This window comes from Enterobacter sp. kpr-6 (genome assembly GCF_900116015.1).
Classification (GTDB): Bacteria; Pseudomonadota; Gammaproteobacteria; order Enterobacterales; family Enterobacteriaceae; genus Enterobacter_D.
Window position 1 is genome coordinate 546365 of the sequence record NZ_FOYH01000002.1, and the last position, 115343, is coordinate 661707.

The following is a 115343-nucleotide window of genomic DNA, read 5'->3' on the forward strand; positions in this document are numbered from 1 at the left end:
GAGGGAGGTTTTGTCCCCTCTCCCTGAGGGAGAGGGTCAGGGTGAGGGTGGTGTTGTCCCCTCTCCCTCAGGGAGAGGGTGGCCTCCTCCCCGGAAACAGCTTCTGCATCTGCCCCTGCACCTGCTCCAGCGGGGCGGCTTCGTGCATCTCCTGGGTCAAAAACCGGACGATCGCCGGGAACACTTTCACCGCTTTATCCACTGCCGGATCTGCGCCTGCGACGTAGCCGCCGAGCGGGATCAGCGGTTTGATCTCCATATACGCCGCGTAATTTTGTTTCAGCGCACGGGCCGCCTGCTGATGCTCGCGGGGGGTGATTTGCGTCATGCAGCGGCTGATCGACTGGGCGATATCAATCGCCGGGTAGTGCCCGGCTTCGGCCAGTTTACGGGTCAGCACGATGTGTCCGTCGAGCACCGCGCGGGCGCAGTCAACAATCGGGTCCTGCTGATCGTCCCCTTCTGCCAGCACGGTGTAAATCGCGGTCATCGACCCGCTGCTCTCGCTGTTGCCGGCGCTTTCCACAAGCCTTGGGATAATGCCAAACGCCGACGGCGGGTAGCCTTTGGTGGCGGGCGGTTCGCCAAGCGAGAGGGCGATTTCGCGCTGGGCCATGGCGTAGCGCGTCAGGGAATCCACCAGCAGCAGCACGTCAAAACCCCGGTCGCGGAACCAGGCGGCTATCGCGTGGCACAGCTCGGTGGCTTTCAGGCGCATCAGCGGCGACTCGTCGGCGGGGGCGGCCACCACGATGGATTTTGCCAGCCCTTCGGCACCCAGGGAGTGATCGATAAACTCTTTCACCTCGCGCCCGCGCTCGCCAATCAGCCCGACCACCACCACCTGAGCTTTGGTCTGGCGGGTGATCATGCCGAGCAGCACGCTTTTCCCCACCCCGCTGCCCGCCATCAGCCCGACGCGCTGGCCTTTGCCGATGGTCAGCATACCGTTAATCGCTTTGACGCCGACGTCCAGCGGCTCCGCCACCGGCTGACGGGTGAGCGGGTTAATTGACGGCGCGCTGGCGGGCAGCACGTCGCTGCCGCCGAGTTTGCCCTTGCCGTCAATCGGCTCACCAAGTCCACTGACCACGCGGCCTAACCAGCTTTCGCCGATCAGCACTTCCTGGGCTCTGTCTTCCGGGAACACGCGCGCGCCTGCCATCAGGCCGGTGGGCTGTTTGAAGGGCATTAAATAGGTGATGTCGCGGTTAAAGCCCACCGCCTGGGCGTCGATAAAACTGCCGTCGGCGCTCTCGATGCGGCACAACTGCCCCGTCACCAGCGGACAGCCGACGCACTCAAGTAAGATCCCGTTCAGCCGCACCAGCCGTCCGGCGACGCGGGCGACGGCGATGGTTTCGATGGCGTTAAGCGCAAGGTCGATCCGCGCCGGATCATGCATCGTCCGACTCCGGGGCCAGCGTCTCTTTCAGCACATTCATGCACTGTGACAGGCGGTGCCCGCAGCCGATATCCAGTTCCGATTGATCGGTCACAATCCGGCACTCCCCGGCGGGCAACTCTGCCGACGGCATCAGGCTCCACTCTTTGACCTTCGCAGGCGCAGCGTTCTGAATGCGGTTAAATTCATCCGTGCTCAGGTAAACGTGCAGCGATTCCGGCGTGGACGGCAGGGCCGTAATCGCCTCCTCCACCAGCGCCAGAAGCTGCGTCGGCTGCAGCGCCAGTTCGCAGCGGATCACCTGGCGGGTGACTTTTCCCACCAGTTGCAGGAGATCGTCGCGCTGTTTGCGCTGTGCGTGGGCCATAAAATCGTTCAGTTGCGACGCGATGGCTTCCAGCGGAGCGGCGGCCTCGGTGAACTGCATCAGCCCGGCTTTCTGCCCGGCGAGACTGCCCTCGGCGTAGCCGTCGCGGTAGCCGTCGTCCTGCCCTTTCTGCCGCCCTTCCTCGCGACCCTGTTCGTGGCCTTCAGCGAGGCCCTGTTCAAAGCCCTTTTGCATCCCCTGCTGAAAACCATCCATTAACTGACGCTGAAACTCTACGGCTGAAACGCCCGGCAGCGGCGTATCGGCAAAGGGCGCGGCGTGGCGCGGGGCAAAGCGGTGTAAGCGGTAGCGACCGCGTAGCTTTTCCATCATGTGCTCCTTTATTCCGCCGTCTGTTCAGCATACAGCTGAAGCTGAATTTCACCGGCTTCTTCCAGCTCGCGGGCAATCGCCATGATCTCACGGCGGATCTGCTCAATGCGGCTGATCGGCACCGGCCCCAGGCGGGAGGTGATGGTTTCAAGCTGCTGTACCTGGCGCTTTGGCATGACCGCAAAAATAGCGCGGCGCAGCGGCGTTTCGGTGCCTTTGAGCGCCACCGCCCAGTCTTCCATCGGCACTTCGTCGAGCAGGCGACGGCGCACCTCTTCGCTCTGGCGACTCAGGATAAAGAAGTCGTACATCTCATCCTGCAACTGCTCCAGCACCTCTTCGTCCAGATTGCGCATCTGATCGAGGATCTGCTGCTGGTTGCCCTGAATGCGGTTGACGATATCCGCCGCCTGCTTGATGCCCTTCACTTTCGAGCCGTGCTCGGCGAGCACCGACAGGCCACGGTCGATGAGGCGGTCCAGTTCGTCCACCACGTCGCGGTTAACGTCGCTGAGTTTTGCCACCCGATAGAGAATTTCGTTTTGCACCGCGTCGCTCATGTACGAGAGTACGGTGGCGGCGATCTCCGGCGTCAGGAAGGCGAGAAACACCGCCTGCAACTGGAGGTGTTCTTCGGAGATCAGCGTGGCAAGCTGGCGCGGTTCCACCCATTGCAGGCGCGCCATTCGTGAGCGGATCTCATCGCCGTAAATGCCGTTGATCACGCTGCTGGCGATTTCGCCGCCCAGCGCTTTGTTAAGGATCCCCTGCAACATCATCCGCGATGCGCCGTTGATGCCACTCTGCTCGCGGAATTCCTCAAAGAAATTGTTGATGACCTTTTTCGCCTGGCTGGTTTTCACCCCGGAAAGGCGCGCCATGTGCTCGCTCAGGCGCACCACTTCTTCGCGGCTGAGTTTTTGCATCACCGTGGCGGCGGCCTCTTCGCCGAGGCAGAGCAGTAAAATCGCCGCCTGCTCAAGGTAGCTGGTGCCGCTGGACTTATTTATTGTCAATTCGCTCATTACTGGTAATCCACTGTCTGATCACTTCGGCAACGCGATCGGTGTCGCTGATCGCCAGTTTTTTAAGGAATTCCAGCTTGGTTTCCAGACCGGAACTTTGTGCGGGCAGCGAGTCATCGCCGGGGAACGACGGCAGTTCAATGCTCTTACGCTCGTCGTCATCAGTGCTGATGGTCGGCAGGATCTCATCATGCGTCACCGCTGGCGCGACTTGCGCATTGCGGCGCAGGGCCTGCATCGCCATAACGTGCTTCATCAGCGGGCGCACCACCAGCAGCAAAATCAAGAGTGCGAGCAGGCCGATGCCGCCCATGCGCGCCCACGCCATGATGCTGTCGTTCTGCCACCATTTTTCCACCGTCACGGTCGGTTTTTCCGCCGGGATGAAGTTCAAAAGTGACAGGGAGAGTTTGTCGCCGCGCGCGCTGTCGATCCCGGCGGCGTTGTTGAGCATGGTTTCCACCTGCTTCACCTGCTCCGGCGTCCAGCCTTTTACCGTCGCCGCGTCGCGGTTTAACACCACCGCCACGTTGAGATGCTTCAGTTCAAAACCGGGATGCTGAATGTGTTTGATGTCGCGATCCCAGGCGTAGTCGCGCTTGCTGTCGCTGTGCTCGGAGAGCGCCTGCGGATTTTTACTGGCCGCCGGGTTAGCGGGCGTGCCGCCAATCTGCTCAGGCGCGGCTTCCGGCGGGCGATTGCTTAACGAGCCGGGAATGCCGATGGCGATCTGATCGGTGTTTTTATCCTGCGAAATCTGCTCGCGGTTGAGTTTCGGGCTGTCGCCGAGCTTCTCCTGGGTTTCGTCGATGGCGCTGAGATCCAGCTCCGGCATCACGCTGATGCGGTAATTGTTTTTCCCCACCAGCGTGGTCAGCACGTTCGCGATGCTGTCGCGGGTTTTATCCTGAATATTCTTCAGTAGTTCGTTGTTTTTGCGGGTGGTGGCGGAGGCACGGGTTTCATCGGCCACGCCCTCAGAGAGCAACACGCCCGCCTGATCGACCACGCTGACCTGTGCGGGCGCAAGCCCTGGCACGCTGCCGCTCACCAGGTGAATAATGGCGTTGACCTGCTCGGCGTCGAGCTTGCTGCCGTAATGCAGGCGCACCACCACCGAGGCGCTGTTGTGCGCTTCCTCGCTCACCACAAACGAGCTTTCTTCGTTCAGCGCGAGGTGCACGCGGGCAGTTTCCACCGCGTCGAGCGTCATAATGCTCTGCGCCATCTCCCCTTCGAGGCTGCGCTTGTAGCGGATGTTCTGCACGAACTGGCTGCTGCCGAGCACTTCGTCTTTGTCCATCAGCTCATAGCCGGTGGGGTTTAACGCCTGCACGCCTTTGCCCGCCAGGGTCATGCGGATTTTCGACAGTTGCGCGTCCGGGACGAGGATCTGCCCGGTGGCCGGATCGATGCGGTAATCGACCTTTTCGCCGTCGAGCACGGTAATAATCTGCGATACCGGCAGGTGTTCCTGTGCGCCGTACAGCGCAATGTAGCCGCTGTTACTGTGCCAGAGCGTGCCGACAATCGCGGCGGTTAACAGCACCGCCGCGCCGCCTAAGGCCAGCCATTTTTTATTGCCCGGCAACGCCGCCGACAGTGCGGAAAGCGGGGCCGAAAGCCGCGCGGAGAGTTTCTCTTTCATAGGGCTACACAGACATGCTCATCAGATCGTTAATGCCGCTGGTCACTTTGTTTCTGACCTGCACCAGCGCGGAAAAGGAGAGCGCGGCCTCCTGGCTTGCCAGCATCGCGCCGACCAGATCGTCGCTCTGCCCGCTGTCAACGGCGTTCTGTTTGGCGTCCGCCGCCTGCTGTATCCGATCGATATGGTTGAGTGCGGCATGCATCACCTCCTGAAAAGAGGTTTCGCTGGCGTGGCTTGCCAGCGCCTGCGTCGTTGAGGGCAACACCGGCGCATCGGCCAGGGTTTTCATCCGGTTCATTTCCTGCTGCATACTGAGCAAGGACGCACCGCCGGTGAGATGAGTAATCGTTGTCATGAAGGAATTTTCCGGAATTAACAAACGTCGAAGCCCTGCTTGCGCATGGAGGCGAGGCGATAGCGTAACGCCCTGGGGGTGATCCCCAGGAAGTCAGCGATTTTGGTTTTATTGCCCTGAAATTTACCCATCAGGTCGGCAATATACTGATACTGCGCACTGCGTCCGTGCGCCTGTAAATTATCGTTCAGATCCACCGCCAAAGTGACGGGTGCGGCGGCGGGTTGCCAGGATTCAATATAGGGGGCGGATTCTTCCACCAGCGGAATACCCAGCGTGCTGGCGTGGATCACGCCGTCCTGATTTAAAATCATCCCGCGCTGAATGGTATTTTCCAGCTGGCGCACGTTACCCGGCCAGCTATATTTAACCAGCGCCGATTTTGCCCGCTCGGAGAGCACGATATTTTTGCCGACCATGCGGGCATATTTTTGCAGGAAAGATTCCGCCAGCGGAATAATATCCCCCGCGCGTTCGCGCAGCGGCGGGACGTTAATCGGCACCACCGAAATACGGTAAAACAGATCTTCACGAAAACGCCCGGCGGCGACTTCCGCTTCCAGATTTTTATTGGTGCAGGCAATCAGGCGGAAATTCAGTTTAATGGGCCGATTACTGCCCAGGCGTTCCACCTGATGCTCCTGTAATACGCGCAATAATTTGGCCTGTAACGCCAGCGGCATATCGCCAATTTCATCTAACAGCAGCGTGCCGTTATTGGCCATCTCCAGTTTGCCGGGAACGGAATTTACCGCGCCGGTGAATGCGCCTTTTTCATAGCCGAACAGGGTGGATTCCAGCATCGGTTCAGGAATAGCCGCACAGTTAATACCAATAAATGGCGCGTCATTCTCTTCACCAAAGGCGGCGGAGTGAATGAGTTTCGCCACGCACTCTTTACCCGCGCCGGTTTCACCCTGAATCAATACCGGAATATTAAAGCTGGCAACACGTCTTGCTAATGAAAACGTTTTAATGCTGGTAGCGGCTTCGGCTATTAAGGTTGGCATGAGTAAACTCGCATTAACTGATATAAACAAATGAGGAGGATGACGGCTGCCATGTATTACATTAGCTTAAGTAATCCTGACACCTGAGATTAAGCAAATTCTAACATCACGCCATTTTCAGAAATAATATTAATCCTTCAAAAAAATATTATTTCTTTGAAAACATGTAGTTATATAAAGAAACGAGGGAAAGATACGCAGCAGACGCGCGCAATGAGATCGTGCCCGGAAATTAATAATCTTTTAATAATAATTATCCCGCACCGGGCGCTTGTGGTGCAAAACTATTTCCGATTAAATGCCCTTCCTGTTTCGGGAGTGGTCGCTGGTGAAGTACAGACGTTATTTAATTAAGACGGCAATCATAAAGCGAAACTTAAATGTGAACCGTCAGTTTTTACATGCAGTGAGATCTTCATCACGTAAAACGGCTCGCTCCTTATTAAGACATTACGACAGAGAATGCGCACCATGTTGAAGTACAGCCAGCTCCAGGGAGTCTGCAAACTGGAAGGTAATCGCCTTGGCCGCCCTTACCATCGGCTGCCGGGAATGTTTATCAGCAAATTCGACATTCTGGAGTCGAGGCTCAGCCATTACTTTCTCAGAAAGCACCGTTCAAACGTCAGCTTAAAAAAGATCGCCTGCACCATGGACGTGAAAAATAAGCGTGCCGATGTGCTCGCCTCGCCCGTAGGTAATCTGGCGTTTGATATCGATCGCCCGCTGCTGTTAACCATTCTGAATAATTTTTACGGTCTGGATGCGCATTTCGATGAAAACAGTAAAACCGACCGGCCGCCAACAAAAACCGAAGCGCGGTTGCGTAACCGCCTGGCGCTGGATATTTGCCAGATGCTGTTTAATGAAGAAACGCTCGGCCTGCCATTAACCGTTAAGGCCGATAACAGCCATATTCTCACGCAGTGGGCGTATCAGATTGCCTTTACGCTCAATGAAGATAAGCAGAGCAGTTTTTATATTCTGCTGGATAACGCTCACACCGATTTTATTCTCAACGCGCTGCGCAAAAAAGAGAAGCCGCAGGTTGATGAAGGGGCGGCGGCGCGTAAATCGAAGCAAAAAGCGATCATGACGCAGATTATTAATACCCTGCCGTTAAGTCTCGATGTGAAAGTGGCGGAAATTAATATGAACGTCGCGGATTTAACGATGATCAAGGCAGGCGATATTTTACCGATTTCGCTTGCGGATAAATTCCCCGTCGCTATCGGACAATCAGCCCTGTTCAGCGCGCTGATCGTCGAGGATAGCGACAAACTGCTGTTGTCCGACATTACTGAAAATATCTCTGAGAAGTCGTATGAATAACCACGAAGATCTGCTTGAAGAAGGTTTTGAATTAGCCAGTCACGACGAGGCGGCTCCGCAGCCTGTTGCGCCGCTGGTGAAAACTGCCGCCAAAGGCGCGCCGCTGACCGATTCCATGGCGCTGCTGAAACGCATTCCCGTCACCCTGACGCTGGAAGTCTCCTCCGTGGAGGTGATGCTGGCGGATCTGCTCAGCATTGACGATGACACGGTGATTGAGCTGAACAAGCTGGCGGGCGAGCCGCTGGATATCAAAGTGAACAACATTCTGCTGGGGAAAGCGGAAGTGGTGGTGGTGAACGAGAAGTATGGATTACGGGTGATCGAGTTCAACACGCGCGATATCAACGAACTGACGCCATGAAACTGCGCACGCTCTTTACCCTGCTGACGGGCGCGCTGCTGCTGCTTTCGCCGTCGGCGTTTGCCCAGGGCGGTGAGATCCCACTCTTCAGCGTGGTGACGCACGGGGACACCCAGGCGCTGAGCGTCAAAGTGCAGATCCTGATCCTGATGACGCTGGTGGGGATGCTGCCGACCCTGCTGCTGATGATGACCAGCTTTACCCGCTTTATCATCGTGCTGTCGCTGCTGCGCCAGGCGCTGGGGCTGCAACAAACGCCGCCCAACCGCATTCTGATCGGCATCGCGCTGGCGCTGACCATGCTGGTGATGCGTCCGATCTGGCTCAACATTTACGATCACGCGGTGGTGCCGTTTGAAAATGACGCCATCACACTGCCGCAGGCGCTCTCCACCGCCGCCGCGCCGCTTAAGCGCTTTATGCTGGCGCAGACCAACAAAAAAGCGATGGCGCAGATCATGACCATCGCTAACGCGAAGGGCAACGCCGCCGATCAGGATCTCTCTATCGTCATTCCGGCGTACGTGTTAAGCGAGCTAAAAACCGCCTTCCAGATCGGCTTTATGCTCTACATCCCTTTTCTGGTGATCGACCTGATCGTCTCAAGCGTGCTGATGGCGATGGGGATGATGATGCTCTCGCCGCTGATCGTCTCGCTGCCGTTCAAACTGATGGTGTTTGTGCTGATCGACGGCTGGTCGCTGACCGTCGGCACCCTGACCGCCAGCATTCGCGGACTCGGCTTAGGCTGACAGGAGGCCTGTGATGTTAACCCTCGACGTGGCGGCGGATATCGTCGCCAGCGGCATTAAAGTGGTGATTATTCTGGTCTCCGTGCTGGTGGTGCCGAGCCTGCTGGTCGGGCTGTGCGTGAGTATTTTCCAGGCGGTGACGCAGATTAACGAGCAGACGCTGAGTTTTTTACCGCGTCTGCTCGTCACCCTGGTGGTGCTCGGCGTGTGCGGCAAATGGATGATCGTGCAGTTAAGCGATCTCTGTACGCACCTGTTCACCCAGGCCGCGATGCTGGTGGGCTGAGATGGCGCTCCGTGACATCAATCAGTTCATCAACCTGGTGTGGGCGCTGTGGTATCCGTTTGTGCGCATCATGGCGTTTTTCCAGTTCAGCCCGGTGTTCGACAGCAAGGCGCTGTCCGTGCGCCTGCGCATTATTCTCTCGTTTGGCATCGCCGTGCTGCTCGCGCCGTTAATCCACGCCCCCGTCCCGCAGGGGTTGCTGACTCTGAGCACGATTGTGTTAACCCTGGAGCAGGTCCTGTGGGGCTTTCTCTTCGGCCTGATGCTGCAATTTGTCTTCCAGGCGTTGCAAATCGCCGGGCAAATCCTGTCGTTTAATATGGGGATGAGCATGGCGGTGATGAACGATCCGAACAGCGGCGCGTCCACCACCGTGCTGTCGGAGTTCATCTATATCTATGCGGCGATCCTGTTTTTCGCCATGGACGGGCACCTGCTGCTGGTGAGCATTCTGTTTAAAAGTTTCACTTACTGGCCGATTGGCAGCGCACTCAGCGCGCAAACCCTGCGCAGCGTGAGCCTCGCGTTAAGCTGGACGTTCGCTTCCGCGACGCTGCTGGCGCTGCCGACCACCTTTATTATGCTGGTGGTACAGGGCGGATTTGGCCTGCTTAACCGCGTTTCGCCCGCGCTGAATCTCTACTCCCTCGGCTTCCCGGTCAATATGCTGGCGGGCATGGTGTGCTTTGCCGCCCTGCTCTACGTCCTGCCCGACCACTTTTTACACCTGGCGAATTTCGTCTTAAGCCAGTTCGACGCGCTGAGGACTGGTCATGGCTGACGCCAGCAGCGACGAAAAAACAGAAAAGCCCTCCGCGCAAAAACGTCGCAAAGCGCGCCAGGACGGGCAAATCCCGCGATCAAAAGATATGGGGCTGGCCGCCAGCCTGTTTGCGGCCTTTATCGTGCTCAGCAACAGCTTTCCGTGGTACCGCGATTTTATCCGCGAAGCCTTCACCACCGTGCACCAGTACGCGCAGCACATTAACGACCCGGATATTCTCGGCCAGTTTTTGCAGCACAATTTACTGATTATTCTCAAGTTTATCCTGACGCTGGTGCCGATGCCGCTGGCGGCGATCGCCGCCTCGCTGGTGCCGGGCGGCTGGCTGTTCACGCCGAAAAAGCTGCTGCCGGATTTCAGCAAAATCAGCCCGCTCAAAGGCATTGGCCGCCTGTTTTCCGGCGATCACCTGGTGGAGACCGGCAAAATGATCGTTAAGAGCGTCATCGTGCTGGTGCTGCTTGGCCTGACCCTGCGCCACAATTTCAGCGGCTTTGTCCATTTGCAGGAACACTTTTTCACCCGCGCCGTCACCGATGGCCTGTCGCTCTACCGCAGCGTGATGCAGAACTTCGTCATGCTGTTCGTCTTCTTTGCGGTGATCGACATTCCGCTGGCTAAGCATCTGTTTACCAAAGGATTAAAGATGACCAAACAGGAAGTGAAAGAGGAATACAAAAATCAGGAAGGCAGCCCGGAGTTAAAAGCCAAAGTGCGGCGCCTGCAACGCCAGATGGCGCTGGGGCAGATCAAGCGCGTGGTGCCGAAAGCCGACGTGGTGATCGTCAACCCGACCCACTACGCGGTGGCGCTGAACTACGACACCGCGCGGGCCGCTGCGCCCTTTGTGGTGGCGAAAGGCACCGACGAGGTGGCGCTCTATATCCGCGACGTCGCCCGCGAACATAAGGTTGAAGTGGTTGAGTTTCCGAAGCTCGCCCGCGCGGTCTATTACACCACGCAGATCAACCAGCAGATCCCTTTTCAGCTTTTCCGCGCGATTGCCCACGTGCTGACTTACGTGCTGCACCTTAAATCCTGGCGCGCCGGAATGCAGGACAAGCCCGAACTTAACCGTCATATTTCCATCCCTAAAGAGGTTCTGAAACAGGATGCAGAAAACATTTAAGCAGATGCTGACAGGTCTGCGCGCCGGGCATCACGGCGTTCCGCTGGTCTTACTGTGCATTCTGGCGATGGTGATTTTGCCGCTGCCGCCGATGCTTCTGGACGTGCTGTTCACCTTCAATATTGTGCTGGCGGTGCTGGTGCTGTTGGTGAGTGTCTCCACGAAACGCCCGCTGGAGTTCAGCCTGTTCCCGACGGTGCTGCTCATCACCACCCTGATGCGCCTGACGCTCAACGTGGCCTCCACCCGCGTGGTGTTACTGTTCGGGCATGAGGGCGTGGGCGCAGCCGGTAAGGTGATCGAATCCTTCGGCCAGGTGGTGATCGGCGGCAACTTCGTCGTCGGTTTCGTGGTGTTTATCATCCTGATGATCATCAACTTTATCGTGGTGACGAAAGGCGCGGAGCGTATATCTGAAGTTTCAGCGCGCTTTACCCTGGACGCGATGCCCGGCAAACAGATGGCGATTGATGCCGATCTCAATGCGGGGCTGATCAATCAGGCGCAGGCACAGGCCCGGCGCAAAGAAGTCACCAGCGAAGCCGATTTCTACGGCGCGATGGACGGGGCCTCGAAGTTTGTGCGCGGCGACGCCATCGCCGGGATGATGATCCTCGCCATCAACCTGATCGGCGGCGTGTGCATCGGGATTTTTAAATACAACCTCAGCGCCGACGCGGCCTTCTCGCAGTATGTGCTGATGACCATCGGGGATGGCCTGGTGGCGCAGATCCCGTCGCTTCTGCTCTCGACGGCGGCGGCGATCATCGTTACCCGCGTCAGCGACAGCGGCGATATTGCCAGCGAAGTGAAAAAGCAGCTGCTGGCGACGCCTGCGGTGATCTACACCGCCGCGGGGGTGATGTTTATCCTCGCCATCGTGCCGGGAATGCCGCATCTGCCATTTTTACTCTTTACCGCTCTGCTGGCGTTCACCGCGTGGCGGCAGAGTAAAAAACCCGCCCCGGCGGAGCAGGAGGAGCAGAACCTCGCCACCCTCAGCAAAACCCTGACCGAAAGCAGCGAGCAGCCGGTCAGCTGGGACACCATCCCGCTGATTGAGCCGATCAGTTTAAGCCTCGGCTACAAGCTGGTGACGCTGGTGGACAAGGCCAAAGGCAGCCCGCTGACCCAGCGTATTCGCGGCGTGCGCCAGGTGATTTCCGATAACAACGGGATGCTGCTGCCGGAGATCCGCATCCGCGAGAACTTCCGCTTAAAGCCGACCCAGTACGCCATTTACATCAACGGCATTAAGGCCGACGGCGGCGATATCCCGGCGGATAAGCTGATGGCGCTGCCTTCCGGGGAAACCTACGGGGAAATCGACGGCACGCTCGGCAGCGATCCGGCCTACGGCATGCCGGTCACCTGGATCACCGCCGCGCAAAAAGCCAAAGCGCTGAATATGGGTTATCAGGTGATCGACTGCGCCAGCGTGATCGCCACGCACCTTAATAAAGTGGTCGGCCACTATATTCCTGAGCTGTTTAATTACGACGATGTGACCCAGTTGCACAACCGGCTGGCGGCGCAGGCCCCGAAGCTGGCGGAAGATCTTAACGGCGCGCTCAACTACAGCCTGCTGCTGAAGGTCTACCGCAGCCTGCTCACTGAGCGGGTGTCGCTGCGCGATATCGTCACCATCGCCACCACCCTGGTCGCCAGTAGCGCCATCACCAAAGACCCGATTTTGCTGGTGTCCGACGTGCGTCTGGCGCTGCGCCGCAGCATCACGCATGGACTTGTGCGCAATCAGGAACTGGCGGTTTATACGCTCAATAACGAGCTGGAAAACCTGCTACTGGGGGTGGTCAATCAGGCGCAACAGAGCGGCAAAGTGATGCTCGACAGCGTGCCGGTCGACCCGAACATGCTGAGCCAGTTCCAGGAAAACATGCCACAAATGCACGAGCAGATGAAAGCCGCCGGCAAAGAACCGGTATTGCTGGTGGCACCGCAACTGCGCCCGCTGCTGGCGCGCTACGCGCGGCTGTTCACCAGCGGGCTGAATGTGCTCTCTTACAACGAAGTACCCGATGAACTGGAGCTGAAGATTATCGGTACGCTCAGTTAAATTCAGGCCGCGCACAGGGAAGGGGTCAGGGAATGGATAATAAAGACGGGCAGGAAAAGAAGACGTTACCGGTTTATAAAACCATGGAAGAATTTATGCGCGCGCACGATGCGGGCGAGAAAGATCCCCTTCCCCCTCCCCCACCTGCCACCGATATGCCCGTGCTGGTGTGCAGGATTATTATTCTGACTATTCTGCTCGAAATACTCCTGCTGTCGGTTTATTTCGTTTGTGCGGGGTGAGGGAATTATTCAATGCTGGCTCTATGCAGCAAAAATATCCAATGCCGTCTGACGAAAGCAGGTATAAGCATCTTCCCAGGGAACGTATCGATTACCAAATATCATTGGCGTGACAAATTGCAAATAACGCTCCTGATAAACAGGATTACTCGCCAGCTCTTCGAGTCCCAGGATGAGTTCTTCAACAGGTGATTTGCAGAACTCGGGATACTGGGCACCATAACGGGCAATATCCTGTTCAATACAGGCTTGCACAAAGCGCTTGAGAGCAGGAGTATCGGCACCCTTTTCTCTGATAATACAAAAATTATCGTAGATATGGCGAACCAGTGATTCATCTACCGCTCGTTCTACATGACGCTTGTTCGCAGCCGATCTACGCAACATCGCAATCAGCTTTTCAGCCTGCGTGCTGGTGATAGTGGCACAGGGAAACGCGTCTACTTTTTGTCCCTTGTTTGTTAAATCCATTATTAACGAGCTAATATCGCGGTTTTCTGCTGGCTCCAGCAATTCTGTTTCTATTAACTCTAATTTTATAAAGGGCCTCAAACAGGGAGACTGCGCATAAGCCTGCGGGTAACGCACCGGAATTTCATTATAGCGAAACTCATCACGTGTAATTTTTGGATAAGCTGCATCCAGGCTAAACGTAGCTGAAGCGTTAATTAATTCACTTATGTTCTGAACAATATTTCTACGAATGTTTTTACGTTGAGTTCTGGAGTACTGCTCATAGAAACGGGCAACTGGCACCAGTTTAATGTCCACATCCTCTGACATCCGATTCAAGGATATTCCCGCTTTTGATAATGCCGTTCCACCAGAAAATACCAGTTGATGCGTATTAAAAGCCAGAGGTTGTAACAGGCGCAATAACTCAACGATGTAATAATCTTTCTCTACAATTGCAACCGATTCAATTCCCAGCGCATCCGCTGCGTCTGGAAATAAATTTATCAAATCATCCATTTAACTTGCTATTCCCTATCGATAATACTCTTTTAAAACGTGTTGACGTTTTGATTTCCATTGAGGCAGGGATCTGAGTGGATTTACCGCTATTATAGGCTTTCGTTGCGCCTGACAGACGGTATTTCACCTTCAGACGATCCAGCGCTTCAATCACGACCGCAGCAGAACCACCAGGGGCTGCGGGCATTAATTTACCCGTGATCGCATTTTGTCGCGCTTTGGTGTAGACGCCATAGCCTACTTTCAGTAACTGCCCTTCCTTGACCAGCTCACGCAGTACCCGACCCACTTGATCGTAGCCTGCCAGATCTTTGAAATCGTCACGAGTAAAAACATAACGCTTTGAGCGCCTCAGTCGTGACTGAATCCGAGCTTTTATCGTCATGCTGCCTCCCGTTGATCGTTTCTTAAGCATAGCAAACATACGACATTTTAAACAGCAAACATACGACACAAAACTATCTAACTGTGTCGTATGTTTGCTGTTACACCCACGCCAGTTTCCTGAAGAATTACAACACCGTATTATCCATAATTATCCTTCTCCCCCCCAGGTAGTGCTGTTGCCAGAACTCATCGTCGAGATAGCTTATCTGGATGCGTTCGCCGGTGCGCGGGGCCTGGATAAAGCGTCCGTTGCCGAGGTACACGCCCATATGATCGGCTTTGCCGTGGGAGTGGATCTGGAAGAACAGCAGATCGCCACGGCGCAGGTCGTTGTCTGCGACATGGCGGGCGCGGCGGTAACGGAACATCTCATCGGCGGTGCGCGGGAGTTTCGCCGCCAGCTGGCTGTTAAAGGCGTAATAAACCAGCCCGCTGCAATCAAACCCCTCCTCCGGCGATTCACCGCCCCACACGTACGGTTTACCGAGCTGGCGCTGTAAGTTGCGCATGATTTTCTCGGTCACCGACTGCACATGATCGTTGTTCACCAGTCCCGTGCCGTCCTGCAAATGGTGTGAGGTCATGCGGTATGGCGAGACAAACCACTCCGGGTGCTGTTCCAGGAAGTTCCGGTTTTGCGCCCGCAGTTGCGCTTTAGCATGCGCGTCACCGCGCACAATTGGCGTCGTGTGGTGGCTGGTGCGGGCCTTAGCCAGCAGCAGGCGGTTGTGCATACGCTGTTTTGCGCCGTAACTGTGCGATTTTTTCGGGGCAGATTTAGTCGTGTGGCCCGTCGCGCTGACGGGCAGAGACATGATGCTGGCGGACGCGAGAAGCGCCGTCGCCAGCCAGGATTTAACATGCATAATGGCTTACTTGTCGGTGCGCCGGGTCAGGGATTGATCCAGCTTGCGGGCGATGGGCTGCACGATTTTTTCGCCCTGCGCGCCAAAGAACTGATACAGCGTGTCCGACGCCGACCGGGTTAAGACCATGATCTCAATGCGGCGGTTATCGGCGCTTTCCGGGTGGTTCTGGTCGATCAGCATCTGATCGGCCATCGCGCTGACCTGCATCACTTTATCCATCGGCATCCCCGCCTGCTCCATCACGCGTCGCGCCGACAGCGCCCGGTCACCGGAGAGGTTCCAGTTGTTATAGGCCTGGCTTTTATACTGCATGGCGTCGGTGTGGCCGGTGATGATGATTTTATTGTCCAGCGAATCAAAAATCGGCGTCAGTTCGGTTAACAGCGATCGGAAAAACGGCATGATCCGCGCGCTGCCGCGCTCAAACATGCTGCGGTTCTGGTTGTCTTTAATCAGAATGCGCAGGCCCTGCGGGACGATCTCCATCTCCAGGTTGCTTTCCATGTGCGCTTTCAGCGCGATGTCGTTAATGCTGGTCGCCAGCTCGCCCAGTTCGCGGGCCGATTTCTGCTTTAACAGCGCCATTTTTTGGGTGGTATCGAGCGCTTTCTTCGCGCTCTCTTCGTCAACCATTGCCGGGGCGGTTTTCACCGTTTCCTGGGCCGTCGCCGGGCTGGTGCGCGGGCTGCTTTTGGTGGTCAGTTTTTTCCCCAGATGATTGAGCGGGGCCATGCCGCCGCCGCTGAACACCGAGTGGCCGTGCAGCGCCGCGACGATGGTTTCACGGTCGGATTTGCTCACGCTGTTAACGATCCACAGCGTCATAAACAGCGCCATCATCGCGAGGGTGAAATCCGCAAAAGCGACTTTCCATGCCCCGCCGTGATGCCCGCCGTGATTCTTTTTGATTTGCCGGCGAATGATGGTGGTGTGTTTATTCCGATCGCGTCGGTTTGACGGTCTCATTAGTCTTCCTGCTCCAGCATCGCATTCACCCAGGCATCCAGATTGGCGAAGGTCGGTTTTGACGCCAGGTGCAGCAGCTTGCGTCCCGCATCCACTGCCAGCAGCGTCGGCTTACCGCCCGCCTGCGCCACCAGTACGGTGCGCACGCACTCCAGCAGCGAATGTTCGGCGCGCGCCTGTTGTTCCATGGCGTTAGCCAGCGGGTCCATAAAGCAGTAGCAGAAGAACACGCCGAGGAAGGTTCCCACCAACGCGGCCGCCACTTTCAGGCCGATCAGCGCAATCGATCCGTCGATGGACTGCATGGTGATGATGATCCCCAGCACCGCTGCGCAAATGCCAAAGCCCGGCATCGCTTCGGCGGTACGCTGGAGCGAGCGCGACGGGGCCATCAGTTCGCCTTCGATGGTTTCCAGTTCCTGATCGAGAATGCCTTCCAGCTCATGGGCATCGATTTTGCCCATCGCCATCAGGCGAAAGTTATCGGCAATAAACATCACCAGCCGTTTTTGTTTCAGCACCAGCGGGAATTTTTGAAAAATGGTGCTCTCTTCCGGCTGTTCAATATGCTGATCGAGGGTGCGCAACCCGCCGGTCTGGACGGTTTCCAGCAGTTCATACAGGCACATTAATAACTGGCGCTGGAATTCCGCTCCGAGGTTTTTCTTACTAATAACGCCTTTAATCTGGTGAACGATCTCTTTTAGTACGTGCATCGGGTTGCCAATAAACATCGCCCCCAGACCTGCGCCTAAAATAATCACGATTTCGGCGGGCTGCCAGATGGCAATAAGCTGCCCTCCCGCTTCAAAATAGCCACCAAATACACACCCTAATACCACAAGTAAACCAAATATCTTTTGCATAACACCCTCGACGAATCCGGCGACGGATCCCTGTTGACTGGAGAAAAATTAATTCAGTGAAAAATAGCCTTTGAGTTTTTCGGCGATTTTTTTATTTAGCTGGCAAATTCGGGCTTCAGTTAATCCCAATACCTGCGCGATCTCTTTAAAGTTCATATCCTGCTGATAATAGAGCGCGAGGATATGCTGCTCTTTTTCATTCAGCGTTTTAAGCGCCTTACTGAGCATATGGGCGGTGATCACCTGCTCATCCAGACGGCGACCCACCGGGCTCACGCCGCTGTGATCGTCACTGAGTAACTCATCGAGACTGGCCAGCGTGCTGGCCCCGTCCAGGGTCAGATATTCCTGGTAATCGTCTGCGGTGATGCCTTCGGCTTCCAGCTCACGCGGCGACGGCTCGCGCCCGAGCGTTTTACGCAGCGCACGAATGCGATCGTTAATCTGATGATGTTTTTGCCGGAGCTGGCGCGGCCGCCAGTCCAGGCTGCGGAGTTCATCAAGGATCGAGCCCCGGATACGGTGTACCGCGTAGCCGCCGAACCCCTCATCCGGCTTACCGTAGCGGCGGATCGCGCCCAGTAATCCCATGAGTGCGACCTGTTCCATATCCTGCTTGTCCATCACGCTTGTGCATTGCGGCGCGAGCTGGCGCACCACTTTGCGCACCAGCGGCAGATAGGCCTGTAAATAGTGGCTCTCCTCGGCGGGCGTCAGTGATGGCAGCGCCTGGAATTCCTGGAACGCCTGCATGTCATAGGCTACGTGCATCGTATTAATTCCGGTTCAGGGCGGGCATTACTGAAACACCACTTTTTTGACGAGAAGATCGGAATAAGGCGCGGGAATATCCCGGTTCTTAAGTTCGGCATTTAGCGAGGCAATCAGCATTTTTTTAATTTCGCTGATTTTCATTTGCCGGACATCTCCATATTTCATGTCCGATAAGGTGGAGACGACAATACTTTGATACAGCGGCTCGTCGGCAATAATCTCTTTCGACGCTTTTTCGTCTTCGGCGACCATGGCCAGTTCCACTAACATATAGCGATCTTCACTTCCGGCGTCGTGCAAGGTCACGATCGATTCCGGCAGCGAAACGAAAGCCTGATTTTCGTTATGCTCTTTCTTTTGCGGCGCGTTATTTCCCGGCGTGGCGGCACTCTTTTTATCCGCCTGCATATAATGAATAACGCCCCATGCCGCGCCGCCGCCAACGACCAGCGCAAGAGCGGCACTAAAAACGCCTGCAATCATAATTTTCTTCATTTTGCTCACACTTTAATTAAGACAGAATCGCTCTCGGTCGAGGATTCGGTTTCACCGGCAATATTTGCTGCGGTCTGGATCTGCTGCTCACGGGCCCGTTCCTGCTCGCGCCCCTGCTGCTGCGACTGGCCGTCAGGCGACACCTGCACCTCCACCTGCACGAAGTTTTGTTCGGTAAGCTGCGCGCGCAGGTTGTCACTGAGCGCGGTTAACGTCCGGCAGACATCCGCCTGCGACGCGCCGATGTGCACCGTCAGCTTGCCCGCGTCGAGGTGAATGGCGATTTCCAGCTTGCCGAGCGACGGCGGATCGAGACGAATGGTGGAGGTCTGCTCCCGCTGGCCGATCTGAAAATGAATGCTCTCTTTGAGCATGGCGGTCAGTTTTTCGCCCCAGTCGGCGTCGCGGGTATCGACGGTCATCACCTGTTCGGGTTGATTCACCGTCTGGATCTGCGCCTGCATCTTCGTCATCAGCGGCGTGCTGGCGAGCACCACCGGCGCGTGAGTGGGTTTATCTGCGGCGTGCAGACGGGTCGCCACTCGCGGCGCAGACGGCTCATGCCCTTGCGGGGCGCGCCTTTCCGGGGTCGCAGGCGCGATGGCGTGCAGATCCTGCGCCGTCATCTGAAGCTGTTTCGCCTGCTGAACGGGGGTAAGCTGCACGCGGTCATCCGGCGTGAGCGCGGTCAGCGCCGCCTGAAGCTGCGGCGGCAGACTTTCCGGCTGCACTGACTGTGCCCGTTCGGGCGTCGGCGCGACGTTTTGCATTTTGGCAAGCGAGGTCAACAGCGGCGCGGCGACCTGCCCGCGGGTCAAATGCGGCAGCGGCGCGGCGGCCTGCGCGGGCGGCGTTAACAACAGCGCCATCAGCATTTGCATCTGCGCGGTGTCGTCGCCGTTGGCCGGTTTTTCGTGAGCGCTCTGTTTCGCCCCCTGAACGCGGCTGCTGATGGCCTCCAGCGCCTGCTGCGGCAACGCGAACGGGCTGGCGGTGGCACCGTCCTGCGGCTGCACCGGCAACTCTTCAGTCAGGGCGGTCAGCGCGCCGGGCGTGATGGCGATTCTGTTCATGCTTGCTCCGAAACCAGGTTAACCATCGAGTAGGCCAGCTGGCCGTCGCGCTGCTGGCGGTGCTTTTCCATCCGCGCTTTTAGCCGCTCTGCGCGCACTTCACGGCGGGCGATGATCTCGCCCAGGCCCAAACGTAAAGTGGCTTTCATCGCATCAAGCTGGGCGGCGTTGCTCTGCGCCATCGCGTAATCGGCGTACAGCGCCATCAGCCGCTGATGCAGCGCGGGCAGTCGCCGCCAGCGCTGTTTATCCAGCGACTCATGCATGGCGGCGAGCAGGCCCGTCATCTGGTTTTCCAGTTCGGTGAGTTCCATCGCTTACCCCAGCTTTTCCGCCAGCCCTTCCCAGCCTTCGCGCAGGTTGGAAAGGATCAGCACCACTTCGTCGATTTTTTGCGTCGCCATCTGGCCGCTGGCCTCGTACAGCCGGTAGACGCAGTGGTCGTACAGTCGCGCGAGGTTCAGCACCACATCGCCGCCGTTTTCAAACTCCAGCGAACTGGTCAGCGCGTTTAGGATGTCGATGCATTTATTGATGCTCTGCGCCTTGCGCTCGAAGCGTTTGTGCTCGATGTGGCTTTTGGCGCGCTCCAGTTCGTCCATCAGTCCGGCGTAGAGCACCAGCACCAGATCCAGCGGTGAAGCGGATGCGGTGCGGGCGGCGAGATCCATCTCTTTGTATTGGGCGTACCCGTTGTCTTGTGCGTACATGGTGATTGTGTCCCTGGTTTTTCCCGCGATCAGGCGAACGCCGCCATACTCATTTTCATGCTGCTGATTTCGGTCAGCGTGGCGGTGTACTCTTCCAGATAGCGTTCATAAGATGAGTTGTAGATCTCGGTGAGATCCTCGATTTCGCCGGAGAGTTTTTCCTGCTGGTCAGCAAGGTTGTTCTGGCGCTGGGTGATGATCCCGTCGTTGCTGTCGAGGTAGGTTTCCAGAATGTCGTCAAGCTGCGCGGTCATGCTGTCGTCACCGACGAACAGCGCGGTCAGCCCGTCCGGGTTGTCTGCCATTGCCGCATCAAACTGTTCGGAGTCGATTTGCAGATGGCCGTCGGAATCCAGGGTGATGCCGTAATCGAGAATCGAAACGCCGCCGTACGTGGCGTGGGTAATGTCCTGGATCTGGCGCTCCAGCGAGGAAATCCCCGCATCACCGGCGAACGGCCCCGCCTTCGTTGCTTCGCCACCGCTGCTGGTTAACGCGTCGAGCGTATCCACCAGCGTGTTGTAGGCATCCACAAAGGTCTGCACGTTGGTTTCGGTGGCGGAGGTGTCGTTTTTCACCGTGAAGGTGACCGGACCGCTCGTCTCCGAGGTTTCGCTAAAAGTGAGGCTGACGCCGGGGATGATTTCGTCGAAGGTGTTCGAGCTACTGGTGATCTCCACGCCGTTCTCAGGCGAGGTGCCGAGGAAAATATCCGCATCCTGAGCGGTGGAGATATCCTGCCCGGCGGCGATGTCAGCCACCAGCGCGGAGCTGGGATCGACGCCGCTGGTCGAGACGCTAAAGCTGTTCGCCGCCCCGGTTTCGTCGGCGGTCAGCATCATGGTGGTGGCCCCGTTGGTGTGTACCAGCGTCGCCGTCACGCCCGGGTTATCGTCTGAATCGTTGATCGCGTCGCACAGCTCCTGCACGCTGACGTTACCGTCGGCATCGCCGTCTGCCTGCGCCAGATCGATATCCATCACGCTTTCGTTTTCGCCCTCGCCCATGGTGATGGTGAAGGTGCCGCTCGCCGGAATATCGCCGTCCTGGAAGTTGTAGGAGGTCTGCTGCGCCGTGGCCAAGGCCTGCACATAGAAGGTGTAAGTGCCTTCCATCGCCTGCGAGTTGGCGCTGATGGTCGCGGATTCATTGCTCGCCGTGGCGCTGTTAACGATTGGGCCTGCGGTGTCGCTGTTCAGCGCATCCACCGCCGACTGAAAATCGTTCAGCGCGGATTCCAGCGAGTCGAGCGCCGCGGTCTGCGTGTCGATATCATTCTGCTGGCGTTCCAGTTGCGTCGCCCTGGTTGAAATATCCATCAGGGCAAATTGTTTGGCGATTTGTTGCGGGTTGATCATGATCTGCTCCGTGTCAGGTTAAGCGTCTATAGCAAGCTGCGTGCCAGGTTTTTTATTGCTGCTTTTTCAGTTGGTTATAAAAAAGAGGAAGGGAAATTTCCGCGAAAAAGGAAGACGGTTTTCAGGGCTGCGGCAAAAAAATACCGCCCGGAAGCGGTAATGTTGGAAGGGGGGACCCTCACCCTAACCCTCTCCCTCAGGGAGAGGGGACTGTCCGAGTGCAGACTCAGGTTCACCCTATCCCTGAGGGAGAGAGGACTGCCCGAGTGCGTACTCAGGCCCGCCTTTCACCCTCTCCCTGAGGGAGAGGGCCGGGGTGAGGGTAAAACCACACCTTACTGCAGCAGGCTGGACACCATCCCGGACATACTGTTCGACTGCTTCAGCATGCTGATACTGGTCTGCATCAGCACCTGCTCTTTCGACATGTTGGACGCTTCCGCCGCGTAGTCGGTATCCATGATGTTACCGATCGCCACGTTGGTGTTGTCCTGCATGCTCTGGAGGTTTGCCGCGGTATCGTTCAGGCGGTTAATAGACGCACCCAGGGTGGACTGGATCTTGCCGATATCGGTCATCGCGCCCTGAATCGCGCTGATAGTCGCAGTGGCAGAGGCAGAAGACATCAGTTCCGTGCCGCTGGTACCCGCAGTGCCCGCCTGGTCGTCACTGAAGGCTGCGCTCAGGTCAGACAGATCGGACACCAGACCGGTCAGATCGGAAGAAATATTGACGGTCATCTGGTCAGTGGATTCGGAACCGACCTGGAAGGTCACGCCGGAGGTGCTGGAGAACAGACCTGACGGGCCGTTGAACAGGTTAGTGCCGCCGTACGTGGTATTTTGCAGCATGTCGGACATTTCCTGACCCAGTTCGTCGAACTCGGACTGCATCGCCGCACGGTCGTCATCGCTGTACGTGCCGTTGGCAGCCTGCGTGGAGAGGTCTTTCATACGACCCAGAATGTCGTTCATCTCGTCAAACATACCGTCGGCAGTTTGCAGCATCGCAGTGGCGTCGGAGATATTGCGCTGGGCAACGCTCATGCCGCTGGCCTGTGCGTTCAGACGGTTGGCAATCTGCTTGCCCGCCGCGTCGTCGGCTGAAGAGTTGATGCGGTTGCCGGTCGCCAGGCGTTCCATGGACTGGCTGAGGGAGGCGTTGCTGGTGTTGATGGCGTTCACTGCCGCCATAGAGGCGGCATTGGTATTAATCGATAACATGGTCCTGCTCCTTGAATGAATGAAGTCTCAGTCGAGATGCAGAACTAAAGCGACCCGCCGGCGGAAAAATTAAATGCCCGCAGACATTTTTTTCTTCCGCCCGTAAGGTCGCGTCATGCTTTGATTAATTCTCTGGCGGTGGGGTAGTCGGTGATTAATACGTCAATGTAATTGCCCTTGAGCGCGCCGAGAATAGCGTTACGTTTATCCAGCCCGCCCGCCAGCGCGATCACCTGCTTACAGGCGCGGATCTGCGAAAGCTCCATGCCAATCACCGGATCTTCATCGTCGGTCAGGACCGGCTCCCCCGCCGCATCGTAATAATGCAGGCAGATGTCCCCTACCGCACCGCGCGAAGAAAGCAGGGTTAACATCTCCTCGGTGTAGTAGTTGCCGGAGTTTTTCAGCAGTTGCGACGGCTCCAGTTCGCCAATGCCGACAATCGCCACGTCCACTTCTTCAAACTTCGCCACTACCGCCGCCACGTCCGGGCTGTTGACCAGGCGCGCGCGCTCCTCCACCGAATGTTCGATACTCTGGGAGGGCAGCAGCCAGGCCGGGCAGCCGAGGTGTGCGGCAAGCTGTTGGGTGAGAATGGTCGCCTGCACGTTTCCGTTGGGGCCGACGCCACCGAGCAGTTGAATCACGCCCGCCGCACGGATATTCTGCGGGTGCATTTCATCAACCATCGCGCGGATGGTGCTGCTCCAGGAGGAGATCCCGACTAAATCTTCCGGGCGCAGGCGCGTTTCCACATAGTGCGCCGCCGCGCTGCCGATGGCGTGTTTGATCGCCGCAACGGTCGGCTCCTCGCCCACATCGACGACAATCGCCTGGCGGATGCCGTACTGTTGCTCCAGCGCTTTTTCCAGCGAGACGAAAATATTGGTCGGCTGGACGACGGTAATTTTAACTAAGCCCTCTTTCTGGCAGCGCGTCAGCGCCCGCGAGACGAACGACTGCGAGAGGTGCAGCAGCGAGGCAATCTCCGACTGCTTTTTGTTTTCGCTGTAATAGAGTGTGGCGATCCTGACCAGTAAGCGCTGCTCATCCTGTTTAGACATACTTTTCCCCTTGATTCGGCTTTCAGTATTTTTATTCAAGGCTGAATAAATAACAAGCACACGAACGATCCGCTTTCAGCAATGAGTGTGATCCTTTTCTCATGTCAAAAAATTGCCCGCACAAAGCGTAGACAAACCCGAAAAGCAAGCATATCTTTAACCATGAATAATAAATCAGTAGTGAATATTTATTCTGAGTAAGCGAAAACCCACCAGGATTGTCACTCTCCCCGGTCAGTTTCCCGCTCAGGCGTAAGCTCACAGGCTACTGGAATATTTATTCACACCAGATTAAACATTCAAGAGGTACTTTATGAATCCGTTTTCGCTCTCTGTTATTGAGCTTGAAAAGAAGGCACGCGCGGTACGCCGTCGCATCATCGTGCTGAACGCCGAAAGCCCGGCAGGCGGGCATACGGGCGCTGATTTATCCCAGGTCGAGCTGCTCACCGCGCTCTACTTCCGCATTCTTAACTGCTCGCCGGATCTTATTGATAGCGACGAGCGCGACATTTACATCCAGTCGAAAGGCCACGCGGTGGGCGGTTATTACTGCGTGCTGGCGGAAGCCGGGTTTATCCCCGTCGAGTGGCTCTCCACCTATCAACATGCCGATTCGCACCTGCCCGGCCACCCGGTTAAACACAAAACGCCGGGGATTGAACTCAACACCGGCGCGCTGGGGCATGGTCTGCCGGTCGCGGTGGGCATTGCGCTGGCGGCCAAACGCAGCAACAGCAAACGCCGCGTCTTTGTGGTGACCGGCGACGGCGAACTGGCGGAAGGCAGCAACTGGGAAGCGGCGCTGGTCGCGGCCCATTACCAGCTCGACAACCTGATCATTATTAACGACAAAAACAGCCTGCAACTGGCCGGGCCAACCAAAGAGATCATGAACACCGATCCGCTGGATGAGAAATGGCGCGCCTTCGGTATGCAGGTCACCGAATGCAAAGGCAACGACATGGCCGACGTGGTGAGCACCCTCGAAGGGCTGACGCCTGCCGGTAAACCGCATGTGGTGATTGCGTACACCGCCAAAGGCGCGGGCGTCTCCTTTATTCAGGGGCGACCGGAGTGGCATCACCGGGTACCGAAAGGTGAAGAAATTGAACTGGCGCTGGAGGAATTAAAAGATGAGTAACAGCGAACACCTCGCCACGGTAATGGTGAATGCGTTTATTGACGCGGTCGATCGCGGCGTGGATCTGGTGCCGGTAGTGGCAGATTCCACCTCAACCGCCAAAATCTCGCCGTTTGTGAAGAAATTCCCTGGCCGGCTGGTGAATGTCGGCATCGCTGAACAGACGCTGGTGGGCACCGCGGCGGGCCTGGCCATTGGCGGCAAAATCGCCGTCACCTGTAACGCCGCGCCGTTTTTGATCTCCCGCGCCAACGAGCAGATCAAAGTCGATATTTGCTACAACAACACCAACGTCAAGCTGTTCGGCCTCAACGCCGGGGCGAGTTACGGCCCACTGGCCAGCACCCATCACAGCATCGACGACATCTCCGTGCTGCGCGGCTTCGGCAACATTGAAATCTACGCCCCCTCCTGCCCGGTTGAGTGTCGGCAGATCATTGATTACGCGCTGGAACATATTGGCCCGGTGTATATCCGACTCGACGGGAAAAACCTGCCGGAGCTGCACGACGACAGCTACCAGTTTGCCCCCGGCAACATCGATATTCTGCGCGAAGGCAGTGATATCGCGCTGGTGGCGATGGGATCGACGGTGCACGAAATTGTCGATGCTGCCACACAACTGGCGGATGCCGGTATTAGCGCTTCGGTTATCAGTGTACCGTCTATTCGTCCCTGTAATACGTCACAGCTTTTAGACGCCCTCAAATCGTGCAAAGCGGTGGTCAGCGTCGAAGAACACAACGTCAACGGCGGCGTAGGCAGCCTGGTGGCGGAAGTGCTGGCGGAAGCCGGATGCGCTATCCCGCTGCGCCGTCTGGGAATTGCCGACGGGCAGTACGCCATCGCCGCCGACCGCGCCTCAACCCGCGCGCGCCATGAAATTGACGCCGCCGGGGTGGTGAAAAACGCCACCGCGCTTCTTAACGCAAAACAATAAAAACAGACTGAACTTCTTACTGGAGATAAACCAATGTCCCGAATTCCTCAGCAACTGACCATGGGCGTCATCATCGGTAACCGGGGATTTTTCCCCAGCTATCTGGTCGCCGAAGCGCGCGAGCAGGCCGTCGCGCTGTTTGACCGCCTGGGCATTAATACCGTGATGCTCAACGACACCCAGACCGAACTGGGCGGCGTGGAAACGCGCCAGGACGCGAAAGTGTGCGCCGAACTGTTCCGCGCTCACCGCGATGCGATCCACGGCGTCGTGGTGCTGCTGCCCAACTTTGGCGATGAAAAAGCGGTGGCGGAAACCCTGCGTCTTTCCGGGCTGAACGTGCCGGTGCTGGTGCAGGCGCAAGAGGATAATCTGGACAAAATGGGGCTGGCGACCCGCCGCGACAGCTTCTGCGGCAAAATCTCCCTGTGCAACAACCTGCGCCAGTACGGTATTCCCTTCACCCTCACCACCCAGCACGTCTGCGATCTGGGCGGCGAGGTCTTTGAAAAAGATCTCAGACGCTTCGAGCAGATCTGCCGCGTGGTGAGCAGTATGCGCGGCGTGCGTGTGGGGGCGATTGGTGCGCGCCCGGCGGGCTTTAATACCGTGCGCTACAGCGAAAAATTACTCGAACGTTTAGGCATCGCCGTCGAAACGCTGGATCTCTCTGAAGTCTTTACCCGCATCAAAACGCTCCGCGATGACGACATTCGCGTCGATGAAAAGCGCCGGATATTGATCGACAACGCCGACGCCAGCGGCATCCCGCCGGAAAAACTGGTGACGATGGCGAAACTGTTTGTGGTGATCAGCGAATGGGTGATCGCCAACGACATCGACACCACCGCCATCCAGTGCTGGACCTCATTGCAGGAAAACCTCGGCATTAACGTCTGTTCGATCATGAGCGTGATGTCCGGCAACCTGATGCCGAGCGCCTGCGAAGTGGATGTGATGGGCGCGCTCTCCATGTACGCACTCGCCAGCAGCAACATGAGCCCGGCCTCCATCGCCGACTGGAACAACAACTTCGGCGACGAACGCGACAAATGCGTGCTGTTCCACTGCGGTAACTTCGCCGCTGAAAGCCTCGAAAATCCGCACATGGGCACCGCCGACATCATCGGCACCACCGTCGGCAAAGAGAACACCTGCGGCGCGGTACATGGTCGCCTGAAATCGGGCGATCTGACCTACTTCCGCCTGAGCACCGACGATCTGACCGGGGAAATCAAAGCCTACGTCGGCCAGGGTCAGTCGGTGGACGATCCGCTCGACACCGTGGGCTGCCGCGCGGTGATCCAGGTCCCGCACCTGGAAAACCTGCTCAACTGGATCTGCCGTAACGGTTTTGAACACCACGTGGCGATGAACCATTCTGCCAGCGCAGACGTGCTGGAAGAAGCGTTCAACCGCTATCTCGGCGTTCACACCTACCTGCACCGCTAAGCGCCGGAGGCACACCGTGTCGGCTGAGAAAGAGATCATTATCGCGCTCGACGAGGGCACGACCAACGCCAAAGCCGTGGCGATTGACGGTAACGGACAGGTGGTGGCGAAGTTTTCCCACCCGCTGTCGATCCAGACGCCGCGCGAAGGCTGGGTGGAACAGCCCGCCACGCTGCTGCTGGAAGCCACGCTTGCGGTGCTCGCACAGGCGATTGCCGCAGTAGGCAGTGACCGCGTGGCGGCGCTGGCCATCAGCAATCAGCGGGAAACCGCCGTCGGCTGGTATCGCGCCAGCGGAAAGCCCGTTGGCCCGGCGATCACCTGGCAGTGCTCGCGCACCGCTGATTTTTGCCAGACCCTGCGCGAGCAGGGGCACGAGGCGCAGATCAAAGCCGTGACCGGGCTGCCCGTCGCACCGCTGTTTTCCGCCTCGAAAATGCGCTGGCTGTTGCAGTCGATCCCTAACGGCGAGTCGCTCGCCGCCCAGGGTGAGATTTGCCTCGGCACGGTGGACAGCTGGCTGCTGTGGCACCTGACCCAGGGCGAGGCGTTTTGCTGCGATCATTCCAACGCCTCGCGCACGCAACTGTTAAACGTGGCGCGCGGCGAGTGGGACGACGAGATGCTGGCGCTGTTTGGCATACCCCGCGCGGCGCTGCCGGAAATCCGTCCCTCCAGCGGGCTTTTTGGCGTCACGCGCGGGCTGGCGGGCATTCCCGATGATCTTCCGATCATGGCGATGATTGGCGATTCCCACGCCGCGCTGTTTGCCCACGGTTTAGGGGCGGCGGGCTGCGTGAAAGCCACTTACGGCACCGGTTCGTCGGTGATGGCCCCGGTGAGTTCCGCCCAGTGCGACGTGAAAGCGCTGGCGACCACCGTGGCCTGGCACGACGGCGAGCGGCTGGTTTACGGGCTGGAGGGCAATATTCCGCACACCGGTGACGCGGTGGCGTGGATGGCCGACAGCACGGGACTGAGTGAACTGCCCGCCGCCGATTTAGCCCAGGCGTTAAGCCAGCTTCCCGCCTCAGTAGACTCGACCCTGGGCGTCTATTTTGTCCCGGCACTCACCGGCCTCGGCGCGCCCTGGTGGGATGAAAACGCCCGCGGGTTGATCCACGGGTTAAGCCGGGGTGTGACGCGCGCGCACCTGATCCGCGCGGCGCTGGAATCCATCACCTATCAGATTGCCGATGTGGTGGTGGCGATGCGCCAGCAGGGGGATTTCTCGCTAAAAGCGCTGATGGTGGACGGCGGCCCGACGAAAAACGACTGGCTGATGCAATACCAGGCCGACCTGCTCGGCTGCCCGGTGCTGCGCAGCGACGTGGCGGAGCTGTCTGCGATGGGTGCCGCGCTACTGGCCCGCAAAGCGCTGCTGGGCCTGGAATGCACGGAACTGCGGCAGTATCTGCCGGAGCACGTGACGTTTACGCCCGACATGGCGCGCCACGGGCGACTGCAAAAACGCTGGCACGAATGGCAGCACGCGGTAGGGCTGGCGCGGGGACATTAGTTTTAAGTCAGGTACACCCACCCTCACCCTAACCCTCTCCCTCAGGGAGAGGGGACAGATCGAGCGCGGCCCCGCCTTTCCCACTCTACCTGAGATCGAGCACGGACCCGCCTTTCCCCTCTCCCTAAGTTCGAGCACAGGCCCTCCTTTCCCCCTCTCCCTCAGGGAGAGGGTCGGGGTGAGGGTCCCCCCTTATCCCCTTTCTTCATGCCTTATGCCTTTTTCGCATAAGTTAAGTCGAATTAAGACTTTCCGTAAATCTCTTCGCGCCCTAACGTATCGGCTTACTCACTGATTACATTACTTTACAGGGATTGCTCATGATCAAGAAATTGCTGCCGTTAATGATGCTGGCTGCGCTGTCAGCGACCAGTCATGCTGCCACACCGCCGAACACGCTGGTGGTGGCCCAGGGGCTGGACGATATCGTCAGCCTTGATCCCGCCGAAGCCAACGAGCTTTCCAGCATCCAGACCGTGCCGAGCCTCTATCAGCGCCTGGTGCAGCCTGACCGTGACAACCCTGAAAAAGTAAACCCGATCCTCGCCGAAAGCTGGCAGGCCGATGCCGCAGCAAAAACGCTGACCGTTAAACTGCGCCCGGACGCCAAATTTGCCTCCGGCAATCCGCTGCGCCCGGAAGATGTGATCTTCTCTTATCAGCGCGCGGTGACGCTCAACAAATCCCCGGCGTTTATTCTGAACGTGCTCGGCTGGCAGCCGGATAACATCAAAAATCAGCTTAAGAAAATCGACGATCACACCCTGCAACTGAGCTGGACGGCAGACGTCAGCCCGGCGGTGGCGCTCAATATTCTTTCCACCCCGATCGCCTCTATTGTCGATGAGAAGCTGGTGTCGGCGAATATTAAAGGCGATGACTTCGGCAACGGCTGGCTGAAAATGCACTCGGCGGGCAGCGGCGCGTACAAAATGCGCGTCTATCAGCCGCATCAGGCCATCGTGCTCGACGCCAACGAACTGGCGGTCGGCGGCGCACCGAAGATGAAAAATATCATCATCAAAAACGTCCCGGACCCGGCTTCACGCCGTCTGCTGATTGATCAGGGTGACGCGGACGTGGCCCGCGATCTCGGTGCCGATCAAATCAGCGCCCTGCAGGGCAAAAAAGGCGTCGAGGTGCTGAGCATCCCGTCTGCCGAGCAGAACTACCTGGTGTTTAACGCCGGGAACAGCGCCAATCCGCTGCTGAACAACCCGGCATTCTGGGAAGCCTCGCGCTGGCTGGTGGATTATGAAGGCATCACCAAAGATCTGCTGAAAGGGCAATATTTCATTCATCAGAGCTTCCTGCCGGTCGGTCTGCCGGGCGCGCTGGAAGATAACCCGTTCAAATTCGATCCGGCGAAAGCCAAAGAAATTCTGGCGAAAGCGGGCATCAAAGATGCGCACTTCACGCTCGATGTGGAAAACAAAGCGCCGTTTATCACCATCGCCCAGTCGATGCAGGCGAGCTTTGCCCAGGGCGGCGTGAAGGTGGATCTGCTGCCTGCGGCGGGCAGCCAGGTTTACGCCCGCGTGCGTGCGAAGCAGCATCAGGCGGCGATCCGTCTGTGGATCCCGGACTATTTCGACGCCCATTCCAACGCCAGCGCCTTCGTCTATAACGACGGCAAAGCCAGTACCGTGGCGGGTCTTAACGGCTGGAAAATCCCGGAACTGAGCAAGCAGACGTTAGCGGCGGTCGCCGAACCGGACGCAGCGAAGCGCCTTGATCTGTATAAGAAAATGCAGGAAGAGTTGCAGCACAATTCGCCGTATGTGTTTGTCGACCAGGGCAAAACGCAGATCGTGGTGCGCGAGAATGTGAAGGGATATCAGCAAGGTCTGAATGCGGATATGGTGTGGTATGACAAGGTGACGAAGTAAGGGTTTTCCTTTTCACCTGCCCCCTCACCCCGGCCCTCTCCCTAAGGGAGAGGGGGAAAAGCGGGCCCTCTCTCAGGGAGAGGGAGAAAGGCGAGTCCACGCTCGATCTGTCCCCTCTCCCTCAGGGAGAGGGTTAGGGTGAGGGTAAAAGTAATTTTCAACACATAACAAGAGTCACCCATGCCAGACATCTTCAGGCGCTGCCTGCAATCGCTCCTCACCCTCGCGCTCACCCTGCTCGGCCTGCTGCTGGTCACGTTCGCGCTCTCGGCGTTCTCGCCCGTTGACCGGGTGCTGCAAATCGTCGGCGATCACGCCAGCCAGTCCACGTACGATCAGGTGCGCCACCAGCTTGGACTCGACAGGCCGTTGCCGGTGCAGTTCTGGCACTATCTGCTCGATCTCCTGCACGGCGATTTAGGCACCGCCAGCGCCACCGGGCAGCCGGTGTTGCAGGATCTACTTTCCGCCTTCCCCGCCACCCTTGAACTCGCCACCCTGGCGCTGATTGTCGGGGCGCTGCTCGGGGTGATCGCGGGCGTGCTGTGCGCGCGTTTTGCCGGGTCGCCGTGGGATCTGGCGGTGCGCACCTTCACCCTGCTCGGTAATTCTGTGCCGATTTTCTGGCTCGGCCTGCTGATGCTGGCGCTGTTCTACGCCAGGTTGCAGTGGAGCGCCGGTCCCGGCAGGCTGGATGACATCTACCAGTACACCGTCGAGCCGCGCACCGGTTTTGCGCTGATTGACACCTGGCTTTCCGGCGATCGCGAGGCGTTCAAAAATGCCATCAGCCACCTGATTTTGCCGGTGCTGCTGCTGGCCTATTATTCGCTGGCGAGCATCACCCGCCTGACGCGCTCGGCCTGCCTGAGCGAGATGAACAAAGAGTACATTTTGCTGGCGCGGGCCAAAGGCGCGGGTGAGATGACGATCCTGCTGCGTCACGTTCTGCCGAACATTCGCGGCACCCTGCTGACGGTTATCGCGCTGGCGTACACCAGTATGCTCGAAGGCGCGGTGCTGACCGAAACGGTCTTCTCCTGGCCGGGCATCGGGCGCTATCTCACCACCGCGCTGTTTGCCGGCGATACCACCGCCATCATGGGCGGCACGCTGCTTATCGGCGTGAGCTTTGTGCTGATCAATAACCTCACCGACCTGCTGGTGCGCCTGACCGATCCGAGAGTACGCTGATGCCGACTTCCCTTTTCCTGCGCCGTCTGCGCCGCTCCCCCGCCGCCTTTACAGGGCTGGCGATTGTCCTGCTTCTGTTACTGATTGCGCTGTTTGCGCCACTCCTTGCCCCGCACGATCCCAACTGGCAGGACGCCGCCGCGCGCCTCCAGGCACCGGGCGCGCAGCACTGGCTTGGCACTGACAGCTACGGGCGTGATCTGCTGTCGCGTCTGATTTACGGCACCCGCCCGGCGCTGGGGCTGGTGGCGCTGGTGACCATCATCACCCTGCCCGCCGGACTGCTGGTAGGGATTTTGTCGGGCTATTACGGCGGCTGGCTGGAGCGCGTGCTGATGCGTTTTACCGACGTGGTGATGTCAATGCCGCGCCTGATCTTAGCCTTCGCTTTTGTCGCCATGCTGGGGCCGGGGCTGGTCAACGGCGCGCTGGCACTGGCGCTCACTACCTGGCCTGCCTACGCGCGCCAGGCCCGCAGCGAAATTCAGCGCCTGCGCCACAGCGACTATTTAGCCGCCTCGGAGATGATGGGCATTCGCGGCTGGCGGCTGCTTATCGGCCACATTTTACCTCTGTGCCTGCCATCTGCGATTGTGCGGCTGGCGCTGGATCTGGCGGGGATTATTCTGGCCGCCGCCGGACTCGGTTTTCTCGGCCTCGGCGCACGCCCGCCGATGGCGGAATGGGGCGCGATGATCGCCGACGGGATGCAGGTGATTTTCGATCAGTGGTGGATTGCCGCCGCACCCGGCGGGATCATTCTTATCGCAAGCCTGGCGTTTAACCTGCTGGGCGACGGCCTGCGCGACGTACTGGAGCCGCAACATGACTGACAACAACGTCTGCGTTCAGGGACTGAATATCGATTACCCCGGTTCACGGGTGGTGAAAAATTTAAGTTTTACCCTCGGCAACGAGCGGCTGGCGCTGGTGGGCGAATCCGGCTCCGGCAAATCCATGACCGCCCGTGCATTAATGGGACTGGTGCGCAAACCCGGCGTGGTCAGCGCCACGCAGCTTAGCGTGCTGGGCGAGGATCTGCTGACGCAAACCCCGCGCGGCTGGCGACAGCTTCGCGGCAACGGGATTGCGATGGTGTTGCAGGACCCGCGCTACGCGCTTAACCCGGTGAAAACGGTGTTCGCGCAAATTGAAGAAGCGCTGACGCTGCACCAGCGGGTCAGCCGCGCCGAGCGCCGGGATCGCATCCGTGAGGCGGTGCTGGCGGTGGGGCTTAACGAGGCGGTGTTAAACCGCTATCCGGGCGAGCTCTCCGGCGGCATGGGGCAGCGGGTGATGATCGCCATTGCGCTGATCAACAACCCGCGCGTGCTGATTGCCGACGAACCCACGTCCGCGCTCGACGCCCGGCTGCGTAACCAGATCCTCGAACTTCTGGTGGCACAGTGCGACCAGCGCAATATGGCGATGCTGCTTATCAGCCACGATTTACCGCTGGTGGCGCAGCACTGCCACCGGGTGCTGGTGATGTATCAGGGCGAAAAAGTCGATGAAATGGCGGCGGGCGATCTGGCGCAGGCGACGCACCCGTACACGCAAACGCTGTGGACCTGCCGCCCGAACGCCGGGACTTACGGGCAGATGCTGCCGACGCTCAACCGCGCGGAGATGAATGATGAATATCGTTGAAATTGAAAACGTGCAGGTGGTGTTTGGCGAGAAAACGGCGGTGTCGGCAGCCAGTTTTAGTGTTGCGGCGGGTGAGACTTTCAGCCTGATCGGTGAATCCGGCTGCGGCAAATCCACCCTGCTGCGCGTGCTGGCGGGGTTGCAGCGCGAATGGCAGGGGCGCGTGGCGCTGTTTGGTGAGCCTGTTAAACCCGCCGTGCGTTTTCAGGGCGCGCTGCGCCGCAATGTGCAGATGGTGTTTCAGGACCCGTACGCCTCGCTGCATCCCAATCACACGATCTACCGCACGCTGGCGGAACCGCTGAAAATCCACGGCGAAACGCAGATTGACGCACGGGTGAAAACGGCGCTTCAGGAGGTCGGCCTGAGCGCCGACGCCGCCGCGCGTTACCCGCACCAGCTCTCCGGCGGGCAGCGCCAGCGCGTAGCGATAGCCCGCGCGCTGTCGCTAAGGCCGAAGATTTTGCTGCTTGATGAGCCGACCTCGGCGCTGGATATGTCAGTGCAGGCGGAGATTTTGAATCTGCTGAACCGGCTGAAGCAGGAGCATCAGATGACTTATTTGCTGGTCAGCCACGACGCAGATGTGATCGCCCACATGTCAGACCGAGCGGCGTTTATGGCCGGGGGCGTGATCCAGCGGTTTTTTGACCGCGAGGCGCTGGAAAGGGGTGAGCACAGGATGAGTGAACACCCCTCACCCTAGCCCTCTCCCCAGGGGAGAGGGGACAGATCGAGCGCGGACACGCCTTTCTCCCTCTCCCTCAGGGAGAGGGCCGGGGTGAGGGTGAAACCACCTCTACCCCACCAGCCCCGCAAACTCCCCCAGCACCCGGTCAAAAATCGCCAGCCCCTGTTGCACCTGCTCTGCGCTCACCGTGCAGGGCGGCACCACGTGGATACGGTTTTCCACCACGAACGGGAGCAGCCCGGCGTTCACCAGCGCGGTTTTGATCTTCGCCATATCCGCCGCCGTCACCGGGGTTTTCTTCTCGCGACTGGTCACCAGCTCCATCGCCTGGAACAGCCCGACGCCGCGCACGTGGCCTACCAGCGGGTGTTTCTCCGCCAGTGCCTCCAGCCCCGGACGCAGCACGCCGTCGCCGATGGCCGCCGCGTTCTCAACCACCTTTTCTTCTTTCATCGCGTCAAGCGTCGCCACAATCGCGGCCATCGCCAGCGGATGCCCGGAATAGGTCAAGCCCCCGGCAAAGAAATGATCGTCAAAGTAGCGGGCAATTGGCTCTGAAATCAGCACCCCGCCTGCGGGGACATAACCGGCGTTGACGCCTTTGGCGAAGGTGATCAGATCCGGCACGATACCGTCATGCTCAAAAGCAAACCACTTCCCGGTGCGGCCAAATCCGGCCATCACTTCGTCGAGGATCAGCATAATGCCGAACTCGGTCGCCAGTTCGCGCACGCCCTGCATGTAGCCTTTTGGCGGCACCAGAATCCCCGCCGTGCCGGGAATGGATTCCAGCAGGATCGCGGCGATAGCGTTTGGCCCTTCCACTTCAATCATCCGCCGCAGATGCGCCAGCGCGCGGGCGCACTCTTCTTCTTCCGTGGTGGCGTTAAATTCGCTGCGGTAGAGATACGGATTAAAGAAATGCACGTGCCCGCGCGAGTATTCGTTCGGCACGCGCCGCCAGTCGCCGGTGGCGGCAATCGCGCTGCCGGTGTTGCCGTGATAGGAGCGGTAGGCGGAAAACACCTTATCGCGCCCGGTGAACATGCGCGCCATGCGGATCGCGTTTTCGTTGGCGTCCGCCCCGGCGTTGGTGAAGAACACTTTGCTAAAGCCTTTCGGGGCCAGTTCGACAATGCGTTTTGCCGCTTCGCCGCGCGCCAGGTTTGCGGTGGCCGGAGCGATGGTGACCAGTTCGTCCAGTTGCGCCTTCATCGCCGCCAGCACGCGAGGATGCTGGTAGCCGATATTGACGTTCACCAGCTGGCTGCTGAAATCGAGGTACGTGTTGCCGTCGTAATCCCACAGCTCGCAGCCTTTCGCCCCGGCGATCACCATCGGGTTCAGGTTGCCCTGCATTGACCATGAATGAAAAACATAAGAACGGTCCAGTTGACGGACATCGTCATTGGTTATCGCCATATCGTTCTGAAGTGCCAGTTTCATGCCCTGCTCCTCTCAACCCATTGTTGTTGGATTCATCATGCAACTCCGCCCCAGGGACAGATAGAGCCAGTGCTGTTACAAGGTTGTGACACGGGTGTCACAGGGTATCGGGACAACTGGCTCTGTGTGATGGCGGCGCGCGTTTCTATAGTGGCGGTATAAACCAGCACAGGAGAATGAGATGTCTGAAGCAAAAAAAGTGGCGTTTATTACGGGAGCAACGTCGGGCTTTGGCGAGGCGGCGGCGCATGTGTTTGCGCGCGCGGGCTGGGCACTGGTGCTGAGCGGACGCCGCCTGGCGCGTCTTGAAGCGTTAAAAGAGACGTTAGGCAACGATGTGCCGGTGCATATTATCGAGCTGGACGTGCGCGATAACGCGGCAGTGACCAAAGCGGTCGCCGCCCTGCCCGCGACCTTTCGTGATGTGACGGCGCTGATTAATAACGCCGGGCTGGCGCTGGCTCCGCAGGCAGCGCAGAACGTCGATTTGCAGGACTGGCAGACGATGATCGACACCAACGTCACTGGCCTTGTAAACGTGACGCACGCCCTGCTGCCGACGCTGATTGCACACGGCGCGGGGGCGAGCATTATTAACATCGGCTCAATTGCCGGGCAGTGGCCGTACCCTGGCAGCCACGTTTACGGCGCGACCAAAGCCTTCGTGAAGCAGTTCAGCTATAACCTGCGCTGCGACCTGCTCGGCACCGGCGTGCGCGTGACTGACCTTGCGCCGGGGATTGCCGAAACGGAATTTACGCTGGTGCGCACGAAGGGGGATCAGGCGGCGTCCGATAAGCTCTACAACGGCACCACGCCGCTGACCGCGCGCGATATCGCTGAACAGATGTTTTATATCGCCACCCTGCCGGACCATATGAATATCAACCGCGTGGAAGTGATGCCCGTGCGCCAGGCCTGGCAGCCGTTTGCGATTGACCGGGATTAGGGGGTTTTCACCCTCACCCTAACCCTCTCCCTTAGGGAGAGGGGACAGATCGAGCGCGGACTTGGCCTTTCTCCCTCATACCGGGCACAGTCCCGCCCTTCCCCCTCTCCCTCATACCGGGCACAGTCCCGCCCTTCTCCCTCTCCCTCAGGGAGAGGGCCGGGGTGAGGGTGTGCCTAGCGGCTCGTCTGCAAAAACTTCCTGACCCTTTCCGAATCCGGGTTGCTGAAGAACTTCTCCGGCGGGGCTTTTTCGATCAATAACCCCTTCTCCAGAAACACCACTTCATTCGATACCTGGCGGGCGAAGTCCATTTCGTGCGTGACCACCACCATGGTGTAGCCCTCGGCGGCCAGCGACTTCATCACGCCTAACACTTCGTTGACCAGCTCAGGATCCAGCGCCGAGGTCGGTTCATCAAACAGCAGCACTTCCGGGGACATCGCCAGTGATCGGGCAATGGCCACGCGCTGTTTTTGCCCGCCGGAAAGGGTGATGGGGTAAACGTCGGCTTTGTGCGCCATGCCGACCTTTTCAAGCTGTTGGCGGGCGATGGCGTTGGCCTCGTCGCGCTTCATGCCTTTCACATGCAGCAGCGCTTCGGTGACGTTTTGCTGTACGGTGAGGTGCGGCCAGAGGTTGAAGCTCTGAAACACCATCCCGACGCGCTCGCGGATGCGGGAGAGATCGCGATGCGACATCGCCTTGCCGCTGGCTTCGTCCACGCCGATGCGCTGCCCGCTGATGCGCACTTCGCCGCGATCCGGCTGCTCCAGCCAGTTCATGCAGCGCAGCAGCGTCGATTTCCCGGAACCGGAGGAGCCGAGAATGCTCACCACCGTCCCCTTCTCCACCGTCAGATTGATGTCGCGCAGCACTTCCACGTTATCGAACTGCTTGGAGAGATTTTTTACACTGACCGCTGTGGTATCACGCATGGCTCATTCCTCTTTTCGCGCCGTAAACACTCAGCCGCTTAATTAACAGTTCCAGCAAAATGCTGATTCCCCAGTAGAGCGCAATCGCCACGATAAAGGCATTAAACGGAATAAAGTAGGTGGACTGCACGCCGTTGGCCGCAGCGGTAATTTCCTGCACGGTAATAATGCTCAGAAAAGCCGTATCCTTCAGGCAAATAATTAACTGGTTGCCCAACAGCGGCAGCGATGATGAAAAGATATTAGGCAGAATAATCCGCCGGAAAACCTTATAGCGAGAGAATCCCTGGGCAACAGCGGCCTCAATATAACCGCCGGAAAATACCCGCCGCTGGCTGCGTAAAATCTCAAAGAAATAGGCCCCGTGATAAATCACCAGCGCCAGTAATCCGGCACTCCACGCCTCCATACTCAGGCCGATTTCTGGCAGGCCGTAATAAAAGAGGTAGGCGAGAATTAAAAAAGGCACCGCGCGCATCAGGCTGACAAAAGCAATAATCAGCCGGTCGAGCACCCGGTGTTGATATTCCATCACGTAGCACAACACAATGCCGATAATTAAACCGGCTACGGCGGCAATCAGGAATAATTCGAGCGTCGCCAGCAGGCCGTTGAAAAAACTCTCCCGCGCCGACCAGACAATAGACCATTGATCCATACTTCCTCCCGCCCTTAACGCGCCAGGCGTTTCGCTTTGCGTTCCGCCAGGCTTTGCAGCTTTAACAGGCAGCCGATGATGACCACATACAGCAAACCCGCCGCCAGAATGGGCGACAGCGGTTCATAGGTGACAGACGAAATGCGGTTGGTCACGCGCGTCAGATCCACCACGCCAATCACCGCAATGGCCGGGCTGCCTTTGATCAAAAACGACATCTCATTGACCAGCGCAGGCAGGCTTTCGATCCACATCTGCGGCAGCATGATGTAACGAAAATAGGTCCAGCGGCGCATCCCCACGGATTCGGCGGCTTCGCGCTGCTCGCGCGGAAAGTTGCGAAACGCGTTGCGCCAGATTTCCGCGTTAAACGCCGAGGTGTTGAGCGTCAGCGCAACAATCGCCGCCAGGGTTTTATCGAGGTTGATGCCGAGCGTCGGCAGCGATAAAAAGAGAAACAGCACCAGCGTAACCAGCGGTGTGGCGCGCGCCAGGCTGATATAGAGCACCAGCACCTGATCAATAATCGGGATTTTCATCATCCTGATAAAGGCAATCGCCAGCCCGATGATCACACCAAACACGATCGCCAGACCGGAGATCCAGAGGGTCGTCCATGCGCCTTCAATCAGTAACTGCCATGCCATTGAATCCATGTTGCCCTCCTTTTTTGCCTGCGGCGGTTACCCGCCGCGACTCATTAAAAACCGGCTAATTTGTGGAACTGATCGGCGCTGGTAATCGGCTCCGACGGCAGGTTGTCGTAGGTTTCGCCAAACCATTTCATCTGCAATTCTTTGAGCTTGCCGGTTTCCTGCATGTGGTTCATGAATTTGGTCATGTAAGCCAGCAGTTCCGGCGAGTTTTTCGGGATCGGCCACGCCATGTAGCCAGGACCGGAAACCGGCAGGCCTTTGGCGAAGACCTTCGGCTTGGCTTTCACCAGATCGTTGACAGAAATCACCACGTTAATCACGTAGTCGAGGCGCTTATTCGCCAGATCCGCATAGGCTTCCGGATAGGACGGATATTCAACGACCGGCCCGAGTTTCCCGCCCTCTTTCTCCAGCATCGCTTTCAGTTCCGGCAAGCGCGCCAGCAGCGCGCTGCCCGCCTGAACACCGACTTTTTTACCACTCAAATCTTTAATGCTATTTAATGAGCCATCCCCCGCGCGCTTAACGAAATAGTGCTGCGCCGATGCCCAGGGTGGCGTGAAATTAAAAACATTAAGTCGTTCATCGGTTATTACCGCGCCGGTTAATGCCATATCATATTGCCCGGTGGAGACCGCCGCGAGCAGGCCTGTCCACGGCAAAATACTCTGGTCGACATTAAATTTGGCGTATTTCTTCAGCTCTTCGAGCATGTCTTTATTAAATCCGTCGGTTTTCCCGTCGGTCATAAAATTAAACGGCGCGTAATCATCTTCGGTGGCGACTTTTAAGGTGCCCGACTTTTCAATTTCCGCTAAATCTCTGGCTGCGGCGTAGTGTGTGGTAAAGGCCATCGCGACGATAGCTGCAAGACAATATTTGCTGAGTAATTTTTTCATCGTGCCACCCTTTATGTGATTGACCAGACCGGTTCATTCCAGGAACGCTGAAAACGCTGCAAGTAACGTGCCGGATATATTTGTCTTCGGGATGCTGTGCATGCGTTTTTACAATAGGGAGGCATTTGCCATTCTGAATAGAGCCAGTTTTTGCGCGGGGTTGTGTCAGTCAGAATGAAGCTGGTACGGAACTTGCTGGACTCATGACATAAGCGTTCAGAGTTGAGGGGTATCGCATGATTCGTCACTTTCTTCACGTCGATTTTGACGCGCAGCGTGGGTTACAGGAACAGGTGCGTGAAACGCTCATCAACGCCATCCTCAGCGGGATTTTCCCGCCCGACGCGCCGCTGCCCTCGTGTCGGGCGCTGGCCGCACAGCTTAACGTTTCACGGAATACCACCGCGCTGGTGTTTGAAAATCTGGTCAACGAAGGCTATCTGTTAAGCCGCCCGCGCAGCGGGTACTACCTGCATCCGGATTACCACCAGCCGCAGGTGAACCCCACGCTGGCTGCACCCGTTTGCGAGAGCGCTGCACCACGCTGGGGCAACCGTCTGAAGATCCAGCCCAGCCAGCAGGAGTCGATTCTTAAACCCGCAGGCTGGATGCACTACCGCTACCCGTTTATTTACGGGCAGCCGGATACCCACCGCTTTCCGCTTGCCAGCTGGCGCGCGGCGGCGAACTGGCTGCACGGCGGCATCCGCGATCCGGCGTGGGTGGTGGATCATATCGATCAGGATGTGCCGATGCTGATTGAGCAGATCCGCACCCGCGTGCTGCCCAAACGCGGGATTGTCGCCGCCCCCGATGAGATTTTGATTACCCTCGGATCGCAAAACGCGCTCTATCTGCTGACCCGGCTGTTGATGTCGCCCGATACCCGCGTGGCGGTGGAGAACCCCGGTTTTCGCGAGGCGATTAACACCTTTATGCTCGCTGATACCCGAATTGTGCCCCATGCGGTGGATGAGGAAGGTCTGGTGCTGACGGATACCCCCTGCGATTACTATTACGTGACGCCGGGCCATCAGGTACCGACGGGCGTGTCGATGAGTAAAGCGCGCCGGGCGCAACTGCTGGACTACGCCGCGCGCCACGACGCGGTGATTGTGGAAGACGATTACGATTCGGAAAGTAATTTTATGCAGAACCCGTTGCCGGCGCTTAAAGCCAGCGACCGCAGCGGGCGGGTGATTTACGTCAGCAGTCTGTCGAAGGCGCTGTCGCCGGGTTTACGCCTCGGCTTTATGGTGGCCGACCCGGATCTGATCGACGAAGCCCGCGCCCTGCGCCGCCTGATGTACCGCCATCCCCCGGCAAATATTCAGTACCAGATGGCGCATTTTCTCGCCCAGGGTTATTACGAGACGCATCTGCGCCGCTACCACGACGATTCCGCCCGCCGCTGGGAGATGCTCGCCAGCGCCCTGCACACCCGCCTGCCGGAGTGCACGCTGATGGCGGGCAGCGAGCACGCGAACGCCTTCTGGCTGCGCACCCCGGAGGCGATCAGCACCCAGCAACTCACCTGGCGCGCCGCCCATGCGGGCGTGTTGATTGAGCCAGGGGCGCGGCATTTTCTGGATGCCACACCGCCGGATAATTTCTTCCGGATGGGGTTTCATGCAATTAACCCGGACGCGATTGCGCCGGGGGTGGATGTGCTGCGCGGGCAGTTAGAGCAGATGTGAGTTCACCCTCACCCCGGCCCTCTCCCTTAGGGAGAGGGAGCAAACAACACCCTCACCCTGACCCTCTCCCTTAGGGAGAGGGGGAAAGGCGGGACCGTGTGCGGACTTGAGGGAGAGGGGGAAAATAACACCCTCACCCTGGCCCTCTCCCTGAGGGAGAGGGAACAGATCGAGCGCGGACTGGCCTTTCTCCCTCTCCCCTGGGGAGAGGGTTGGGGTGAGGGGAAAATCACACCACCTTCGCGTACTGCATCATCACCTGCAACAGCACATTCCCCCCTGCCGTCACATGCTCCGGTGACGCGTACTCGATCTCATTATGGCTAATCCCGTCCTTGCACGGGATAAAAATCATCCCGGTGGGTGCGAGGTAGCTCATGTACACCGCGTCGTGCCCGGCACCGGAGACAATCGGGCGGGCCGGGTAGCCGAGGGCGGCGGCGGCGTCGGCAATTGCGGTGCGGCAGTCGCTGTCAAACGGCGCGGCGGGGTAGTGGCTCACTTCGTGGAGCGCAATCGTCAGCCCGCTCTTTTCCTGCATCTGCACGATAAACGCCCGTAGCTGTGCGTCCATCTCATCGACGGCGGCGTCGCTGATGTTGCGCATGTCGATGGAGAATTTCACCTCGCCCGGCACCACGTTGCGGCTGTTCGGGTGCACCTGCACCATGCCCACCGTGCCGCGTCCGTGCTCGCTGCGCCCGGCGATGGCGACCACCTCCTGCATAATGTGCGTGGCGACCTGCATCGCGTCTTTACGCAGATGCATCGGCGTCGGCCCGGCGTGGGACTCCTGCCCGGTCACCACACAGTCGTACCAGTGGATACCGAGCACGCCTTCCACCACGCCGATGATTTTCTCTTCATCCTCCAGAATCGGCCCCTGCTCAATGTGCGCTTCAAAATAGGCCCCGATGGGGTGATCGCCCGGCGTCTGCGGCCCGACGTAGCCGATCTTCTCCAGTTCATCTTTTACCGTTTTGCCGTCGGCGTCGGTGGCGGCATAGATCTTTTCCAGCGGCAGCACCCCGGCGAACACCCCGGAACCCATCATCACCGGCACAAAGCGCGAGCCTTCTTCGTTGGTCCAGAACACCACTTCAATCGGCGCGTCGGTTTCAATGTGCAGATCGTTGAGCGTGCGCACCACTTCCAGCGCCGCCAGCACCCCGTAGTTGCCGTCGAATTTGCCGCCCGTCGGCTGCGTGTCGATATGGCTGCCGGAGACAACCGGCGGCAGCGCCGGGTTGCGCCCTTCGCGGCGCATAAACACGTTGCCGATTTTATCAATCGTGATGCTAAGCCCGGCGGCTTTCGCCCAGCCAATCACCAGGTCGCGGCCCTGGCGATCCAAATCCGTGAGCGTCAGGCGGCAGCAGCCGCCCTTCGGTGTCGCGCCGATTTGGGCCAGTTCCATCAGAGAATCCCACAGGCGATCGCCGTTAATGCGCAGGGTTTGCAGGTCAGGCCGGGTCAGAACGTCGCTACTCATCTCATTCTCCTTTCATAAAATTAGTCGCCAGGTCCACCAGCAGGCGGTCGCTGCCGCGTGGCCCCAGAAGCGAAATACCCAAAGGTGCGCCGTTGTGCGTGGCGACCGGAATGTTGACCTGCGGGCGGCGGGTCAGCACGGCGATAAGCAGCAGATCGTGAGAGATACGCCGGGTGACTTCGATCTCCTCCGGGCGGGCGGTGAGCAGCGGCGCGATGTCCGGCACCGTCGGCAGGATCAGGATCCGGTTGCCTAACTGTTCATCCCACCAGGCGCTGAACGCCTCCCGGCGCTGACAGGCGGCGTCAAATTCCGCCGGGGTGACGGCTTTGCCATAAGCAAAGCGCTCTGCCACATCCGGTCCCAGTTGCAGGCCGTACTGTTCGATGGTCTCGCCCTGCGATTGCCAGGCCTCATAGCCCTGAATCTGGCGAAACGCGGTGTATGTTGGTTCGATCTCCGGCAGCGGCGCGGTGAGCGGGTCAATCTCGCCCCATTTTTCCGCCATTTGCGCCATCACTGGTGCGAGCAGCGCTTTGGTGTGATCGGGTAAACGCGCAAAAAGCCCGTCGTGACGCGCCAGTTGCACGCTGTGTTGCGCGGTATCCTGGCCTAATAAGCAGGCTGCCGCTGCGCTGAACGCGTCCGGCGTGCGGGCGAAGAAGCCGCAGGTGTCCATGGTGGCGCACAGCGGCTGGCAGCCCGCGAGCGAAATCCGCCCGTGCGTCGGGCGCAGGCCGTACAGCCCGTAGTAGCTGGCGGGTGTACGCACGGAACCGCCGGTATCGGAGCCAAGGGCGATATCGCACAGGCCGTTCGACACCGCCGACGCCGAACCGGAGGAGGAGCCACCAGGAATGCGATCCGGTGCGGCCCCGTTGCGCGGCGTGCCGTAGTGGATGTTCAGCCCGCTCATTGAGTAGGCCAGCTCGCTGGTGTGGGTTTTGCCGACGAAGCGCGCGCCGCCATCGAGCAGCGCCTGCACCGGGGGCGCGGTGGTGGTTTTGATCCCGGAACGCGCCAGAATATGCGGGTTGCCGCCGCCGGTCGGGTAGCCTGCGACATCAAACAGATCTTTCACCGCAAAGGTGTATCCCGACAGCGGGCCGCTTTCGGCGTGCGGCACAGTGACGAACGGGTAAGGCATAAAAGCACGGGCGTTATCCTGCATACTTAGCTCCTTAAATCAGGCATACGCCTGCTGTACGGGGGTGTCGGTCGCCAGTTCGCGCCAGCGGTGGCAACTGACGACGTGACGTTCAGTGACCTGTTCGGTCGGCGGTTGCATCTGCGTGCAGACGGGTTTGGCGTGCGGGCAGCGGGCGGCAAAGGCGCAGCCGCCGGGGAGATTCGCCAGATCGGGCGGCGAACCGGGAATGCAGTGCAGCGCGACGCCTTTTTTCAGTCCCTCTTTCGGGCGGCTGCCGAGCAGTACCTGGGTATACGGGTGGCGCGGGTGGTTGAGGATCTCGCTTATTGAGGCTTCTTCGACGATGCGCCCGGCGTACATCACCGCCACCCGGTCGGCGATCTCTACCGCCGCGCCGATGTCATGGGTGACGAAAATCACCGACATGCCGCGCTGTTTTTGCTGCTCGCGCAGGAGGATCAGAATCTGAATTTGCACCGTGGCGTCGAGCGCGGTGGTCGGTTCGTCGGCCAGCAGTAGTTGCGGATTACAGGAGAGTGCCAGGGCGATCATCGCCCGCTGGCGCATCCCGCCGGACATTTCATGCGGGTAAGAATCCAGCCGCCGCTCCGGGCTGGGAATGCGCACCTGGCGCAGCGCTTCCAGCGCGCGGGCTTGCGCCTCACGGGTCGATAACCCTTCGTGGCGTTTTAGCCCTTCAACAATTTGCTGCCCGACGGTGTAAACCGGATCGAACGCCAGCAGCGGCTCCTGGAAAATCATCGCGCATTTGCCGCCGCGATAGGTGCGTAGCGCAGAGGCGTTCATCGCCAGCACCGCTTCACCGCCGACGTTCAGGGTGCCGGTGAGAAAGCTGCTTTTTGGCGGGTGCAGGCGCATCAGCGCACGCAGGGTGACGCTTTTCCCGGAACCGGACTCGCCGATCAGCGCCATCACTTCGCCTTTTTGGACGTCAAACGAGACGCCGTTGACGGCATTAACCGTCTGCCCGTCGCGGCGAAATTCAACGTGTAAATCACGGACATGGACATACGATTCAGGCGACATGGCTCACCTCCATTCGCGTCTGGTGCCAGGCGGGATCGCCCTGGGCCATCAGGCAGGCGCTCTGGTGCCCCTGCCCCACGGTTTTAAGCTGCGGTTTGATCTGCGCGCAGGCCGCTTTCGAGTGCGGGCAGCGGGTGTGAAACCGGCAGCCGGACGGCGGTGCAATCGGGCTGGGCGGATCGCCTGAAAGCGGCGAACTGAGGGTGCGGTTGTCGGGGTCCATTGACGGCATCGAGCTTAACAGCGCTTTGGTGTACGGGTGCTGCGCGTCGGTAAACAGCGCTTCCGCCGGGCCGATCTCCACCACTTCGCCGAGATACATCACCAGGATGCGATCCGACAGCCAGCGCACCACGTGCAGATCGTGGCTGATAAACACGTAGGTCAGATTCAGGGTGCGCTTTAACTCTAAAAGCAGTTGCAGCACCTGGGCTTCCACCGATTTATCCAGCGCGGAAACGGCTTCGTCGAGGATCACCAGCCGGGGTTTCATCGCCAGCGCGCGGGCAATGTTGACGCGCTGGCGCTGACCGCCGGAAAGCGCGTGCGGGTAGCGGTGGGCGAAACGCCCCGGTTCAAGGCCGACGTGGGCGAGCAGATAGCGCGCGTAGTCGCGGGCCTCTTTCTGGCTGATGCCGTGTACCCGCTGACCAAACGCGATGCTCTCTTCCATGGTCATGCGCGGGTTGAGGGAGGCGTAGCTGTCCTGAAACACCATCTGCACCTGGCGGCGGTACTCTTTCATCGGCAGGCGCGAGGAGCCCACTTCCTGCCCGTCGAACACCAGTTCGCCGCTGTTCTGGGTCAGAAGCTGCATCAGCAGCCGCGCGGTGGTGGATTTACCGCAGCCGGATTCCCCGACCACGCCGAGGGTTTCGCCTTTTATGACATCAAAGCTGACGCCATCCACCGCCTGCACCACATCTTTGCCCTTACGCGCGCCGGTGTGGAAATGCTTCACCAGATGACTCACCCGCAGCAGTGGCTGTGCCGGGCCGCCGATATCGACATTCTCAAAGGGTTGCATCGCTTACTCCTTGATCGCCATGGCGGCACGCAGACGATCCGCCAGAATGTTAAACGAGATCGAGGTGATGAAAATCATCATCCCCGGCAGTGCTGCCACCCACGGCTGGGTGTAAATGGCGGTGCGCAGCGTGTTGAGCATCAGGCCCCACTCCGGCTCCGGCGGGCGCACGCCAAGGCCGAGAAACGACAGGCCGGAGGCTAAAATCATGCACACCGAAATCAGCCCGGTGGAGAAGACAAAAATCGGCCCTAATACGTTGCCGAGCACCTGCACGCGGATGATGGTGAAAGCGCTGGCCCCGGTCGCCCGCGCGGCGTCGATGTAGTCCATATGCCGGACCTGAGCGGTGACGCTTTCAGCGATGCGCGCCACCTGCGGCACGAACACCAGCGTCAGCGAGAGCAGTGCGTTACCCACGCCCGCCCCCATCGCGCCGGAGAGCGCAATCGCCAGCAGCACTGACGGGAAGGCGTAGAAAATATCGATGGTGCGCATGATCAGGGTGTTGGTTTTGCCCCCGGCGTACCCGGCGATAATGCCGATCGCCCCGCCGATAAAAAAGGCGAACACCACCGGCATGATACCCATAAACAGCGACAGGCGGGTGCCGAGGATAAGCCTTGAGAGCATGTCGCGCCCCAGTTCATCGGAGCCTAATAAAAAGCCGTCGGTGCCGATGGGTTTTAAGCGCAGGAACATTGAGGTCTGGTACGGGTCCTTGACGATAAGCCACGGGCCAAACAGCGCCAGGGCCAGCAGCAGCAGAATAATGCTGCCGACCAGCATCCCGGTGGGGTCGCGCAAAAGCCTTGCGAACACCCCGCGCCAGTACCCCTCCACCGCCGGTTGTGCAGCCGTTGCGGTCATCATTTTTGGCGTTACGGTATCGACCATGTTTAGCTCCTCTTAATGCGTGGATCGAGGGCGGTTTGCAGGACATCCACCAGTAAATTGAGCAGGACGAAGAACAGCGCCAGTACCCAGATGGTGCCCTGTAACAGCGGCAAATCGCGCTGGAAGATCGCCGTGTTGAGCAGAAGCCCGGTGCCGGGCCAGGAGAAGACGGTTTCCACCAGAATGGAGCCGCCCATCAGGTAGCCGACCTGTAAACCCATGACCGCCAGCGCCGTGGGCGCGGCGTTTTTGACCACGTGCAGGAAGATGCGCGATTCGTTGAGACCGCGCGCCCGCAGGCCGACGATAAACTCCTGGCTGAGGATCTCCGCCACCTGCGAGCGCACCGTGCGGGCGATGATCCCGGTGGGGATCACCGACAGCGTAAAAGCGGGCAGTACCATAAATTGCAGGTATTCCCAGCTCCACTGCCAGCCGTCGCCGCCAATCGGCCCGCCGCCCGTTGCGGGCAGCACGGAGAGCTTCACGCAGAAGACGATCACCAGCAGCATCCCGAGCCAGTAGTGCGGCACGCTGACGCCGAACACCGAGAGCACCGAGGCGATGCGGTCGATAATGCTGTTGCGAAAGTAGCCCGCCACGAAGCCGAACAGACTGCCGAGCACGAAGCCGATCAGGGTCGCCAGCAGCGCGAGGCGCAGCGAGTAAGTCACGGCGGTCATCACTTCGCTGATCACCGGACGCCCGGTGGCAACGGACATGCCTAAATCGCCCTGAAGCGCGCGCCATAACCAGTGCATAAACTGCACCGGCAGCGGCTTATCAAACCCGTAGGCCTGCATCAGGGTGTGGCGTAACGCTTCGGATGCATCCGGCGGCATCACCGACACCAGCGGGTCACCCGGCGCGATTTGCACCAGCAGAAAACAGATCACCGCGACGCCGAGCATGGTCGGCACGGCAAGCAGGATGCGATACATGAGTGTGGTAAGCATGTGGCTTCTCCTCGTGGCGGTTACTCTTTTTTACTGACCAGGCTGAGGTCGATAAACCAGCTTTGCGGCTGCACCACGCCCGTTACCGCAGGCGAAATGGCGCGCGGGCCAACGTCGTGGGCGACAAACAGGAACGGCACCTGATCCACCAGCGCGGCGTGCAGTTCACCTGCGGCTTTGTCCATCTCCGCCGGGGTAAACGCGTGTTTCACGGCGGTCGCCAGTTTTTCGGTTTCCGGGGTGGTGAAGAAGCCCCAGTTGGTGGCGGTCGGCGGGAAGGCTTTTTCGGTGGCGAAGCGGATCATGCCGAAGTACGGGTCGTTCACCGCCGCGCTGACGTTAATGGCGTTGATGCCCGCTGCCGCCGGATCTTTCGCCCCCAGACGCCAGTTGGTGAACAGCGTGTTCCATTCGGTCACTTTGATATCGACGTTAAAGAAGCAGCTTTTCAGGCTTTGCTGGATGTATTCGTTCATCGGCAGCGGCTGCATCTGGCCGGAACCGGAGGCGGAGGTGGCGACCGTCACCTGTAAAGGTTTGCTTTCGCTGTAGCCCGCTTCGGTCATCAGTTTGCGGGCGGTGTCCGGGTCATATTTGATCTGGAACGTCGGCTTGCCGCGCCACGGGTTGCCCTCTTCGTAAACGCCCGTTGCTTCGGTCATGTAGCCGCCGAGATAGCTTTTCAGCTCGGCGCGGTTGAGGCACAGGTTGGCGGCTTTACGCACGCGGATGTCCTTCCACGGCGATCCTTCGAGGAACGAGAACTGCCACGGCCACAGATGCGGCTGGGTGTTGGCGTAGATTTTGAAACCCTGGGATTTGATTTGATCCACCGCGTCCGGCGCGGGCGCTTCGATCCAGTCCACCTGTTTTGACAGCAGCGCGGCGGTGCGGGCGTTAGCTTCCGGCAGCGGGATCAGCACCACTTTGTCGACTTTTGGCACCCGATCTTTATTCCAGTAGTCGGCGTTTTTGGTGAGGATCAGTTGCTGGCGCGGCACCAGTTTTTCCAGTTTGAACGGACCGCTGCCCACCGCCTGCGAAGCAAAGGTGGTCCACGCCTGTTTGCTGCGCGCGGCGGTGTCGCCGGCCGATTCCGGTACGGCGGCGTAGATTTTTTCCCACGCGGTCGGCGAGACGATAAACAGGTTGGTGATGTTGTACGGCAGCAGCGCGTCCGGCTCGGAGGTGGTGAGCGCAACGGTGCTGTCATCGATTTTTTCTGCCCCGGTCAGCGTCGGCATACGTGACAGCGTGTTGCCAATCTGCCCCGGCGCGTACTGCGGCGCGGCTTTATCCAGCACTTTACCGACGTTCCAGACAATCGCATCGGCGTTAACCAGGGTGCCATCGTGGAACTTCACGTCGGGACGCAGTTTGAAGATCCAGCGCCGCTGATTTTGCGGATCGACGTGCCATTCCGTCGCCAGCCCCGGTACCACGCCGCTCGGCTTTTCGCCCTGCGACAGGTCCCACTCCACCAGCGCGTCATATAAAGGAATGCCGGTAAAGCGGTTGCCTTCATAGCCCTGATCCGGCTGGCCGAGCGTTAACGGAATATCCGCCGCCGTCATCGCAATGCGTAGCGTGGAGGCGTCTGCCTGCGCCGCGCTAAATAAAGAGAAAGCCCCAATAACGGCCAGACAGCATTTATTCAGTGAAGATGATTTCAGCATTGCGTTATCCCTGTTAAAGAGTCGAGATAATTAACAGGCAAGATGCATACCAGGTTGAATAAATAAGAATTTATGTCATTAAAGGCGGGAAATATCAGAAGATATTATAGCCATACCTTAATATGACCTTTAAGAAATAACCATTGGTTATATTTTGAATTGAGGGCGCACTTGATTCGGGAAATATGTTGCAGAAATGCACCATGGGCTCACCCTCACCCCGGCCCTCTCCCTGAGGGAGAGGGTCGGGGTGAGGGTAAAAGTGACAGCCTCAATCCCCGACTATACTCACAGAAACAACGACAAGGAGAGTGAGCTATGCCCCTGCCCGATTTTCATGTGTCCGATCCTTTTACCCTGGGTATTGAACTGGAGCTTCAGGTGGTTAACCCACCGGGCTATGACTTAAGCCAGGACTCTTCCAAACTTATCGACGCGGTGAAATCCCAGGTCAAAGCGGGCGAAGTGAAGCACGACATCACCGAAAGTATGCTGGAGATCGCTACCGGGGTGTGCGCCGACATTCATCAGGCCGCTAACCAGTTTTCCGCTATGCAGCAGATCATTTTGCGGGCGGCGGCAGAGCATCATTTGCAGATTTGCGGCGGCGGGACGCACCCTTTCCAGAAATGGCAGCGTCAGGAAGTCTGCAACGATGAGCGCTATCATCGCACGCTGGCGATGTTTGGCTATCTGGTGCAGCAGGCAACGGTGTTTGGTCAGCATGTGCACGTCGGCTGCCAGAACGGTGACGACGCGATTTACCTGATGCATGGCCTGTCGCGCTTTGTGCCGCATTTTATTGCCCTCGGCGCGGCGTCGCCTTATATGCAGGGCGCGGATACGCAATTTGCTTCGTCGCGGCTCAATATTTTCTCCGCTTTCCCGGACAACGGCCATGCGCCGTGGGTGTCGAACTGGTCGGAATTTGAAGGACTGTTTCGCCGCCTGAGCTACACCAGCATGATCGACAGCATTAAAGATCTGCACTGGGATATTCGCCCCAGCCCGCATTTTGGCACGGTGGAAGTACGGGTGATGGATACCCCGCTGACGCTGGCCCACGCGGTGAATGTCGCCGGATTTATTCAGGCTATCTCCCACTGGCTGCTGGCGGAGCGGCCTTTCAAAATGCAGGAGCGCGATTATTTGCTGTATAAATTCAATCGATTCCAGGCGTGCCGGTTTGGTTTTGACGGCGTGCTGACGGATGTGCATACCGGCGCGCAGGTGACGATTAAGGACGATATTGAGCAACTGCTGGAGAAGATTGCGCCCTATGCGGATAAGCTGAAAGCCGGTAGCGCGATTGCGGAGATCGGCCAGTTTGTGCGTCGCGGCAAGAGCGAAGCGCAACTGATGCGGGATTTTGTCGCGGACGGCGGATCGCTGTTTGGGCTGGTGGAGAAACATGCGGAGATTTGGGCGTCGCGGTGAGGTGGGGAGATCCCCTCACCCCGGCCCTCTCCCCCAGGAGAGGGGGAAAGGCGAGTCCGTGCTCGATCTGTCCCCTCTCCCCTGGGGAGAGGGTTAGGGTGAGGGGTCAACTCTTGTGCTCCCCCGCCGTTTCCCGGACAATCGCCTTTTAACTGACGATTAACATCCAATGAAACATCCCCTTGAATCCCTGATGACCGCGGCAGGTATTTTACTGCTGGCGTTCCTCTCCTGCCTGCTGCTCCCCGCGCCTGCGCCGGGTGGGGCGGTGGTGCAGCACCTTATCGCTCTTTTCCATCTGGTTGACGCCAGCCAGTTTTATACCCTGCTGTTCTGCCTGTGGTTCTTGCTGCTCGGCGTGCTGGAGTATGTGGTTATTCGCTTCGTCTGGCGGCGCTGGTTTTCACTCCGGTAAAATCCCCCTCACCCTAACCCTCTCCCGCCGGGAGAGGGGACAGCTCGAGTGCGGGCTTGCCCTTCCCCCTCACCCGGCCACAGATCGGGCGCGGGCTCGCTTTTCTCCCTCTCCCTCAGGGAGAGGGCCGGGGTGAGGGTGAGAAACTCAGTGCGTCTGCACGTGATTCTCTCTGCGGTACGCGCCGGGCGGCTGATTAAAGGTGCGGGTGAAAATCCGCGTAAAGGTCTGCTGCGAATCAAACCCATACTTCAGGCAAATATCGTAAACCTTCTGGTCTGACTCGCGCAGATCGCGGGCGGCGAGAAGCAGTTTACGCTCGCGTATATAGCGCCCCAGACTCTCCCCTTTGTAATGCATAAACAGCCGTTGCAGGTGCCACTTCGAATAGCCAGCGTGACGGGCGATGTCGTCAATACGCAATGGCTGGTGCAGGTTGTCGTCGATCCACTCGACGATGGTGTCGATAACCTGAGCGGAAATTGTCATGCTACTCCCCCCTCTGCCCTTCGATTGTCATGAGAATGTTTTATTGCCACCAGGCGCTGAACTGCTGCGACGCATCAGCCGCATGAACAGGTTCGCCCAGTCGCGGTGTGAGTAGCCGGTAGTTGCGGCCTTCACTGGCGGCAGCCAGCCGTTTGTACGGATCGTCCCAGGTGTGTTTTGCCAGCACGAAGCGCCCGGAATGCCCCGGTAAAATCGCGCGGGCATTGAGATCCACCGCCGCCTGCGCGGTTTCCTCCGGCATCATGTGGATGTACTTCCAGTCCTCGTCGTACTGACCGTTTTCCAGAATCGCTAAATCCACGCTGCCAAACTGCTCGCCGATGGCTTTGAAATGCGGGCCGTAGCCGGTGTCGCCGCTGTAGTAGACCTTGCGCTGTGGCGTCACGAACATAAAACTGCCCCACAGGGTCTGGTTACGCTTTAAGCCGCGCCCGGAAAAATGTCGCGCGGGCAGGACGTGAATGCTTAACGCGTCGTTGATTTTTACCGTCTGGTTCCAGTCCGCCTCGTGGATAATTTCCGGGCGCATGCCCCAGTAGCGCAGGTGCGATCCGACGCCAAGCGGCGTCACCACGCGCTTCACTTTCGGTAACAGCGCTTTGATGGTGGCGTAGTCGAGGTGATCGTAGTGATCGTGGGAGATGATCAGCACGTCGATGTCGGGCATCGCCTGTGCTTTCCACGGATACTCGCCCGAAAAAGCTTTATTGAGAAAAGAGAACGGCGCGGCGTAATTGCTGAAGACCGGATCGATTAAAATCCGCTGGCCGGCAAGCTGCATATACCACGACGAGTGCCCGAGCCAGACAACGGTGTCCTCCCCAACTGGCAGAGCCGCCAGATCGGTGGCGACCATCGGCAGCGGCTGCACGGGACGCGCGTTTTCGCGTTTGGTAAATAAAAACTCCCACCACGCCGCCAGCATATTTTTGCTGCCGGTAAAACCTGGCGTCGGTAAGGCGTTATGAAACTGGCCGTCACGATAGTGCGGCGATTTTTCCACTTCACTGAGCTGCGCGCCCTGCGGCGGCTGGCCAAAACCGGCATTCAGAACAAAAGGTAAACTGGCTGCTGCGGCAATTAACATGACAAAAACCACGCTGAAAATGAGACGCTTCATAGTCCGGCCCAAAAAAAATCGTCCCTTTCCATTGGAACGATAGCGGTAAACTTGATTATGAGTGAGTAAGCACTCATTATAGAAAGGCGATGAAAGTCGTCAAGGTGATTTTCAAACTTTGACGCAGCGCGTTGCGATGTGCCGTTCGGCATGATTCAATCAGGGTTTTTGCCCAAAGTGAGGAAATGTGTAGTGGCTCGTCCTAAGAGTGAAGATAAGAAACAGGCGTTACTGGAAGCGGCGACCATCGCCTTTGCGCAATCGGGGATCACCGCCTCCACCGCGTTAATCGCCCGCAATGCTGGCGTGGCGGAAGGCACGCTGTTTCGTTACTTTGCTACCAAAGACGATCTGCTTAACGTGCTGTATGTGCATCTGAAGTCCGATCTGTGCAGCGCGATGCTCTCCGATCTGGACCGCACGCAGACCGACGCCAAAGCCCTCACCCGTCATATCTGGAACAGCTATATCGACTGGGGAATTCGCAATCCTACCGGGCACCGCGCCATTCGCCAGCTGGCGGTGAGCGAGAAAATTACCTGCGCCACGCAGCAAAAAGTGGATGAACTGTTCCCGGAAGTGCGTGAGATGTGCCACCGTTCGGTGATGCCGGTGTTTTTATCGGAAGAGTTCCGTCTGTTTGGCGATGCGATGTTCCTGTCGCTGGCGGAAACCACCATGGAATTTGCCAGCCGCGAACCTGAGCGCGCGGTGGATTTCAAAGCCCACGGTTTTGAAGCCATGTGGCGCGCGCTGTCAGTGGGTGACGCGTAAATGGACAGCCAGGCGCTGCAACAGTGCGCGCACCGGGTGGCGCTGGAATTGCCCTTTACCGATCACTGCTGGCCGTTTGGCCCGGAGGCCGAGGTGTTTAAGGTCAACGGCAAAATTTTTATGATGACATTCAGCGCGCGCGGCCGCCCGATGGTGCTGGTCAAAGCCGATCCGCAAAAATCCCTGCTGAATCAACAGATCTACAAAAGCATTGAGCCGGGTTATCACATGAATAAAAAACACTGGATGTCGATTTACGCCGGGGACGATATCACCCCGGCGCTGGTTGAAGATCTGGTGCTGGATTCGTGGGATCTGGTGGTGAACGGCCTGTCGCAAAAAGCACAAAAACGCCTTCGCCCCGAGCGTTAATTACCCATTCAGAAACTCATCCCGGCAGTTTTTTCACCATCCGCCAGCGGAACCAGATTTGCGCCACCAGAATCAGCACGCCGCCGATGATTTTCTGCATCGGCAGTCGTTCGGCGTACCACAGCGAGGCGGCAATCACCGTCAACAGCGGTTCCAGCACCATAATGATCGCCGCGCTCGCCACGGCTGCGTGCTTCTGTCCCTGCAATTGCAGGCCGAAACGCAGCGCGGTGGCGATAAAAATGCTGGCGACCAGCCACCCGGCGGTGGTGGCAGTGAATGGCTGATCCCAGGACTCAAACAGAAGCGAGAGCACCAGCCCGGTCACGCCGGTCATCGCCAGTTGCGCGGTGGTCAGCGGGATCAGCGGCACTTCGCGGGCGGCGCGGCTGGTGTAGCAAAACGAGATCGACTGCACGAAGGCCGTGAGCAAAAACCAGCCCTGGCTGGCGTGAAAGGTAATCGGCACGTGCAGGCTTAACAGCCCCAGGCCGACAATCGCCAGCGGCAAACACTCCCAGTAAGCGCGGGCCGGGCGCACGCCCATCATCCCCCACGCCACCAGCGGCACAAACAGCATCGAGAGGCTCATGATAAACGCCCCCTCACCCAGCGACGGCGTGACCGACACCGACCAGATCCACAGCACCATGGTCAGCGCCAGCCACGCGCCGCTGATCAGCACCTGTTTTAACTGCGCGCGCGGAATGTGCTGGCCGCGACAAAACGGCAGCAGCACCAGCGCGCCGCCGCAAAATCGCAGCGCGAGGAAAGCGAAAACCGGCATACCGGAGATGGATTCGCGGGAAAATATCCAGCCGCAGGCGGCAATGAGGGTGGTTAAGACTAAAAAGAGATCTGCTTGTCGCTGCCGGTTCACCGGTGTGCTCCCTGAAAAACTACGCGCTAAGGCGAGAAATGTAATGCCAGTCCATCATCACCCGTTCGGTGGGGGAATCCGGATTATCAATTTTTTTGAGCAGTAAACCGACCGCTTTGCGCCCGATCTCCTGCGACGGCTGCTCGATGGTGCTGAGCGGCGGCGACACCATCTCCGCAAGCGAGGTGCCGTCAAAACCCACCACCGCGATATCTTCCGGGATCGAAAGCCCGGCCTGGGAAATCGCCAGCATTGCGCCTGCGGCGAGGGTGTCGGAGACGGCAAATACCGCGTCCGGGCGCACGCTGGCGTTAAGCAGTTTTTCCATCGCCGATTTGCCCGCGCTGAAACTCAGCTCGCTGGCGTACTCCACTGCCGAGTATTCAAGTTGCTGAACGTGCAGCCCGGTTTTGTAGCCGCGCTCGCGCAGACGGGCATATTTATAGCTTAAATCATGGTTGATGAGGGCGATGCGCTGGCTTCCGCGTTCAGCCAGGCGCTCAATCACATTTTGCGCGGCGTCCACGTCGTTAATTCCCACGCAGGAGACATCGCCGGAGTCGGCGTATTCGGCGCACTGCACCCACGGGGCCTGGCCAATCAGGGCGGTCAGTTCGGGGAGTTTGCTGAAGGCGTCCATGGTGATAATGCCATCGACGATTTTACCGGAAAGCAGTTTCAGCGCCGATTTGGAGCGTTTAACGTCCGAACCGGAATTACACAGCAGAATGCGGTAGCCGTTTTTCTCCGCCTCTTCTTCGATCCCTTTCACCACTTCGGCGCAAAAGGGGTTGCCGATATTCGACACCAGCACGAGGATCATGTAACTGCGCGCGGTGCGTAGCTGGCGGGCTAACAGGTTGGGCTGGTAGTTACTCTCTTTAATCGCCTGAAGGACGCGCTCGCGGTTCTTCGGTTTGACGGATTCGCTGTGATTGAGCACACGCGATACCGTGGCGACCGATACCCCAGCCAGACGGGCGATTTTCTGAATTGACATGACGACGACACATCCTGCGGTTAGCGCTTTGTTGCAGGCTACCACAAATTTACAGCCCGGCGAACCGGGCTGTGTTTCAGGAGCCGACCTTCACCCAGCGCTGTTGCTGGTGACTTTTCACAATCGCATCAATGATGAACATCACGCTGGCCCCCTCATGAAACGAAGCAAATTTCGCCTCGCCCGCCGGGGGCATGTTGCCTGCATGCACCGCCAGGTAGAAGTGCAGCATCATGTTTTTGAAGGCGTCCGGCCAGCCTTCAATGTGACCGCCGGGGAAATGCGCGCTGGCGGCGACATCGCGCGCCATCAGGCCGGGGTCATCGGTCAGGATCTGATTGGGCTGGCTGCGGTGTCCAATCCAGAGCTGCTGCGGCACTTCCTGATCCCAACCCAGTGAGCACTCACTACCGTTGATTTCAAAGCTGAGGCGGTTTTTGCGCCCGGCGCTCACCTGCGACACGCTGAAACAACCTTTGCTGCCGTCGTCAAAGCGCACCAGCACCGAGCCTGCGTCTTCGGTATTGACCGGTTTGTCTTCGTACTGCGCGTCATCCGTCGCGGCGCTGAAGGTCGCGCTGCCATTGGTGCGGGCTTTGCGCGTCGGCCAGACGATAGCCAGATCCGCCATCACCTCAACAATGCGCCGCCCGGTCACGAACTGGAGCGTGTCGCACCAGTGGGAGCCGATATCCGCCACCGCCCGCGACAGACCGCCCATCGCCGCGTCCACCCGCCAGTTGTAGTCGGTTTCCAGTAGCATCCAGTCCTGCAAATAGCTGCCGTAGACCGAAAACTGCCGTCCGAGCTGCCCGTGACGCTGCATACTGGCAGCCTGCTGCACCATCGCAAACTGGCGGTAAACAAAGCTGACGCCGTGCACCACGCCCGCCGATTCCGCCAGCGCCACCAGTTCGCGCGCTTCCTCCGGCGTCATGCACAGCGGTTTTTCGGAAAAGACATGCTTCCCGGCGCGCAGGATCTGCCGGTTGATGTCGGCATGAAGATGATTCGGCGTGCAGTTGTGCACCACGTCCAGCCCCGGATGCGCCAGCAAATCCTCCACCGCGCCATAAGCATGGGGCACATTGAGCGCGCGCGCTTTTTCTTCAGCCGACGACAGCGAGTGATCGCACAGCGCCACCACCTGCACAAAGCCTAAGCGACGCAGGGCTTCGATGTGCGCCGGGCCGATAAAACCGCTGCCGATAATGCCGACGTTAATCATGGGCGTCTCCTGCAAGACCCAGCATACGGCGCACGCTGGCGCGGTCTTCGCTGCCTGCGGCGAAATCATCAAACGCGCGTTCCGACACCGGAATAATATGGCGGCGGATAAACTCGCAGCCCTCCCGCGCCCCGGCGTCGCCCTGCTTCAGGCAGCATTCCCACTCCAGCACCGCCCAGCCGCTGTAATCGTACTGGGTCAGCTTGCTGAAAATAGCGCTAAAGTCGATTTGCCCGTCGCCCGGTGAACGAAAACGCCCGGCACGGTCGATCCACGGCTGGTAGCCGCCGTACGCGCCGCTGCGTCCGTTGATCCGGTATTCAGCATCTTTAACGTGAAAGGCTTTAATTCGCGCGTGATAGCGGTCGATAAAGGCCAGATAGTCAATCTGCTGGAGCAGCAAATGGCTGGGATCAAAAAGCATGTTGCAGCGCGGGTGATGGTCCACAAGCTGGAGAAAACGCTCAAACGTGGCCCCGTCGTGCAGATCTTCGCCGGGATGGATCTCGTAGCAGAGATCGACGCCGTGCTCGTCAAAACAGTCGAGGATCGGCTTCCAGCGGGCGGCCAGCTCCTTAAACGCCTCGTCTAACAGTAGCGCGTTGTGCGGCGGCCACGGGTAGAAGTATGGCCACGCCAGCGCGCCGGAAAAGGTGGCGTGCGCATTCAGCCCAAGCCGGGCCGAAGCGCGTGCCGCCTGTTTGAGTTTCTCCGTGGCCCACGCCTGGCGCGCCGCCGGATTGCCGCGCACGGCGTCCGGCGCAAAACCGTCGAACGCCGCGTCGTAGGCCGGGTGCACCGCAATCAACTGCCCTTCCAGGTGGGTGGAGAGTTCGCTGATCACCAGCCCGTGCGCGGCGAGCGTGGCGAGGATCTCATCGCAGTAATCCTGACTTTCTGCGGCCTTTTCCAGATCGAAAATCGCCGGATGGTTACAGGGAATTTGCAGGGCTTTGTACCCCAGCGACGCCGCCCACTCCGCCAGTCCTTCCAGCGTGTTAAAGGGCGGCTGCCCGTCGATGAACTGCGACAAAAAGATGCCCGGTCCCTGAATTGTTTTCATACCACCTCCCAAAGCTTAAGCGTGTTCTTTATCGTCATATTTAAACGAGAACAGGAAAATCAGCGCGATAGCCGCCGCTGCAAACGCCGGGATCCACCAGAAGGTGACCCAGGCTTCCGGTACGGCCTGCCCGGCCACCAGACGGTTATAGAGCGCGCCGGAAATCTGCGAGCCGAGCAGCATCCCGATGCCGTAAGTGAACATCACAATCATGCTTTGTGCCTGGCCTTTGACCTTCTCACCCGCGACGCGGTCGGTGTAGATAAAGCCCACCACGAAGAAGAAGTCATAGCAGATCCCGTGCAGCAGGATGCCGAGATAGAGCAGGAAGCGCGCTTCTTCATTCACGCCGAGCGCAAAGAAGGCGTAGCGCACAAACCAGGCGAACATGCCGATCAGCAGCATGTATTTCACGCCCAGGCGACGGAACAGCAGCGGGATCACCAGCATGAAGACGATTTCTGACATCTGCCCGAAGGACATTGCGGTGCTGACATCCCCCACGCCTGCATCGGCCAGATATGACGCGGTGTAGGCGTAATAGGTGCCGAGCGGGACGGAAATCAGCATGGCGCAGACGGAGAAGACGAAGAAGTGGCGGGTTTTGAGCAGCGCGAACGCGTCGGCGCAGAAGAGATCGCGCACCTGAACCGGCAGACCTTTTGCCGGCGCGGGCGTGTGCGGCAGCGTCAGGCTGTAAATGGCCAGCAGGACAGAGCTAATCGCGGCGACCATAAAAATGCCGGTGCTGGAGGCGATGCCGGTCACACCGATGAAAATCCCCGCCACGATCCAGCCGATGGTGCCGAACACGCGCACCACCGGGAAGGTTTTGTCGATGTTGGCGAGGCTGTGGAAGGCGATGTTATTGGTTAAGGCCAGCGTCGGCATGTAGCAGAGCGTGTAGCCAAACAGCAGGCCGATGAGCAGCGCGCCGTTTTGCGCCACCAGCGCCTGCGGGACGAACCATAAAATCACCGCGCCCACGAGGTGCATCACCGCCATCACCTTTTGCGAGGCGAAGAAGCGGTCGACCAGCATACCGAGAACGAACGGCGAGAGGATCGAGGCGATGGGACCGGCGGAGAACGCATCGCCGATCAGAAGCGCCATGTTGTGTTGGGTCATGACCAGCCCGAGGGTGACGGACCAGCTTCCCCAGATGAAAAACTGTAAGAACATCATCAGCGACAGCCGGGGAACCAGAAGCCGGTGCTGTGCCAACTGACCTGTGCTGTGTGCGGTTGTTGACGTCATTTTTTTGCCTCACTTTTAAAAAGTAATCGATTACAAATCGTCGTCAGATGAAAAGTAATCGATTACAAAAAGGTTTTCCTGCGGATCGAATAGGATCTGGGAGGGGGATCACGATAAATGTTTGGCCGGGGAAAAAGCCCCCTCACCCCGGCCCTCTCCCCTGGGGAGAGGGAGAAAGGCGAGTCTGTGCCCGGACGGTTCCCCCTCCCTCAGCGAGAGGGAGAAAGGCGGGTCCGTGCGCAGGCTGTCCCCTCTACCTCAAAGAGAGGGAGAAAGGCGGGTCTGAGCGCGGGCTGTCCCCTCTCCCTCAGGGAGAGGGAGAAAGGCGGGTCTGTGCGCGGGCTGTCCCCTCTCCCTCAGGGAGAGGGTTAGGGTGAGGGTGAAAGCGTGGCCCCTCACCCCGGCCCTCTCCCCAGGGGAGAGGGAGAAAGGCGGGTCTGTGCGCGGGCTGTCCCCTCTCCCTCAGGGAGAGGGTTAGGGTGAGGGTGAAAATCCCCTGAAATTCCTCTCAAATTAATATCACGACTTCTCATTCCTCTCTCATTTTTATTATTCCCCCAACGCCTCTCAATCAATTAACTCACAAATCCTCTTTGTGTTTTAAACAGACATGCCTTTTTCCTCCCCGGCCTTTATAAATTATTTCGTTCAGGACTGAACACGTGATTTTTTACCAATCGATTTTAATGGAGATATCGTATGCAACTGGATTTCACCCTCAATATCAATAACGACACCTGGTATCCCACCGCGGATATCAGCGGTTTTAAAGCCAAAACCGGTGGCCGGGTTGATATTAAAGAAAAATTAATTCTGACCTTTAGCGCACCGGGGAAAATAACCGAAGGCGACATCACGGTTTCTTCTAATCCGTGGATTGACTTTAAAACTCAAATTGAATCCACCGAAGTGGGTAAAGGCGTTTTTGATATTATCGTCACCATCGCAGCGAAAGACGGACAGGCAATTGGCAATGCCATTACCAATATTCATATGGGCGTTAACGCCTCGTCCGATACTGCGCCAAAATGGGCCTCAATGAGCGATTCCTTTACCGCAGCAGCGGATGGCGTGCCGGATGTTGACGGCGAACTGGTTATCGACTGCGCTGCGCTCCCTGCGGGACTGGAATCGCGCGATCTGCAACTGGAACTGGCCCGCGGTGAGAAAAAAGAGCTGCTGACCATCAAAGCCGGGACCAGCGCGCTGAAGGTGGCCGCCGGGACCTACCGCGTGCAGGCGAACGATCTTTGCACCCTGGATGGCACCCTTCGCGCTGCGGTGAAACTCAGCGCGGCGGAAGTGGTGATCAACAAAGGCCAGCGCAGCCACTTACAGGTGAGTTTTGCCAGAACCGTGCGCAGCACCACAATTGATATCGCCGTCGATCTGCCGAACGTGCCGGCACTGATCGAGGAAGATCTTGATGTGGTATGTCTGGAAAACGGCGTGGTGAAACATCGCTATACCCTGCGCCACGGCCAGAAACAGCGTCTGGAAAACCTGCCGGTCAGCGGCAAATTTGTGGTGCGCATTAACGATCTGAAACTCAACAACGTTCACTACGTGTTCAGCGATATCACCGGCAATCTCAACGGGCAGTTCCATGACGTTGCTTTCACCGGCGCGAAGCTGCAACAGCGCGATGATACCCAGTCCGGCTCCGCTAAACTGGTGATTAATATCAAAGCGGAAAAAGCGGTTCCGACCACTTTCGATCTGCGTCTGACCGACGGCAAAGACACGGCGCGTCAGTACCGTTTCGCCAGCCTGCCCGTGCGTTCCGGCAGCCGTGAGCAGTCTGTGCTGGTGGCGCGCGGCAGCTATCAGGTTGGATCCTGCTCGTTTATTTATAACGGCGTCGTGCACTATGTGGATGCCACGCCCTGCCCGCTGACGGTGGACAGCAGCAAGCCGCTGCAACTGGATGTGACCATTACCGAAGGGGCCAATCTGCATGTGAAAGGCTTCCCGGAATTTTTATCCTTCGGCGGCTGTGCTGATATGTCCCCGAGCAACGTTGACGATCTGGCTGAAGCGCGCGTCTCCTCGCTGTTTAAATACTCCGGTGACGACGGCATGGGCGATGCGTCCGATTACCTCGATCCGGCGAAAGAACCGACCAGCAAAATCATCCAGATGGCGCGCGATGTTTCCGCAAAAACCAGTGAGCCTGTGCTGCCGGTGATGGTGTCTTACACCTGTAACCTGTCGTTAGGTGACGTTGAGCGCATCATCAAAGATCCGGTTCGCCACCACTATAGCTTCGCTAACTTCATTCAGTCGCTGAAAATGGCCCAGGCAATGCGCGATGATGCGCATCCGGTTCCGGCGGGCTATATCGTTAACCCGGATTACCTGGGTGAATGCCAGAAATATGGTTTCGCGCCTGAGCATGCTATTCCGGTGCGCCAGCCGTTAAGCGAAGCGCTGGCACATCACGGCGTAAACGTCACCATTCCGGCAGCCATTACCGATACCCTGAAAGGCTACATTAAAGCGGTGAACTGGCTGGTGCGCGTGGTTGCGCCTGACGTGGTGCTCGGCTGGCAGGTTAACCTGTGGGGCGTGGGCGGTTCGCAGTGGATTTACAGCGATTTCACCTATGACGACGTGTTCGATCCGGCTGACGGAAAGCATAAGAAAATGACGCTCGATCCGACGCTTGCGGGCAAGCTGACCGCAGAATATGCGCTGCTGGTAGGGGTGTTCGACGAGATCCCTTACACCCGTGCGGATGGTTCTTCTGCGGTGGCGAAAGGCGCTGATTTTATGGCGGCTGACCGTTATGAAGCGGACGACTTTACTGCCCGCGCCTACAAAAACGGCTACTGCTACACGCCGTATGAGTGGGATCGCACCTTTGATTTCTGCGCCGCGCTGAGTCGCTATCTGCGCCAACCGGTTCTGCCATGGCAGGTTCCGGCCAGCCGTCTGGCGACCAAAGATGAGCAGGTGGGTGAGCTGGAAGAACAGTTCTGGGGCACCGGCGGCAGCTATCTGATGGGTCACCCGGAAATCGGTCACTCTGTTGAGGCGATCAACGACCGTCTGCTGAACATCGAATTCCTGGATGTACACGCGAAAATGATGGGTCACACGCCGCGAGAGCTGTTTAATCGCCACGCGTGGGATATGAGCGAACCTAAGTACCGGGATTTCCCGTTACGCGGTATTTTCCATGTGCAGGTTGGCGGCGGTGCCACCACCGGCGTGGTCAGCGCGGTAAACCGCAACAGCAGTAGCTGGATGCGCTCCCGTCTGAAAGCGTACCGTGATAATCCGGTGAAGTTTAAAGGCTAAGAGTAAGGGGGCAGAAATGCCCCCTTTTTTATGGCTATCGTGCGCGGCGCAGCAGCTTAAAGGCACCAAAGAGCACGGCAATCCATACCGGCAGCAAAATGGCCGAGGTGCGCATTTCGTCCATCGTGCACATCAGGATCAGGATCATCAGCAAAAACGCGATGCACAGGTAGTTGCCCGCCGGATAAAGCAGCGCTTTAAACTGCGTTTCACGCCCTTTACGGCGCATGGCGGCGCGGAATTTCAGGTGCGCGAGGCAAATCATGATCCAGTTCAGCAGCAGCGTGGCGACGACCAGCGCCATCAGCAGGCCGAAGGCTTTTTGCGGCAGTAAATAGTTCACCAGAATCACCAGCGAAGTGATCCCCGCCGACAGAAACAGCGAATTGACCGGCACGCCGCGTTTGTTGACGCGGGTTAAAAACGCCGGGGCGTTGCCCTGCACCGAGAGGCCAAACAGCATCCGGCTGTTGGAATAGACGCCGCTGTTAAACACCGACAGCGAGGCCACCAGAATGATGAAATTCAGCGCCGAGGCGACGATGTTGCTGTCCATTTCATGAAAAATCATCACGAACGGGCTGCTGTTGGCTTTGATATCCACCCACGGATAGAGCGCCAGCAATACCACCAGCGAACCGATATAAAACAGCAGGATACGGTAAACCACCTGATTCACCGCCTTTGGAATGGTGGTTTCCGGCGAGCTGGCTTCCGCCGCCGTGATGCCAATCAGTTCAAGACCGCCGAAGGAGAACATGATCACCGCCAGCGATAAAATCAGCCCGTGCCAGCCGGTGGCAAGAAAGCCGTCGTAGCGCCACAGGTTGTCGATGCTGGCGCGTTCACCGCCCGTTCCGGAGAACAGCAGCCACAGGCCGAAGCCGATCATCGCAATGATCGCCAGCACTTTGATCAGCGCAAACCAGAATTCCATCTCACCATACAGGCGCACGTTCACCAGATTGACCGCGTTGATGAGGATAAAGAAGGTAGCCGCCCACACCCAGGTCGGGACGTCCGGCAGCCAGTACTGCATGTAAATGCCCGCGGCGGTGAGTTCCGCCATGCCGACCAGCACGAACATCACCCAGTAGTTCCAGCCCGAGAGAAAGCCCGCAAACGGACCCCAGTATTTGTAGGCGAAGTGGGAGAACGAACCGGAAACCGGCTCCTCGACGACCATTTCACCAAGCTGGCGCATGATCAGAAAGGCAATGATCCCGGCAAGCGCGTAACCGAGCAGCACCGCAGGCCCGGCCATCTGGATCGCTGGCCCAATGCCGAGAAACAGCCCGGTGCCGATAGCGCCACCGAGGGCAATTAATTGAATATGACGGTTTTTTAGCCCGCGCTGTAATGCGGGTTCTGTACCCGACGAAGCATCTGTGGTTGACGTACCCGATGCGGTTGACGCGTTTTTCACGCCCTTCCCCTGTCTCGTTTTAATTTGAAGGGGCACCTTTTAACATTTAGCGAAGTTACGAGGCAAGTCATTCCCCGTTTCAGAAGCGTTCCCGCTCCTGAAACGGAGGGCGTCAGGATTAGAAATCGTAACTCATCGAGACTTTCAGGGTGCGCGGCTCACCGACAAACACATAGGTGCCGAGATCTTCCACGCCGGACCAGTATTTCTCGTCGGTAACGTTATCCACGCCGACGCGCCAGACCATCTCGTTTTGTGCCTGGTTCAGACGCATACGGTAGCGCATCCCCAGATCCAGCGTGGTATAGCTGTCGAGCTTTTTGGTGTTGGCGGCGTTGGCGTACTGGGAACCGGTATGATTCACCCGCGCGGTCGCCGTCAGGCCATCCACCGGTTTGATGTCATATTCCGCGCCCAGCGCCATGTAGAATTTCGACACGCCGATGGCGTCATTGCCGTCGTTGATGCCGTCTTTCGTTTTAGTCATCTCCGGATCAAGCCAGGTGGTGCTGCCGTTCAGACGCAGGCCGAGCACTGGCTCGCCAAACACGTTCAGCTCCACGCCGCGGTTACGCTGTTCGCCGTCCAGACCGTAACGTTTGGTGGTGGCATCCATAAACGCCGACGGCTTTTTGATTTCAAACAGGGCCAGGGTACCTCCGACGCGACCGTAATCCACCTTCACGCCCACTTCGTTTTGCTTCGAGTGCATGATGCCGACAGATTCAAAGGCGTTCGCCGCATCTTTCGGCGCGTTGCTGCCCGGCTGCAGGGCTTCGGTATGGTTCGCGTACAGCGATACCGACTCCCAGGGCTTGTAAACGATGCCGTAGGTCGGCATCCAGCGGCTTTCGGTGTAGCGGGCGGTGACGGTTTCCGCACCCGTGGCGTTGCTGTAGTTACGCACCACCACTTTCTGGTGACGGGCGGCGACGGTGAACAGCACGGAATCGTCGAGCACGCCGAGCGTGTCGCTCAACAGCCAGCCCTGCGTGCGGTTGCGGGCGGTGGTCAGCGGATCGAAATAGTTACCGCCGACGGTGTTGTAATCCGGGCGATCGAGAGTGGGAGTGTCATAAATGTTGGACAGTGGCCGGTTGGCTTCCGCCGTGGATCGCCAGGCGGTTTTGTCTTTTTTGGTGACGGCGGAGTAACCGACGTTCACCTTGTGCGAAACCACGCCGGTGTCGAAATTGCCGCGCACGCCCGCCATGCCGCTGAAGGCATCAATAATGCGGTTGGTATCGAGGCGTCCCATCCAGGCGTCACCGTCTTTGTTGATCATGTCCGCTGTGGTGTACAGCCCGACTTCATGGCTGTGCTGCGCGCCAAAAGCGGTGTACGCCGTCCACGCGTCGGTGATATCGACTTCCGCGCGCGCCATACCGAATTCGTTTTCGATATCGCTGTAGCCCCACTGCTGGCTGTAGTTGTGGCTGGCATCCGGCAGATCGGGAATGAAATCCACTTTGCTGATTTTGATGCCCATGTTGCCGCCGTGGAAGGTTTTCTTCTGGTAGCCGACATCGAGCGAGGTGCGCACGCGTTCGCCACGATAATCCAGTCCGACCGACGCCACCGTAGTGCGACGATGATCGTCGTCCACCGCCGCGTCGCCTTCGCGGTGCAGCAGGTTCACGCGCGTGCCAAACTGGTTGTCATCGCCAAAACGACGGCCCAGATCCAGCGATCCGCCAATCTGCGACTGGCTGGAATAATCCACGCCGACGCGGGTTAACGGAGTGTCTTCGGCGTGTTTTGGTTCAAGGTTGATCATGCCGCCGACGCCGCTGCCCGCCGCGCCGTTGAGCAGACCGTTCGCCCCTTTAAAGACTTCAACACGCTCCAGCATCTGCGTGTCCACCACCTGACGCGGCACGATGCCCGGCAGACCGCCCATCGTCATGTCGTCGCCGTCGAGCTTAAAGCCGCGAATGCGATAGGTTTCAGCGAAGTTGCCGAAGCCCTGGACAGCCTGCACGCCCGCGTCGTTGCTGACCACGTCGGCGAGGGTTTTCGCCTGCTGATCCTGCACCGATTTCGCGGTGTAGCCGATGACGTTAAACGGCACGTCCATCGCCTTTTGTTCGCCGAGCATGCCAAGACGCCCGCCGTGGGCCACCTGGCCGTCGAGATACGCCGGTACCAGCGCGTCGCCACCGGGGGTAAACCCGCTGTCCGTCGCCTGAACCACGATGGTGTCTTCCGAAGTTTGTTGAGTCTGGCTTTCGGCGGATGCGCTGTGTGCGACGGTACCGATGGCCAGCGCAAGCAGAGTCTTACGCCACGGTGTAGAACTGTTCATGATCATCTTTATGGGAAGTGAGAAAAGAAAAGGCCCGTTGCCGGGCCCGTGTCATTATTTATCCAGTGCGATACGGACAACGCTGTCCGGACCGTTAGTGGAATGGTCTTTGTTAAACGCTTGTTTAACAGTGACATACAGGGTCTGGCCGTCAGCCGACAGCAGCAGGCTGTTCGGATTTGGCGGCAGATCCCAGGATTTTTTCACCGCATAGCTGGTGGCATCGAGGCTCAGCAATTTGCCGGACTCGCGCTGGGAGATGTAGATCTCGTTGCGTTTGGCGTTGAATTTCACCGACAGGGAATCGCCCACATCGAGCTGTTTAATTACCTTGCCGCTATGAATATCGAGCACCAGCGTGGTTTTCGCTTTGGAGTTGTCGGTGACGAACAGACGCCCGGTGGCGCTGTCTTCGGCGATATTCAGCAGCAACGCTTCTTTCTCGCCGAGCGGCTTCCAGCGTTTTTCGATTTTGTTGTTACGCGGGTTGATCACCAGGATTTCACCGCCGCCGTTCGCGGCATAGATGCGCTGAGTCTGCTCAGAATAATGCAGGCCGGTCATCCATTTGCCGGTGTTTTTGATGCGGGTTTTGAGTTTCATGGTTTTCGCATCAACCACCCAAATCAGCGCCGGATCGGCAACCGCGCCGATGTATAACAAACCGTTGTGCAGCAGTACCTGGCGCGCGCCATACGGGAAGCCTTCCGGGTTACGCTCCGGGAACAGCGCACGGGCGATCACTTTGCCATCAGCGGTATTCACCGAACTGATCCCCGCATCCAGCGAGTTGGTGGCGTACAGCGTCTGGCCGTCGGCGGAGATATCCACGCCGAAGTTTTTCAGATCGGTATGGGTCGCACCAATCGTTTTCAGTGTTTTAGCATCCAGCTTGTAAATCATTCCGCCCTGCACATCTTTGAACCCTTCGGCACTCGCCACGTACAGCGCGTCCCCTTTCGGGCTTAACGCCAGCTCGTAAATGCCTTCTGCCAGTTCACGTTTCACCACGCTGTTGTCCTGCGTTTGCGCGCTTTTTGCTTCAGGTGCGGCAGCGGTTTGCGCTTTCGTTGTAGTTTGAGCGCTGCAACCGCTCAGTGCGACGGCGACCAGCAGGGCCAGTGCAGACGTTTTCATAGTCATGTGGAAAATCCTTTACCGTTCAGGGCGAATAGCGAGATAACACTAAAGAGAATGAGAACTATACGCATTATGCTTATGCGATCAAGGAGAATTCATCCGCGGGCAAAGCAGCCACAAAAAAGAAGGGGTTGATCGTTAAGGTGATAAAGATTATCTTTCTCATTACTGAATAGTTGAGCAAAACACTCAGGTATTCAGTACGACATTGCTCACATTGCTTCCAGTATTATCTTGCCCGCCCCGTGCGGGCTTTTTTTTGCCTGATTTTCTCCACTTCAGGCGATGCGTTTATCGCTACAGTTTGCTTTTAGTCTCGATAAAATGTCGTAGTGCTTTGCGGCAAGCCATTGAAATAAAAGCGTCATAATCCGCTTTTAGTATTAGGATAAATCTTACCTTCAGCGAAGCGCGCCAGCTTTATGGATATACCTCTTTCTTCCCGACAGCTCAACGCGGGTATGCTGCGCATCGATGTGCCGCATGTGACGCCTGACTCGACCAACCTGCATGTGATGTCGCTTTTTAATGAACACAAAGCGTTAATCGGCCTGCCGGTGCTGGAAAACCAGCGCCCGATTGGCATGATCAACCGGCATATTTTTCTCTCGCAGATGAGCCGCCCTTTCTTTCACGAACTCTACGATCAAAAAAGCTGCATCGCGTTTATGGATAAGACGCCGCTGATTATCGAGGCCAGTTCCGGGCTGGAATATCTCGCAGGCCAGGTGGTGGAAACGGGCGATAAAGCGGTGACGGAAGGCTTTATCCTGACCGCAGAGGGGCAGTATATCGGCATGGGACTGGGCATTGATCTGATCAAAACCGTCTCCGATTTACAGGCCAAACAGCATCTGCAAATTATGCAAAGCATTGAGTATGCGCGCGTGATCCAGGAATCCATGCTTAACCGTTCGCGTCAGAGCATTGAGGAAAACCTTAATGACTGGTGCCTGTTCTGGCAGCCCCGCGACTGCGTAGGCGGGGATATTTATGCCTTCCAGCGTGATGAAAACGGCTGGCTGGTGGTGATCGCCGACTGCACCGGGCACGGCGTTCCCGGCGCGTTTATGACCTTTATTTTTGCTTCCGCGCTGGAAAAAGCGCTGACGCAGTCCCAGGCCTGCGAGCCGGAGCACCTGCTCAGTATTATCAATCGCTATATCAAACAGACGTTAAGCCAGCTTCATCCGACGGCGGATCTCGGCCAGTCCAACGACGGCTGCGATGCGATTGCGCTGTATGTCGATGAAAAAAATGAACGCATGATCTGGGCGAATGCGCAGATGCACGCCTTCCGGCTTGGCGCGGACGCCGACGCGGTAGAAGTGCTGGAAGGCGACCGGAAAGGCCTCGGCTATACCGATACGCCGTCAGATTTCCGCTGGCATCGCCATGAACGCCCGCTTAAGCGCGGCGATGAAGTGATGATCGTTACCGATGGCGTCACCGATCAGATTGGCGGCGAGCGCGGCATTATGTTTGGCAAAAAACGCATTCAGTCCCTGCTCCTGCAACACCGTCATCTGCCGGTGGCAGAGCTTTCGCGCGCGCTGGAATCGTCGCTGCGTGAATGGCAGGGCAAAGAGCCGTCGCGTGATGACATTACCTGGTTTGGATTTCGCGGATGAAACAGCACATGAAAATGAGCGACCTTCAGGTCAAAGAGGCCGTCCTGCTGCCTTTGATTACCCTTCAGCGGCAGAGCGCCGTCGAACTGTTTTACACCGGCTATTTTTCGCAACAGCACATCGTAACGATGGGCGATGTCGTGCGCGCGTGGCTGGATAAAAACGAATCATCGCTGGCGTTACGCCGCCGGTTATTTTCGGTGTTTATCGAGATGGGCCAGAACATCGTGCGCTACTCCTGCGATGAGCGCTATCTCGGCACGGGAAAAGAGGAGCTGCGTTTTGGCTCGCTGTGCTTTCATACCGCCCCCGGCAATTACTACCTTGAAACTGCCAATCTGGTCGGCCATGAGGAATCGTCTCTGCTGCAAAATAATCTCGACGTGTTACGCACCATGAGCCAGGCGGAAATCAAACAGGCCTGGAAACAGGGGCTGCGCAGCGAAGCGCCGGCCACCAGCAAAGGTGCAAATATCGGCTTACTGACCATGGCGCGAGAAACCAGCGAACCGCTGGAGTATCGCATTCATCCACTGGCGGCCAGTTCGCTGTCCGCTTTCCACCTTAAGGCCACGTTCGCCCATGACTGATATGACACTGACACCTGCTATCGTGCTCGCCGCCACGCCTGCCACACCGGAAGTGAATTTTGATTTTGCGGCGCATCGTCTGGTGCTGAAAGGCGAGGCTTACCCTGAAAACGCCGCCGCCTTTTTCCGCCCTCTGTTGCAGGCGGTGGAGGAGTGGCTGAACGAGAAACCTGCCGGTTCCGCCCCGGTGCAACTTCACGTCGCGCTGAGCTATTTCAACAGTTCCAGCACCAAACTGCTGTTTGAGTTTTTCGAGTCGCTGAACGGGTTCGCCAGGCAGGGAAAAGCCTGCGAGCTTTACTGGTATTACGATCCGGAAGATGACATTTCAGAGGAGTTCGGCCAGGAAGTGAGCCAGGATTTCCCGTCGCTGAGCGTATTTTTAAAAGCGGAACTGAACGCATGCTAGATATCAACGAGCTATTCCAGGAAGAGTATGCGGTCCTGGAAGATGCCCGGATCACCGCTGCCAATGCAAGCCTGCCAGCCGACGAGTGCCGTGAAAAGCTGTGGACGGTCGCCAGACATTATCAGCGGCTGATCCGCGAATCTTACCGCCTGATCTCCCGCAGCGACCGCGCCGAGCGGGAGCTGACGCGCATCAACGATGAGCTACAAAAGCTGGCGGCACGGCTGGAGTATGAAGCCACCCACGATCCGCTGACGGCAGTGTATAACCGCAGCGCGATCATCAATCAGATCGACAAATCCCTGCTGGATGGCAACGTCGCGCTGATCCTGCTGGATATCGATCACTTCAAAAGAATTAACGATGAATATGGTCATCCGATGGGCGATCGGGTGATTTGCGCGCTGGTTTCGCGGGTGCGCAAAGCGCTGCCGGAACATGCCTCTATTGGGCGTGTGGGCGGGGAAGAGTTCACTATTTTACTGCCGCGTGCGCGCATTGAAGAGGCGATGATTATCGCCGGGTATATTCACGCGTCACTCAACGCTTCACCGCTGGATTGCCTGGCGGATCAGCTCGTGACTGCCAGCTTTGGCGTCAGTCTTGGGGCAAAAAACAGCGATTTTGAAACGCTTTACAGCGCGGCAGACACCGCCCTGTATACGGCGAAAAAACGGGGCCGTAATCAGGTGGCGTTGCATGAGGATTTTTTCCGCCCGACGATGCCCCATTATTCAACGGCGCTGGCGGCAAATAGCCTGCATCTCGACTGAGCGCAGGCAGCGTGGGATTAGCGCAATCCCACTGAACTTTTATCGGTACTGGCAACGCCAGTGTAGCCGTGCATTCTGGCGACCATAACCGATTTGCAGAAAATGCATTTTGCGCCAAACGGATTGCTCTCGGTGACATCAAAGTGCGAGGTACGGTACTGCGAACCGTGACAGCGTGGGCAAGTGAAGTGCATGGAAACCGGGTTGTCCTGCACAATGCTGCTCACAGCGCTTTTTTCCGGGTAGAACCATTTCACTGATCCCGTCATTTTTGTAGACATATTTTTTTTACCTTATCAGGGAGCCTTTCGGCATAAATGGTCTGAATTACAGAGATTAATCAGCGTGTAAAAAGTGGAGGCTCAAAGATGAGGTATCAAGGGATACACTGAGAAATGAGGACTGCTTTAGATGATTACTCGAAGAGTGTCTGCGTATCAAACCGACGCATTCATTAACGCACGACTGAATCACGAAAGCAAGGTTTATCTTAAGGACATTATTTTAAACCGCGCAGGATGTTACAGACCGTCAGAATAAATAACGGCGTAGCACAAGCCTGTTATTTTCGCCACGCGCTACGCTGATATTCACGAATAATAAAAGTGGTAATACCCATATATAATACAGGGTTAACCCCATTCAGCAAATGATATCCCGCCGGTTGCGATAGATTAATTTCACCGGCTTCACCAGAGAATAATCTTTGGCCACAAAATCATTGGTCGTCAGGTAGGCATCACCTTCGGTCTCCGGCTGCCAGAGCGCGGTCAGCGCGTCATAGCGCAGGGTCTTTTCCCCGTCCGGGGTTTCCACGATATATTCCCCGCTTTGCAAGTAACCCGATGAAAAGCGCAGATGTTTACCCATATCACCACGCACCTGATGCTCAATTTTACGAAAACCAATGGGCACCAGATGGAAAATATAAAAGGGTAATTTCTTTATTTTCAGATCGGAAAAAGTAGAGATAATTTCCCCATCGCGCGTGAGCGTCACCTCTTTAAGCGCGACCGGAGAAGAAGGGAGCAGTTCAGGAAAAACGCATTCGACTTTGAAGTAGATGAGTTGCATAGATGCCTCTTGCTATCATTATTTTTATGTCTATGAGTTCTTATAGCTCATTTCTGAATTATCAGCCGGGTTTTAAGATTTTACAGACTAATACCCTTGATCATTACATGATTTTACATTGACCGAAGACCGGGGATATATATTTGCAATTTCAATAAATAATAAGAGAATTATTTTGAGGGGAGAATAACAGCAGGGAAATCCCCCTCACCCCGGCCCTCTCCCCTGGGGAGAGGGGGAAAAGCAGCCCGCGCTCGATTTGCCCCCTCTCCCTCAGGGAGAGGGCTGGGGTGAGGGTGAGAGCGGAGTGAGGGTGTGCATTATCTCCCCCTCCCCCACTCCCGCACCATTGGCCCCTCAGCCCCAAACACCGGGTCGCTGTCCGGGAACGGCACCGTCTCAATCTGCGCAAGCTGCTCCTCAGATGCCGCCGCGCGACACATATCCGCCTGCTGGCCCGGCGGATACGCGCCGACTACGGTAAAATCGGCGCTGCTGCCTTTATTACAGTGCCCGGTTCCGGCGGGCAGCAACACCACATCGCCGCCGCGTACGGTCACTAACTCCCCCTCCGGTCCGCCCAGCATCAGCTGCGCCTCGCCCTGGGTAAACGCCAGCACTTCATGCGCGGTGGCGTGGTAGTGGTGATAGTCAAACACGCCATCCACCCACTGCGCGGGCCAGCCGTTATCGGTAAACAGGCGTTGCGCCAGCGCCACCGCATCCTCGCCCGGCGTTAACACCTGACGGTAGATCAGCACCGGCAGACGCGGATTATTAGGCACCCAGGCACGGGCATTCAGATGCAGCGTTTCGGCTTGTTCAGCATGACGGGAATGGTCAGACATCGCTTTTCTCCGGTGATTAACCCTCTTATAAGCGTAGCCAGGCGCAGTTGTATTCTGGTCAGCAACTTCTATATTTCGAGAAGCGGTTTAAAAATGGGAGAAGTACTTATGAGATTTAAGGGATTAACGAAGGGATTTTTTATCCTGATCCTGTTTGTGGTCACCCTGGCCTTTTTCGATATTCTGGCACCTTACTTTTCGGCAATCCTCTGGGCGGCGATTCTGGCCGTAATTTTCCAGCCCCTTAAGAACAAACTGCGCGACAAAATGGCGGGCCGCAACGGGGTTGCCTCGCTGCTCACCGTGCTGATTATCTGTCTTATTGTCTTCACGCCACTGGCGATTATTCTCTCGTCGCTGGCCTTCGAAGCCAACGTGGTGTACCGCAAATTGCAGGAGAACAACACCCAGTTCCCGGTGGTAGTCGCTGATTTACTGGCGCATTTACCCACCTGGGCGCGGAGTTTTCTCGCGGATCACGATCTGAATAATGCCACCCAAATCCAGCAGGCGCTCTCAAGTGTGGCACTAAAAGGCGGGCAATATCTGGCGGGTAGCGCGTTTATCATCGGTCGGGGCACTTTCAGCTTTAGCGTCAGCTTTGCGGTGATGTTGTATCTGCTTTTCTTCCTGCTCAAAGACGGGCCGTTTATCGTCACCCAGGCGCTGGATTCCCTCCCCCTCTCGCGCTATGTGAAGCACCATCTGTTTGCCAAATTCGCTGCCGTCTCGCGGGCGACCGTTAAAGGCACCGTGGTGATCGCCGTCTTGCAGGGCATCCTCGGCGGCATCGGTTTTTACATTGTCGGCATCGATGGCAGCGTACTCTGGGGCGCGCTAATGGCGTTCCTCTCGCTAATTCCGGCGGTAGGTGCGGCCATTGTCTGGGTACCGGCGGCGATTTTTCTCTTCGCCACCAGCCAGCTCTGGCAGTGCTTTTTCATCGTCGGCTACTTCGTGGTGGTGGTGGGCCTGGTGGACAACATCCTGCGCCCGATTCTGGTCGGCAAAGACACCAAAATGCCGGATTACCTGATCCTTATCACCACCCTCGGCGGGCTGGAAGTGTATGGCATCAACGGCTTTGTGATTGGCCCGCTGATTGCCGCGCTGTTTATCGCCTGCTGGAATCTGCTCTCCGGTAAAGATCATCAGGGTAACGTCGATGAACTGGACGATGAGTTTATTGAAGAAGGCAAAGCGCACCCGGACGATTAACCCACCGGCCGGGCAATAACCAGCTGGCTGAGGACCGCAAGCAGCGCGTCTACTTTGGGTAACAGCTGCTTGCGGCGCGGCCAGACGAGCGACAGCGCCAGGCCGTCCGGCTGCAACTGCGGCAAAATCACGCGAAGTTCGCCGCGTTGCAGCGGTTCATGGATAAGCCAGGTGGGCATTTGCGCCACGCCAAGCCCGGCGCAGACGGCTTTCACCTGCGCGGCCACGTCATCTAACGCCATGCGGTGCGGCACGGTTCGCCAGTCAAGATGCCCGTCTCCGGCATCAAACAGCCAGGGTTTAGTGCTGCCATCCACCCGCTCATACAGGATCGCCCGGTGTCTGAGCAGTTCCTCAATGCTTTGCGGGCAGCCTTCGCGGGCGAGGTAATCGGGTGAGGCGCAGAACACCATTTTCTCGCGGCCAAGCGGCCGGCAGCCGAGCGAGGCGGGCAGATCCGGCGCGCCGCCAATGCGCACGGCGACATCAATGCCTTCGTCAAAGAGATCGAGAAAGCGATCGGAAAACGTCATGTTCAGTTCAATTTCAGGATGCTGCTGGCAGAAAGGGATCAGCAGCGGCATCACGCCCAGTCGCCCGTAGGTATTCGGCACCGCCAGCCGCAGCCTGCCGGACGGGATCGTGCGATGCGCCGCCAGCACGGACTCCGCTTCCGCCAGTTCTTCCAGAATGCGTATGCAGGTCTGGTAATACGCCTGCCCGGCATCGGTCAGCACCAGCCGACGCGTGGTGCGCTCCAGCAAACGTGAACCTAAACGCGTCTCCAGCCGACTGACGCTTTTACTGATCGCCGACCCGGTGACGTGCAGTTGTTCCGCCGCCGCGGTGAAGCTGCCTTTTTCCACGCTGGTAACGAAAGGCAGAATGTCTTTAAGACGGTGATCGTGCACGGATTAATGACCTCAGGTTAAGAATGATGTGAATTAATGCCAGAGATAAGCCCTCAATTCTCTATTAGTCTATATTTCAGGCTCATCATGAGGAAATAAACATGCGGAAAAAAGCGTTGATTGTCGGTATTAGCGGCGTGATTGGACGGGCGCTGGCTGAGAAATTACTGGAAGAAGGCTGGGAGGTCACTGGCCTGTCGCGCGGGCGCGGCGAAGTGCTGGCGGGCTGCAACAGCCTGACGGCGGATCTCACCGACGCGGCTGCGGTCAACGAGGCGCTAAAATCGGTCAAACCCGACGCGGTGTTTTTCAGCGTCTGGGCGCGTCAGGAAAATGAAAAAGAGAACATCCGCGTTAACGGCGGGATGGTGAAAAACGTGATTGAGGCGCTCGGCAATCGTCTGCATGGCGCGCACGTGGCGCTGGTGACCGGGCTTAAGCACTACCTCGGCCCGTTTGAAGCCTACGGGAAAGGAGCGGTGCCGGTCACGCCGTTCCGCGAAGAGCAGGGCCGCCAGCCGGTCGATAACTTCTACTACGCGCAGGAAGATGAAATTTTTGCCGGTGCGGAGAAATATGGCTATCGCTGGAGCGTACATCGCCCGCATACCATCGTCGGTTTTGCGCTCGGTAATGCGATGAATATGGGCCAGACGCTGGCGGTGTACGCCACCCTGTGCCGGGAAAAAGGATGGCCGTTTATCTTCCCCGGATCGCCTGAGCAGTGGAATGGCGTCTCGGACGTGACCGACGCCGGGCTGCTGGCCGAGCAACTGGCCTGGGCTGCCCTTAGCCCAACGGCGGCAAATCAGGATTTCAATGCCGTTAACGGCGATGTGTTCCGCTGGAACTGGCTGTGGCCGCGCCTTGCCGCGTACTTTGGCATTGAAGCCGCGCCGTATCCTGAGGCGATGATGCCGCTGGAAGGCCGGATGCAGGAAGCCGCTGCCGCCTGGCAGACTATCGCGGCAGCCCATCAACTGTGCGAGGCGGACATCAGCAAACTGGTGTCATGGTGGCACACCGATGCCGATCTGGGCCGCCCGATGGAGGCCTTTACGGACATGAGTAAAAGCCGCAAAGCCGGGTTTATCGGCTATCGCAGCACCCTGGATTCGTTCACCGGGCTGTTTGACCGGCTTAAGAAAGAGCAGATTATTCCGGAGTGAGTTTTCCCCTCACACCCTCACCCCGGCCCTCTCCCTCAGGGAGAGGGAGAAAACCACACCCTCACCCCGCGTTGTGCACGATCTGCCCCCTCTCCCTGAGGGAGAGGGCTGGGGTGAGGGTCCCCGCCGCCTGACTTTTCGTAAATATTTCCCCCTGCCCCCTAAAGCAAACCCACTCCAGGCCGAAACCGTATCTAAGGTGGCCAACAATACACGATCGCTGCCAGTGTCACGGCGTCAGCCGTTTTTCATTCCCGTTGAATGACTCACAGAGAAACTACACTATGTCCAGGCAAATCCTTATCGTTGACGATAGCCGCTTATCACGCATGATTTCCCGTCAGTATGTACTCAGCCTGCATAGCGACTGGCAGATTGCCGAGGCCGCGACCGGCGAGCAGGCCATTGAAATGGCTGCTGTTAATCCGCCGTATCTGATCTTGCTGGACGTCAATATGCCCGGCATGGGCGGTTTAGAAGCCGCCGCGGTCCTGCGCAAAAGCCATCCCGATACCCATATCGTGCTGCTCACCGCGAACGTGCAGAACTCGGTGCAGGCGGCAGCGGAGCAACTGGGCATCGGCTTTCTCTCCAAGCCGATTATCGAAGCGCAGATCCACGCCATGCTGAACAAACTGGAGCAGACCCCATGAGTGAGCTGCCGAACATCAGCGAAATCGAAGCTGACTGCCTGATGGAAATCTTCAACATCGGCGTCGGTCATGCCGCCGCTGCGATGAGCAACATCGTGAATGAAGAAGTGCGCATGTCGGTGCCTTCGCTGCATTTTACGACGCGATCGGATGCCGCAGACGAACTGGGTGCGGATCTGTCGCTGTGCGGGATCAGCCAGCATTACCAGGGCGCGTATGCCACCGAAGCTATCCTCATGTTCCCGGAAACCGCCAGTTTCGAAATCGTGCGCATGATGGTGGGCGATATGATCCCCGCTCATGAACTGGGCGCGATGGAGCGGGAAGCGATGTGCGAGATCGGTAACATCGTGCTGAACGCCTGCGTCGGCACGCTGGCCAATATGTTTGAAAAAGATCTGATAGGTTCACTGCCGGTGTTTCGCGTCGGCAGCAGCCAGCACATTCTTAATCCTGCCGATGAAGAAGACGATCCGATTCTGTTGATGTTACGCATCGACTTTTCGCTGGAGCGCCAGCAGATCGAAGGCTATCTGGCCTTTATTCTGGATATGTCGGCCCTGCGCGATCTGCGTGAACAAATCCGTATTTATATCAGCCGGTTAGAAGCGGGCATTGCGCCTGTCGGATTATCCATGCCATGAAAGACAACCTGTTACTGGACGCATTTTCCGCACTAAGCCTCGGGGTGATCGTGGTGGACTCCCACTATCGCGTCACCCTGTGGAATAACTGGCTTGCGCTGCATACCGGCATCGAGGCCAGCGAAGCGACGGGAGAGGATTTTTTTGTCCTGTTCCCTGAGCTGCGCCATCACCGGGTAGGCGTGGCGATCCATCAGGCTATCTTTCATAACTTACCGGCATTGCTGTCGCAGTCATTGCACCGCTCGCCGTTCCCGCTGTTTGTCGAACCGACGCAGCCGGTGGAGCGCATCAGCCAGGCGGTGACCATTGTGCCGCTGGGCAGCGAAGAGCGTTATTGTCTGATTCAGATCGTCGATGTCAGCACCGCCGTACACCGGGAATCGCTGCTGCGCGATCAGGCCCATGAACTGCTGGCACAATCGCTGTCGGACGGGCTAACGGGCGTCGGCAACCGCCGCTATTTCGATCTGTGCATTGAGAAGGAGTGGCGGGCCAGCAAGCGCAACAAAAAACCGCTGTCGATGCTGCTGATCGACGTCGATTTCTTCAAGCGCTACAACGACTGTTACGGGCATCATCAGGGGGATGAATGTCTGCAAACCGTGGCGTCCGAAATGCGTAACGCCTTGCAGCGCCCCAATGATTTGCTGTTCCGCTACGGCGGGGAAGAGTTTTGCGCCCTGTTGCCGGAAACCTGTGCCGACGAAGCGTTACGCATTGCCGAAACGCTGCGTGGTCGCGTGCAGTCCCTCGCCCTGCCCCACGTCAACGCCCCCGCCAGGGTGGTGAGCGTGAGCATTGGCGTCGCCACCCACTGCCAGCATGCTCATGCGGCGCATATTGAGCTTATCCAGGCGGCAGACCGCGCCCTGTATGAAGCCAAACACGCCGGACGTAACCGCGTTAACGCCAGCACGGGCGGCTGTTCAGATACCACTGCACCGCAGTGGATGCCCCATCACGCTCTGCGTTAATCCTATCTGGGTGGGCCTGATAGCCGCCTTACTCACCAAAGGATTACACGCAGATAGCTGCGTCTACTCCTGAAGAGGTGAGTGGCGGCGCAATCCTTAGCGAATTGATTTCACGCAATATCCCTCCTGCCTGTCCTGTTATTTTCGCCGCCGAAAATACGTCATAACAATGAGGTTACGATGGACGTCAGTCGCAGGAAGTTTTTTAAAATCTGCGCCGGCGGAATGGCAGGTACAACGGCGGCAATGCTGGGCTTTGCGCCTACGCTCGCTCTTGCGGAAACGCGCAACTATAAGCTCTTACGCGCCAAAGAAACCCGCAATACCTGCACTTACTGTTCCGTAGGCTGTGGATTGTTGATGTACAGCATGGGTGACGGCGCGAAGAACGCCAAATCAAGCATTTTCCATATCGAAGGGGATCCGGATCATCCGGTCAGTCGCGGCGCGCTGTGCCCGAAAGGCGCGGGCCTGCTGGATTATATTCACAGCGATAATCGCCTGCGTTACCCGGAATACCGCGCGCCGGGATCTGATAAATGGCAGCGCCTGAGCTGGGATGACGCCTTTGCGCGCATCGCCCGCCTGATGAAGGATGACCGCGATGCGAACTTCGTTGAGAAGAACGCGCAGGATGTGACGGTCAACCGCTGGCTCTCCACCGGGATGCTGTGCGCGTCGGCGGCCAGCAACGAAACCGGGATGTTAACCCAAAAATTTGCCCGCTCGCTGGGCATGCTGGCAGTTGATAACCAGGCACGCGTCTGACACGGACCAACGGTAGCAAGTCTTGCTCCAACATTTGGTCGCGGTGCGATGACCAACCACTGGGTTGATATCAAAAACGCCAACGTGGTGATGGTGATGGGCGGTAACGCCGCTGAAGCCCACCCGGTCGGTTTCCGCTGGGCGATGGAAGCCAAAAACAATAACGATGCCACGCTGATCGTGGTCGATCCGCGCTTTACCCGCACCGCGTCGGTGGCGGATATTTATGCGCCGATCCGCTCCGGTACCGACATTACTTTCCTGTCGGGCGTCATTCTCTACCTGATTTCCAACAACAAAATTAACGCCGAATACGTCAAAAGCTACACCAACGCCAGCCTGCTGGTGCGCGATGATTACAGCTTTGATGACGGCCTGTTTAGCGGTTACGACGACGCCAAACGCCAGTACGACAAAACGAGCTGGAACTATCAGTTCGATGAAAACGGTTTTGCGAAACGCGACGACACCCTCACCCACCCGCGCTGCGTGTGGAACCTGCTGAAAACGCACGTTTCCCGCTATACGCCGGAGGTGGTGGAACATATCTGCGGTACGCCGCAGGCGGATTTCCTGAAGGTGTGCGAAGTGCTGGCCTCGACCAGTGCGGCTGACCAGACCACCACGTTCCTGTATGCACTCGGCTGGACGCAGCACTCCGTGGGCGCGCAGAACATTCGTACCATGGCGATGATCCAACTGCTGCTCGGCAATATGGGCATGGCGGGCGGCGGCGTGAATGCGCTGCGCGGGCACTCCAACATTCAGGGGCTGACCGATCTGGGCCTGCTCTCCACCAGTCTGCCGGGCTATCTGACCCTGCCGTCGGAGAAGCACACCAGCCTCGACAGCTATCTGGCGGCCAACACGCCAAAAGCCACGCTGCCGGGCCAGGTGAACTACTGGGGCAACAATCCGAAGTTTTTCGTCAGCCTGATGAAAGCCTTTTATGGCGACGATGCCACGCGTGAGAACAACTGGGGCTTCGACTGGCTGCCGAAGTGGGATCAGTCGTACGACGTGCTGAAGTACTTCGACATGATGGATCGCCATAAAGTCAGCGGCTATATCTGCCAGGGCTTTAACCCGGTGGCCTCGTTCCCGGATAAAAACAAGGTCGTCGCCAGCCTCAGCAAGCTGAAATATCTGGTGATTATCGATCCGCTGGTGACGGAAACCTCAAACTTCTGGCAGAACCACGGCGAGATGAACGACGTCGATCCGGCGAGCATTGCCACCGAAGTGTTCCGTCTGCCGTCCACCTGTTTTGCGGAAGAAGACGGCTCGATTGCCAACTCCGGGCGCTGGCTGCAATGGCACTGGAAAGGCGCGGATGCGCCGGGCGAAGCGCTGAACGACGGCGAGATCCTCGCGGGCCTTTACCACCGCCTGCGAGAGATGTACCGCCGTGAAGGGGGCAAAGGGGCCGAGCCGCTGCTGAAAATGGGCTGGCACTACGATCAGCCGGATCGCCCGGAATCAGAGGAGATCGCCCGCGAGAACAACGGCTACGCGCTGGACGATCTCTATGATGCGACCGGTAATCTGCTGGCGAAAAAAGGCCAGTTGCTGGATTCCTTTGCGCTGCTGCGTGACGACGGCACCACGTCGTCGGCCTGCTGGATCTACGCCGGAAGCTGGACAGCGAAAGGCAACCAGATGGCGAATCGCGATAACAGCGATCCGTCGGGACTGGGCAATACGCTGGGCTGGGCATGGGCATGGCCGATGAACCGCCGCATCATTTACAACCGCGCGTCGGCCGATCCGCAGGGTAAACCCTGGGATCCGAAGCGTATGTTGATCAAATGGAACGGGGCGAAATGGGTCGGCAACGATATCCCGGACTACAACACTGCCGCACCGGGCAGCGGCGTCGGGCCGTTCATCATGCAGCCGGAAGGCCTGGGTCGTCTGTTTGCCATCGACAAAATGGCTGAAGGTCCGTTCCCGGAACACTACGAGCCGTTCGAGACGCCGCTGGGTACCAACCCGCTGCACCCGAATGTGGTCTCGAACCCGGCAGCGCGCCTGTATGCCGGTGACGCGAAACGTCTGGGCAAGCGCGATAAATTCCCGTATGTGGGGACGACCTATCGTCTGACCGAGCATTTCCATACCTGGACCAAGCACTCGCGGCTTAACGCCATTGTGCAGCCGGAGCAGTTTGTGGAGATAAGCGAAGGGCTTGCGAAAGCCAAAGGCATTGCCAACGGCGATCGCGTCAAAGTCAGCAGCCAGCGCGGGTTTATTCGCGCCGTTGCGGTGGTGACGCCGCGCGTGCGCACGCTGAACGCGGGCGGTCAGGAGGTGGAAACCATCGGTATCCCGCTGCACTGGGGCTTTGAGGGAACGGCGCGCAAGGGCTATCTCGCCAACACCCTGACGCCGTCGGTCGGTGACGCCAACTCGCAAACGCCGGAGTACAAGGCGTTTCTGGTCAACATTGAGAAGGCGTAAGGAGCGAAATTATGTCCATGCAATCTCAGGATATTATCCGCCGGTCGGCGACCAACGGCATGACGCCGCCGCCACAGGCGCGCGACTATAAGGAAGAGGTCGCCAAGCTGATCGACGTGTCGAGCTGTATCGGCTGCAAAGCCTGCCAGGTCGCCTGCTCTGAGTGGAATGACATCCGCGATGAGGTCGGTCACTGCGTGGGGGTGTATGACAACCCCGCCGATTTGAGCGCCAAATCCTGGACGCTGATGCGTTTTAGCGAGACGACGCAGAACGGCAAGCTGGAGTGGCTGATCCGCAAAGACGGCTGTATGCACTGTACCGATCCGGGCTGCCTGAAGGCGTGCCCGTCGGCCGGGGCAATTATTCAGTACGCCAATGGCATCGTCGATTTTCAGTCGGAACACTGTATTGGTTGCGGGTACTGCATCGCCGGGTGCCCGTTCAACATTCCGCGCCTGAATAAAGAGGATAACCGCGTCTATAAATGCACGCTGTGCGTTGACCGGGTGAGCGTGGGCCAGGAGCCGGCCTGCGTGAAAACCTGCCCGACGGGAGCGATTCATTTTGGCACCAAAAAGGAGATGCTCGATGTGGGTGAGGCGCGCGTGGCGAAACTTAACGCGCGCGGTTACGCTCACGCGGGCGTCTACAACCCGCAGGGCGTGGGCGGCACGCACGTGATGTACGTGCTGCATCATGCCGACCAGCCGGAGCTTTACCACAACCTGGCAAAAGATCCGCAGATCGATACCCCCATCAATCTGTGGAAAGGGCTGCTCAAACCGCTGTCGGCGGCAGGTTTTATCGCCACCTTCGCCGGGCTGATTTTCCACTATGTGGGGATCGGCCCCAACGAAGAGGTCGATGAAGACGAGGAGGAACATCATGATTAAGCAAAGCAGGATGATTGTCAGAACCAAATTCATTGACCGGGCCTGTCACTGGACGGTGGTGATTTGCTTTTTCCTCGTGTCGCTCTCTGGCATCGCGCTGTTTTTCCCGACGCTGCAATGGCTGACGGAAACCTTCGGCACGCCGCAAATGGGGCGCATTCTGCACCCCTTCTTCGGGGTGATGATATTCATCGCCCTGATGTTTATGTTTGTCCGTTTTGTGCATCACAACATTCCCGATCGCCATGATATTCCGTGGGTGAAAGGGATTGTGGAGGTGCTCAAGGGTAACGAGCATAAGGTGGCGAAAGTCGGCAAATATAACGCCGGGCAGAAGATGATGTTCTGGACCATCATGAGCATGATTTTCGTGCTGCTGGTGACCGGGGTAATCATCTGGCGTCCTTATTTTGCCGATTTCTTCCCAATGAAAGTGGTGCGCTACAGCCTGCTTATTCACGCGACGACGGCGATTATTTTGATCCACGCGATCCTGATCCATATGTATATGGCGTTCTGGGTGAAGGGATCGATTAAAGGGATGATCGTCGGCAAAGTCAGCCGCCGCTGGGCGCAGAAACATCATCCGCGCTGGTACCGCGAAGTGGAACGGCTGGAAGCGAAAAAAGAGGGTACGGAAAGGGTTTAGGGTTGTGAAGGCATCTGCTCGCTGGCGTGGGGGAACGCGCTGGCGAGTAGATAAATCTTACTGGCTAAATTTATTGGTTTGAATCTTAGATTATTTATCTACGCGAAAAAAAAAGCCCGGTAAAGGGCTTTTTATTACAGGAATAATCAATTAGAAAGGACGCTATCAGTGGCTTTTTCTGTGACGCGTTTACTTCTAAATAAAAATCTTTTTTCCACAAAATGCCAGGACAATGATGCAAGCGTAATAGTGATTACGGTACTTAGAATCATGCTTGTGTAGAAACCTACATTAAGAGTATTAATGCATAGCTGCTGGACAGGGAATGCATAAATATAAATACCATATGAATAATCAAATCTGCCCTTAATTAGCGCATCGTTGAATGTTACGCCAATAAAAATGGCTATGATGGTAAATAATATATATCCAGAAATTTTATGATCAACACCACTTGTTGCTGTTGCCAAATATATCGACACCATTACAACGGAAAATATTTTTATGCTTGTTTTATTCCAGTGTTTTATGGACATTGACATACTTGCCCCTAAGAAGAAACACATACCTCTGGTAACAAACAGATCAACAGGCACATTAAAGAAGAAATCCGAATACCCTGTTTTGATTACATAACATGCCGCAACTAAAAACGATGCAAAAATTGCTGGATAAAGTCTCGGGCTATTTGTAACACTTACGACTAAGCCAATGACAAGATAACAGGCAAACTCAACAGGTAACGACCATAAACTTCCGAGCATTCCTGATGGATATATGAAGCCATCGGTTAAATCTCTGGAATTTGCATTCTGTAAAGTTACAGTTTGCAAAATTTTATAGAGTACATCTCCAGAAAGATATGAAGTTAAATCGTTACTATGAAAAGCACTTCCGATAATGACAAAAACAAATATGGAGCAAGGTATCAGTGCAGGGAAAATCCTTCGGCATCTTTTAGCCATAAAGCTCGCAAAATCGCCAGAGCGCAAACCTGATTGACTAATTAAAAAACCAGATATGGCAAAAAACAGTATAACAGCGATGCCACCCGGACTCTCAAACCCGGCGATAACTGGCTCGTTAAATCCTGACAGAGCGAAATGATGAGAATACAAGACCATGAGCGCCGCTACTAATCTTATGATATCAAAGCAATTATTTCTGTGCATGGCTATACCGGTTGGATTAGTGGCGCTAAGGATTCGAGTCGTAAGTACCACTTAACATTATCTTTAGCGGTGCTTTCTACATCATTTCATATTAAATTTCAATATGAAACATGACTTTTGTGATGTTATAGGAGCCATATCGCTCCTTTTATGATCTGAATAATGGATGGCACTTATGAAGAGGGGTCTTTGATTTGCACAAAGGAGCATCGTTAGATCCAGGGAGATTTCAGTTGAAATATTACCGCAACATCAGAAATAAACTTGAAAAACCCCCTCCACGAATAATTATTAGAGTCGCACTCCACCTTATTTAGGTTAGATCAAACTATTTATTATAATTAGCTCAACCTGATTGTGAGTCGCCACGGATAATCCAGACACTTTCGGGCATGCGAAGCAAATTGACTCGATTTTTGGAGTTGATGTACCAAATATGTCCCACAAGGGAAATGATGAGGAAGCGAAGGAGGCTTAAGTCGCTAAATCTTGATGGTACGCCCTACAGGGCTCGAACCTGTGACCTACGGCTTAGAAGTGCGTGGGTCTTCTTTTTTTACCCCCTGAAAACCAATTAAAAAAATCACTTTTTACTTATAAAACATTACAATATAGGATTCCTCATGTTGATGCAAATTGATGGGAATGGATCTCTATGGACTGAGTTTACTTACATATGCCGTTACATTAGATTCTAATGTCAGAAACCCGTTAAGGAGCGCCCAATGGCTATTTCAAGACAAAAACTCACCTTCGAACGCCTCCGTAAATTTGAACTCACTGAAGGTAAATCCCAAGTCTTTCTTTGGGATACGGAAGTGCCAGCACTGGCTTGCCGCGCAACTAAAGGAACGAAAGCATATATTTTCCAAAGTGTATTTCTGGGCAAAACGCTGCGCATGACCATCGGCAATATCAATGACTGGAAGATTGATGATGCCCGAAGCGAAGCCAGACGATTGCAAACCTTGGTAGATACTGGAACAGACCCCAGAATTGCAAAAGCCGAGAAAATCGCTGCGCTGCAATCTCAGCAAGCTGAATATCACAGGGGAAAAGTGATCTTTTCTGTTGCTTGGGAGGAATATCTTGAAGAGTTAAAAACGGGCATAAGTGCAAAGACCAAACGCCCCTATTCTCAGCGATACCTTGCCGATCACATAAGGCTTTCAGCTCGAGGCGGCAATGCCAAAAAAGTAGGTAACGGTCAAACGATGGCAGCACCGCTGGCATACTTTCTTGATTTGCCACTCAGCGAAATCACCCCAATGCTTGTAACTGATTGGTTAACCCGAGAAAGACAAACTCGCCCTACTGTTACCGCTAACGCCTATCGGATACTGCGAACATTCCTTAAGTGGGTTGAAGACCATAAACAGTTTCACGGCGTAATACCGACAGACTTAACACAAGATAGAAACGTCAGAAAAATGGTACCCGTATCAGCCAGTAAAGCTGATGACTGTTTGCAAAAAGAGCAGCTTAAAAACTGGTTTACCGAAGTAAAACGGTTAAGCAACCCCATGATATCAACCTACCTTCAGGTGCTCTTGCTGACGGGAGCACGCCGAGAGGAAATTGCTTCACTATGCTGGGAGGATATTGATTTCAAATGGTCCAGTATGCGCATCAAGGATAAGGTTGAAGGCGAACGTACTATTCCGCTGACGCCATATGTATCAGCCCTTTTGTCAAAACTGGCCAATACAAGAAAAGCGAAGTCTGATAACAGCCAATGGGTTTTTAATAGTAACAGTAAAAGCGGAAAAATAGTTGAACCCAGAAAGGCTCATAACCAAGCTTTGCTGCGAGCAAAACTTCCTCATATAAGCTTACACGGCCTACGCCGAAGCTTCGGTACGCTTTCAGAATGGGTCGAAGTACCGACAGGCGTTGTTGCGCAGATTATGGGCCATAAACCTAGTGCCCTTGCTGAGAAACACTATCGCCGCCGCCCATTAGATTTGTTACGTAAGTGGCATGAAAAAATCGAGATTTGGATACTGGAACAAGTAAAAATCAGCGAAGAAAAAAGCGTTGATATGCGTTGATTTTCTTTTTTATCAATAGGTTAATGATGATACTTGTATATTGACAAACTTATAAACTTAGATAAAAATCGACTCATAATCTTAACCATAAAGGAGATGTATCAGGATGTTTGATCTTAATACTAGTTCCAGCACCATTAACGATGATCAAGAAATTCTGGCGAACATGCTAGGGTCGAATGATGTAAGTTTTGAAATCCAATACCATGCCCCATCAGCTAATGCACAGCCTCTTGATGAATGGTTTAAAAATCATTACAAGAAAGTTGCTCTTCATGCAATGAATCAGGCTATTCATCAGAAACACCTAAGGGTTAAGTCACTCAGCCTTACACTTCAGAATATGATATCTAATTGTGTGCCACGTACTGGCTCGGCAATTAAGTCACGGCGTAGCAGCAAATCAGCTAAAAACTCTTCATCTTCTGGTTCTAACGATGGAAGTGATCCCGAACCTGCCAGTGCTTTTGGTTCCCTCTTCCTTTCTTGTTTTTGTCTCCTTACTCTCCCATTAAATTCATTTGCCAACAACTCTATTACAGAGGTGGCAGCATGAATCAATCCAAAGTATTGCATTTATCAGAAATGGATAATATCTCGCTGGTATCCACGACTGAATTAGCTAACTTGCTCAAGCGTAAACCTCAGACGATCAGAATGTGGCTATGTAATGATCGACTCCCATCAGGGCTAGTTAGACCAATCAACCTTAATAATAGAAATTATTGGTTTTTAGATGATGTCAGAAATTATTTAAAGTCATTACAGGTAGTTGATATTTAGTATTTATGGAAATTTAATTTAAATTAGATGACGAGAGATTCCCCGTCTCATAAAACTTTACATTTCATTATTAGGATGGAGATTTGCTTTTATAGATAAGCGGATCTCCCCTGAAGTCATTTGATTTTTCAATGATAGAAAGGGTCTGATATGCATGTCCAAAAGAAATAAGAGTAAAAAAATAAAAGAACTCTCTTTAGAGTTTCAAACGTTACCGACATTTGCACAACGATTGATAAGTTATATACATTTTAAAACGGGAGCTGCCGCTGAACTTATTTTTACCGTATTACTTGGGGTAATGGCGTATGCCTGCCAGGATAAATTTGATGTTCAGCTTAAGAATGGGAAAACTTTTACATCGCTTTATATTCTATTGTTAGCAAGATCCGGAAGCAGAAAATCAACTGTATTTAAATTGTTGATGGAGCCAATCTATCGACTGGAAAATGAGTTGAAAGATGATTTCCTGCTAAAGGAGAAACTCTATGAACTAGAGATTGCATCATGGAAAGTGGAATTTAAAGAGTATAAAAAACAATACAGTAAATCTATTCGTCAGATAAATGGTGAAAGCGAAGCACGAAGAAAACAGGAGGAATGCTATCTAAGAAAACCAGTTATACCTATAAGAAAGTATCTTACTAAAAATGACTCCACAAGTGAGGGACTTAGAAAAATATTAGCGCAGGGTTCTCCATCGTTGATGCTCGGGTCTGATGAGGCCGGAGGGCCCTTCGACAGTAATCTTTTCCGCAATACACCCGTACTCAACTCTCTTTGGGGAGAAGGAAGAATTGCAGACAGTAGGGCTTCACGTGACAGTTACGATGTTGATGATGCACGGCTAACGATGCTGCTGATGATGCAGCCCGGTTTATTTGATGACTTTCTTGAAAAACAGGGTGAAAAAGCAAAGAATTCAGGATTTTTGGCTCGTTTATCGCCGGTCGACATGGAACAGATCCCTGAATTGATCTGTATCCCTGATGCTGGTATATGGGCTGATGAACCAGGACTGGAAGAATTTTTTTCTATTGTCACCAAGCATTTGCAGGATGGAATGAGGCGTAGAGAAAAAAATGAAGAGCGTATATGTATTATTTTTTCTTCTGAGGCACAAATTGTCTGGAGTTTACAGAGTAGACAAATTCAGGAAAAAATAAAAAAAGGAGGCGAACTACACCATTATGATGATTTTAGTGCTCGATTTATGGAGCATGCTTCACGGATTGCAGCAGTCATGCAAATGTTTATTACACCTGACTCACCAGTAATTACGAAGGAAACTTTAACATCATCATTCAAAATAACAGAATTTTTTATTAATCATCTTATCGCTAAGGTTGATTCTACTCGAAAACCTACAAGGGCTGAAAAATTGACATGGTACCTTGAAGACAATCTCGTTAGCAATGGTTCATACGACTTCAAAAGAAATGACCTTATTAAGAAAGGTCCATATTCAGTCAGAAATTCAGAGAATCTGATGCCTACTTTAGAACAACTTGAGTCTGAAGGTGTAGTGCAATTATTCGAAAGAGGAGGAGTTAATTATGTAAAATTTATTGGCTCAACGATGGAACCGAAAGAATTGGCTGAGAAGACTAACATCCCTGTTTTACACTCGGGATCGATTGCGATGAGTAAGCTACCTAACTTCGAGTAACTTCAGAGCAATTAAACTCTGTCTGGTTAATTTTTTTTGACCTTAAGCCCAGTGACACAGCGGATTCAGGTTAAATTACTAGTCAGGCCAATCAATGGATTTTAACTGGTATAGGTAATATATCTTGTTGGTTGTTATATATCCTACACCTATACATCCCTCTATAGGGATTATGTCCAACATCACATGGGTAGCGTGAGGGCTACCCATTACCTAATGATTAATATTTACAGAATGAAGGATTATTATGGAATCACTATATTCACTTACCAATGAAGAAACCGATAACTTGGTAGAAATAGCCTCCAGAAAGTATAGATCACCCATTGACCTCAATATTCTCAACCCACTACTTAACATGGTCTACGGCACTTTAGAGCAGAATAACCGAATACTAGGTATTCGTTCTGATCTGAGATTTGCCCAGTCTCATGTACCAGGAGAACCTGATCTACCCCTGTGCTTCCAGCGCGATGATGCACAGGCAATAACTCGCTCCTTCGAGTCACTGAAAAGCCAGCTACGCGCAGATCATAACCGGTCCGGGAGACCGGGTAACCCGACATTTCCATCTTATGGGTGGTGTAGAGAACGTGACACAAGCGAGCATCCCCATTACCACCTGATGTTGTTGTTTAATGCAGATGTGTATGGGTACCTAGGCAATTACCAAGAACTCAATGCTAAAAATATGGCAACCCGAATACAGAAAGCCTGGTGTAGTGCTATAGGGCTTGCTTACGAAGATTACTCAACATTAGCTGAATTCCCACCAAATGCTGTTTACAGATTTAGTAGATTTGATGCACTGGATCGTAATCCAGTCTACTGGGATTTCCTGATTCGACTGGCGTATTTGGCCAAAACCAGAACTAAGGATGTCCACAGCGGTTACCGCAACTTTGGCACAAGCCAATGTCTACGCTTAAGCGGATTAGCCTGTTAATAGCACTCTGGGTGAGGTATTTATCCTCACCCAGTCAATTAACATAATTGATACATTCCTCGGTAAAAAATTCGATACAGTGTCTCGGTACCCTGCTACAACCTGCTACATGTAGCAGCTGTAGCAGGTTCCTGGAAGCGATAAAATCGACTATAGGGCAGGATCGTCTACAGGGGTGGGGTCAGTCCAACACCTCTATTCAGGTGATCAAATTCAGTGTGCCACTACAATCGGAAATAAGAGTGTCTGACGTGTTATCCTAGACGGACGTGAGCAGCGCGTGTAAATCATTATTGAAAAGGTTAAGCGTGAACAGTAACCAACCTCCTTGGCTTAAAGCAATGCAGAATGGCGCTATCGGTGAAGCCCGAGCCAAAGCATTTTTACTCAATCGATTCTGGGTATTAGAGCGTTCTGTGGATATAGATGGCGCAGACTTCATTATTCAAAGACGGCTTAGTGGAAAAAATATTCTTGATTCCCAGGCCCCCAAACTGGGCGTCATTCAGGTTAAATTTTATGGTACAGAAGCAACAACGCATTATATTCATAAAGAATATGTCGTAAATGAAAAACACGAACCCAGAATTGACTTTTTTCTTCTTTGCCACAGTGGAGAAGAAAACGACGAAAGCACTTTCTTAATCACATCAGAAGAAATAGTTAAAAACTTTCCATTAAGCAACATTCAAGGCAGTGACAAATACAGAATATCGTTTCCTAAAATATTAACCGGGGGGTTCATTGTCAAAAACAAAACCCGGGCATTGGACAGAATAGAGCACGCCTTGTCTCTCGCGGATTTCAAATCCAACCGTATTTTTCTTTCCTGGGCCTTACCCTCAGTGAGAGCGGATTTAGAAGGTATTGAGCCTGTCTATAAAGAAGATATAAGCAACTGGTATGGTGATCTTCCAACATCATTTTTTAATTATAAAAAAACGGTGCAAAAAGCTATGGCAGACGTTGAGGAGGTCTATGAACTTTTATCGCAACTCGCCGTGGAACATGAACCTATGAATGCGGTGCACATCGTTGACGAGATAGCGTTCAAATGCCATACGGGTTATGGGTGGAACATTCCATTACCCGATGAGCTGGATAATGAAGACTTTTTTGATGCATGCAGACAACATAAAGAAATTGTTAGCAATCTTAAATCAATAGGGCTACTTGATGCATATATTGATTTCAAAAAAGAAATCAAAAAAGCATTCTTCAGCAACATAAAAAAACAATTTCCCATTCATAAAAATCAGGTATGTTCAGTATCAATTGATTATGATTTTGATGATCTTTCACTTAAAAAATTAAACGTCACCATTTTGGATGCAACGGATTATTTTAAGTGCCCTGCCAAACCTAATAAGTATGGGATGGTTGATATTGGAACCTTTGACTACGCAAAAGTGGTAAATATAAGCACACATCATATTGAGCTGTATTTTATGCCTGGTCGATACGGTGGATTTAAGTCAAAAAACGATGAGGATCTTTTTGAGGAATATCTAATGACTGATTTTTCAGTATTTAAAGAGTGCATGGAGAAAATTTATGCGCTTAAGTTTGTCCAAGACAACTAATCCATCTTATCGCAGATGATACCGTAGCGTTCCTGTGAGATGTATGATTAATGCAACCGGTTTATTCGCCTAAACGGAAAGGGGATAGGCCGTACTTGACGAAACACCTGAACGGGGAGCGATTCTCGGCGTTCCTCCCCCACCTGTTGTACAATCCGGAGACATGGTAGACAGGTGTTCGGAGACATGGTGAACACTTTTTAATACCCTTACCCGTCGTGATCGACTTTTTCTTCAGGTCGCTCCCCCCCTTTTGTGCTGTATCACCACACGTCATAACAACCCGCTTCCTGTGTTTCTCTCAGCCCGACCAGTTCTCCTCTGAACGCTTTGTCCGCACTCAGCTTCCCGCTGCTGTCCACCTTTCTGACCAGCATGTCCGCATCATATTCCGGCAGGATGATGCTGCCGTTGTACTATCGTGAAGAGGGCTGATAGCTTGATGCCGGTACCGCCATATCCAACCCTTCATGCGGTCGCTCCAGGTCGTACGCCAAGCGATCTGAGGATATTGCTTACAGCGTTATGTATGAATCAACAGGGAGTAAGTCACCGCACGCATGAGATTGTTAGCTATTAACGCGAACCAATGATCTAAAGCAACTTTGTGGAGAAGGTGTTATGCCGCATGCTCAAAGGAAATAAATCTAAGGGGCGCATCGCCCCTAATAAGTTTTCAAAGTCACGGATAGTTAAAGGCAATGGATGCCTGAAAATGAAAACAGCCATATGTTTGTCAATGATTTTTATATCCAGCCTAGCTCCTAATTCGAATAGCGTCAACAATTCGCTTTATAAGCACAATAGTCTCATCAGCACTTACTGTGTCGTATTTTAACTGCCTCACTGCGAATGCGTAGCCGGCAGCTAACACAGATTTATCGTCACCACTTATGTCGTAAGCCCAGTCTCGACAGTACTTAATCACTTCTCTAAAAGGATTATCTTGGCAATACCGATCAATGTTCGGCCAATTGTTTATGGAGGAGCGTATCTCATTAGAAATTTCTGACGCTACACAGTCAGGGTGGAAAATAAGGCTCATCTCTAAGGTTATTGGATCGAGGCCCGTATAATTAAAACCTACATCACCAAAATCAATTAAGACCGGAGTTCCAGCCTGATCAACAAGGACATTACCACCATGTAGATCTCCGTGAATGCACGATTCTGAAATATTTACAAAAATGTCCTCAATATCCTTTATCTCTTCGATGTCATACTGAGCAGCTAGTTTATTAAAATTAGCATCATTTAACTTAGCCTTTCTAACCTCACCGATTTTAACTCTTGAAACTTTTCGCGCGGTGGACCAACGCTCCATGCTATTGCGAACCTTTTTAATCACATCAACGGCCTTACATGGATCAACCCGGACAACATCAAATAAGGTTTCTTTATAACCCTCGGCGAGAGTATAGAATATCGCGCTATACTCCCTAAGCCCCTTGTCCATACTAAGCAATAAAGGTGTAAATGTATTCATAGGCATAAGTCTAACATGCCGCGCATATGATTCATTTTCTTTGTGGATCTTTGATGACAATCCCAACTTGGCTACAAATACACCTATTATATTAAAACGATCATTGCGCACTTCGATTCTGCCGACCAACGAGCCAGATAGTCCACTCAATGGGTAGTAGACCCCATCAAATCCCCCCATGCTTCGCACAAAGCTTTGCAGTGCTCGCTCTTGTCCTCTTCCGAACTCTATCTCTTTACCTCGGGTATTTATAACTATAGCGTTTAAGGATATTATCTCGTTATAAATATCTGACAACTCCTTCATCATCTCTAGGGTTTCATCTTTTCTAAAATATAGAACGGTAGAGAATTCTCTTGCTGCCCCCCAGAGTTTAATCCTTTCTCCGTGTCTTAAAAGGTTCGTAGCGAAGCTATCTAGTTCGGAACCAGTCAGAATATAAATAGGGGTGCCTGGCATTAACCGCTGCACATAGTAAAAAAGCTGTTGCCCATTCTGTACGTCTTTCTCAAGCCCGGACGGTACACTTGGCATACAAAGATCGAGAATAATAAGATCGTAATAATTTTTATCTAAAAGAGCTTCTGCTGAACTAGAGTTATCGACAATATCCCAAGCTATCTCAGGAAACTTGTCTTTTACAGCAGAAACAAGTGTGTCTGCGTAAGATGAGTTATCTTCAACGAATAATATTTGCATAATCCCTATACCATCTTAATTCGAAACGTGCTCCACCTTCGGCTTTGTTTGAGACGTAAACGTCTCCTTCCATAGAGCGCATTGACAGCTGTGCAGTAGCTAGCCCATAACCGAAATGTCCATCCTTATTTGATACTCCAAGCTTCAACGCTTCCTCAGGATTTCCCGCAAATCCTGGTCCGCAATCAAGAATGACAAGCCAGTTTTCAGCTCCGGCAGGCCCCCAGTTTATTAAAATTTCTGCTGGGTTGAGTCTTGAAAATTCACTAACTGCTTCGACCGAATTCCGGATTCCATTATCTATAGCTAATCCTAACGAATCCCGATCCGCTTTGACCATATAAGGCTTGATACCGGCAACCCGTAACACTATGTTTTCATGACTAATATTCAGAACTGCAATACATTCCGTAATAAGCTCTGAGAGATCGAACTCACTAAACGACGGAGTAGCTGCCGCTTTTTTTAACTTTCCAACAGCGTCTAGTAGACCACTCAGACGTTCTACACAATGTTTGGTTCGTGAGGTTTCATAAGCGTCGAACTCCATTGCAGCAACTAGACGGAGAGACCCTATTAGCGGAGCAAACTCATGCAGAATTGTTCTGGAAACTTCGTCTACCGCCTGCGCCCGGAGATCTTTAAGGAGCCGATCCGAATTGGTATCCATGACATATTCTTCTGTGGCCGCTTCGCTAATCTCTTGTTTTGGTGGCCCAACCTGTAATTTTTCAAGAGCGCGTTCAAGCGCTCTCTTCACCCATCTAACATTTTCTTTTGAAAGTGCTAGCATCAACCTAGTCGCATCAGTTGCCTCCGCAGCGTTGGTGAAAAAGCGTGCAGCCTCGAGTCGTTCATCTACTGAAGTGCTCATAAGTGAGGTAATTGCTTGCTCACGATCCATCACAGCGAATTATCTTCGTAAAACTTTGCTCTAGTGGCAAACGCAATTGAACCACCCTCCATTACATTTGTAATAGCGTTTACGGCCTCAGGGTGATTAAGAGGTTTATTTACCTGTACAAACCCATTTCTTCCATCAGAAGTCAACTCAATTACCAAGTCCGCCTCTCCCAAAACAGGGATATTAGCATTATGAGTAGACAAAATTATTTGCCCGAGTCCTTTACGGCCATTTAACGTTTTTATTATTGTATTAGCCACAAACGCATTATCTAAGTGGTCTTCAGGTTGATCAATTATCAGTATTCTTTCAGAGTGCTGTAAAACTATAGATAGTATTACTGTGCAGCGCTGGCCAGCAGAGAGTGTTGAAACTTCTTTATAGTCGACGCCATCAAGAAGATACATGTTTACATCATCTTGAATATCGCAGGTCAGTATATCTGCAAGCCCAAATTCACGAAGCTGTGCTAGCACCCGAGCTGCCCGCTCTTTAGGTATATTCAATAGATCTGCTAATTCTTCGAAAGCGGCCTTATCTACGATCGCCACTAATTCACGCGGACTGATATTTTCTGAAATCTTTGAGGCCAAGTCATTATATTTTATACCACTTCCTTTGAGCGCGTCAGTTAAGGCTTTGGAATACTCGCCCAACTGAGAAAATTGCTCAACATCTACTTTAATATAAGGTGTGAGGGCCAAATTGATCTTTTCTATTACTTCACTCCGGAGGGTGTAGCGTTTTAGACGAATATCTTCAAGCTCATTTGCAGTCTCATCACGTCGTTTGCGTAGCGCTTCTAGTCTTCTGCATCTTTCATCCAAAAGGCTTTGGCGGACATTTATTTGAGATAATTGTGATTTAATTAAAGAAATATTACGGCTTAACGCTCCAGTACCTTCGGATACTTTATCAAGTTCAAGGCGTAAAACCCGAGCTTTACGCTCGACTTCGAAATTTTTGGAAGATATTTCCTCCTGCCGCTGCTGCGAGATATGCTCAATTTGTTGAAAACTTTTTGAAACCTCAGCTATTCTTGAAATGGCAAAGTCGTAAGACTCGCGAAGATCGGCGACTGGATCATTTTCTGGCTCACCATTCCAAGCATCTGGCCCATAGTTTTCAAGAAGAAGGTTATCTAATGTCATTCTCCATTCAAAAGCGTGTTTTCCGAATCTAGCGATGATATCCCCGCGAGCAGAGGCTGTAGCAAGTTCTTCTGTGAGCAGAGATAACTCAGATTGTTTTGTGGTAACCTCATTTGAATTTCCTTGAAGATCTTGAAGTTGCCTTTCAAAATCAAGCAACTGTGATGTGAGGTTAGGAACCTTACTGACCTCCTCAGACAACGAAGCAATCTCTGCCTCCATGGCTAAAATTTCTTTATAAATGCTCTTTAGAGAGCTGATCACCTCAGCTTCCGTCGCAGACATTATGCTCCGACCATGGATAAATCCATCAATCAATGACAAGCGGCCTGCATCACTAAGCCCCAGAGTCTCGACTTCAGTTTGAGACAAAACTATTGGCGCAACGAAACTAGCTGTAGAGCGTGGTTTGTCATCGTCAGCTGTGCGGGAAATGGTGATATCATCCACCAAATCATTTAGCACGACAGTCACCTCCCCCCCATCCAGTATCGCTCTGGCATGGTCGAATGAGCGGTTTTTTGCCTCAGTCGTGTGACTACGAGCTGCTAGAGCGTATCTAATTAACTCTATTACTGAAGTTTTTCCAGTCCCCCTAGCGCCAATGATCACATTGAGACCTTTGGAGAATTTGAGGTCCAAACCATCCAAAAAACCACCCTCGATTTGCAGCCGCTCGATGTCCACTAAAAGCTCCTGTAATATAAATTCGACCCGTTTACTAACTTTAGCTACCTGCGTAATACATCGAATATACCCTGAATTCAAGCACGGACCCAACTGTGTTGGCCTGCTCCCGGCAGATTAATACGTTTCAATTTCAGCAAAGTCTACTCCCGTACCGAACGGCCTATCAGCATTGTAAAAACATTTAGATATATATCATTCAACTGAACATACTTCATTAAAGGCAGAACCTCACGGTTCTGCCTTTTTTGTTTTCATTTCAGAGGAGTAGTGATGAAAAAACCTGAAGGTCTGCAGTCGCTGCAGAACTCACTTTCCAGCTTGCCGCAATGGGTGTCTGAACGCATTTTGCACCAGGTAAGCCGGTTAGCCAGTTATGAACCAATGATCGGCATTATGGGCAAAACCGGGGCTAGTAAATCCAGTCTGTGCAATGCTCTGTTTGCCGGTGAGGTATCGCCGATCAGCGATGTAGCAGCCTGTACCCGTGAGCCACTGCGTTTTCGTTTTCAGGTTGGAGGGCGGTTTATGACACTAGTGGATTTGCCTGGTGTCGGGGAGAGTGGCGCACGTGATACCGAATATGCTGCTCTTTACCGTGAACAGCTTCCTCGCCTCGACTTGGTACTGTGGTTGATCAAGGCTGATGACCGGGCGCTGTCAGTGGATGAGCACTTTTATCACAAGGTGATTGGCGAGGCATACCGACATAAGGTGCTGTTTGTTATCAGCCAGTCGGACAAGGCTGAGCCCACCAGCAGAGGATAACGATTATCCACAGAACAGAAACAAAACATCAGCCGTAAAATCTGCCTATTGCATGAGTTGTTCCAGCCCGTGCATCCGGTGTGTGCCGTGTCGGTCCGTCTGCAGTGGGGGCTACGGGTAATGACAGAGCGTATGATTCGCAGCCTTCCCCGTGAGGCCAGTAGCCCCGTGGCGGTACAACTCAGTGCGCCGCTTCGTACCAATGCCGTTAATAAAAAAGCCCGCTATGATTTTGGTGAAACGGTCGGATCGGTACTGGACACAGTAAGCTCCATGCCCCTGATACCGGCCCCAGTTCGGACAGTCATTCAGGCTGTACGAGATACCGTGGTGTCGGTCGCCCGTGCCGTCTGGAATTTCTTCTTCTGAGTATTTAACCCTGCCAGTTGTTTTCCGAGCCCTGTCGCCTGTGCGACAGGGCTTTCTTTTATTTGTTTTCCCGTTATGAGGAGTCTGCTTATGACCCGTCTGGCTTCGCGCTTTGGCGCTGCAAATCTTATCCGTCGTGACCGTCCTTTAACCCGTGAAGAGCTGTTTCGCGTGGTTCCCAGTGTATTCAGCGAGGACAAACACGAATCCCGTAGTGAAAGATACACATATATACCCACCATCTCTCTGCTGGACAGCCTGCAGCGCGAAGGCTTTCAGCCCTTCTTTGCCTGTCAGACCAGAGTGCGTGACCCAGGTCGCCGCGAGCACACAAAGCACATGCTGCGCCTGCGTCGGGAGGGACAAATTACCGGCAAGCAAGTCCCGGAAATCATTCTGCTCAACTCTCATGACGGCACCAGCTCGTATCAGATGCTGCCGGGATTATTCCGCGCGGTATGCCAGAACGGGCTTGTCTGCGGTGAGTCGTTTGGAGAGGTGCGTGTGCCGCACAAAGGAGATGTCGTGAGTCAGGTGATTGAGGGGGCGTATGAAGTGCTGGGTATTTTTGACCGTGTGGAAGAGAAGCGGGATGCCATGCAGTCGCTGATGCTGCCGCCACCTGCACAACATGCTCTGGCACAGGCTGCACTGATGTACCGTTTCGGTGAGGACCACCAGCCAGTGACAGCACCTCAGATACTCTCCCCACGCCGCTGGCAGGATGAGAGCAATGATCTGTGGACCACATATCAGCGTATTCAAGAGAACCTGATTAAGGGCGGGCTCAGTGGTCGGAGTGCGAAAGGCGGGCGAACGCATACCCGCGCCGTGCGTGGTATCGACGGAGATGTGAAGCTCAACCGGGCTCTCTGGGTGATGGCTGAAGCGATGCTGAGTGGGTTTCAGTCCTGAGCTTGTTATCAGCATGTTAGGAAAGGACACTCCCTGTCCGTTTTACCTCCACTGGATTGAGTGTTTTTTCACCGCATTTCACGATGTGCCGCGTCGGGCCTGCTTCCGGTGGCAGATAAAAAATAGTTCATTCCATGTCCATACCCTGTCCGCCCCCCTCTTTAGAATCATTTCATATTCAGTCAGTTAACTATTACGGAGATTTAAGATGACACAGGCAGAGCGCCGTCATGACCGGCTGGCTGTCAGGCTGTCACTGATAATCAGCCGCCTGGTTGCAGGTGAAACGCTGAACATGGCGCGGCTGGCTGCAGAGTTTGGTGTGTCAGTCCGCACCCTGCGACGGGATTTTCGCGAACGGCTGATGTACCTCGACCTTGAGTATCGACGGGGGCAATGCCGCCTGCGCAGCACCGGTGGGGGCGTACAGGGCGAGCTGGATGCGCTGACCTTTGCTCACCGGGCAGGACTGGCCGATATTTTTCCGGGGCTGGACCGGCGTCTGGCAGGCATGCTGCTCACCGCAGGAGGGATGCCCTGTCTGGTGTGGCAACCCCCACAGTCAGTGTCACCGGCCAGCTCGCTGGTGTTTTACCGCCTCGTCAGTGCCATTACTGCCTGCCAGCGGGTACTGCTGCTGGCCGAGGGAGAGCGCTGTGACGGGCTGGCCCCGTACCGACTGATTTCATTCGACGGCTGCTGGTACCTCACCGGTGAACTTAACGGGTATATCACCGTGCATCCTCTGGCGACCATCCATGCGGTGACAGTACTCAACACCACGTTCACCCCGCTAAAACGTCTCAGCCAGTTAACCACACAGGCGGGCTTTATCCGGGCTCTTCCGCACTTCAGCTATATCCGCGAAGCCCTGTCTCCTGGGCCCTCTGAGGAGGATCCAGGCAACATACTGATTTAATTACCTCTGTTAAGAAGGAAAAACAATGATCTGGCATTACGAGAAAAATGGCATACGTCACGACAATGTGACTGAAGACGACATCACCGGCCTGATTATGCGCGGTGAACTGACTGCATCCACTTTGGTATGGCGACAGGGTATGACTGAGTGGCAGCCAATCTCCGCAACCCCGCTGGCTTCGGCGCTGCTCCACAGCACAACTCCACCAGCATTACCAGGAAACCGCATTCCGGGTGGAGTGGTATGGACGCTGGCATTTGCTCCCTTCATTGGTTATGCGCTTGAGCTGTGGACGGCTGGGCTGAACGGAATGTCTTTTGACGAGGCATATGAGGCTGTCTCGGACGGGGAGTACTGGTTTATCACGCTGCTGCTCAATATCGCTCTGGGGTATCTCGATGAACGACGTCTGCGTAAGGCCGGAGTGGATACCACCACGTTCGGTAAACTGGCTTGGTTGGTGCCATTCTATCTGTGGCGACGGGCGAAAACCCTTGGGCAGAAACCAGCTTACTTCTGGGTATGGTTGTTGATGTTAATTCTGACTGTGGTGGCCTGAACCATCATCTGCGGATATCTCCCCTCTTGAGGAATAACATAATGAAAACACTGCTTAAGATACTGAGCATTACAGGCAGCCTGCTGCTCTGTGCAGGAGCTCAGGCCCAGCCTTATAACCGGACGCTCCCTGCAGCCGTCAGTGACAACAACGGGAAAATTTTCTGGTGTGATGCGCATCGCCAGGTTACCGGGAAATGCGAAGCCATGTCTGTTGATCGTCTGGGCGTGATGGTCACGGTGCGTTCAGCACCTTTTAAAGGCTGCGAAGGCGGCCTGTGGGGCTGGATAACCATCATGCACAACGATGTGTCGAAGGGATTCACCATTACTCCGGACAAGAAATTTGGGCTCACCGTAAAAGACCTGTGCCGTCCGGGCACGATAGTGACCTTTAAGCCCAACCAGAAGAAGCCGGAATATGACGACCTGGTGGCACTTTATCAGGGCAAAGAGCTGTTTCGCTACCGGCGCTTCTGATAACACCCGATACCAATCTACCTCATTTTGCCCGACAGCGGGCTGGATTAATTCAGGAAGAAAACAATGCTGAAAATAATGACATCTGCTGTACCCGCCCTCATTCTGTCACTTGCCGCATTTAGTGCCGGTGCCGCTCAACTTCCGGCAAGCCTGATGGATAAAGACAATCCCGGCCAGGAGTACTGGTGCCAGGGAAATGACATCAACACCTCCATGTGCTCACTGACCGGTTTAAGCGACGACCATAAATTTGCTCTGATTCACGACCTGCCGGGCCCGGCCTGTGAAGACTTAAGCTTCGGGGTTATCGACCTCGTGCGCCAGACCGGTGTCAACATTCCTTACGATGGTGGTGACTGTAAGGGCGATGTGCAGGCCGGTTTTGTGCGTGGCACGAAAGATAATGCCCTGTATGTGAAAATTGTACGGGGCAGCAAAACCCTGCGGCTGTATAAGGTGCAAACCGGTTACTGACAATCCCACCACACATGCAAACTCCCACAGCCCCTGACGCATCTGCGTCAGGGGCTTTTGTTTTTAAGGTACACCGAATGCCTGAATCTCACATGCTGCCACCGGGACCGTTTACCCGACAGCAGGCCGAAGCGGTTACCCGCCGGTATCACAACCTCAGCATTGAAGATGACCAGAGTAGTCACTACCGCCTGGTGGTTCGTGACTCTGAAGGTCTAAGGGCTGGCGGGCGTGGTGCTTTGAACCTGATGCCGGTAAGGGCTTAACCGTTATATCCGCAAGTCAGGCATCCTCAGAGCATCCTCCTCCTAACCACACTCATTCATCATCCCTGCATGTCCTTTATTTCCCATACGGCAGCCATCGTCGCTGGCGTTTTTATTGACGGAGAATATCCATGACGACACAAACTCAACGCGAATTGATATCCGCTAATGAGTCTCAATTTGACCTTACTGTAACACCAGTACCTGACGAGCAGCGTCTCGATTTCTGGCTGCAGCACTTTGGCTCTATCCCGCAGTGGATAACGCTGGAACCCCGTATTTTCGCCTGGATGGACCGCTTCTGTGATGAGTACAGCGGTGGTATCTGGTCTTTTTACACGCTCAGCAATGGCGGGGCGTTTATGGCCCCTGATACTGACAGTGACGATAAATGGCATCTGTTCAACAACGTGAACGGCAATGGTGCGGAAATAAGCGCGGAAGCTGCCGGGATAGCCGTCTGTCTCCTCGCGTACAGCCACCACGCCTGCCGCACGGAGTGTGACGCCATGACTGAGCACTATTACCGCCTGCGGGATTACGCCCTGCAGCACCCTGAATCCCACGCCATTTTTCGCATTATTGATTAAGGATACCCATGATGGAACAGTCACTTATCCCACTGACTCCGGTCCTTCCACTAACCGCACAACGCACGGTAAAACGCGCTTTAGCGCTGCTTGACCGACACCTGCGCGAAACAGGCGTGGCATTCACCTCCACTCAGGCTGCCCGTGACTGGCTGAAACTGAAAATGGCTGGACTAGAGCGCGAAGAGTTTATAGTGCTGTACCTGAACCAGCAGAACCAGTTGATTGCCCATGAAACACTATTCACCGGCACAATTAACAGTACCGAGATACATCCTCGCGAGGTGGTCAAGCGGGCCCTGTACTTCAATGCGGCGACGGTGATTATCGCCCACAACCATCCTTCCGGTGACCCCACACCCAGCCAGGCAGATAAAACCATCACGCTGCGCCTTATGCAGGCACTTGCCCTAGTGGACATCCACCTGTTGGACCATCTGATTGTCGGCGGGATCGAGATTGTCTCGTTTGCCGAACGCGGCTGGCTATAAGGAGAAAACAGTGATGAATATCATCAGCAAGCGTCAAGCGATGACAATCTACAGTCAGCATCCGCAGTCCCGCTTATTTCGGTTTTGCAAAGGGAAATATAAGTGGTCCGGCAGCATCTGCCACTACGCCGGGCGCGAGGTGCAGGATATTAGCGGGGTACTGGCGGTATACGCCGAACGACGTCAGGACTTCAACGGCCCGTATGTGGCCCTGCGTTGTGTCACGCTGAATTAACTCATATTTAAGGAGCGCTACATTGTCGAATAAAACACCGACAGCAAGCAACCACACGAAAGCGCCTTGGTGGGGACTGAAACGCGATATCACCCCGTGCTTTGGCGCACGGCTGGTCCAGGAAGGCAACTGCCTGCATTACCTGGCTGACCGTACCAGCATCGCCGGGACATTCAATGATGCAGAGTTATGCCATCTGGACCAGGACTTTCCGGTACTGATGAAACAGATGGAACTAATGCTCACCAGCGGCGAACTTAATCCCCGCCACCAGCACAGCGTCACGCTGTATGTGAAGGGGCTGACATGCGAAGCGGATACTCTTGGTTCGCATGGCTACGTCTACATCGTCATTTACCCCACAAAACGTTAAACCTTTTTAATTCACGCGAGAAAAAAAATGAAAATCTTACCTGCAACAATCCGGCGGGTGACGATGCCATATCCACTGCCTGGGGGGGCTGGCTAATGTTACTGATAAGCCTGCTGTTACAGTCCTGTGGGCTGACGTTGAGCGGCACATTATTCAATGATGAAAACGTTATTTTGAAAAACGAAGCTGGAACTTACCCAAACACAGAAGGAAATTATGATGAAAAATAACATTCGTTGCCCAGTATGTAACTCCCACCGAGTTCGGGAGCGTCATACCGGCAAGAAAGGGGGCGCTGTTGCTGGCGGTGTATCAGGGGCTTTAAGTGGGGCTGCCATTGGTTCAGCCATTCCTGTTGTTGGCACCCTTGCTGGTGCAGCGATGGGGGCATTATTGGGCCGATTTATCGCTGGAGCAACCGCAGGTGCTGTGGCAGGGGCCGCACTGGATGGCGTCATATTCGAACGCTATGAATGCGTGAACTGTAATCAACTATTTGATTGATATAACTTTTATAGGATTGACAGCATTGTCTTTCTGACAGTCTGGCAATTTTATCCTCATCATTATTTACTCCTCAAGACATTAACCTCTATTCACCCATCTGAGAGTTCGTTATGAAAAGCTTACCTTTATTAAATAACCGAGGGGCTAAGCCTTGCCTGCCGCCTGTGACTATCTGGCAAATGCTTTTGGCTCGTGTGCTGCAACAGCATTATGGACTGACATTAAACGACACGCCTTTTAGTGAAGAACGGGTTATTCAGGAACATATTGATGCCGGTATCACTCTCACCGACGCGGTTAACTTCTTGGTAGATAAGTACGAACTGGTACGTATCGACAGGCAAGGCTTGAGTGGTCATGAGCCATCACCTTATCTGCGGGCTGTTGATATTCTTAGGGCAAGGCAATCGACGGGGTTATTGCGAAAAAAGGCTAAGCATATTGCCCAGTAAATTTTGCGTGACGCCTACCTGATTGACCTTTCAGCTCTTCTCTTCTTTTTCACTCCTTACATAATGTCCCTGCCAATACCGGCAGGGACATTGGCTTTCTATGGATAAAATATCATGCAAACACAGGGTGAAGTATTAACTGAACATCGCGAGCTAATTTGCTCGACCAATATTGAACGTGTAGTCACTGGTCGCAATACAGCCCTAAAACAGATCGAACAACTCATCGATAAAATTGATGCCATTTCACGGCTAACCTCAGAAATCGGTGGCGGAACTGCTCAAAATTGGGCGATGAAATCCGGGCACCGCTATGATAGCTGGTTAACAGAGACGGTGGATAAAGCTATGCCTGCCATTACCCGTAATATTGACCGTAGTATCTGGCGAGACTTGATGTTGAAGTCTGGAATGATGGCCTTGATGGATGCACAAGCCCGCGACCAGTGGCATAAGGACCTTGAGGAGGGCGACCTTCCGACAATCAGCGAAGTGAATATCCTCACCACATTTGAACAATTACATCTCAACAAAATGGATGTCTTCGAACGTGGGATCATCAATGTCTTTAAAGGGCTGTCGTGGGATTACAAAACCAATAGTCCCTGCAGCTTTGGTAAAAAGATCATCGTCAACAATCTGGTGACGCATAACCGCTGGGGATTTAGTCTGAACTGGGGCTGGAGACGAGATCAGCTGGCAGACCTGGAAAGAATGCTGTTTCTGCTCGATGGTAAACCGATTCCCGACAACCGTGGCGATGTTACTACCCGATTGATGGAGCATATTCGGGACAACCCATCGCAGGATGTCTACGAAGATGATTTCTTCAGTATTCGTTACTTCCAGAAGGGAACTGCACACATCACTTTTAAGCGGTGCGATCTGACAGAAAAGATGAATGATATCGTGGCGAAGCATTATCCGGGGATGCTTGCTAGTTCACGCTAACGTTGATTTGCATTGAGAAATTTTACTTACACCAGCCGTTACATAAACTTTTCATGAGCATGACACAGGAGAAGGGTTTTGGTGTAACTAATTGATTTAATTGGTACGCCCTACAGGATTCGAACCTGTGACCTACGGCTTAGAAGGCCGTTGCTCTATCCAACTGAGCTAAGGGCGCGTTACGCGGATGTTCCACCTTTGCAGTGGAAACGCCTGGGATTATACGGTCAACGCCTGTTGAGTCAATGGCTTTGCATCCGGATGCGCGGGAAATGAGCATCGTAACGCACTTTACAGCCTCGCCTGCGGTGAATATCGCAAACGTTAACTGACAGCGCGCCGCGCTTCTGACAAAATAGTCACAATCCCTTTTTACTTTCGTTACAGATGGAATCCTCTCCCTGATGGCAGCAAAGATTATTGACGGTAAAACGATTGCGCAGCAGGTGCGCTCTGAGGTTGCGGAAAAAGTGAAGGCCCGTGTTGCGGCTGGATTTCGTGCCCCTGGCCTCGCGGTCGTCCTCGTTGGCAGTAACCCTGCTTCGCAGATTTACGTGGCCAGCAAGCGCAAAGCCTGTGAAGAAGTCGGTTTTATCTCCCGCTCTTACGATCTCCCCGAAACCACTACTGAAGCCGAATTGCTGGAGCTGATTGATAAGCTCAATGCTGATGCGGCTATCGACGGCATTCTGGTTCAGCTTCCGCTACCCGCGGGCATTGATAACGTCAAAGTGCTTGAGCGCATCGCGCCAGATAAAGACGTGGACGGTTTCCACCCGTATAACGTCGGTCGCCTGTGCCAGCGCGCGCCGCGCCTGCGTCCGTGCACGCCGCGTGGCATCGTGACCCTGCTTGAGCGTTATAACATCGATACTTACGGTCTTAATGCGGTCGTTATTGGCGCATCCAATATCGTCGGTCGCCCGATGAGTATGGAACTGCTGCTGGCCGGTTGCACGACGACAGTGACGCACCGCTTCACTAAAAATCTGCGTCACCACGTGGAAAACGCCGATCTGCTGATCGTGGCGGTGGGCAAGCCAGGTTTCATTCCGGGCGAGTGGATCAAAGAAGGCGCGATCGTTATTGATGTGGGTATTAACCGCCTTGAGAGCGGGAAAGTGGTGGGCGATGTGGCCTATGAAGAAGCCGCCGCGCGCGCCGCGTATATCACTCCAGTACCGGGTGGTGTGGGGCCGATGACGGTTGCCACGCTCATCCAGAACACGCTCCAGGCGTGTGAAGAATATCATGATGTAGAGGAAGCATAAGATGGCGACATTTTCTTTGGGTAAACACCCGCACGTAGAGCTTTGCGATTTGCTGAAGCTGGAAGGCTGGAGCGAAAGCGGCGCGCAGGCGAAGATTTTTATTGCGGAAGGTCTGGTCACCGTTGATGGTGAAGTGGAAACCCGCAAGCGCTGCAAGATTGTCGCCGGTCAGACGGTGAGCTTTAGCGGTCAGAGCATTACGGTTACGGCCTGATTCTTTGCTTTTCCCCCTCACCCTAACCCTTTCCCCCAAGGAGAGGGGACAAATTGAGCGCGGACTTGCCCTTCTCCCCCTCACTTTGGCAGAGGGGAGAGATCGAGCACGGACTTGCCCTTCTCCCTCTCCCCTCGGGAGAGGGCCGGGGTGAGGGGCAAATCTCCCGCCTTCTATTCCCCTGCAAAAATCACGGTCAATTACCGATCAACTTCAAAGAATAACAATTTCCTCTGATGCGCCTGCAGATTTCAGTTGCGGGCAAACCGCGCTTACATAACGATAAGTATAACGTTCTACTAAAACGTTATACCTAAAATAAAACGCCCTAAAAAGGCGATCTCAATCGGGGGAAATCAGCATGAGTCTGATATCGGGGTTCGTTAAATCGCTATCAAAATTATCCATGATTGGCCGCGCGTTAATGCTGCCAATCTCACTGTTGCCCGCTGCCGGTTTGCTGCTGGCGTTTGGTGACAAATTCCATCTGCCGCTGATGATGAACGCGGGCGGTGTGATCTTCGACAACCTGCCGATGCTGTTCGCCATCGGTTCCGCAGTAGGTCTGGCGTCGGAATCCGGCATCGCGGCGCTGTCGGCTGCCGTCTCGGTCTTCGTCACTAACATCACCATTGGCACCGTGCTGTCGATTACGCCAGAAATGGCCTCGCAGGGCGGCAAATATGCGATGGTGGTCGGCATCCCGACCCTGCAAATGGGCGTCTTTGGCGGCCTGATCTGCGGCATCCTCGCGGCATGGTGTTACAACCGTTTCCACACGCTGCAACTGCCTGAGTTCCTCGGCTTCTTCTCCGGTAAGCGCTTCGTGGCGATTGCCACCGCGTTCCTCTCCTTCATTCTCGGCCTGCTGCTGCCTTACGTCTGGGCGCACATTCAGTCCGGTATTGATGCGCTGTCAGTCGTGGTGAACGGCGATAACCAGGCGGCCTCGACCTTTATATTCGGCCTCGTCGAACGCGCGCTGATCCCACTCGGTCTGCACCACATCTGGTATCCGTCGTTCTGGTATTCATTCGGCGATTACACCACCCAGGCGGGTCAGGTGATCCACGGCGACCAGACTATCTGGTTCAAAATGCTGGAAGAAGGGACGAAGACGTTTAGCAGCGATACTTATCAGAACGCCGGTAAATTCATGCAGGGTGAGTTCCCGCTGATGCTGTTCGCGCTGCCTGCGGCGTGTCTGGCGATGTATCACGAAGCGCAGACGAAAAACAAAAAAATCGCTGCCGGTATCCTTTTCTCCGCCGCGCTGACCTGTTTCCTGACCGGTATCACCGAGCCGGTTGAGTTCACCTTTATTTTCGTGGCTCCGGTGCTGTACGTCTTTAACGCCATCATGGCTGGCCTGTCGTATATGTGCATGTATCTGCTGCACGCGCACATCGCCAAGTCTTTCTCGGCGGGGCTTATCGACTACATCTCCTTCGGGATCCTGCCGTCCTTTAATGGCTATCAGACCAACTTCCTGAGCGCCATTATTGTGGGCATTCCGATGGCGCTGATTTATTACTTCACCTTCCGCTTTGTGATCCGTCGTTTCGATGTGAAAACGCCGGGCCGCGCGGAAGTCACGACCAGCGCGAATGACAAAACCGATGAAGAACTGGCGACAGAAATCATCGCGCTGATGGGCGGCGCACAGAACATCAATTCGGTTGGTTCCTGCATCACCCGTTTACGTCTGGAAGTGGCAAAAGGGGCGCTGGTTGATAAAGACGGGCTGAACGGCGTGGGCGCACGCGGTGTGGTCTTCGTCGGCGATACCGGTGTACAGGTGATTTTTGGTGCCCGCGCACAGTTTATCGCACAAACCATGTCCGGGATGATGGGCAAATAACCCGAAACTGTTAAGGTAATCAAGCCTCCTGTATCGTGCAGGAGGCTTTTGCATAGTTGACTGATTAACAGACACTTTCAGGGAGCGGATTTGAAGAAGGTCAGTATTATTGATGTGGCAAAACAGGCGGGTGTTTCTGTCTCGACCGTTTCGCTGGTGCTGCGTCAAAAAGGAAAAATCTCCGCCGCCACCATCGAGAAAGTCCAGGCGGCGATCGAGTCGCTCGGCTACGTTCACAATGTGGCTGCGGCAAATTTGCGCTCCAGTACCTCTAACCTGATCGGCCTGATTTTGCGCGACTTCAGCGACAGCTTTTCTATCAAAGTGATGGCGAGCATTGTGCAGGAACTGGAAAAGCAGGGTTACATGGTTTTCCTTGGTCAGCCGCTCAACGACGATGAACATCTGGCACGCTGCCTGTTATCGTTCAAACAGCAGGGTGTGGCGGGCGTGATTTATCTGGCCGCCGACGCCACCAAAGCGCATCTTCCAGAACGCATTCGCCACTGCCCGCTGCCGTTAGTAGTGGTGTCACAGTCACTGATCGACTCGCCCTGCGACCTGGTGATGCGCGACAACCGCCAGGCGGCGAATCTCGCCACCCGCTATCTGATTGAAAAAGGGCATCGCAATATCGCCTACATTGGCGGCACAGAAGACAATCTTATTCGTGAGCAGCGCCTGCTCGGGTTTCGCAGCGCACTTAAACAGTATGGCCTGGTGACGCGGGAAGAATCCTCGCCCGCCTGCGATGACGGGACCTGGGCCGCCAGCTACGTCACCCGGCAATTACTGGAAAAAAACAACACCATTACCGCCCTGCTCTGCCATTCGCCGGATGCAGTGATCGGCTGTCTCTCCGGCATCAGTCAGGTCGGACGCACGGTCGGCAAAGACGTCTTCCTGACGCAGCAGGTCGCGCTGGTCGGCTTTGAAGATATGCTGCACGTTAACCTCACGTCTCCCTCTTTCACCTACGTTTCTTCAGCCAGTGAAGAGACCGGACGCCAGGCCGCAGGGCTGATTATCCGCAAGCTGAAAGAGCCGGAATTGCTGCCCCAGCGCGTGACGCTATCCGGGCAACTGGTGGCGCGGGAATCCGCCTGATCCAGACACGCCTTCCGATCCGGTACGCCTGAAACGCTGCTATATTGCAGGTTTTGCCTCTCAAGGATCGGCTATGCCAACCATCATCACCCACGCCGCCGTGCCGCTCTGTCTGGGCCTCGGCCTCGGCCAAAAGATTATCCCCCGCCGCTTATTGCTGGCAGGCGTTGCGCTCGCCATGCTGCCGGATGCCGACGTGCTGTCGTTTAAATTCGGCGTCGAATACGGCAGCGTGTTTGGTCATCGCGGTTTCACCCATTCATTGCTATTCGCTTTTGTCGTCCCCCTGCTGTGCGTCTGGCTCGGACGACGCTGGTTTAAAGCCAGCCTGATGCGCTGCTGGGGTTTTCTTACCCTGTCGCTGCTGTCGCACAGCCTGCTGGATTCGGTCACAACGGGCGGTAAAGGCGTGGGCTGGCTATGGCCATGGTCAGATGAGCGATTTTTTGCCCCGTGGCAGGTGATTAAAGTCGCGCCTTTTGCGCTATCGCGCTATACGACCTCGTACGGGCATCAGGTGATTATTTCTGAGTTATTGTGGGTGTGGCTGCCGGGAGCGATTTTGATGGGGGTGCTGTGGAAGGTACGAAGATAGGGAAATCCCCTCACCCCGGCCCTCTCCCGCAGGGAGAGGGAGGAAACGTACCGCGCCCTATAGCCCCTCTCCCTCAGGGAGAGGGGTTGGGGTGAGGGTTAAAATTATTTACGACGCCAGGTGGTGCCCTGCGGACCATCTTCCAGCACAATGCCCATCTCATTCAGGCGGTCGCGTGCGGCGTCGGCGGCAGCCCAGTCTTTCGACTGACGCGCTTCCAGGCGTTGTTTAATTAACGCTTCAATCTCTGCGACTTCGCCATCATCCGCCTGCGCACCGCTTTGCAGGAACTGTTCTGCATCCTGCTCCAGCAAACCGAGCACGCCTGCCAGCTTACGCAGGTGGGCAGCCATGGCATTGGCCGCATTCGCATCTTCCGTTTTCAGTCGGTTAACTTCGCGCGCCATATCAAACAGCACCGAGTAGGCTTCCGGGGTGTTGAAGTCATCGTCCATCGCCTCAACAAAACGCGCTTCGAAGGCTTCGCCGCCCGCGGCCGCAACCGACGTATCCATCCCGCGCAGCGCGGTGTACAGGCGCTCAAGGGCAGAACGCGCCTGCTTCAGGTTCTCTTCGCTGTAGTTAAGCTGGCTGCGGTAGTGACCGGACATGAGGAAGTAGCGAATGGTTTCGGGATCGTAATACTTCAGCACATCGCGCACGGTGAAAAAGTTGCCGAGAGATTTCGACATTTTCTCGCGGTCGATCATCACCATCCCGGAGTGCATCCAGTAGTTCACGTACTCGCCGTCGTGCGCACAGGTGGACTGGGCGATTTCGTTTTCATGATGCGGGAACATCAGATCCGAGCCGCCGCCGTGAATATCAAAATGATTCCCCAGTTGCTTGCAGTTCATCGCCGAGCACTCAATGTGCCAGCCCGGACGACCTTCGCCCCACGGCGAGGTCCAGCTCGGCTCGCCGGGTTTGGACATTTTCCAGAGCACAAAATCCATCGGGTTACGCTTGATTTCCGCGACTTCCACGCGCGCACCGGCCTGCAACTGCTCCAGATCCTGGCGGGAAAGTTTGCCGTAGTTCGGATCGGTCGGCACTGAGAACATCACGTCGCCGTTGTCAGCGACATAGGCGTGACCGCGTTCAATCAGGCGTTCGGTGATCTCAATGATCTCATGAATGTGGTGCGTCGCGCGCGGCTCGTTGTCCGGGCGCAGGATGTTCAGCGCGTCAAAATCCTTGTGCATCTCGGCGATCATGCGATCCACCAGCGCCACAAAGCTTTCGCCATTTTCATTGGCACGTTTGATGATTTTGTCGTCAATATCGGTGATGTTTCGCACATATTTCAGCTTATAGCCGATAAAACGCAAATAGCGGGCGACAACGTCAAAAGCGACAAACGTACGGCCATGGCCGATATGACACAAATCGTAAACGGTGATACCACACACGTACATGCCAACTTCACCGGCATGAATGGGTTTGAATTCCTCTTTCTGGCGCGTCAGGGTATTAAAGATTTTTAGCATCGAAGATTCCGTTTGGACGTGTGTGGAGTGTATCTGCCTTATAATAACCATATTTCCGAATCGAAGCAGCACCCTTTGCAACGTGATCGAACCTTACGGTTATGCTATAAAAGGCGATTATCTCTGACCCCTTACCGGGTCTGTGCGACTTACCAAACCCAACAGGATGCAAAAATGGTTACTTTCCACACTAATCACGGCGATATCGTAATCAAAACGTTTGATGATAAAGCTCCTGAAACCGTCAAAAACTTCCTGGATTACTGCCGTGAAGGTTTTTACGACAACACGATTTTCCACCGTGTCATTAACGGTTTCATGATCCAGGGCGGCGGTTTTGAACCGGGCATGAAACAGAAAGACACCAAAGAAGCGATTAAAAACGAAGCCAACAACGGTCTGAAAAACACCCGTGGTACGCTGGCGATGGCCCGTACTCAGGCTCCGCACTCCGCTACCGCGCAGTTCTTCATCAACGTTGTGGATAACGACTTCCTGAACTTCAGCGGCGAAAACCTGCAGGGCTGGGGCTACTGCGTATTTGCCGAAGTGTCTGAAGGCATGGACGTGGTCGACAAAATCAAAGCCGTTTCTACCGGTCGCAGCGGCATGCACCAGGACGTTCCGAAAGAAGACGTCATCATCAAAAGCGTGACCGTCAGCGAGTAATCGGTGGCAACACTCTTTATTGCAGATCTGCATCTGCAAACAGAAGAACCGGCGATCACCGCCGGTTTTCTGCGTTTTCTGGCAGGCACAGCCCGTGACGCCGATGCGCTGTACATTCTGGGCGATCTGTTTGAAGCCTGGATTGGCGACGACGATCCCAACCCGCTGCACCATGAAATCGCCTCTGCGATCAAATCCCTGGTCGATCACGGCGTCCCCTGCTTTTTCATCCACGGCAACCGTGATTTCCTGCTCGGCAAACGCTTTGCCCGCCAGTGCGGCATGACATTGCTGGCGGAAGAAACAGTGCTGGAGCTATACGGTAAACGCGTATTGATCCTGCACGGCGACACCCTCTGCACCGATGATGCGGGCTACCAGGCGTTTCGCGCCAAAGTGCATCAGCCGTGGCTGCAAACGCTGTTTCTCGCTCTGCCGCTGTTTATTCGCCAGCGCATCGCCGCCAAAATGCGCGCGGGAAGCAAAGTGGCCAACAGCAGTAAGTCAGTCGCGATCATGGACGTCAATCCGCAGGCCGTCATCGACGTCATGGAAAAACACCAGGTTCAGCACCTGATCCACGGCCACACCCATCGCCCTGATATTCACCCGCTGACCGCTAACGGCGAACCCGCGTTCCGCTACGTGCTGGGCGCATGGCACAGCGAAGGGTCGATGGTAAAAGTGACCTCAGACGACATCGAACTCCTTTCCTTGCCTTTCTGAATTATCGCGTAATTCATCGCTGATCCTCACCGCGCAACCGTTTTCCTTACCCATATTCCGTGCTATTCTCTGTGCCCTGTAACGCTTTGTGCAGCATACCCACAGGAGTTTTAAGACGCATGTCTTCCAGCCATAACCCGGCGCGAGTCGCCATCGTGATGGGGTCCAAAAGCGACTGGGCCACCATGCAGTTCGCCGCCGAAATCTTTGAAATCCTGAATGTTCCCCACCATGTTGAAGTCGTCTCCGCGCACCGCACGCCCGATAAACTGTTCAGCTTTGCCGAAGGTGCAGAAGCTAACGGCTACCAGGTGATCATTGCGGGAGCTGGCGGTGCGGCGCATTTGCCGGGCATGATTGCCGCCAAAACCCTGGTGCCCGTGCTGGGCGTGCCGGTACAGAGCGCCGCGTTAAGCGGTGTCGACAGCCTTTACTCCATCGTGCAGATGCCGCGCGGTATTCCGGTCGGAACGCTGGCGATTGGCAAAGCGGGTGCTGCCAACGCAGCGCTGCTGGCAGCCCAGATCCTCGCCACTCATGACCGCGAACTGCATCAGCGTCTGACCGAATGGCGCAACGCGCAAACGGATGAAGTGCTGGATAACCCGGACCCACGGGGTGCGGCATGAAGCAGGTCTGTATTTTAGGCAACGGTCAGTTAGGCCGGATGCTGCGCCAGGCGGGTGAACCGCTGGGCATCGCGGTGTGGCCGGTGGGCCTTGACGCCGAACCGGAAGCCGTGCCGTTTTCACAAAGCATTATCACCGCAGAAATTGAACGCTGGCCGGAAACCGCCCTGACGCGTGAACTTGCGCGTCACCCGGCGTTTGTGAACCGCGACGTTTTCCCGATCATCGCTGACCGTCTGACGCAAAAACAGCTTTTCGACAAACTCAACCTCGTTACCGCGCCGTGGCAGCTTCTGGCCAGCGCCGACGAATGGCCTGGCGTGTTTGATCGTCTGGGTGAACTTGCGATTGTGAAGCGTCGCGTTGGCGGTTACGACGGGCGCGGCCAGTGGCGTTTGCGCGCCACGGAGACAGCGCAACTGCCGGACGACTGTTACGGTGAATGCATCGTCGAGCAGGGGATTAATTTCTCCGGCGAAGTATCGCTGGTCGGCGCGCGCGGACACGACGGCAGCACCGTTTTTTATCCGCTGACCCACAACCTGCATCAGGACGGCATTCTGCGCACCAGCGTCGCCTTCCCGCAGGCCAACGCCGCGCAACAGGCGCAGGCCGAAGCGATGCTGGGTGCGATTTTAAGCGAGCTGAACTACGTCGGCGTGATGGCGATGGAGTGCTTTGTTACGCCTGCCGGACTGCTGATTAACGAGCTGGCCCCGCGCGTGCACAACAGCGGTCACTGGACGCAAAACGGCGCGTCCATCAGCCAGTTCGAACTGCACCTGCGCGCTATTACTGGCCTGCCGCTGCCGCAACCGGTGATTAACAGCCCGTCGGTGATGGTGAATCTGATCGGCACCGATCTGAACTACGACTGGCTGAAACTGCCGCTGGTCCACCTGCACTGGTACGACAAAGAGGTGCGACCGGGCCGTAAAGTCGGGCATCTTAATCTTAATGACGCCGATACCGATCGCCTGAGCGCCACGCTCGAAGCGCTGGTGCCGCTGCTGCCGCCGGAGTACGCCAGCGGTATTACCTGGGCGCAGTCGAAACTTCTTTAAGCGGTATTCCCCCTCACCCTAACCCTCTCCCCCAGGAGAGGGAACCGATAGCCCTTATCCCTGGGGTGAGGGTCTTGGTTTTCTCCCTCTCCCTCAGGGAGAGGGCCGGGGTGAGGGTCTGGCTTCCTGACCTAAGCCTTCCGTGCCGGCGCATCATCTTCCCCTTCCCTGTCCTTCCTGTACGCGCGTAAAATCCAGCCCCAGTGTGTAAAAAACTCCAGAGATCCCTATGAACAATGCCACGGACGCGCGCGCCCTGCTTGCCGCCGGAACGCCGTTAATCGACGTGCGCGCACCGATTGAATTTACCCAGGGCGCGATGCCTGCGGGCATCAACCTGCCGTTGATGAATGACGAGGAACGCGCGGCAGTCGGCACCTGTTATAAGCGTCAGGGGCCGGAGGCTGCGCTCGCGCTCGGGCATAAACTGGTGAGCGGTGAGCGCCGCCAGCAACGGCTGGACGCCTGGCGCGTGGCCTGTGCTGCTCATCCG

At 55.5% G+C, this 115343-nt stretch carries 113 protein-coding genes, 1 tRNA gene and 3 pseudogenes (1 of these 117 cut by a window edge); 65 read left to right on the top strand and 52 right to left on the bottom strand.

Going from position 1 to position 115343, the window contains the following annotated elements; translation table 11 throughout:
* Positions 1–67 precede the first annotated feature (67 nt).
* The 6 genes from fliI to BM373_RS07320 are packed head-to-tail and all read right to left on the bottom strand — an operon-like array spanning position 68 to position 6146.
* Complete coding sequence (fliI, locus tag BM373_RS07295; protein ID WP_090460764.1) at positions 68–1405, bottom strand: flagellar protein export ATPase FliI; 1338 nt, start codon at positions 1403–1405, stop codon at positions 68–70.
* Complete coding sequence (gene fliH, locus BM373_RS07300; protein ID WP_090460765.1) at positions 1398–2105, bottom strand: flagellar assembly protein FliH; 708 nt, start codon at positions 2103–2105, stop codon at positions 1398–1400. The genes fliI and fliH overlap by 8 nt, the downstream gene beginning before the upstream one ends.
* Positions 2106–2113: 8 nt before the next feature.
* The gene (locus BM373_RS07305; protein ID WP_090460766.1) at positions 2114–3130 is read right to left on the bottom strand and encodes a flagellar motor switch protein FliG; all 1017 of its coding nucleotides are present in this window, start codon (positions 3128–3130) and stop codon (positions 2114–2116) included.
* On the bottom strand, positions 3108–4778 hold the full coding sequence (gene fliF, locus BM373_RS07310) for a flagellar basal-body MS-ring/collar protein FliF (RefSeq protein WP_090460767.1): 1671 nt from the start codon (positions 4776–4778) through the stop codon (positions 3108–3110). The genes BM373_RS07305 and fliF overlap by 23 nt, the downstream gene beginning before the upstream one ends.
* 4 nt (positions 4779–4782) lie before the next feature.
* Complete coding sequence (locus BM373_RS07315) at positions 4783–5136, bottom strand: flagellar hook-basal body complex protein FliE (protein WP_256214586.1); 354 nt, start codon at positions 5134–5136, stop codon at positions 4783–4785.
* Between the two features lie 17 nt (positions 5137–5153).
* Entirely contained in the window at positions 5154–6146 is a 993-nt protein-coding gene (locus BM373_RS07320; RefSeq protein WP_090460768.1) for a sigma-54 interaction domain-containing protein, read from the bottom strand.
* A gap of 471 nt (positions 6147–6617) precedes the next feature.
* On the opposite strand from BM373_RS07320, the gene BM373_RS07325 reads away from it, so the two are divergent.
* The 8 genes from BM373_RS07325 to BM373_RS07360 are packed head-to-tail and all read left to right on the top strand — an operon-like array spanning position 6618 to position 13112.
* The gene (locus tag BM373_RS07325) at positions 6618–7478 is read left to right on the top strand and encodes a FliM/FliN family flagellar motor switch protein (protein ID WP_090461084.1); all 861 of its coding nucleotides are present in this window, start codon (positions 6618–6620) and stop codon (positions 7476–7478) included.
* Complete coding sequence (locus BM373_RS07330; protein ID WP_090460769.1) at positions 7471–7842, top strand: FliM/FliN family flagellar motor switch protein; 372 nt, start codon at positions 7471–7473, stop codon at positions 7840–7842. Before BM373_RS07325 ends, BM373_RS07330 begins: the two co-directional genes overlap by 8 nt.
* Entirely contained in the window at positions 7839–8594 is a 756-nt protein-coding gene (gene fliP / locus BM373_RS07335) for a flagellar type III secretion system pore protein FliP (RefSeq protein WP_090460770.1), read from the top strand. Before BM373_RS07330 ends, fliP begins: the two co-directional genes overlap by 4 nt.
* A 13-nt stretch (positions 8595–8607) precedes the next feature.
* A complete protein-coding gene (locus BM373_RS07340) occupies positions 8608–8880 on the top strand; it encodes a flagellar biosynthetic protein FliQ (RefSeq protein WP_090460771.1) in 273 nt (90 codons plus the stop codon).
* A 1-nt stretch (position 8881) separates the two neighbouring features.
* On the top strand, positions 8882–9661 hold the full coding sequence (gene fliR / locus BM373_RS07345) for a flagellar biosynthetic protein FliR (protein WP_090460772.1): 780 nt from the start codon (positions 8882–8884) through the stop codon (positions 9659–9661).
* On the top strand, positions 9654–10793 hold the full coding sequence (gene flhB / locus BM373_RS07350; RefSeq protein WP_090460773.1) for a flagellar biosynthesis protein FlhB: 1140 nt from the start codon (positions 9654–9656) through the stop codon (positions 10791–10793). The genes fliR and flhB overlap by 8 nt, the downstream gene beginning before the upstream one ends.
* Complete coding sequence (gene flhA / locus BM373_RS07355) at positions 10777–12870, top strand: flagellar biosynthesis protein FlhA (RefSeq protein ID WP_090460774.1); 2094 nt, start codon at positions 10777–10779, stop codon at positions 12868–12870. Before flhB ends, flhA begins: the two co-directional genes overlap by 17 nt.
* A 32-nt stretch (positions 12871–12902) precedes the next feature.
* Positions 12903–13112: a hypothetical protein gene (locus BM373_RS07360; RefSeq protein ID WP_090460775.1), complete on the top strand. Its 210-nt coding sequence runs from the start codon at positions 12903–12905 to the stop codon at positions 13110–13112.
* A gap of 21 nt (positions 13113–13133) precedes the next feature.
* Here BM373_RS07360 and BM373_RS07365 read toward each other — a convergent pair whose 3' ends face one another.
* The 13 genes from BM373_RS07365 to BM373_RS07425 all read right to left on the bottom strand — a co-directional run bounded on the left by BM373_RS07365 (position 13134) and on the right by BM373_RS07425 (position 23872).
* A complete protein-coding gene (locus tag BM373_RS07365; RefSeq protein WP_090460776.1) occupies positions 13134–14084 on the bottom strand; it encodes a nucleotidyl transferase AbiEii/AbiGii toxin family protein in 951 nt (316 codons plus the stop codon).
* A complete protein-coding gene (locus tag BM373_RS07370) occupies positions 14077–14472 on the bottom strand; it encodes a DUF6088 family protein (protein WP_090460777.1) in 396 nt (131 codons plus the stop codon). The genes BM373_RS07365 and BM373_RS07370 overlap by 8 nt, the downstream gene beginning before the upstream one ends.
* Positions 14473–14599: 127 nt before the next feature.
* Positions 14600–15340, bottom strand: a complete 741-nt coding sequence (locus tag BM373_RS07375; protein ID WP_090460778.1) for a C40 family peptidase — start codon at positions 15338–15340, stop codon at positions 14600–14602.
* A 6-nt stretch (positions 15341–15346) separates the two neighbouring features.
* Entirely contained in the window at positions 15347–16309 is a 963-nt protein-coding gene (gene lafU, locus BM373_RS07380; RefSeq protein ID WP_090460779.1) for a putative lateral flagellar export/assembly protein LafU, read from the bottom strand.
* Positions 16309–17175: a flagellar motor stator protein MotA gene (motA, locus tag BM373_RS07385; protein ID WP_090460780.1), complete on the bottom strand. Its 867-nt coding sequence runs from the start codon at positions 17173–17175 to the stop codon at positions 16309–16311. Before motA ends, lafU begins: the two co-directional genes overlap by 1 nt.
* A 48-nt stretch (positions 17176–17223) precedes the next feature.
* Positions 17224–17946: a FliA/WhiG family RNA polymerase sigma factor gene (locus BM373_RS07390; protein WP_256214589.1), complete on the bottom strand. Its 723-nt coding sequence runs from the start codon at positions 17944–17946 to the stop codon at positions 17224–17226.
* Between the two features lie 27 nt (positions 17947–17973).
* On the bottom strand, positions 17974–18432 hold the full coding sequence (gene fliL / locus BM373_RS07395; protein ID WP_256214590.1) for a flagellar basal body-associated FliL family protein: 459 nt from the start codon (positions 18430–18432) through the stop codon (positions 17974–17976).
* A 17-nt stretch (positions 18433–18449) separates the two neighbouring features.
* A complete protein-coding gene (locus BM373_RS07400) occupies positions 18450–19517 on the bottom strand; it encodes a flagellar hook-length control protein FliK (RefSeq protein ID WP_090460782.1) in 1068 nt (355 codons plus the stop codon).
* Positions 19514–19831, bottom strand: a complete 318-nt coding sequence (locus BM373_RS07405; protein ID WP_177220127.1) for a flagellar protein FliT — start codon at positions 19829–19831, stop codon at positions 19514–19516. The genes BM373_RS07400 and BM373_RS07405 overlap by 4 nt, the downstream gene beginning before the upstream one ends.
* Positions 19832–19834: 3 nt before the next feature.
* Positions 19835–20227 (bottom strand): flagellar export chaperone FliS, encoded by a 393-nt coding sequence (gene fliS / locus BM373_RS07410; RefSeq protein WP_090460783.1) that lies wholly within the window; start codon positions 20225–20227, stop codon positions 19835–19837.
* A 29-nt stretch (positions 20228–20256) separates the two neighbouring features.
* Positions 20257–21585, bottom strand: coding sequence for a flagellar filament capping protein FliD (gene fliD, locus BM373_RS07415; RefSeq protein WP_090460784.1), 1329 nt, complete (start codon positions 21583–21585; stop codon positions 20257–20259).
* Between the two features lie 335 nt (positions 21586–21920).
* Positions 21921–22808 carry a lateral flagellin LafA gene (gene lafA, locus BM373_RS07420; RefSeq protein ID WP_090460785.1) on the bottom strand — a complete coding sequence of 296 codons (888 nt, stop codon included), beginning with the start codon at positions 22806–22808 and terminating at the stop codon, positions 21921–21923.
* Between the two features lie 113 nt (positions 22809–22921).
* The gene (locus BM373_RS07425) at positions 22922–23872 is read right to left on the bottom strand and encodes a sugar-binding transcriptional regulator (RefSeq protein ID WP_090460786.1); all 951 of its coding nucleotides are present in this window, start codon (positions 23870–23872) and stop codon (positions 22922–22924) included.
* 313 nt (positions 23873–24185) lie between these two features.
* On the opposite strand from BM373_RS07425, the gene BM373_RS07430 reads away from it, so the two are divergent.
* The 9 genes from BM373_RS07430 (at position 24186) to BM373_RS07470 (ending at position 34366) form a co-directional block, all read left to right on the top strand.
* A complete protein-coding gene (locus tag BM373_RS07430) occupies positions 24186–25016 on the top strand; it encodes a transketolase (RefSeq protein ID WP_090460787.1) in 831 nt (276 codons plus the stop codon).
* A complete protein-coding gene (locus tag BM373_RS07435) occupies positions 25009–25956 on the top strand; it encodes a transketolase family protein (RefSeq protein WP_090460788.1) in 948 nt (315 codons plus the stop codon). The genes BM373_RS07430 and BM373_RS07435 overlap by 8 nt, the downstream gene beginning before the upstream one ends.
* A gap of 33 nt (positions 25957–25989) precedes the next feature.
* Positions 25990–27408 (top strand): L-fucose/L-arabinose isomerase family protein, encoded by a 1419-nt coding sequence (locus tag BM373_RS07440; protein WP_090460789.1) that lies wholly within the window; start codon positions 25990–25992, stop codon positions 27406–27408.
* Positions 27409–27424: 16 nt separating this feature from the next.
* Positions 27425–28927 (top strand): FGGY family carbohydrate kinase, encoded by a 1503-nt coding sequence (locus BM373_RS07445; protein ID WP_090460790.1) that lies wholly within the window; start codon positions 27425–27427, stop codon positions 28925–28927.
* Between the two features lie 320 nt (positions 28928–29247).
* Positions 29248–30816 (top strand): ABC transporter substrate-binding protein, encoded by a 1569-nt coding sequence (locus BM373_RS07450; RefSeq protein ID WP_090460791.1) that lies wholly within the window; start codon positions 29248–29250, stop codon positions 30814–30816.
* Positions 30817–30996: 180 nt separating this feature from the next.
* Positions 30997–32010 (top strand): ABC transporter permease, encoded by a 1014-nt coding sequence (locus BM373_RS07455; protein ID WP_090460792.1) that lies wholly within the window; start codon positions 30997–30999, stop codon positions 32008–32010.
* Positions 32010–32843: an ABC transporter permease gene (locus BM373_RS07460; protein WP_090460793.1), complete on the top strand. Its 834-nt coding sequence runs from the start codon at positions 32010–32012 to the stop codon at positions 32841–32843. The genes BM373_RS07455 and BM373_RS07460 overlap by 1 nt, the downstream gene beginning before the upstream one ends.
* Positions 32836–33660: an ABC transporter ATP-binding protein gene (locus tag BM373_RS07465; RefSeq protein ID WP_090460794.1), complete on the top strand. Its 825-nt coding sequence runs from the start codon at positions 32836–32838 to the stop codon at positions 33658–33660. Before BM373_RS07460 ends, BM373_RS07465 begins: the two co-directional genes overlap by 8 nt.
* Entirely contained in the window at positions 33647–34366 is a 720-nt protein-coding gene (locus BM373_RS07470; protein ID WP_090460795.1) for an ABC transporter ATP-binding protein, read from the top strand. The genes BM373_RS07465 and BM373_RS07470 overlap by 14 nt, the downstream gene beginning before the upstream one ends.
* A 93-nt stretch (positions 34367–34459) precedes the next feature.
* Here BM373_RS07470 and BM373_RS07475 read toward each other — a convergent pair whose 3' ends face one another.
* The gene (locus tag BM373_RS07475; RefSeq protein ID WP_090460796.1) at positions 34460–35797 is read right to left on the bottom strand and encodes an aspartate aminotransferase family protein; all 1338 of its coding nucleotides are present in this window, start codon (positions 35795–35797) and stop codon (positions 34460–34462) included.
* Positions 35798–35978: 181 nt separating this feature from the next.
* On the opposite strand from BM373_RS07475, the gene BM373_RS07480 reads away from it, so the two are divergent.
* Positions 35979–36746: an SDR family NAD(P)-dependent oxidoreductase gene (locus tag BM373_RS07480; RefSeq protein WP_090460797.1), complete on the top strand. Its 768-nt coding sequence runs from the start codon at positions 35979–35981 to the stop codon at positions 36744–36746.
* A gap of 176 nt (positions 36747–36922) precedes the next feature.
* Here the strand turns inward: BM373_RS07480 and BM373_RS07485 are convergent, their stop codons facing one another.
* Genes BM373_RS07485 through BM373_RS07500 form a run of 4 tightly spaced genes read right to left on the bottom strand, consistent with a single transcriptional unit; the run spans position 36923 to position 39897 of the window.
* Complete coding sequence (locus BM373_RS07485) at positions 36923–37684, bottom strand: amino acid ABC transporter ATP-binding protein (protein WP_090460798.1); 762 nt, start codon at positions 37682–37684, stop codon at positions 36923–36925.
* Positions 37677–38342 carry an amino acid ABC transporter permease gene (locus tag BM373_RS07490; RefSeq protein ID WP_090460799.1) on the bottom strand — a complete coding sequence of 222 codons (666 nt, stop codon included), beginning with the start codon at positions 38340–38342 and terminating at the stop codon, positions 37677–37679. Before BM373_RS07490 ends, BM373_RS07485 begins: the two co-directional genes overlap by 8 nt.
* 14 nt (positions 38343–38356) lie before the next feature.
* Complete coding sequence (locus tag BM373_RS07495) at positions 38357–38998, bottom strand: amino acid ABC transporter permease (protein WP_090460800.1); 642 nt, start codon at positions 38996–38998, stop codon at positions 38357–38359.
* A gap of 44 nt (positions 38999–39042) precedes the next feature.
* The gene (locus BM373_RS07500) at positions 39043–39897 is read right to left on the bottom strand and encodes a transporter substrate-binding domain-containing protein (protein ID WP_090460801.1); all 855 of its coding nucleotides are present in this window, start codon (positions 39895–39897) and stop codon (positions 39043–39045) included.
* A 236-nt stretch (positions 39898–40133) separates the two neighbouring features.
* Between BM373_RS07500 and BM373_RS07505 the strand changes: the two genes are divergently transcribed.
* On the top strand, positions 40134–41594 hold the full coding sequence (locus tag BM373_RS07505; protein WP_090460802.1) for a MocR-like pyridoxine biosynthesis transcription factor PdxR: 1461 nt from the start codon (positions 40134–40136) through the stop codon (positions 41592–41594).
* 229 nt (positions 41595–41823) lie between these two features.
* On the opposite strand, the gene BM373_RS07510 is transcribed toward BM373_RS07505, so the two are convergent.
* From BM373_RS07510 to BM373_RS07540, 7 genes are read right to left on the bottom strand one after another with little or no spacing between them, the layout of a single operon-like run.
* Positions 41824–43086: a Zn-dependent hydrolase gene (locus BM373_RS07510; RefSeq protein ID WP_090460803.1), complete on the bottom strand. Its 1263-nt coding sequence runs from the start codon at positions 43084–43086 to the stop codon at positions 41824–41826.
* A 1-nt stretch (position 43087) separates the two neighbouring features.
* Entirely contained in the window at positions 43088–44257 is a 1170-nt protein-coding gene (locus BM373_RS07515; RefSeq protein WP_090460804.1) for an amidase, read from the bottom strand.
* A gap of 15 nt (positions 44258–44272) precedes the next feature.
* Entirely contained in the window at positions 44273–45283 is a 1011-nt protein-coding gene (locus BM373_RS07520; RefSeq protein WP_090460805.1) for an ABC transporter ATP-binding protein, read from the bottom strand.
* Positions 45273–46310, bottom strand: coding sequence for an ABC transporter ATP-binding protein (locus BM373_RS07525; protein ID WP_090460806.1), 1038 nt, complete (start codon positions 46308–46310; stop codon positions 45273–45275). Before BM373_RS07525 ends, BM373_RS07520 begins: the two co-directional genes overlap by 11 nt.
* Positions 46311–46313: 3 nt before the next feature.
* Positions 46314–47207 (bottom strand): ABC transporter permease, encoded by an 894-nt coding sequence (locus BM373_RS07530; protein ID WP_090460807.1) that lies wholly within the window; start codon positions 47205–47207, stop codon positions 46314–46316.
* Positions 47208–47209: 2 nt separating this feature from the next.
* Complete coding sequence (locus tag BM373_RS07535; protein ID WP_090460808.1) at positions 47210–48163, bottom strand: ABC transporter permease; 954 nt, start codon at positions 48161–48163, stop codon at positions 47210–47212.
* Positions 48164–48183: 20 nt separating this feature from the next.
* On the bottom strand, positions 48184–49839 hold the full coding sequence (locus tag BM373_RS07540) for an ABC transporter substrate-binding protein (RefSeq protein WP_090460809.1): 1656 nt from the start codon (positions 49837–49839) through the stop codon (positions 48184–48186).
* A gap of 318 nt (positions 49840–50157) precedes the next feature.
* Here BM373_RS07540 and BM373_RS07545 point away from each other — a divergent pair, with 318 nt between their 5' ends.
* Positions 50158–51276 carry a YbdK family carboxylate-amine ligase gene (locus BM373_RS07545; protein ID WP_090460810.1) on the top strand — a complete coding sequence of 373 codons (1119 nt, stop codon included), beginning with the start codon at positions 50158–50160 and terminating at the stop codon, positions 51274–51276.
* 169 nt (positions 51277–51445) lie between these two features.
* A complete protein-coding gene (locus BM373_RS07550; protein WP_090460811.1) occupies positions 51446–51691 on the top strand; it encodes a DUF1158 family protein in 246 nt (81 codons plus the stop codon).
* 147 nt (positions 51692–51838) lie between these two features.
* Here the strand turns inward: BM373_RS07550 and BM373_RS07555 are convergent, their stop codons facing one another.
* The gene (locus tag BM373_RS07555) at positions 51839–52180 is read right to left on the bottom strand and encodes a RamA family antibiotic efflux transcriptional regulator (protein WP_090460812.1); all 342 of its coding nucleotides are present in this window, start codon (positions 52178–52180) and stop codon (positions 51839–51841) included.
* A 40-nt stretch (positions 52181–52220) separates the two neighbouring features.
* Positions 52221–53321 carry an MBL fold metallo-hydrolase gene (locus BM373_RS07560; RefSeq protein WP_090460813.1) on the bottom strand — a complete coding sequence of 367 codons (1101 nt, stop codon included), beginning with the start codon at positions 53319–53321 and terminating at the stop codon, positions 52221–52223.
* A gap of 192 nt (positions 53322–53513) precedes the next feature.
* Between BM373_RS07560 and BM373_RS07565 the strand changes: the two genes are divergently transcribed.
* Positions 53514–54095 (top strand): TetR/AcrR family transcriptional regulator, encoded by a 582-nt coding sequence (locus BM373_RS07565; protein ID WP_090460814.1) that lies wholly within the window; start codon positions 53514–53516, stop codon positions 54093–54095.
* Complete coding sequence (locus tag BM373_RS07570) at positions 54096–54467, top strand: MmcQ/YjbR family DNA-binding protein (RefSeq protein ID WP_090460815.1); 372 nt, start codon at positions 54096–54098, stop codon at positions 54465–54467. It abuts the gene before it with no gap.
* 16 nt (positions 54468–54483) lie between these two features.
* Here BM373_RS07570 and BM373_RS07575 read toward each other — a convergent pair whose 3' ends face one another.
* The 5 genes from BM373_RS07575 to BM373_RS07595 form a co-directional block, all read right to left on the bottom strand.
* Complete coding sequence (locus tag BM373_RS07575) at positions 54484–55347, bottom strand: DMT family transporter (protein WP_090460816.1); 864 nt, start codon at positions 55345–55347, stop codon at positions 54484–54486.
* Between the two features lie 19 nt (positions 55348–55366).
* A complete protein-coding gene (locus tag BM373_RS07580; protein WP_090460817.1) occupies positions 55367–56347 on the bottom strand; it encodes a LacI family DNA-binding transcriptional regulator in 981 nt (326 codons plus the stop codon).
* A 76-nt stretch (positions 56348–56423) separates the two neighbouring features.
* Positions 56424–57575 (bottom strand): Gfo/Idh/MocA family protein, encoded by a 1152-nt coding sequence (locus BM373_RS07585; RefSeq protein WP_090460818.1) that lies wholly within the window; start codon positions 57573–57575, stop codon positions 56424–56426.
* Positions 57568–58638, bottom strand: coding sequence for a sugar phosphate isomerase/epimerase family protein (locus BM373_RS07590; protein ID WP_090460819.1), 1071 nt, complete (start codon positions 58636–58638; stop codon positions 57568–57570). The genes BM373_RS07585 and BM373_RS07590 overlap by 8 nt, the downstream gene beginning before the upstream one ends.
* 15 nt (positions 58639–58653) lie before the next feature.
* On the bottom strand, positions 58654–59895 hold the full coding sequence (locus tag BM373_RS07595; protein ID WP_090460820.1) for an MFS transporter: 1242 nt from the start codon (positions 59893–59895) through the stop codon (positions 58654–58656).
* 699 nt (positions 59896–60594) lie between these two features.
* On the opposite strand from BM373_RS07595, the gene BM373_RS07600 reads away from it, so the two are divergent.
* Positions 60595–63198 carry a hypothetical protein gene (locus BM373_RS07600; protein ID WP_090460821.1) on the top strand — a complete coding sequence of 868 codons (2604 nt, stop codon included), beginning with the start codon at positions 60595–60597 and terminating at the stop codon, positions 63196–63198.
* Between the two features lie 34 nt (positions 63199–63232).
* Here the strand turns inward: BM373_RS07600 and pheP are convergent, their stop codons facing one another.
* From pheP to BM373_RS07615, 3 genes are all read right to left on the bottom strand, one after another.
* On the bottom strand, positions 63233–64624 hold the full coding sequence (gene pheP / locus BM373_RS07605) for a phenylalanine transporter (RefSeq protein ID WP_090460822.1): 1392 nt from the start codon (positions 64622–64624) through the stop codon (positions 63233–63235).
* A 118-nt stretch (positions 64625–64742) separates the two neighbouring features.
* A complete protein-coding gene (locus tag BM373_RS07610; protein WP_090460823.1) occupies positions 64743–66935 on the bottom strand; it encodes a TonB-dependent receptor in 2193 nt (730 codons plus the stop codon).
* Between the two features lie 48 nt (positions 66936–66983).
* Positions 66984–68072 (bottom strand): YncE family protein, encoded by a 1089-nt coding sequence (locus BM373_RS07615; protein ID WP_090460824.1) that lies wholly within the window; start codon positions 68070–68072, stop codon positions 66984–66986.
* 419 nt (positions 68073–68491) lie between these two features.
* On the opposite strand from BM373_RS07615, the gene BM373_RS07620 reads away from it, so the two are divergent.
* Genes BM373_RS07620 through BM373_RS07635 form a run of 4 tightly spaced genes read left to right on the top strand, consistent with a single transcriptional unit; the run spans position 68492 to position 71472 of the window.
* Positions 68492–69700 (top strand): SpoIIE family protein phosphatase, encoded by a 1209-nt coding sequence (locus BM373_RS07620; protein WP_090460825.1) that lies wholly within the window; start codon positions 68492–68494, stop codon positions 69698–69700.
* 8 nt (positions 69701–69708) lie between these two features.
* Complete coding sequence (locus BM373_RS07625; RefSeq protein ID WP_256214593.1) at positions 69709–70290, top strand: SiaB family protein kinase; 582 nt, start codon at positions 69709–69711, stop codon at positions 70288–70290.
* A complete protein-coding gene (locus BM373_RS07630; protein ID WP_090460827.1) occupies positions 70283–70699 on the top strand; it encodes a DUF1987 domain-containing protein in 417 nt (138 codons plus the stop codon). Before BM373_RS07625 ends, BM373_RS07630 begins: the two co-directional genes overlap by 8 nt.
* A complete protein-coding gene (locus BM373_RS07635; RefSeq protein ID WP_090460828.1) occupies positions 70693–71472 on the top strand; it encodes a GGDEF domain-containing protein in 780 nt (259 codons plus the stop codon). Before BM373_RS07630 ends, BM373_RS07635 begins: the two co-directional genes overlap by 7 nt.
* A 17-nt stretch (positions 71473–71489) precedes the next feature.
* Here BM373_RS07635 and BM373_RS07640 read toward each other — a convergent pair whose 3' ends face one another.
* The 3 genes from BM373_RS07640 to BM373_RS07650 all read right to left on the bottom strand — a co-directional run bounded on the left by BM373_RS07640 (position 71490) and on the right by BM373_RS07650 (position 73394).
* A complete protein-coding gene (locus tag BM373_RS07640; RefSeq protein WP_090460829.1) occupies positions 71490–71753 on the bottom strand; it encodes a cold shock small protein YmcF in 264 nt (87 codons plus the stop codon).
* Between the two features lie 361 nt (positions 71754–72114).
* Positions 72115–72546 carry a hypothetical protein gene (locus BM373_RS07645; protein WP_090460830.1) on the bottom strand — a complete coding sequence of 144 codons (432 nt, stop codon included), beginning with the start codon at positions 72544–72546 and terminating at the stop codon, positions 72115–72117.
* Positions 72547–72866: 320 nt separating this feature from the next.
* Positions 72867–73394, bottom strand: a complete 528-nt coding sequence (locus BM373_RS07650) for a cupin (RefSeq protein WP_090460831.1) — start codon at positions 73392–73394, stop codon at positions 72867–72869.
* Between the two features lie 108 nt (positions 73395–73502).
* Here BM373_RS07650 and BM373_RS07655 point away from each other — a divergent pair, with 108 nt between their 5' ends.
* Positions 73503–74612 (top strand): AI-2E family transporter, encoded by a 1110-nt coding sequence (locus tag BM373_RS07655; RefSeq protein WP_090460832.1) that lies wholly within the window; start codon positions 73503–73505, stop codon positions 74610–74612.
* On the opposite strand, the gene BM373_RS07660 is transcribed toward BM373_RS07655, so the two are convergent.
* On the bottom strand, positions 74609–75523 hold the full coding sequence (locus tag BM373_RS07660; RefSeq protein WP_090460833.1) for a LysR family transcriptional regulator: 915 nt from the start codon (positions 75521–75523) through the stop codon (positions 74609–74611). The genes BM373_RS07655 and BM373_RS07660 overlap by 4 nt on opposite strands.
* Positions 75524–75624: 101 nt before the next feature.
* On the opposite strand from BM373_RS07660, the gene BM373_RS07665 reads away from it, so the two are divergent.
* The 7 genes from BM373_RS07665 (at position 75625) to fdnI (ending at position 83739) form a co-directional block, all read left to right on the top strand.
* Positions 75625–76692: an SDR family oxidoreductase gene (locus tag BM373_RS07665; RefSeq protein WP_090460834.1), complete on the top strand. Its 1068-nt coding sequence runs from the start codon at positions 75625–75627 to the stop codon at positions 76690–76692.
* 284 nt (positions 76693–76976) lie between these two features.
* Positions 76977–77345: a response regulator gene (locus BM373_RS07670; protein WP_090460835.1), complete on the top strand. Its 369-nt coding sequence runs from the start codon at positions 76977–76979 to the stop codon at positions 77343–77345.
* The gene (locus BM373_RS07675) at positions 77342–77989 is read left to right on the top strand and encodes a chemotaxis protein CheC (RefSeq protein WP_090460836.1); all 648 of its coding nucleotides are present in this window, start codon (positions 77342–77344) and stop codon (positions 77987–77989) included. The genes BM373_RS07670 and BM373_RS07675 overlap by 4 nt, the downstream gene beginning before the upstream one ends.
* The gene (locus BM373_RS07680) at positions 77986–78966 is read left to right on the top strand and encodes a GGDEF domain-containing protein (RefSeq protein ID WP_090460837.1); all 981 of its coding nucleotides are present in this window, start codon (positions 77986–77988) and stop codon (positions 78964–78966) included. The genes BM373_RS07675 and BM373_RS07680 overlap by 4 nt, the downstream gene beginning before the upstream one ends.
* A gap of 180 nt (positions 78967–79146) precedes the next feature.
* Positions 79147–82194, top strand: a complete 3048-nt coding sequence (gene fdnG / locus BM373_RS07690) for a formate dehydrogenase-N subunit alpha (protein WP_143102634.1) — start codon at positions 79147–79149, stop codon at positions 82192–82194.
* Between the two features lie 11 nt (positions 82195–82205).
* A complete protein-coding gene (fdxH, locus tag BM373_RS07695) occupies positions 82206–83090 on the top strand; it encodes a formate dehydrogenase subunit beta (RefSeq protein WP_090460840.1) in 885 nt (294 codons plus the stop codon).
* Positions 83086–83739, top strand: a complete 654-nt coding sequence (gene fdnI / locus BM373_RS07700) for a formate dehydrogenase-N subunit gamma (protein ID WP_090461087.1) — start codon at positions 83086–83088, stop codon at positions 83737–83739. Before fdxH ends, fdnI begins: the two co-directional genes overlap by 5 nt.
* A gap of 146 nt (positions 83740–83885) precedes the next feature.
* Here the strand turns inward: fdnI and BM373_RS07705 are convergent, their stop codons facing one another.
* Positions 83886–84911, bottom strand: coding sequence for an acyltransferase family protein (locus BM373_RS07705; RefSeq protein ID WP_090460841.1), 1026 nt, complete (start codon positions 84909–84911; stop codon positions 83886–83888).
* Between the two features lie 725 nt (positions 84912–85636).
* On the opposite strand from BM373_RS07705, the gene BM373_RS07710 reads away from it, so the two are divergent.
* The 5 genes from BM373_RS07710 (at position 85637) to BM373_RS07730 (ending at position 91943) form a co-directional block, all read left to right on the top strand.
* Positions 85637–86962 (top strand): tyrosine-type recombinase/integrase, encoded by a 1326-nt coding sequence (locus BM373_RS07710; protein WP_090460842.1) that lies wholly within the window; start codon positions 85637–85639, stop codon positions 86960–86962.
* A 106-nt stretch (positions 86963–87068) separates the two neighbouring features.
* On the top strand, positions 87069–87518 hold the full coding sequence (locus BM373_RS21425) for a hypothetical protein (RefSeq protein ID WP_143102635.1): 450 nt from the start codon (positions 87069–87071) through the stop codon (positions 87516–87518).
* A gap of 381 nt (positions 87519–87899) precedes the next feature.
* Entirely contained in the window at positions 87900–89414 is a 1515-nt protein-coding gene (locus BM373_RS07720) for a YfjI family protein (RefSeq protein ID WP_090460843.1), read from the top strand.
* A 247-nt stretch (positions 89415–89661) separates the two neighbouring features.
* Positions 89662–90360, top strand: coding sequence for an inovirus Gp2 family protein (locus BM373_RS07725; protein ID WP_090460844.1), 699 nt, complete (start codon positions 89662–89664; stop codon positions 90358–90360).
* A 308-nt stretch (positions 90361–90668) separates the two neighbouring features.
* Positions 90669–91943 (top strand): hypothetical protein, encoded by a 1275-nt coding sequence (locus BM373_RS07730; protein WP_090460845.1) that lies wholly within the window; start codon positions 90669–90671, stop codon positions 91941–91943.
* Between the two features lie 205 nt (positions 91944–92148).
* Here BM373_RS07730 and BM373_RS21815 read toward each other — a convergent pair.
* The 4 genes and pseudogenes from BM373_RS21815 to BM373_RS07750 form a co-directional block, all read right to left on the bottom strand.
* Positions 92149–92443 (bottom strand): annotated as a pseudogene (locus BM373_RS21815) (IS481 family transposase); the annotation flags it as partial.
* Between the two features lie 257 nt (positions 92444–92700).
* Positions 92701–94128, bottom strand: coding sequence for a response regulator (locus tag BM373_RS07740; protein ID WP_090460846.1), 1428 nt, complete (start codon positions 94126–94128; stop codon positions 92701–92703).
* Complete coding sequence (locus tag BM373_RS07745) at positions 94109–95032, bottom strand: sensor histidine kinase (RefSeq protein ID WP_090460847.1); 924 nt, start codon at positions 95030–95032, stop codon at positions 94109–94111. Before BM373_RS07745 ends, BM373_RS07740 begins: the two co-directional genes overlap by 20 nt.
* A complete protein-coding gene (locus BM373_RS07750; RefSeq protein ID WP_177220128.1) occupies positions 95032–96870 on the bottom strand; it encodes an AAA family ATPase in 1839 nt (612 codons plus the stop codon). The genes BM373_RS07745 and BM373_RS07750 overlap by 1 nt, the downstream gene beginning before the upstream one ends.
* Positions 96871–97143: 273 nt before the next feature.
* Here BM373_RS07750 and BM373_RS07755 point away from each other — a divergent pair.
* From BM373_RS07755 to BM373_RS07820, 14 genes and pseudogenes are all read left to right on the top strand, one after another.
* Positions 97144–98007, top strand: a pseudogene (locus BM373_RS07755) (GTPase family protein).
* Positions 98008–98097: 90 nt separating this feature from the next.
* Positions 98098–98922, top strand: coding sequence for a DUF932 domain-containing protein (locus BM373_RS07760; RefSeq protein ID WP_090460849.1), 825 nt, complete (start codon positions 98098–98100; stop codon positions 98920–98922).
* Positions 98923–99130: 208 nt separating this feature from the next.
* Positions 99131–99841, top strand: a complete 711-nt coding sequence (locus tag BM373_RS07765) for a DeoR family transcriptional regulator (RefSeq protein ID WP_090460850.1) — start codon at positions 99131–99133, stop codon at positions 99839–99841.
* A 25-nt stretch (positions 99842–99866) separates the two neighbouring features.
* The gene (locus tag BM373_RS07770) at positions 99867–100403 is read left to right on the top strand and encodes a DUF4339 domain-containing protein (protein WP_035343370.1); all 537 of its coding nucleotides are present in this window, start codon (positions 99867–99869) and stop codon (positions 100401–100403) included.
* 41 nt (positions 100404–100444) lie between these two features.
* Positions 100445–100882 (top strand): hypothetical protein, encoded by a 438-nt coding sequence (locus BM373_RS07775; protein WP_035343367.1) that lies wholly within the window; start codon positions 100445–100447, stop codon positions 100880–100882.
* Between the two features lie 66 nt (positions 100883–100948).
* Entirely contained in the window at positions 100949–101359 is a 411-nt protein-coding gene (locus tag BM373_RS07780; RefSeq protein ID WP_035343365.1) for a hypothetical protein, read from the top strand.
* Between the two features lie 77 nt (positions 101360–101436).
* Positions 101437–101671, top strand: a pseudogene (locus BM373_RS07785) (DUF905 domain-containing protein).
* Positions 101672–101756: 85 nt separating this feature from the next.
* Positions 101757–102215 (top strand): antirestriction protein, encoded by a 459-nt coding sequence (locus tag BM373_RS07790; RefSeq protein WP_090460851.1) that lies wholly within the window; start codon positions 101757–101759, stop codon positions 102213–102215.
* Positions 102216–102223: 8 nt separating this feature from the next.
* Positions 102224–102706: a RadC family protein gene (gene radC, locus BM373_RS07795; RefSeq protein ID WP_035343357.1), complete on the top strand. Its 483-nt coding sequence runs from the start codon at positions 102224–102226 to the stop codon at positions 102704–102706.
* 13 nt (positions 102707–102719) lie between these two features.
* On the top strand, positions 102720–102941 hold the full coding sequence (locus BM373_RS07800) for a DUF987 domain-containing protein (protein ID WP_035343354.1): 222 nt from the start codon (positions 102720–102722) through the stop codon (positions 102939–102941).
* 22 nt (positions 102942–102963) lie between these two features.
* On the top strand, positions 102964–103314 hold the full coding sequence (locus BM373_RS07805) for a type IV toxin-antitoxin system YeeU family antitoxin (RefSeq protein WP_050926888.1): 351 nt from the start codon (positions 102964–102966) through the stop codon (positions 103312–103314).
* 216 nt (positions 103315–103530) lie between these two features.
* Positions 103531–103818 (top strand): hypothetical protein, encoded by a 288-nt coding sequence (locus tag BM373_RS07810; RefSeq protein WP_256214594.1) that lies wholly within the window; start codon positions 103531–103533, stop codon positions 103816–103818.
* Between the two features lie 113 nt (positions 103819–103931).
* A complete protein-coding gene (locus BM373_RS07815; protein WP_090460853.1) occupies positions 103932–104273 on the top strand; it encodes a TA system toxin CbtA family protein in 342 nt (113 codons plus the stop codon).
* A gap of 114 nt (positions 104274–104387) precedes the next feature.
* Entirely contained in the window at positions 104388–105224 is an 837-nt protein-coding gene (locus BM373_RS07820) for a DUF4942 domain-containing protein (RefSeq protein ID WP_090460854.1), read from the top strand.
* A 101-nt stretch (positions 105225–105325) separates the two neighbouring features.
* Here the strand turns inward: BM373_RS07820 and BM373_RS07825 are convergent.
* A tRNA-Arg gene (locus BM373_RS07825) sits at positions 105326–105402 on the bottom strand.
* Between the two features lie 226 nt (positions 105403–105628).
* Between BM373_RS07825 and folD the strand changes: the two genes are divergently transcribed.
* The 5 genes from folD (at position 105629) to BM373_RS07850 (ending at position 110272) form a co-directional block, all read left to right on the top strand.
* Positions 105629–106495 carry a bifunctional methylenetetrahydrofolate dehydrogenase/methenyltetrahydrofolate cyclohydrolase FolD gene (gene folD / locus BM373_RS07830; RefSeq protein ID WP_090460855.1) on the top strand — a complete coding sequence of 289 codons (867 nt, stop codon included), beginning with the start codon at positions 105629–105631 and terminating at the stop codon, positions 106493–106495.
* A gap of 1 nt (position 106496) precedes the next feature.
* Positions 106497–106709 carry a ribosome-associated protein YbcJ gene (ybcJ, locus tag BM373_RS07835; protein ID WP_090460856.1) on the top strand — a complete coding sequence of 71 codons (213 nt, stop codon included), beginning with the start codon at positions 106497–106499 and terminating at the stop codon, positions 106707–106709.
* A 361-nt stretch (positions 106710–107070) separates the two neighbouring features.
* Positions 107071–108570 (top strand): PTS transporter subunit EIIC, encoded by a 1500-nt coding sequence (locus BM373_RS07840; RefSeq protein ID WP_090460857.1) that lies wholly within the window; start codon positions 107071–107073, stop codon positions 108568–108570.
* Positions 108571–108660: 90 nt separating this feature from the next.
* Positions 108661–109677 (top strand): Mal regulon transcriptional regulator MalI, encoded by a 1017-nt coding sequence (gene malI / locus BM373_RS07845; protein WP_090460858.1) that lies wholly within the window; start codon positions 108661–108663, stop codon positions 109675–109677.
* Between the two features lie 73 nt (positions 109678–109750).
* Positions 109751–110272 carry a metal-dependent hydrolase gene (locus BM373_RS07850; RefSeq protein ID WP_090460859.1) on the top strand — a complete coding sequence of 174 codons (522 nt, stop codon included), beginning with the start codon at positions 109751–109753 and terminating at the stop codon, positions 110270–110272.
* A 104-nt stretch (positions 110273–110376) separates the two neighbouring features.
* On the opposite strand, the gene cysS is transcribed toward BM373_RS07850, so the two are convergent.
* Entirely contained in the window at positions 110377–111762 is a 1386-nt protein-coding gene (cysS, locus tag BM373_RS07855) for a cysteine--tRNA ligase (protein ID WP_090460860.1), read from the bottom strand.
* 174 nt (positions 111763–111936) lie between these two features.
* Between cysS and ppiB the strand changes: the two genes are divergently transcribed.
* The 5 genes from ppiB to mnmH all read left to right on the top strand — a co-directional run.
* On the top strand, positions 111937–112431 hold the full coding sequence (ppiB, locus tag BM373_RS07860; protein WP_090460861.1) for a peptidylprolyl isomerase B: 495 nt from the start codon (positions 111937–111939) through the stop codon (positions 112429–112431).
* Between the two features lie 3 nt (positions 112432–112434).
* Complete coding sequence (gene lpxH / locus BM373_RS07865; protein ID WP_090460862.1) at positions 112435–113157, top strand: UDP-2,3-diacylglucosamine diphosphatase; 723 nt, start codon at positions 112435–112437, stop codon at positions 113155–113157.
* Positions 113158–113276: 119 nt separating this feature from the next.
* Complete coding sequence (gene purE / locus BM373_RS07875) at positions 113277–113786, top strand: 5-(carboxyamino)imidazole ribonucleotide mutase (protein ID WP_090460864.1); 510 nt, start codon at positions 113277–113279, stop codon at positions 113784–113786.
* The gene (purK, locus tag BM373_RS07880) at positions 113783–114850 is read left to right on the top strand and encodes a 5-(carboxyamino)imidazole ribonucleotide synthase (RefSeq protein ID WP_090460865.1); all 1068 of its coding nucleotides are present in this window, start codon (positions 113783–113785) and stop codon (positions 114848–114850) included. Before purE ends, purK begins: the two co-directional genes overlap by 4 nt.
* Positions 114851–115079: 229 nt before the next feature.
* Positions 115080–115343 carry the start of a tRNA 2-selenouridine(34) synthase MnmH gene (mnmH, locus tag BM373_RS07885; RefSeq protein WP_090460866.1) on the top strand. Its footprint extends 801 nt past the window's final position, so 264 of the gene's 1065 nt are visible here — the first part of the coding sequence; it begins with the start codon at positions 115080–115082; its stop codon lies beyond the right edge, outside the window.

Excerpts from the sequence above, each read along its gene's own strand:
- BM373_RS07725 (WP_090460844.1), top strand. The coding sequence starts at position 89,662 with ATGGAATCACTATATTCACTTACCAATGAAGAAACCGATAACTTGGTA.
- BM373_RS07520 (WP_090460805.1), bottom strand. The coding sequence starts at position 45,283 with ATGTCGCCTGAATCGTATGTCCATGTCCGTGATTTACACGTTGAATTT.
- BM373_RS07545 (WP_090460810.1), top strand. The coding sequence starts at position 50,158 with ATGCCCCTGCCCGATTTTCATGTGTCCGATCCTTTTACCCTGGGTATT.
- BM373_RS07555 (WP_090460812.1), bottom strand. The coding sequence starts at position 52,180 with ATGACAATTTCCGCTCAGGTTATCGACACCATCGTCGAGTGGATCGAC.
- BM373_RS07765 (WP_090460850.1), top strand. The coding sequence starts at position 99,131 with ATGACACAGGCAGAGCGCCGTCATGACCGGCTGGCTGTCAGGCTGTCA.
- BM373_RS07655 (WP_090460832.1), top strand. The coding sequence starts at position 73,503 with ATGAGATTTAAGGGATTAACGAAGGGATTTTTTATCCTGATCCTGTTT.
- BM373_RS07525 (WP_090460806.1), bottom strand. The coding sequence starts at position 46,310 with ATGCAACCCTTTGAGAATGTCGATATCGGCGGCCCGGCACAGCCACTG.
- BM373_RS07390 (WP_256214589.1), bottom strand. The coding sequence starts at position 17,946 with ATGCACGTAGCCTATGACATGCAGGCGTTCCAGGAATTCCAGGCGCTG.
- BM373_RS07665 (WP_090460834.1), top strand. The coding sequence starts at position 75,625 with ATGCGGAAAAAAGCGTTGATTGTCGGTATTAGCGGCGTGATTGGACGG.
- BM373_RS07425 (WP_090460786.1), bottom strand. The coding sequence starts at position 23,872 with ATGTCTAAACAGGATGAGCAGCGCTTACTGGTCAGGATCGCCACACTC.
- BM373_RS07305 (WP_090460766.1), bottom strand. The coding sequence starts at position 3,130 with ATGAGCGAATTGACAATAAATAAGTCCAGCGGCACCAGCTACCTTGAG.
- BM373_RS07770 (WP_035343370.1), top strand. The coding sequence starts at position 99,867 with ATGATCTGGCATTACGAGAAAAATGGCATACGTCACGACAATGTGACT.
- BM373_RS07480 (WP_090460797.1), top strand. The coding sequence starts at position 35,979 with ATGTCTGAAGCAAAAAAAGTGGCGTTTATTACGGGAGCAACGTCGGGC.
- BM373_RS07850 (WP_090460859.1), top strand. The coding sequence starts at position 109,751 with ATGCCAACCATCATCACCCACGCCGCCGTGCCGCTCTGTCTGGGCCTC.
- BM373_RS07315 (WP_256214586.1), bottom strand. The coding sequence starts at position 5,136 with ATGACAACGATTACTCATCTCACCGGCGGTGCGTCCTTGCTCAGTATG.
- BM373_RS07630 (WP_090460827.1), top strand. The coding sequence starts at position 70,283 with ATGACTGATATGACACTGACACCTGCTATCGTGCTCGCCGCCACGCCT.
- fliS (WP_090460783.1), bottom strand. The coding sequence starts at position 20,227 with ATGTACGCACAAGACAACGGGTACGCCCAATACAAAGAGATGGATCTC.
- folD (WP_090460855.1), top strand. The coding sequence starts at position 105,629 with ATGGCAGCAAAGATTATTGACGGTAAAACGATTGCGCAGCAGGTGCGC.
- BM373_RS07330 (WP_090460769.1), top strand. The coding sequence starts at position 7,471 with ATGAATAACCACGAAGATCTGCTTGAAGAAGGTTTTGAATTAGCCAGT.
- BM373_RS07455 (WP_090460792.1), top strand. The coding sequence starts at position 30,997 with ATGCCAGACATCTTCAGGCGCTGCCTGCAATCGCTCCTCACCCTCGCG.
- BM373_RS07475 (WP_090460796.1), bottom strand. The coding sequence starts at position 35,797 with ATGAAACTGGCACTTCAGAACGATATGGCGATAACCAATGACGATGTC.
- BM373_RS07360 (WP_090460775.1), top strand. The coding sequence starts at position 12,903 with ATGGATAATAAAGACGGGCAGGAAAAGAAGACGTTACCGGTTTATAAA.
- BM373_RS07585 (WP_090460818.1), bottom strand. The coding sequence starts at position 57,575 with ATGATTAACGTCGGCATTATCGGCAGCGGTTTTATCGGCCCGGCGCAC.
- BM373_RS07340 (WP_090460771.1), top strand. The coding sequence starts at position 8,608 with ATGTTAACCCTCGACGTGGCGGCGGATATCGTCGCCAGCGGCATTAAA.
- radC (WP_035343357.1), top strand. The coding sequence starts at position 102,224 with ATGATGGAACAGTCACTTATCCCACTGACTCCGGTCCTTCCACTAACC.
- BM373_RS07675 (WP_090460836.1), top strand. The coding sequence starts at position 77,342 with ATGAGTGAGCTGCCGAACATCAGCGAAATCGAAGCTGACTGCCTGATG.
- cysS (WP_090460860.1), bottom strand. The coding sequence starts at position 111,762 with ATGCTAAAAATCTTTAATACCCTGACGCGCCAGAAAGAGGAATTCAAA.
- BM373_RS07705 (WP_090460841.1), bottom strand. The coding sequence starts at position 84,911 with ATGCACAGAAATAATTGCTTTGATATCATAAGATTAGTAGCGGCGCTC.
- BM373_RS07485 (WP_090460798.1), bottom strand. The coding sequence starts at position 37,684 with ATGCGTGATACCACAGCGGTCAGTGTAAAAAATCTCTCCAAGCAGTTC.
- fliP (WP_090460770.1), top strand. The coding sequence starts at position 7,839 with ATGAAACTGCGCACGCTCTTTACCCTGCTGACGGGCGCGCTGCTGCTG.
- fliR (WP_090460772.1), top strand. The coding sequence starts at position 8,882 with ATGGCGCTCCGTGACATCAATCAGTTCATCAACCTGGTGTGGGCGCTG.
- BM373_RS07780 (WP_035343365.1), top strand. The coding sequence starts at position 100,949 with ATGCTGAAAATAATGACATCTGCTGTACCCGCCCTCATTCTGTCACTT.
- BM373_RS21425 (WP_143102635.1), top strand. The coding sequence starts at position 87,069 with ATGTTTGATCTTAATACTAGTTCCAGCACCATTAACGATGATCAAGAA.
- BM373_RS07570 (WP_090460815.1), top strand. The coding sequence starts at position 54,096 with ATGGACAGCCAGGCGCTGCAACAGTGCGCGCACCGGGTGGCGCTGGAA.
- fliI (WP_090460764.1), bottom strand. The coding sequence starts at position 1,405 with ATGCATGATCCGGCGCGGATCGACCTTGCGCTTAACGCCATCGAAACC.
- BM373_RS07400 (WP_090460782.1), bottom strand. The coding sequence starts at position 19,517 with ATGAACAGAATCGCCATCACGCCCGGCGCGCTGACCGCCCTGACTGAA.
- lafA (WP_090460785.1), bottom strand. The coding sequence starts at position 22,808 with ATGTTATCGATTAATACCAATGCCGCCTCTATGGCGGCAGTGAACGCC.
- BM373_RS07450 (WP_090460791.1), top strand. The coding sequence starts at position 29,248 with ATGATCAAGAAATTGCTGCCGTTAATGATGCTGGCTGCGCTGTCAGCG.
- BM373_RS07365 (WP_090460776.1), bottom strand. The coding sequence starts at position 14,084 with ATGGATGATTTGATAAATTTATTTCCAGACGCAGCGGATGCGCTGGGA.
- BM373_RS07820 (WP_090460854.1), top strand. The coding sequence starts at position 104,388 with ATGCAAACACAGGGTGAAGTATTAACTGAACATCGCGAGCTAATTTGC.
- BM373_RS07595 (WP_090460820.1), bottom strand. The coding sequence starts at position 59,895 with ATGACGTCAACAACCGCACACAGCACAGGTCAGTTGGCACAGCACCGG.
- BM373_RS07515 (WP_090460804.1), bottom strand. The coding sequence starts at position 44,257 with ATGCAGGATAACGCCCGTGCTTTTATGCCTTACCCGTTCGTCACTGTG.
- BM373_RS07590 (WP_090460819.1), bottom strand. The coding sequence starts at position 58,638 with ATGAAAACAATTCAGGGACCGGGCATCTTTTTGTCGCAGTTCATCGAC.
- fdxH (WP_090460840.1), top strand. The coding sequence starts at position 82,206 with ATGTCCATGCAATCTCAGGATATTATCCGCCGGTCGGCGACCAACGGC.
- BM373_RS07615 (WP_090460824.1), bottom strand. The coding sequence starts at position 68,072 with ATGACTATGAAAACGTCTGCACTGGCCCTGCTGGTCGCCGTCGCACTG.
- flhA (WP_090460774.1), top strand. The coding sequence starts at position 10,777 with ATGCAGAAAACATTTAAGCAGATGCTGACAGGTCTGCGCGCCGGGCAT.
- BM373_RS07325 (WP_090461084.1), top strand. The coding sequence starts at position 6,618 with ATGTTGAAGTACAGCCAGCTCCAGGGAGTCTGCAAACTGGAAGGTAAT.
- BM373_RS07840 (WP_090460857.1), top strand. The coding sequence starts at position 107,071 with ATGAGTCTGATATCGGGGTTCGTTAAATCGCTATCAAAATTATCCATG.
- BM373_RS07435 (WP_090460788.1), top strand. The coding sequence starts at position 25,009 with ATGAGTAACAGCGAACACCTCGCCACGGTAATGGTGAATGCGTTTATT.
- BM373_RS07510 (WP_090460803.1), bottom strand. The coding sequence starts at position 43,086 with ATGAGTAGCGACGTTCTGACCCGGCCTGACCTGCAAACCCTGCGCATT.
- lafU (WP_090460779.1), bottom strand. The coding sequence starts at position 16,309 with ATGAGACCGTCAAACCGACGCGATCGGAATAAACACACCACCATCATT.
- fliH (WP_090460765.1), bottom strand. The coding sequence starts at position 2,105 with ATGATGGAAAAGCTACGCGGTCGCTACCGCTTACACCGCTTTGCCCCG.
- BM373_RS07790 (WP_090460851.1), top strand. The coding sequence starts at position 101,757 with ATGACGACACAAACTCAACGCGAATTGATATCCGCTAATGAGTCTCAA.
- BM373_RS07740 (WP_090460846.1), bottom strand. The coding sequence starts at position 94,128 with ATGCAAATATTATTCGTTGAAGATAACTCATCTTACGCAGACACACTT.
- BM373_RS07745 (WP_090460847.1), bottom strand. The coding sequence starts at position 95,032 with ATGGATCGTGAGCAAGCAATTACCTCACTTATGAGCACTTCAGTAGAT.
- BM373_RS07500 (WP_090460801.1), bottom strand. The coding sequence starts at position 39,897 with ATGAAAAAATTACTCAGCAAATATTGTCTTGCAGCTATCGTCGCGATG.
- BM373_RS07635 (WP_090460828.1), top strand. The coding sequence starts at position 70,693 with ATGCTAGATATCAACGAGCTATTCCAGGAAGAGTATGCGGTCCTGGAA.
- BM373_RS07490 (WP_090460799.1), bottom strand. The coding sequence starts at position 38,342 with ATGGATCAATGGTCTATTGTCTGGTCGGCGCGGGAGAGTTTTTTCAAC.
- ppiB (WP_090460861.1), top strand. The coding sequence starts at position 111,937 with ATGGTTACTTTCCACACTAATCACGGCGATATCGTAATCAAAACGTTT.
- purE (WP_090460864.1), top strand. The coding sequence starts at position 113,277 with ATGTCTTCCAGCCATAACCCGGCGCGAGTCGCCATCGTGATGGGGTCC.
- BM373_RS07720 (WP_090460843.1), top strand. The coding sequence starts at position 87,900 with ATGTCCAAAAGAAATAAGAGTAAAAAAATAAAAGAACTCTCTTTAGAG.
- BM373_RS07470 (WP_090460795.1), top strand. The coding sequence starts at position 33,647 with ATGAATATCGTTGAAATTGAAAACGTGCAGGTGGTGTTTGGCGAGAAA.
- motA (WP_090460780.1), bottom strand. The coding sequence starts at position 17,175 with ATGCAAAAGATATTTGGTTTACTTGTGGTATTAGGGTGTGTATTTGGT.
- BM373_RS07645 (WP_090460830.1), bottom strand. The coding sequence starts at position 72,546 with ATGCAACTCATCTACTTCAAAGTCGAATGCGTTTTTCCTGAACTGCTC.
- BM373_RS07775 (WP_035343367.1), top strand. The coding sequence starts at position 100,445 with ATGAAAACACTGCTTAAGATACTGAGCATTACAGGCAGCCTGCTGCTC.
- BM373_RS07495 (WP_090460800.1), bottom strand. The coding sequence starts at position 38,998 with ATGGATTCAATGGCATGGCAGTTACTGATTGAAGGCGCATGGACGACC.
- BM373_RS07535 (WP_090460808.1), bottom strand. The coding sequence starts at position 48,163 with ATGCTTACCACACTCATGTATCGCATCCTGCTTGCCGTGCCGACCATG.
- ybcJ (WP_090460856.1), top strand. The coding sequence starts at position 106,497 with ATGGCGACATTTTCTTTGGGTAAACACCCGCACGTAGAGCTTTGCGAT.
- BM373_RS07560 (WP_090460813.1), bottom strand. The coding sequence starts at position 53,321 with ATGAAGCGTCTCATTTTCAGCGTGGTTTTTGTCATGTTAATTGCCGCA.
- BM373_RS07625 (WP_256214593.1), top strand. The coding sequence starts at position 69,709 with ATGAAAATGAGCGACCTTCAGGTCAAAGAGGCCGTCCTGCTGCCTTTG.
- BM373_RS07460 (WP_090460793.1), top strand. The coding sequence starts at position 32,010 with ATGCCGACTTCCCTTTTCCTGCGCCGTCTGCGCCGCTCCCCCGCCGCC.
- BM373_RS07670 (WP_090460835.1), top strand. The coding sequence starts at position 76,977 with ATGTCCAGGCAAATCCTTATCGTTGACGATAGCCGCTTATCACGCATG.
- BM373_RS07540 (WP_090460809.1), bottom strand. The coding sequence starts at position 49,839 with ATGCTGAAATCATCTTCACTGAATAAATGCTGTCTGGCCGTTATTGGG.
- BM373_RS07405 (WP_177220127.1), bottom strand. The coding sequence starts at position 19,831 with ATGGAACTCACCGAACTGGAAAACCAGATGACGGGCCTGCTCGCCGCC.
- BM373_RS07370 (WP_090460777.1), bottom strand. The coding sequence starts at position 14,472 with ATGACGATAAAAGCTCGGATTCAGTCACGACTGAGGCGCTCAAAGCGT.
- fliF (WP_090460767.1), bottom strand. The coding sequence starts at position 4,778 with ATGAAAGAGAAACTCTCCGCGCGGCTTTCGGCCCCGCTTTCCGCACTG.
- fliD (WP_090460784.1), bottom strand. The coding sequence starts at position 21,585 with ATGATCAACCCGCAACAAATCGCCAAACAATTTGCCCTGATGGATATT.
- BM373_RS07320 (WP_090460768.1), bottom strand. The coding sequence starts at position 6,146 with ATGCCAACCTTAATAGCCGAAGCCGCTACCAGCATTAAAACGTTTTCA.
- BM373_RS07650 (WP_090460831.1), bottom strand. The coding sequence starts at position 73,394 with ATGTCTGACCATTCCCGTCATGCTGAACAAGCCGAAACGCTGCATCTG.
- BM373_RS07710 (WP_090460842.1), top strand. The coding sequence starts at position 85,637 with ATGGCTATTTCAAGACAAAAACTCACCTTCGAACGCCTCCGTAAATTT.
- BM373_RS07375 (WP_090460778.1), bottom strand. The coding sequence starts at position 15,340 with ATGCATGTTAAATCCTGGCTGGCGACGGCGCTTCTCGCGTCCGCCAGC.
- BM373_RS07465 (WP_090460794.1), top strand. The coding sequence starts at position 32,836 with ATGACTGACAACAACGTCTGCGTTCAGGGACTGAATATCGATTACCCC.
- BM373_RS07600 (WP_090460821.1), top strand. The coding sequence starts at position 60,595 with ATGCAACTGGATTTCACCCTCAATATCAATAACGACACCTGGTATCCC.
- BM373_RS07760 (WP_090460849.1), top strand. The coding sequence starts at position 98,098 with ATGACCCGTCTGGCTTCGCGCTTTGGCGCTGCAAATCTTATCCGTCGT.
- BM373_RS07530 (WP_090460807.1), bottom strand. The coding sequence starts at position 47,207 with ATGGTCGATACCGTAACGCCAAAAATGATGACCGCAACGGCTGCACAA.
- fliL (WP_256214590.1), bottom strand. The coding sequence starts at position 18,432 with ATGATTGCAGGCGTTTTTAGTGCCGCTCTTGCGCTGGTCGTTGGCGGC.
- BM373_RS07430 (WP_090460787.1), top strand. The coding sequence starts at position 24,186 with ATGAATCCGTTTTCGCTCTCTGTTATTGAGCTTGAAAAGAAGGCACGC.
- BM373_RS07620 (WP_090460825.1), top strand. The coding sequence starts at position 68,492 with ATGGATATACCTCTTTCTTCCCGACAGCTCAACGCGGGTATGCTGCGC.
- BM373_RS07680 (WP_090460837.1), top strand. The coding sequence starts at position 77,986 with ATGAAAGACAACCTGTTACTGGACGCATTTTCCGCACTAAGCCTCGGG.
- BM373_RS07640 (WP_090460829.1), bottom strand. The coding sequence starts at position 71,753 with ATGTCTACAAAAATGACGGGATCAGTGAAATGGTTCTACCCGGAAAAA.
- BM373_RS07580 (WP_090460817.1), bottom strand. The coding sequence starts at position 56,347 with ATGTCAATTCAGAAAATCGCCCGTCTGGCTGGGGTATCGGTCGCCACG.
- BM373_RS07815 (WP_090460853.1), top strand. The coding sequence starts at position 103,932 with ATGAAAAGCTTACCTTTATTAAATAACCGAGGGGCTAAGCCTTGCCTG.
- purK (WP_090460865.1), top strand. The coding sequence starts at position 113,783 with ATGAAGCAGGTCTGTATTTTAGGCAACGGTCAGTTAGGCCGGATGCTG.
- BM373_RS07440 (WP_090460789.1), top strand. The coding sequence starts at position 25,990 with ATGTCCCGAATTCCTCAGCAACTGACCATGGGCGTCATCATCGGTAAC.
- BM373_RS07610 (WP_090460823.1), bottom strand. The coding sequence starts at position 66,935 with ATGATCATGAACAGTTCTACACCGTGGCGTAAGACTCTGCTTGCGCTG.
- BM373_RS07800 (WP_035343354.1), top strand. The coding sequence starts at position 102,720 with ATGAATATCATCAGCAAGCGTCAAGCGATGACAATCTACAGTCAGCAT.
- BM373_RS07550 (WP_090460811.1), top strand. The coding sequence starts at position 51,446 with ATGAAACATCCCCTTGAATCCCTGATGACCGCGGCAGGTATTTTACTG.
- BM373_RS07810 (WP_256214594.1), top strand. The coding sequence starts at position 103,531 with ATGATGAAAAATAACATTCGTTGCCCAGTATGTAACTCCCACCGAGTT.
- BM373_RS07505 (WP_090460802.1), top strand. The coding sequence starts at position 40,134 with ATGATTCGTCACTTTCTTCACGTCGATTTTGACGCGCAGCGTGGGTTA.
- flhB (WP_090460773.1), top strand. The coding sequence starts at position 9,654 with ATGGCTGACGCCAGCAGCGACGAAAAAACAGAAAAGCCCTCCGCGCAA.